Source organism: Vibrio sp. Isolate23, from assembly GCF_022398095.1.
Taxonomy (GTDB): domain Bacteria; phylum Pseudomonadota; class Gammaproteobacteria; order Enterobacterales; family Vibrionaceae; genus Vibrio; species Vibrio coralliilyticus_A.
This window is the reverse complement of the sequence record NZ_JAKEUV010000012.1, coordinates 1-104,290: the sequence shown is the minus strand read 5'-3', so window position 1 is coordinate 104,290 and position 104,290 is coordinate 1. Positions and strand designations below refer to the sequence as shown.

The 104,290-nt window shown below is 46.2% G+C and carries 96 protein-coding genes, 1 rRNA gene and 1 pseudogene; 62 read left to right on the top strand and 36 right to left on the bottom strand.

Annotation, left to right across the window (positions count from 1 at the left end; genetic code table 11):
* A 16S ribosomal RNA gene (locus L1D31_RS20530) occupies positions 1-86 on the bottom strand; the annotation flags it as partial.
* A 560-nt stretch (positions 87-646) separates the two neighbouring features.
* Between L1D31_RS20530 and L1D31_RS20525 the strand changes: the two genes are divergently transcribed.
* Positions 647-1,198: a gamma carbonic anhydrase family protein gene (locus L1D31_RS20525; protein WP_239838845.1), complete on the top strand. Its 552-nt coding sequence runs from the start codon at positions 647-649 to the stop codon at positions 1,196-1,198.
* On the opposite strand, the gene L1D31_RS20520 is transcribed toward L1D31_RS20525, so the two are convergent.
* From L1D31_RS20520 to L1D31_RS20505, 4 genes are all read right to left on the bottom strand, one after another.
* The gene (locus L1D31_RS20520) at positions 1,188-1,454 is read right to left on the bottom strand and encodes a DUF1488 domain-containing protein (protein ID WP_239838844.1); all 267 of its coding nucleotides are present in this window, start codon (positions 1,452-1,454) and stop codon (positions 1,188-1,190) included. The two genes, L1D31_RS20525 and L1D31_RS20520, sit on opposite strands and share 11 nt — an antisense overlap.
* A complete protein-coding gene (gene aroE, locus L1D31_RS20515; protein WP_171353892.1) occupies positions 1,454-2,287 on the bottom strand; it encodes a shikimate dehydrogenase in 834 nt (277 codons plus the stop codon). Before aroE ends, L1D31_RS20520 begins: the two co-directional genes overlap by 1 nt.
* Before the next feature lie 75 nt (positions 2,288-2,362).
* Entirely contained in the window at positions 2,363-3,280 is a 918-nt protein-coding gene (hemF, locus tag L1D31_RS20510) for an oxygen-dependent coproporphyrinogen oxidase (RefSeq protein WP_021458651.1), read from the bottom strand.
* Between the two features lie 21 nt (positions 3,281-3,301).
* Complete coding sequence (locus L1D31_RS20505; RefSeq protein WP_006957520.1) at positions 3,302-3,859, bottom strand: L-threonylcarbamoyladenylate synthase; 558 nt, start codon at positions 3,857-3,859, stop codon at positions 3,302-3,304.
* A gap of 196 nt (positions 3,860-4,055) precedes the next feature.
* Between L1D31_RS20505 and purE the strand changes: the two genes are divergently transcribed.
* Both purE and L1D31_RS20495 read left to right on the top strand, forming a co-directional pair.
* Positions 4,056-4,541 carry a 5-(carboxyamino)imidazole ribonucleotide mutase gene (gene purE / locus L1D31_RS20500; protein ID WP_006957519.1) on the top strand — a complete coding sequence of 162 codons (486 nt, stop codon included), beginning with the start codon at positions 4,056-4,058 and terminating at the stop codon, positions 4,539-4,541.
* Positions 4,542-4,545: 4 nt separating this feature from the next.
* Entirely contained in the window at positions 4,546-5,679 is a 1,134-nt protein-coding gene (locus L1D31_RS20495; protein ID WP_239838843.1) for a 5-(carboxyamino)imidazole ribonucleotide synthase, read from the top strand.
* A gap of 48 nt (positions 5,680-5,727) precedes the next feature.
* Here L1D31_RS20495 and L1D31_RS20490 read toward each other — a convergent pair whose 3' ends face one another.
* The 3 genes from L1D31_RS20490 to dprA are packed head-to-tail and all read right to left on the bottom strand — an operon-like array spanning position 5,728 to position 7,925.
* On the bottom strand, positions 5,728-6,312 hold the full coding sequence (locus L1D31_RS20490) for a topoisomerase DNA-binding C4 zinc finger domain-containing protein (protein WP_239838842.1): 585 nt from the start codon (positions 6,310-6,312) through the stop codon (positions 5,728-5,730).
* A 15-nt stretch (positions 6,313-6,327) separates the two neighbouring features.
* Positions 6,328-6,807 (bottom strand): DUF494 family protein, encoded by a 480-nt coding sequence (locus L1D31_RS20485; RefSeq protein WP_006957516.1) that lies wholly within the window; start codon positions 6,805-6,807, stop codon positions 6,328-6,330.
* A 2-nt stretch (positions 6,808-6,809) separates the two neighbouring features.
* Complete coding sequence (gene dprA / locus L1D31_RS20480; RefSeq protein ID WP_239838841.1) at positions 6,810-7,925, bottom strand: DNA-processing protein DprA; 1,116 nt, start codon at positions 7,923-7,925, stop codon at positions 6,810-6,812.
* Between the two features lie 250 nt (positions 7,926-8,175).
* On the opposite strand from dprA, the gene def reads away from it, so the two are divergent.
* From def to L1D31_RS20450, 6 genes are read left to right on the top strand one after another with little or no spacing between them, the layout of a single operon-like run.
* Positions 8,176-8,697, top strand: a complete 522-nt coding sequence (gene def / locus L1D31_RS20475) for a peptide deformylase (protein WP_006957514.1) — start codon at positions 8,176-8,178, stop codon at positions 8,695-8,697.
* Positions 8,698-8,719: 22 nt separating this feature from the next.
* Positions 8,720-9,667, top strand: a complete 948-nt coding sequence (gene fmt / locus L1D31_RS20470) for a methionyl-tRNA formyltransferase (RefSeq protein ID WP_239838840.1) — start codon at positions 8,720-8,722, stop codon at positions 9,665-9,667.
* A gap of 56 nt (positions 9,668-9,723) precedes the next feature.
* Positions 9,724-11,004: a 16S rRNA (cytosine(967)-C(5))-methyltransferase RsmB gene (gene rsmB, locus L1D31_RS20465; RefSeq protein WP_239838839.1), complete on the top strand. Its 1,281-nt coding sequence runs from the start codon at positions 9,724-9,726 to the stop codon at positions 11,002-11,004.
* Between the two features lie 49 nt (positions 11,005-11,053).
* Entirely contained in the window at positions 11,054-12,430 is a 1,377-nt protein-coding gene (gene trkA / locus L1D31_RS20460) for a Trk system potassium transporter TrkA (RefSeq protein ID WP_239838838.1), read from the top strand.
* Between the two features lie 10 nt (positions 12,431-12,440).
* Positions 12,441-13,886: a TrkH family potassium uptake protein gene (locus tag L1D31_RS20455; protein WP_239838837.1), complete on the top strand. Its 1,446-nt coding sequence runs from the start codon at positions 12,441-12,443 to the stop codon at positions 13,884-13,886.
* 10 nt (positions 13,887-13,896) lie between these two features.
* Positions 13,897-14,496 carry a DUF3157 family protein gene (locus L1D31_RS20450; protein ID WP_239838836.1) on the top strand — a complete coding sequence of 200 codons (600 nt, stop codon included), beginning with the start codon at positions 13,897-13,899 and terminating at the stop codon, positions 14,494-14,496.
* On the opposite strand, the gene L1D31_RS20445 is transcribed toward L1D31_RS20450, so the two are convergent.
* The 3 genes from L1D31_RS20445 to L1D31_RS20435 all read right to left on the bottom strand — a co-directional run bounded on the left by L1D31_RS20445 (position 14,493) and on the right by L1D31_RS20435 (position 16,528).
* Complete coding sequence (locus L1D31_RS20445) at positions 14,493-15,146, bottom strand: hemolysin III family protein (RefSeq protein ID WP_239838835.1); 654 nt, start codon at positions 15,144-15,146, stop codon at positions 14,493-14,495. The genes L1D31_RS20450 and L1D31_RS20445 overlap by 4 nt on opposite strands.
* An 84-nt stretch (positions 15,147-15,230) precedes the next feature.
* Entirely contained in the window at positions 15,231-16,028 is a 798-nt protein-coding gene (locus L1D31_RS20440) for a sporulation protein (RefSeq protein ID WP_239838834.1), read from the bottom strand.
* 305 nt (positions 16,029-16,333) lie between these two features.
* Entirely contained in the window at positions 16,334-16,528 is a 195-nt protein-coding gene (locus L1D31_RS20435; protein ID WP_239838847.1) for a hypothetical protein, read from the bottom strand.
* Positions 16,529-16,638: 110 nt separating this feature from the next.
* Here L1D31_RS20435 and L1D31_RS20430 point away from each other — a divergent pair, with 110 nt between their 5' ends.
* The 4 genes from L1D31_RS20430 to L1D31_RS20415 all read left to right on the top strand — a co-directional run bounded on the left by L1D31_RS20430 (position 16,639) and on the right by L1D31_RS20415 (position 20,245).
* The gene (locus L1D31_RS20430) at positions 16,639-16,905 is read left to right on the top strand and encodes a YihD family protein (RefSeq protein WP_239838833.1); all 267 of its coding nucleotides are present in this window, start codon (positions 16,639-16,641) and stop codon (positions 16,903-16,905) included.
* Positions 16,906-17,153: 248 nt separating this feature from the next.
* Entirely contained in the window at positions 17,154-18,572 is a 1,419-nt protein-coding gene (gene ccoG, locus L1D31_RS20425) for a cytochrome c oxidase accessory protein CcoG (RefSeq protein WP_239838832.1), read from the top strand.
* A gap of 53 nt (positions 18,573-18,625) precedes the next feature.
* Positions 18,626-19,612, top strand: coding sequence for a serine/threonine protein kinase (locus tag L1D31_RS20420; RefSeq protein WP_239838831.1), 987 nt, complete (start codon positions 18,626-18,628; stop codon positions 19,610-19,612).
* A 30-nt stretch (positions 19,613-19,642) separates the two neighbouring features.
* A complete protein-coding gene (locus L1D31_RS20415; protein ID WP_239838830.1) occupies positions 19,643-20,245 on the top strand; it encodes a thiol:disulfide interchange protein DsbA/DsbL in 603 nt (200 codons plus the stop codon).
* A gap of 52 nt (positions 20,246-20,297) precedes the next feature.
* On the opposite strand, the gene L1D31_RS20410 is transcribed toward L1D31_RS20415, so the two are convergent.
* Complete coding sequence (locus tag L1D31_RS20410) at positions 20,298-21,182, bottom strand: acyltransferase (RefSeq protein ID WP_239838829.1); 885 nt, start codon at positions 21,180-21,182, stop codon at positions 20,298-20,300.
* Positions 21,183-21,353: 171 nt separating this feature from the next.
* Here L1D31_RS20410 and L1D31_RS20405 point away from each other — a divergent pair, with 171 nt between their 5' ends.
* Positions 21,354-22,340 carry a DUF2860 domain-containing protein gene (locus L1D31_RS20405; RefSeq protein ID WP_239838828.1) on the top strand — a complete coding sequence of 329 codons (987 nt, stop codon included), beginning with the start codon at positions 21,354-21,356 and terminating at the stop codon, positions 22,338-22,340.
* A 31-nt stretch (positions 22,341-22,371) separates the two neighbouring features.
* Here L1D31_RS20405 and L1D31_RS20400 read toward each other — a convergent pair whose 3' ends face one another.
* A complete protein-coding gene (locus L1D31_RS20400; RefSeq protein WP_239838827.1) occupies positions 22,372-23,895 on the bottom strand; it encodes a YifB family Mg chelatase-like AAA ATPase in 1,524 nt (507 codons plus the stop codon).
* Between the two features lie 495 nt (positions 23,896-24,390).
* Here L1D31_RS20400 and ilvG point away from each other — a divergent pair, with 495 nt between their 5' ends.
* The 6 genes from ilvG to L1D31_RS20370 all read left to right on the top strand — a co-directional run bounded on the left by ilvG (position 24,391) and on the right by L1D31_RS20370 (position 31,839).
* On the top strand, positions 24,391-26,037 hold the full coding sequence (gene ilvG / locus L1D31_RS20395; RefSeq protein ID WP_239838826.1) for an acetolactate synthase 2 catalytic subunit: 1,647 nt from the start codon (positions 24,391-24,393) through the stop codon (positions 26,035-26,037).
* 1 nt (position 26,038) lies between these two features.
* Positions 26,039-26,323: an acetolactate synthase 2 small subunit gene (gene ilvM / locus L1D31_RS20390; RefSeq protein ID WP_008075516.1), complete on the top strand. Its 285-nt coding sequence runs from the start codon at positions 26,039-26,041 to the stop codon at positions 26,321-26,323.
* A gap of 12 nt (positions 26,324-26,335) precedes the next feature.
* Positions 26,336-27,280, top strand: a complete 945-nt coding sequence (gene ilvE, locus L1D31_RS20385; RefSeq protein WP_239838825.1) for a branched-chain-amino-acid transaminase — start codon at positions 26,336-26,338, stop codon at positions 27,278-27,280.
* A 13-nt stretch (positions 27,281-27,293) separates the two neighbouring features.
* Positions 27,294-29,135, top strand: coding sequence for a dihydroxy-acid dehydratase (ilvD, locus tag L1D31_RS20380; RefSeq protein WP_239838824.1), 1,842 nt, complete (start codon positions 27,294-27,296; stop codon positions 29,133-29,135).
* A 3-nt stretch (positions 29,136-29,138) separates the two neighbouring features.
* Complete coding sequence (ilvA, locus tag L1D31_RS20375; protein WP_021456905.1) at positions 29,139-30,686, top strand: threonine ammonia-lyase, biosynthetic; 1,548 nt, start codon at positions 29,139-29,141, stop codon at positions 30,684-30,686.
* Between the two features lie 172 nt (positions 30,687-30,858).
* Entirely contained in the window at positions 30,859-31,839 is a 981-nt protein-coding gene (locus L1D31_RS20370) for an MDR family oxidoreductase (protein WP_239838823.1), read from the top strand.
* Between the two features lie 62 nt (positions 31,840-31,901).
* Here L1D31_RS20370 and L1D31_RS20365 read toward each other — a convergent pair whose 3' ends face one another.
* Positions 31,902-32,843, bottom strand: coding sequence for a LysR family transcriptional regulator (locus tag L1D31_RS20365; RefSeq protein ID WP_064488914.1), 942 nt, complete (start codon positions 32,841-32,843; stop codon positions 31,902-31,904).
* A gap of 157 nt (positions 32,844-33,000) precedes the next feature.
* Positions 33,001-33,186 (bottom strand): hypothetical protein, encoded by a 186-nt coding sequence (locus L1D31_RS20360; protein WP_006957487.1) that lies wholly within the window; start codon positions 33,184-33,186, stop codon positions 33,001-33,003.
* 135 nt (positions 33,187-33,321) lie between these two features.
* Here L1D31_RS20360 and tusA point away from each other — a divergent pair, with 135 nt between their 5' ends.
* On the top strand, positions 33,322-33,570 hold the full coding sequence (gene tusA, locus L1D31_RS20355) for a sulfurtransferase TusA (RefSeq protein WP_038514221.1): 249 nt from the start codon (positions 33,322-33,324) through the stop codon (positions 33,568-33,570).
* A 54-nt stretch (positions 33,571-33,624) separates the two neighbouring features.
* Here tusA and L1D31_RS20350 read toward each other — a convergent pair whose 3' ends face one another.
* Both L1D31_RS20350 and L1D31_RS20345 read right to left on the bottom strand, forming a co-directional pair.
* Positions 33,625-33,885, bottom strand: a complete 261-nt coding sequence (locus tag L1D31_RS20350) for a hypothetical protein (protein WP_006957484.1) — start codon at positions 33,883-33,885, stop codon at positions 33,625-33,627.
* 208 nt (positions 33,886-34,093) lie between these two features.
* A complete protein-coding gene (locus L1D31_RS20345) occupies positions 34,094-34,648 on the bottom strand; it encodes a TMEM165/GDT1 family protein (protein ID WP_239838822.1) in 555 nt (184 codons plus the stop codon).
* A gap of 478 nt (positions 34,649-35,126) precedes the next feature.
* Here L1D31_RS20345 and glyQ point away from each other — a divergent pair, with 478 nt between their 5' ends.
* The 3 genes from glyQ to L1D31_RS20330 all read left to right on the top strand — a co-directional run bounded on the left by glyQ (position 35,127) and on the right by L1D31_RS20330 (position 39,597).
* Positions 35,127-36,047, top strand: a complete 921-nt coding sequence (glyQ, locus tag L1D31_RS20340) for a glycine--tRNA ligase subunit alpha (protein WP_045973964.1) — start codon at positions 35,127-35,129, stop codon at positions 36,045-36,047.
* A gap of 2 nt (positions 36,048-36,049) precedes the next feature.
* Positions 36,050-38,116, top strand: a complete 2,067-nt coding sequence (gene glyS, locus L1D31_RS20335) for a glycine--tRNA ligase subunit beta (RefSeq protein WP_239838821.1) — start codon at positions 36,050-36,052, stop codon at positions 38,114-38,116.
* A gap of 230 nt (positions 38,117-38,346) precedes the next feature.
* Positions 38,347-39,597 carry a valine--pyruvate transaminase gene (locus L1D31_RS20330; protein WP_239838820.1) on the top strand — a complete coding sequence of 417 codons (1,251 nt, stop codon included), beginning with the start codon at positions 38,347-38,349 and terminating at the stop codon, positions 39,595-39,597.
* 93 nt (positions 39,598-39,690) lie between these two features.
* On the opposite strand, the gene L1D31_RS20325 is transcribed toward L1D31_RS20330, so the two are convergent.
* From L1D31_RS20325 to dnaA, 5 genes are all read right to left on the bottom strand, one after another.
* Positions 39,691-40,125: an Hsp20 family protein gene (locus tag L1D31_RS20325; RefSeq protein WP_239838819.1), complete on the bottom strand. Its 435-nt coding sequence runs from the start codon at positions 40,123-40,125 to the stop codon at positions 39,691-39,693.
* Between the two features lie 494 nt (positions 40,126-40,619).
* On the bottom strand, positions 40,620-43,037 hold the full coding sequence (gyrB, locus tag L1D31_RS20320) for a DNA topoisomerase (ATP-hydrolyzing) subunit B (protein WP_239838818.1): 2,418 nt from the start codon (positions 43,035-43,037) through the stop codon (positions 40,620-40,622).
* Positions 43,038-43,050: 13 nt separating this feature from the next.
* The gene (gene recF, locus L1D31_RS20315) at positions 43,051-44,133 is read right to left on the bottom strand and encodes a DNA replication/repair protein RecF (protein ID WP_239838817.1); all 1,083 of its coding nucleotides are present in this window, start codon (positions 44,131-44,133) and stop codon (positions 43,051-43,053) included.
* 1 nt (position 44,134) lies between these two features.
* Positions 44,135-45,235: a DNA polymerase III subunit beta gene (gene dnaN / locus L1D31_RS20310; protein ID WP_239838816.1), complete on the bottom strand. Its 1,101-nt coding sequence runs from the start codon at positions 45,233-45,235 to the stop codon at positions 44,135-44,137.
* Positions 45,236-45,305: 70 nt separating this feature from the next.
* The gene (gene dnaA, locus L1D31_RS20305) at positions 45,306-46,712 is read right to left on the bottom strand and encodes a chromosomal replication initiator protein DnaA (RefSeq protein WP_029235934.1); all 1,407 of its coding nucleotides are present in this window, start codon (positions 46,710-46,712) and stop codon (positions 45,306-45,308) included.
* Between the two features lie 414 nt (positions 46,713-47,126).
* On the opposite strand from dnaA, the gene L1D31_RS20300 reads away from it, so the two are divergent.
* The 9 genes from L1D31_RS20300 (at position 47,127) to L1D31_RS20260 (ending at position 54,816) form a co-directional block, all read left to right on the top strand.
* The gene (locus L1D31_RS20300; protein WP_239838815.1) at positions 47,127-47,873 is read left to right on the top strand and encodes an amino acid ABC transporter substrate-binding protein; all 747 of its coding nucleotides are present in this window, start codon (positions 47,127-47,129) and stop codon (positions 47,871-47,873) included.
* A 125-nt stretch (positions 47,874-47,998) separates the two neighbouring features.
* Entirely contained in the window at positions 47,999-48,670 is a 672-nt protein-coding gene (locus L1D31_RS20295) for an amino acid ABC transporter permease (protein WP_006957462.1), read from the top strand.
* The gene (locus L1D31_RS20290) at positions 48,667-49,404 is read left to right on the top strand and encodes an amino acid ABC transporter ATP-binding protein (protein WP_239838814.1); all 738 of its coding nucleotides are present in this window, start codon (positions 48,667-48,669) and stop codon (positions 49,402-49,404) included. Before L1D31_RS20295 ends, L1D31_RS20290 begins: the two co-directional genes overlap by 4 nt.
* Before the next feature lie 230 nt (positions 49,405-49,634).
* On the top strand, positions 49,635-49,769 hold the full coding sequence (rpmH, locus tag L1D31_RS20285) for a 50S ribosomal protein L34 (protein ID WP_004411068.1): 135 nt from the start codon (positions 49,635-49,637) through the stop codon (positions 49,767-49,769).
* 45 nt (positions 49,770-49,814) lie between these two features.
* The gene (gene rnpA, locus L1D31_RS20280; RefSeq protein ID WP_006957457.1) at positions 49,815-50,138 is read left to right on the top strand and encodes a ribonuclease P protein component; all 324 of its coding nucleotides are present in this window, start codon (positions 49,815-49,817) and stop codon (positions 50,136-50,138) included.
* Positions 50,105-50,362, top strand: a complete 258-nt coding sequence (gene yidD / locus L1D31_RS20275) for a membrane protein insertion efficiency factor YidD (RefSeq protein WP_080555897.1) — start codon at positions 50,105-50,107, stop codon at positions 50,360-50,362. The genes rnpA and yidD overlap by 34 nt, the downstream gene beginning before the upstream one ends.
* A gap of 2 nt (positions 50,363-50,364) precedes the next feature.
* Positions 50,365-51,984: a membrane protein insertase YidC gene (gene yidC, locus L1D31_RS20270; RefSeq protein WP_239838813.1), complete on the top strand. Its 1,620-nt coding sequence runs from the start codon at positions 50,365-50,367 to the stop codon at positions 51,982-51,984.
* Positions 51,985-52,104: 120 nt separating this feature from the next.
* Positions 52,105-53,466 carry a tRNA uridine-5-carboxymethylaminomethyl(34) synthesis GTPase MnmE gene (gene mnmE / locus L1D31_RS20265; RefSeq protein WP_239838812.1) on the top strand — a complete coding sequence of 454 codons (1,362 nt, stop codon included), beginning with the start codon at positions 52,105-52,107 and terminating at the stop codon, positions 53,464-53,466.
* A 171-nt stretch (positions 53,467-53,637) separates the two neighbouring features.
* The gene (locus L1D31_RS20260; RefSeq protein ID WP_239838811.1) at positions 53,638-54,816 is read left to right on the top strand and encodes a site-specific integrase; all 1,179 of its coding nucleotides are present in this window, start codon (positions 53,638-53,640) and stop codon (positions 54,814-54,816) included.
* A gap of 19 nt (positions 54,817-54,835) precedes the next feature.
* Here L1D31_RS20260 and L1D31_RS20255 read toward each other — a convergent pair whose 3' ends face one another.
* From L1D31_RS20255 to L1D31_RS20245, 3 genes are read right to left on the bottom strand one after another with little or no spacing between them, the layout of a single operon-like run.
* The gene (locus L1D31_RS20255) at positions 54,836-55,171 is read right to left on the bottom strand and encodes a helix-turn-helix domain-containing protein (RefSeq protein WP_129830540.1); all 336 of its coding nucleotides are present in this window, start codon (positions 55,169-55,171) and stop codon (positions 54,836-54,838) included.
* A 60-nt stretch (positions 55,172-55,231) separates the two neighbouring features.
* The gene (locus L1D31_RS20250; protein ID WP_239838810.1) at positions 55,232-56,905 is read right to left on the bottom strand and encodes a DUF927 domain-containing protein; all 1,674 of its coding nucleotides are present in this window, start codon (positions 56,903-56,905) and stop codon (positions 55,232-55,234) included.
* A 12-nt stretch (positions 56,906-56,917) separates the two neighbouring features.
* On the bottom strand, positions 56,918-57,109 hold the full coding sequence (locus tag L1D31_RS20245; RefSeq protein WP_140367764.1) for a helix-turn-helix domain-containing protein: 192 nt from the start codon (positions 57,107-57,109) through the stop codon (positions 56,918-56,920).
* A gap of 395 nt (positions 57,110-57,504) precedes the next feature.
* Here L1D31_RS20245 and L1D31_RS20240 point away from each other — a divergent pair, with 395 nt between their 5' ends.
* The 5 genes from L1D31_RS20240 to dndE all read left to right on the top strand — a co-directional run bounded on the left by L1D31_RS20240 (position 57,505) and on the right by dndE (position 64,811).
* Positions 57,505-59,541, top strand: coding sequence for a DNA phosphorothioation-associated putative methyltransferase (locus tag L1D31_RS20240; RefSeq protein WP_239838809.1), 2,037 nt, complete (start codon positions 57,505-57,507; stop codon positions 59,539-59,541).
* Positions 59,542-59,738: 197 nt separating this feature from the next.
* The gene (dndB, locus tag L1D31_RS20235; protein ID WP_022591085.1) at positions 59,739-60,818 is read left to right on the top strand and encodes a DNA sulfur modification protein DndB; all 1,080 of its coding nucleotides are present in this window, start codon (positions 59,739-59,741) and stop codon (positions 60,816-60,818) included.
* A complete protein-coding gene (locus L1D31_RS20230; protein ID WP_089184080.1) occupies positions 60,815-62,446 on the top strand; it encodes a DNA phosphorothioation system sulfurtransferase DndC in 1,632 nt (543 codons plus the stop codon). The genes dndB and L1D31_RS20230 overlap by 4 nt, the downstream gene beginning before the upstream one ends.
* An 8-nt stretch (positions 62,447-62,454) precedes the next feature.
* The gene (dndD, locus tag L1D31_RS20225; RefSeq protein WP_239838808.1) at positions 62,455-64,464 is read left to right on the top strand and encodes a DNA sulfur modification protein DndD; all 2,010 of its coding nucleotides are present in this window, start codon (positions 62,455-62,457) and stop codon (positions 64,462-64,464) included.
* A complete protein-coding gene (gene dndE / locus L1D31_RS20220) occupies positions 64,464-64,811 on the top strand; it encodes a DNA sulfur modification protein DndE (RefSeq protein WP_239838807.1) in 348 nt (115 codons plus the stop codon). Before dndD ends, dndE begins: the two co-directional genes overlap by 1 nt.
* Positions 64,812-64,868: 57 nt before the next feature.
* Here dndE and L1D31_RS20215 read toward each other — a convergent pair whose 3' ends face one another.
* From L1D31_RS20215 to dptF, 6 genes and pseudogenes are all read right to left on the bottom strand, one after another.
* Positions 64,869-66,047 (bottom strand): DGQHR domain-containing protein, encoded by a 1,179-nt coding sequence (locus L1D31_RS20215; protein ID WP_239838806.1) that lies wholly within the window; start codon positions 66,045-66,047, stop codon positions 64,869-64,871.
* Entirely contained in the window at positions 66,044-66,814 is a 771-nt protein-coding gene (locus L1D31_RS20210; protein ID WP_239838805.1) for a hypothetical protein, read from the bottom strand. The genes L1D31_RS20215 and L1D31_RS20210 overlap by 4 nt, the downstream gene beginning before the upstream one ends.
* A gap of 154 nt (positions 66,815-66,968) precedes the next feature.
* Positions 66,969-67,832, bottom strand: a pseudogene (locus tag L1D31_RS22700) (phosphorothioated DNA-binding restriction endonuclease).
* A gap of 14 nt (positions 67,833-67,846) precedes the next feature.
* Positions 67,847-72,895: a DNA phosphorothioation-dependent restriction protein DptH gene (gene dptH, locus L1D31_RS20195; protein WP_239838802.1), complete on the bottom strand. Its 5,049-nt coding sequence runs from the start codon at positions 72,893-72,895 to the stop codon at positions 67,847-67,849.
* A complete protein-coding gene (gene dptG / locus L1D31_RS20190; RefSeq protein ID WP_053320914.1) occupies positions 72,876-74,225 on the bottom strand; it encodes a DNA phosphorothioation-dependent restriction protein DptG in 1,350 nt (449 codons plus the stop codon). Before dptG ends, dptH begins: the two co-directional genes overlap by 20 nt.
* Complete coding sequence (gene dptF, locus L1D31_RS20185) at positions 74,225-75,823, bottom strand: DNA phosphorothioation-dependent restriction protein DptF (protein WP_239838801.1); 1,599 nt, start codon at positions 75,821-75,823, stop codon at positions 74,225-74,227. Before dptF ends, dptG begins: the two co-directional genes overlap by 1 nt.
* A gap of 608 nt (positions 75,824-76,431) precedes the next feature.
* Here dptF and mobI point away from each other — a divergent pair.
* Positions 76,432-77,004 carry a conjugative transfer protein MobI(A/C) gene (gene mobI, locus L1D31_RS20180; RefSeq protein ID WP_239838800.1) on the top strand — a complete coding sequence of 191 codons (573 nt, stop codon included), beginning with the start codon at positions 76,432-76,434 and terminating at the stop codon, positions 77,002-77,004.
* A complete protein-coding gene (locus L1D31_RS20175) occupies positions 76,997-77,503 on the top strand; it encodes a hypothetical protein (protein ID WP_239838799.1) in 507 nt (168 codons plus the stop codon). The genes mobI and L1D31_RS20175 overlap by 8 nt, the downstream gene beginning before the upstream one ends.
* Positions 77,504-77,727: 224 nt before the next feature.
* Here the strand turns inward: L1D31_RS20175 and L1D31_RS20170 are convergent, their stop codons facing one another.
* Positions 77,728-78,054: a helix-turn-helix transcriptional regulator gene (locus L1D31_RS20170; RefSeq protein ID WP_239838798.1), complete on the bottom strand. Its 327-nt coding sequence runs from the start codon at positions 78,052-78,054 to the stop codon at positions 77,728-77,730.
* Positions 78,055-78,147: 93 nt separating this feature from the next.
* Between L1D31_RS20170 and L1D31_RS20165 the strand changes: the two genes are divergently transcribed.
* The 17 genes from L1D31_RS20165 to glmU all read left to right on the top strand — a co-directional run bounded on the left by L1D31_RS20165 (position 78,148) and on the right by glmU (position 93,570).
* Complete coding sequence (locus tag L1D31_RS20165; protein ID WP_239838797.1) at positions 78,148-78,531, top strand: hypothetical protein; 384 nt, start codon at positions 78,148-78,150, stop codon at positions 78,529-78,531.
* 202 nt (positions 78,532-78,733) lie between these two features.
* Positions 78,734-79,591 (top strand): hypothetical protein, encoded by an 858-nt coding sequence (locus L1D31_RS20160; protein WP_239838796.1) that lies wholly within the window; start codon positions 78,734-78,736, stop codon positions 79,589-79,591.
* A gap of 218 nt (positions 79,592-79,809) precedes the next feature.
* Complete coding sequence (gene mioC, locus L1D31_RS20155) at positions 79,810-80,244, top strand: FMN-binding protein MioC (protein WP_239838795.1); 435 nt, start codon at positions 79,810-79,812, stop codon at positions 80,242-80,244.
* Positions 80,245-80,687: 443 nt separating this feature from the next.
* Positions 80,688-82,583, top strand: coding sequence for a tRNA uridine-5-carboxymethylaminomethyl(34) synthesis enzyme MnmG (gene mnmG / locus L1D31_RS20150; RefSeq protein WP_239838794.1), 1,896 nt, complete (start codon positions 80,688-80,690; stop codon positions 82,581-82,583).
* On the top strand, positions 82,584-83,216 hold the full coding sequence (gene rsmG, locus L1D31_RS20145) for a 16S rRNA (guanine(527)-N(7))-methyltransferase RsmG (RefSeq protein ID WP_239838793.1): 633 nt from the start codon (positions 82,584-82,586) through the stop codon (positions 83,214-83,216).
* 14 nt (positions 83,217-83,230) lie between these two features.
* Entirely contained in the window at positions 83,231-84,004 is a 774-nt protein-coding gene (locus L1D31_RS20140) for a ParA family protein (RefSeq protein WP_239838792.1), read from the top strand.
* A 23-nt stretch (positions 84,005-84,027) separates the two neighbouring features.
* Positions 84,028-84,909: a ParB/RepB/Spo0J family partition protein gene (locus tag L1D31_RS20135; protein WP_239838791.1), complete on the top strand. Its 882-nt coding sequence runs from the start codon at positions 84,028-84,030 to the stop codon at positions 84,907-84,909.
* A 187-nt stretch (positions 84,910-85,096) separates the two neighbouring features.
* A complete protein-coding gene (locus tag L1D31_RS20130; RefSeq protein ID WP_006957450.1) occupies positions 85,097-85,486 on the top strand; it encodes a F0F1 ATP synthase subunit I in 390 nt (129 codons plus the stop codon).
* Between the two features lie 8 nt (positions 85,487-85,494).
* The gene (gene atpB / locus L1D31_RS20125; RefSeq protein WP_006957449.1) at positions 85,495-86,307 is read left to right on the top strand and encodes a F0F1 ATP synthase subunit A; all 813 of its coding nucleotides are present in this window, start codon (positions 85,495-85,497) and stop codon (positions 86,305-86,307) included.
* A 57-nt stretch (positions 86,308-86,364) separates the two neighbouring features.
* Positions 86,365-86,619, top strand: coding sequence for a F0F1 ATP synthase subunit C (gene atpE / locus L1D31_RS20120; protein WP_006957448.1), 255 nt, complete (start codon positions 86,365-86,367; stop codon positions 86,617-86,619).
* 72 nt (positions 86,620-86,691) lie between these two features.
* Positions 86,692-87,162, top strand: coding sequence for a F0F1 ATP synthase subunit B (gene atpF, locus L1D31_RS20115; RefSeq protein WP_239838790.1), 471 nt, complete (start codon positions 86,692-86,694; stop codon positions 87,160-87,162).
* Between the two features lie 14 nt (positions 87,163-87,176).
* A complete protein-coding gene (gene atpH, locus L1D31_RS20110; RefSeq protein ID WP_239838789.1) occupies positions 87,177-87,710 on the top strand; it encodes a F0F1 ATP synthase subunit delta in 534 nt (177 codons plus the stop codon).
* Between the two features lie 13 nt (positions 87,711-87,723).
* Positions 87,724-89,265: a F0F1 ATP synthase subunit alpha gene (atpA, locus tag L1D31_RS20105; protein WP_239838788.1), complete on the top strand. Its 1,542-nt coding sequence runs from the start codon at positions 87,724-87,726 to the stop codon at positions 89,263-89,265.
* Positions 89,266-89,308: 43 nt separating this feature from the next.
* Positions 89,309-90,175: a F0F1 ATP synthase subunit gamma gene (gene atpG, locus L1D31_RS20100; RefSeq protein ID WP_239838787.1), complete on the top strand. Its 867-nt coding sequence runs from the start codon at positions 89,309-89,311 to the stop codon at positions 90,173-90,175.
* A 35-nt stretch (positions 90,176-90,210) separates the two neighbouring features.
* On the top strand, positions 90,211-91,614 hold the full coding sequence (gene atpD / locus L1D31_RS20095) for a F0F1 ATP synthase subunit beta (protein ID WP_006957443.1): 1,404 nt from the start codon (positions 90,211-90,213) through the stop codon (positions 91,612-91,614).
* Positions 91,615-91,632: 18 nt separating this feature from the next.
* On the top strand, positions 91,633-92,055 hold the full coding sequence (locus L1D31_RS20090) for a F0F1 ATP synthase subunit epsilon (protein ID WP_006957442.1): 423 nt from the start codon (positions 91,633-91,635) through the stop codon (positions 92,053-92,055).
* 153 nt (positions 92,056-92,208) lie between these two features.
* Positions 92,209-93,570 (top strand): bifunctional UDP-N-acetylglucosamine diphosphorylase/glucosamine-1-phosphate N-acetyltransferase GlmU, encoded by a 1,362-nt coding sequence (gene glmU / locus L1D31_RS20085; protein ID WP_239838786.1) that lies wholly within the window; start codon positions 92,209-92,211, stop codon positions 93,568-93,570.
* A gap of 46 nt (positions 93,571-93,616) precedes the next feature.
* Here glmU and L1D31_RS20080 read toward each other — a convergent pair whose 3' ends face one another.
* A complete protein-coding gene (locus tag L1D31_RS20080) occupies positions 93,617-94,357 on the bottom strand; it encodes an amino acid ABC transporter permease (RefSeq protein WP_239838785.1) in 741 nt (246 codons plus the stop codon).
* Between the two features lie 91 nt (positions 94,358-94,448).
* On the opposite strand from L1D31_RS20080, the gene L1D31_RS20075 reads away from it, so the two are divergent.
* A complete protein-coding gene (locus tag L1D31_RS20075) occupies positions 94,449-95,225 on the top strand; it encodes a transporter substrate-binding domain-containing protein (protein WP_239838784.1) in 777 nt (258 codons plus the stop codon).
* A 50-nt stretch (positions 95,226-95,275) separates the two neighbouring features.
* On the opposite strand, the gene punC is transcribed toward L1D31_RS20075, so the two are convergent.
* Positions 95,276-96,475, bottom strand: coding sequence for a purine nucleoside transporter PunC (gene punC, locus L1D31_RS20070; RefSeq protein ID WP_239838783.1), 1,200 nt, complete (start codon positions 96,473-96,475; stop codon positions 95,276-95,278).
* 149 nt (positions 96,476-96,624) lie between these two features.
* Between punC and punR the strand changes: the two genes are divergently transcribed.
* The gene (gene punR / locus L1D31_RS20065) at positions 96,625-97,530 is read left to right on the top strand and encodes a DNA-binding transcriptional activator PunR (RefSeq protein WP_239838846.1); all 906 of its coding nucleotides are present in this window, start codon (positions 96,625-96,627) and stop codon (positions 97,528-97,530) included.
* A 56-nt stretch (positions 97,531-97,586) separates the two neighbouring features.
* Here the strand turns inward: punR and fadA are convergent, their stop codons facing one another.
* A complete protein-coding gene (gene fadA / locus L1D31_RS20060) occupies positions 97,587-98,762 on the bottom strand; it encodes an acetyl-CoA C-acyltransferase FadA (RefSeq protein WP_239838782.1) in 1,176 nt (391 codons plus the stop codon).
* Positions 98,763-98,774: 12 nt separating this feature from the next.
* Positions 98,775-100,946, bottom strand: coding sequence for a fatty acid oxidation complex subunit alpha FadB (gene fadB / locus L1D31_RS20055; protein WP_239838781.1), 2,172 nt, complete (start codon positions 100,944-100,946; stop codon positions 98,775-98,777).
* Positions 100,947-101,194: 248 nt separating this feature from the next.
* On the opposite strand from fadB, the gene L1D31_RS20050 reads away from it, so the two are divergent.
* From L1D31_RS20050 to hemG, 3 genes are read left to right on the top strand one after another with little or no spacing between them, the layout of a single operon-like run.
* The gene (locus L1D31_RS20050) at positions 101,195-101,818 is read left to right on the top strand and encodes a YigZ family protein (RefSeq protein ID WP_239838780.1); all 624 of its coding nucleotides are present in this window, start codon (positions 101,195-101,197) and stop codon (positions 101,816-101,818) included.
* Between the two features lie 45 nt (positions 101,819-101,863).
* Positions 101,864-103,321, top strand: a complete 1,458-nt coding sequence (locus L1D31_RS20045; protein ID WP_239838779.1) for a TrkH family potassium uptake protein — start codon at positions 101,864-101,866, stop codon at positions 103,319-103,321.
* A gap of 9 nt (positions 103,322-103,330) precedes the next feature.
* A complete protein-coding gene (hemG, locus tag L1D31_RS20040) occupies positions 103,331-103,858 on the top strand; it encodes a menaquinone-dependent protoporphyrinogen IX dehydrogenase (protein ID WP_239838778.1) in 528 nt (175 codons plus the stop codon).
* Positions 103,859-104,290: the final 432 nt, after the last annotated feature.

The window sequence follows — 104,290 nt, the reverse complement described above, 5'->3', positions numbered from 1 at the left end:
GTTCAGATAACTCGTTTCCGCTCGACTTGCATGTGTTAGGCCTGCCGCCAGCGTTCAATCTGAGCCATGATCAAACTCTTCAATTTAAGATTTTGTCGGCTCAATGAATACTGAACATTACATAACGTAATGTTTGAATTGACTGTGCTCTTATTGGTTTTCACTTTTGAAAAAGTAAAACAAAACAGCTCAAGGCTGCTTCCCAATTCGAATGGTCACTTCGTATCATTGAAACCTAATTTGAAACCAAAGTTTCTAATTGGATTATCATCAACGAGTGCCCACACAGATTGATAGGTTTATATTGTTAAAGAGCGCTCTTCTTTTGTGATTAACATCACTTCGGAAGAGGCGGTCATTTTAGCGATATAAAGTTTAGTGTCAACCACTTTTTTCAAACTTATTTTCAAGCGTTTCCGCTTGGCTAATCGACCTTGCTAACTGGGCTTTATGGTTTCGAAACATAAGCTTCGAAGCGTTCCCGTGTCAGCGAGGGGGCATTATAGAGATCGACGTCACGTTGGCAACCCCTTTTTGCAGTTTTTTTTGATTTTTTTGCCGTTTGAGTATTTTCTATTCAAAGATAGCTATTTTCCATACTCTTCTACCTCTGTTTATCCAGAATTCCTCTATATAAGGAGAAAAAATGAGCGCCTTGCGTAGTTATAAAGATACACGTCCCGTCATTGGTGAACGTGTCTATATTGATCAAAGCTCAGTGTTGGTGGGCGATATTAGAATTGGCGATGATTCGAGCATCTGGCCTCTAGTTGCAGCTCGCGGTGACGTCAACAATATTCACATTGGCAAGCGAACCAATGTCCAAGATGGCAGCGTATTACATGTTACGCACAAAAATCAGGAAAACCCTGATGGTTACCCGCTTATCATTGGCGACGACGTCACTGTCGGCCATAAAGTGATGCTACATGGGTGCATTATCAAAGACAGGGTGCTGGTAGGTATGGGCGCGATTGTATTGGATGGCGCCGTAATAGAAGAAGACGTCATGATTGGTGCAGGCAGTTTGGTCCCACCAGGAAAGACTCTCGAAAGCGGCTACTTATATGTAGGTAGCCCAGTCAAACAGGCACGTCCTCTTAACGATAAAGAACGCGCCTTTCTACAAAAGTCAGCAGACAATTACGTGCAGAACAAAGAAGATTACCTGCATCATGTCGATGTGATTAGCAAATAACTTCGACCTGCCCTGACTGATTGAAGGTTTCGTCCTCAATCAGTTCTTCGGCTAACTCTTCCAGATCAAATCGGTGCTGAATAAAGCAAACGAGAGCTTGCTCAGCACCTTGAAGTTTTTGTCCAGCCAATACTTCCAACTGATTCAAGGTAACCACACACTCTATCAGCGCGCCTGACTGCTGCGCGGGAAAAACGACTGCTTGCAGGTGGTCATCCCAATGCTGCATATCGGGAAACAGAATCGACTGATTCATTACTTACCCTCTAGATTCTTTCTTAATTCGCGTAGAATTTGTTTTGTCCCAGGTCGGATACCTCGCCATAACATGAAGCTTTCCGCAGCCTGCCCCACCAGCATGCCCAATCCGTCGTATACCACCGCCGCATTATGCTCAATTGCCCACTGATTGAATGTCGTGTGACCAGAGCCATACATCATGTCATAAACGGTAGAGTTAGGTGAGAAGATTGCCGATGAAATCGCAGGCAGCTCGCCACTGAGACTGGAAGACGTCGAGTTGATGATAATGTCGTAGCTCTGTTCGATGTGTGCCATCTCAACCGCTTTAATCGGACCAAAGCTGGAAAACATCTCTTGTAGCGTCTGCGCTTTGGATAAGGTCCGGTTGGTAATCACAATTTCAGCAGGGCTTTGGTCAAGTAAAGGCTTGATTACACCACGAGCCGCACCTCCTGCACCGATCAAGAGAATTCTTGCACCTTCAATCACGACCTGATTCTGCAGTAGGTCCTGTACCAGCCCTTCACCATCGGTGTTATCACCTAAGATCTCACCATCATCGAGCTTTTTCAGCGTATTGACGGCACCCGCCAACTGAGCCCGCTCTGTTAAACGTGTAGCCAGTCGGTAAGCATCTTCCTTAAATGGCACAGTGACATTACATCCTTTTCCGTTTTGAGCAAAAAAAGCTTCAGCCGCCGCAACAAATCCATCCACTGGAGCCAGTTCAGCGGTATACGTCATTGACTGATTGGTCTGACGAGCAAACAGCGTATGAATAAACGGTGACTTACTCTGGCTTATCGGGTTTCCGAAAACGGCATAACGATCTATCTGCTGGGTCATATCCTTACCTACTCAAAACAAAAAGGGCCATTGCAAACCAATGACCCTATCATTAACCCTATAAGGAAGAAAGTGTTACCAATCGCGAGGCTTCAAGTAGTCCTGATACAGCTCTGCTTCATGGGTTCCCGGCTCCACTTGGTAACTGTATTCCCATCGCGCCAGTGGTGGCATCGACATCAGGATAGACTCTGTACGGCCACCACTTTGTAGGCCAAACAGCGTTCCGCGGTCATAAACCAAGTTAAACTCAACATAGCGACCACGACGATATAGCTGGAATTGGCGCTCTCGCTCACCGTATTCGGTTGCTTTACGGCGCTCGACAATTGGCAGGTAGGCTTGGCAATACCCTTCACCAACGGCTTTGATGTAATCAAAACACTTATCGAACTCCCAATGATTCAAATCGTCAAAGAACAAACCGCCAACACCACGTGTTTCATCACGATGAGGTAGGTAGAAATATTTGTCACACCACGCTTTATGCTCTGGATACACTTCACTGCCGAACGGTGCACATACCTCTTTAGCAGTGTTATGCCAATATTGGGCGTCTTCTTCAAACGGATAGAAAGGTGTCAGGTCAAAGCCACCACCAAACCACCAGATAGGCGCTTCACCGTCTTTCTCTGCAATAAAGAAACGCACATTGGCGTGGGATGTGGGGATATAAGGGTTTTTCGGGTGCATGACCAAGGACACGCCCATCGCTTCAAATCGACGGCCTGCAAGTTCAGGGCGATGTGCCGTAGCCGACGCTGGCATTTCTTTTCCCTGTACGTGCGAAAAGTTCACACCACCTTGCTCAAATACAGCCCCCTCTTTCATCACTCGAGTGCGGCCACCACCACCTAAACGTTCACCAGGCTCACGACTCCACGCATCTTCTATAAACTCAGCATGGCCGTCGGCCTGTTCAAGTTGCTGACAAATGGAATCCTGTAGCTCCATCAGGAACTGTTTCACTGCTTGCTTGTCGATGGCTGACATGTTTCTACTTCCTTTGCAGGGTTAACCCTGTCTTAATACCTTGGATGTTTTTGCGTCGCGAATTTCACTTGGCTTGTCTCGCCCACCCGTATCTCCCGCCAGTATTGCAACTAAGCGATCACCGAGTTGCTGCTCAACTTCTGCGGTCGTCATACAAGGGGGTTCACCGGTCAAATTTGCGCTGGTAGAGGTTAACGGCTTTCCAAGCGCATTACACATCTTTTGTACCAAAGGATGATCGGTCACACGCACCGCAATCGAGTCAAACTGGCCTGAAACCCAATCCGACACTTTATCGCTGCACGGCATGATCCAAGTAACGGGGCCAGGCCAAGTCTGATGGACTTTCTGTAGCTGCTCATCCGTCAGCTGAGACTCGTCAATGTACGGCAGTAATTGTTCATAGCTAGCAGCGATCAGGATCAGACCTTTTTCCACTGGCCTTTGTTTCAGTTCTAATAGTTTCTGAATCGCTTCAGGGTTATCAGGATCGCAACCAACACCGAACACACCCTCCGTCGGGTACGCAATCACTTCACCGTTTTTCAGAGCCAACAGAGCCTGCTCAAAATTATCCACTGATTCTTTCCTGTCTGATGTACTGTCTAATCACTAAGTTTACAAATAATCATTGGTAGTGACTAAAGCTATTTATTTATAAATTGTGTCAATCTGGATTTAAACTTCGCGCAAACGTTTGCTTGAGATTAAAATCCCCGTATAATGCGCTCAAATTTATCTGCTCATCAATAGAGTTGCATTAAAGGAGTTTAAGATGAAAGTCGGTATCATCATGGGTTCTAAATCTGACTGGCCAACCATGAAACTAGCAGCTGAAATGCTGGATCAGTTTGGCGTCGAATATGAAACAAAAGTGGTGTCAGCTCACCGTACTCCGCAGCTTCTTGCTGATTATGCCAACAGCGCTAAAGAGCGCGGCCTGAAAGTCATCATTGCCGGTGCTGGTGGCGCCGCTCATTTACCAGGAATGGCGGCCGCTTTCACTAGCTTACCTGTTCTCGGTGTCCCTGTTCAATCGCGTGCATTAAAAGGGATGGACTCGCTACTATCAATTGTTCAAATGCCAAAAGGTATCGCGGTAGGCACATTGGCCATTGGCGAAGCAGGTGCGGCGAATGCGGGCATTCTCGCGGCTCAGATCATCGGCACACATGATGATGCCGTGATGGAGAAAGTAGAAGCATTTCGCAACCAGCAAACTGAAACCGTGTTAGCGAACCCAAACCCGGCAGAGGACTAATCCCATGCAAGTGTTAGTGCTTGGAGCGGGACAGCTGGCACGCATGATGTCACTGGCTGGCGCTCCTCTGAACATCGATATTATTGCGTATGATGTTGCGAGCGAAAATATCGTCCATCCGCTGACTCAGTCGCTACTGGGCAAAGGGTTGGACAATGCGATTGAGCAAGCAGATGTAATTACCGCCGAGTTCGAGCATATCCCACATGATATTCTTGGTGTTTGCCAAGCAAGCGGAAAGCTCTTCCCCTCTGCCGACGCCATCAAAGCTGGCGGTGACCGACGAATCGAAAAAGCATTGCTGGACAGGGCTAAGGTCCACAACGCCAAATACCATGTAATCCAAACACGCGAAGACTTTGCTCACGCTATTGAGCATGTCGGTATCCCAATGGTACTAAAGAGTGCCTTAGGTGGTTATGACGGCAAAGGCCAGTGGCGACTCAAAGATACAATGCAAATAGACGCAGTATGGGCTGAGATGGAAGCCTGTATTACCGCCACCGAAACACAAGCGATTGTTGCGGAGGAGTTTGTTCCTTTTCAACGTGAAGTGTCACTTGTCGGTGCACGCGGTAAAAATGGCGAAGTCGCGGTCTACCCACTTGCAGAAAACGTCCACACCGACGGGGTACTGAGTGTCTCAACAGCCATTGCCGATACTGAGTTGCAACAACAGGCACAAGAGATGTTCACTGCGGTTGCTAACGAGCTCAACTATGTCGGCGTGCTAGCCCTTGAGTTCTTTGATTTGAATGGCACCTTGCTGGTCAACGAAATCGCACCTCGTGTCCACAACTCTGGCCACTGGACACAACAAGGTGCAGAAACCTGTCAGTTTGAGAATCACTTACGAGCAGTGTGTGGCATGCCACTGGGTAGCACCAAGCTGATCCGCGAAACGTCGATGATCAATATCCTTGGTGAAGATACCCTGCCAGAAAGCGTACTCGCTATGCCGGGATGTCATGTCCACTGGTATGGGAAAGAAAAGCGCGCAGGACGCAAGATGGGCCACATTAACGTGTGTGGTGATTACAGTGGTGAACTGCAACGTCAATTATCTGCTCTGGCAGAAGTCTTAGACGCGGATGCTTTCGCGGCGGTTCATGAGATCGCGCGTCACATTAAGCACTAGTCATCGCAAACTTGATAAAACAAAAATGGCGCTGAAACAGCGCCGTTTTTATTGTTCACTCTGGGTGTGATGGCATTTTCGATCAGCGCACTGATGTTTCATCCCACTAGCGAGCTTCTTCTCGATCAATAAAGGAAAACCACACTTTTCGCACTTACCCTTAACTGGCGGCTGATTGACCGCAAACTTGCATTTTGGGTAGTTATCGCAGGCAAAGAAGGCTTTGCCAAAACGGTTCTTCCTCTCGACTAAATGACCTTTACCACACTCCGGGCACGCATGTTCTGCTTGAACCTCTTGTTCAGTCGGTTGCTCAAGCGACTCGATATGGTCACAGTGCGGATAATGACTGCAACCAATAAACATACCGTAACGCCCTTGGCGCAGCACCAATTCATTAGAGCACTTCGGACAGGGTACGCCCAGCTCTTTAATGATATGGCCGTCATTCTGATGTAAAGGTTGGATAAAGTCGCAGGTTGGATACTGATTACAGCCCAAAAACGGGCCGTGCTTGCCATGGCGAAGTTGTAGCTCGCCTTCACGCTGTTCAGAATGGCACTTAGGGCACGCTTTATGTTCTAAAGCGTGCTCATGGGCCGAAAACAACTGATGATCTATTTTACCGCTCATAGCCACTCATGGAGTTTAGTGAAGAATACCTTGCTCTTTGGTATACAACAGCTCTTCCATAAGCGTGTAGGCGTTTTCATTACCTGGAACATTAAACAGCACCATCAGCACAATCCATTTCAGATCATCCAGTTCGAACTCGTCTGTTTCAAGCCCCATGATACGATCAATCACCATTTCACGCGTCTCAGTCGTCAGCACATTGACCTGCTCAAGGAAAGTCAAAAAACCTCGAGATTCAAGGTTTAGGCGCTCACACTCTTTCGCGGTATAGATACGCGTTGAGGTGGATGTGCTGCAAATGGAAATCGCGGAATGCGTTTCGCTTTGCTGCAATGCAGCCAACTCTTCCAGCCAGACAAGGGCTTTATAGATGTCTTTTTGATGAAAGCCAGCACGAAGTAACTCTTCTTCTAGCTCATCTTGATTGACCTGTAACTCCGCATCGCTATGGATGTAAGTTTCAAACAGATACATAAGGATATCCATCATCATAGCTAGCCCCTCCCCTTTCGAATATAGCCACCGGAAACCGCAACAACATGCCCTGAGAGCTCAAGCTCCAAGAGCTGCATCATCACTTCATGCACAGGTATATTGGTCCTGCTTGCAAGAATATCAACTGGTGTAGCCTTACTTCCTACGTTAGCTAACAGCTGAGGAAATGGCAATTCTTCTTTGCAATCAATTTGTTCAAATAGATCGCTTTGCACTGGCGGCTTATTAACATCAGACCAGCGAATCAGGCTATCTATTTCATCAACAATATCGGAAACGTGTTGAACCAAGCACGCACCTTGCTTTATCAACAGGTTACAGCCTCTCGCATGGGGATGATGAATCGAGCCGGGAATCGCAAACACTTCACGGCCTTGCTCCATCGCATAGCGAGCGGTGATCAGAGAGCCACTTTTCTCTGCCGCCTCTATGACTAAAACGCCCAATGACAAACCACTAATGATTCGATTTCGACGTGGAAAATTATCAGCTTTTGGCTTCACATTGGGATGAAATTCAGAGACCAACGCCCCTTGTTGAACGATGCGTTGAGCTAACTTCTTATGCCGTGCCGGATACACAGAATTTAAGCCACAACCGAGAACAGCTATGGTTTGGCCATTGCCATTCAGAGCCCCATCATGGGCATAACCATCAACGCCTAACGCTAAACCGCTGGTCACGACCATGTCTTGATTCACCAGTTGGGTTGCAAAGCTGCGTGCGGTATTCAGCCCGTCAATACTGGCATTGCGACTGCCCACGATAGCCATTTGCGGCCGAGACAAACTCTCTAACTGACCTTCAACAAACAGCGCGGCTGGCGCAGGATCAGCCTGTTTTAACAGTGCCGGATAACCATGGTCACTCAAAGGTAGAATAGTTCTGACACTAGACGCTGCTTGCCACTCAAAACACGCTTCAATATCCTCGGCAGCTCGGTGTTGGAGATAGTTCAGTTGCGAGTCGGAAAAGCCTAAGCGGCGTAATGTCTCGGGTGAAGAGTCAATGATGTTAATTGGAGAATCTACCGCCACCAAACGCTGAAACGTTTTGGGCCCAATCCGCGGCGTAAAGTACAAGCTCAGCCAAGCCGTCAGTTCTTCTTTCGTCATAGGAAAATTTAATCCGGCCTAGCACCTTGTTACACAACACTGACGAGCTAGAGCAAGTCAGCCTAAACCTCTTATTTCAAGAGAAGTTTGACCGCTTAGTGTTCGCCAAATTTGACATGATTCACAGTGCAATTTAACTCGGGGAAAATACGCAAAAGTGTAATGAGGCTGTCATTTGGGTAGCAAAATGTCTAGAATTGAGCCAACAAGGTTTATCCTGATTCGGCTCAGTTCAACATTTCGAGTGTATATGTCTGTATTACAAGTATTAACATTCCCAGATGAGCGCCTTCGCACTGTTGCAAAACCAGTGGAGAAGGTGACCCCTGAGATTCAAAAGTTCGTCGACGACATGATTGAAACCATGTATGACGAAGAAGGTATTGGTCTTGCGGCAACGCAGGTCGATTTCCACCAACGCATCGTCGTTATCGATATTTCAGAAACTCGCGATCAGCCAATGGTTTTGATCAACCCTGAAATTCTTGATAAGCGTGGCGAAGATGGCATTGAGGAAGGCTGTTTGTCTGTTCCTGGTGCACGAGCACTGGTTTCACGTGCTGCAGAAGTCACGGTTAAAGCACTTGACCGTGATGGCAAAGAATACACATTTGAAGCAGATGACCTGCTTGCTATCTGTGTTCAGCATGAGCTTGACCATTTAGAAGGCAAACTTTTTGTCGATTATCTTTCGCCTCTAAAACGCAAGCGCATTCAGGACAAACTGGCAAAAATCAAACGCTTTAACGAAAAACAAGCCAGCCAAGCCTAATGGCTAACTAAAGGAACGTACTTTGAGCAAACCTTTGAAAATTGTTTTTGCCGGTACTCCGGACTTCGCCGCCCGTCACTTGGCGGCGTTGTTGTCTTCGGAGCACCAGGTTATTGCGGTCTACACACAGCCAGACCGTCCTGCGGGTCGAGGCAAAAAGCTGACGGCCAGCCCAGTCAAGAATATCGCGCTTGAGCATGATATCCCGGTTTACCAGCCAGAAAACTTTAAGTCAGATGAAGCTAAGCAAGAACTGGTTGATTTAAATGCGGATCTGATGGTCGTGGTCGCTTACGGTTTATTGCTGCCTCAAGCTGTACTTGATACACCGAAGCTGGGTTGTATCAACGTCCATGGTTCGATTCTGCCACGTTGGCGCGGTGCCGCCCCTATCCAGCGCTCTATTTGGGCAGGCGATCAGGAAACAGGCGTCACTATTATGCAGATGGATATCGGCTTGGATACTGGCGATATGCTGAAAATTGCCACTTTGCCGATCGAAGCCACTGATACCAGCGCTTCTATGTATGAAAAGCTCGCTGGGCTTGGCCCGCAAGCTCTGGTTGAGTGTCTGGCTGACATTGCTGACGGCAAAGCGTCTCCTGAAAAGCAAGATGACGAGCTGGCGAATTACGCCAAAAAGCTCAGCAGAGAAGAAGCACGCATTAACTGGAATGATGACGCCAAGCATATTGAACGTTGTGTGCGCGCCTTCAATCCTTGGCCGATGAGCCATTTTGAAGCCGCCGACAACAGCATCAAAGTCTGGCAAAGCCGCGTTGACGTTCAAACGACAACTGAGGCACCCGGCACAATACTGCAAGCAGATAAAACGGGGATCTATATTGCCACTGGCAAGCATGTTCTGGTTCTCGAACAGCTTCAGGTACCCGGTAAAAAAGCCATGCCAGTTCAGGATATCCTCAACTCGCGTGCCAGCTGGTTTGAAGTCGGCACACAGCTGACCTAATTTATACGTACTTTTTGAGGGTGGAGACACCCTCCCTTACTGTTAAGGTATTCAACATGAATGTTCGCGCTGCTGCGGCTAATGTCCTTTTCCAAGTGGTCGATAAAGGCCAGTCTCTCTCTAACGCACTTCCTGCGGCTCAACAACAAGTCAAACCTCGCGATCAAGCGTTGTTACAGGAAATCTGTTACGGATCATTGCGTTATTTACCTCGCCTTGAATCGATCGCGAATGAGCTGATGGATAAGCCGCTTAAAGGCAAACAACGCGTTTTCCATCACCTGATTCTGGTCGGTATTTACCAACTGAGCTTTATGCGTATTCCAGCGCACGCAGCCGTCGGGGAAACCGTCGAAGGCACCAAAACACTCAAAGGCCCACGTCTACGCGGATTAATCAATGCAGTGTTACGTAACTATCAACGTAGCCAAGAAGAGCTAGACGCTCATGCCATGAGCCACGATGCTGGTAAATATGGTCACCCAAGCTGGTTACTTAAACTGCTTCAGGACGCCTACCCACAGCAATGGCAAGACATTGTGGAAGCCAACAACAGCAAAGCGCCAATGTGGCTGCGCGTGAATCACCAACATCACAGCCGTGACGAATACCAGCAACTGCTCAAAAATGAAAACATAGATAGCAGTATTCACAGTGAAGCGAGCGACGCCCTAAAATTGGCCGCTCCGTGCGATGTGACAAAACTGCCAGGCTTTGAGAAAGGTTGGGTTTCCGTTCAGGATGCCGCTGCTCAGTTGTCGATTAACTACCTAACGCCAAAAGATGGCGAGTTAATTCTAGATTGTTGCGCCGCACCGGGAGGCAAAACTGCCCATATTCTTGAACATACTCAAGATGCGCAAGTAGTGGCCATTGACTGTGATGACAGCCGCCTCAAACGCGTACACGACAACCTGCAACGCCTTCAGCTGAAAGCGCAAGTTATTTGCGGTGACGCACGTAAGCCAAAAGATTGGTGGCAAGGCGAGCAATTTGATCGCATCCTGCTCGATGCACCTTGTTCGGCCACTGGCGTCATTCGTCGCCACCCAGACATCAAATGGCTGCGTCGTGGTGATGACATCGCAGCATTGGCAGAGCTACAAAGCGAGATTCTGGATGCGATGTGGCAGCAGTTGAAACCGGGAGGTACGCTGGTTTATGCAACCTGCTCTGTGACACCACAAGAAAACAGCGAACAGGTGAAAGCGTTTCTGACGCGCACCGCGGATGCTCAGTTAGAAAGTTCGCAGGCAGACAATCCAGGACGCCAAGTGCTTCCAGGCGAAGAGGACATGGATGGCTTTTATTACGCCATCCTGACAAAAATCGCGTAGTAATTCGGGGATCATCGATCCCCTAAATTTTGGTTAGACGAGAAACGGTATGAAAATCATCATTCTTGGCGCTGGTCAGGTAGGCGGTACACTGGCAGAGAATCTGGTCGGTGAAAACAATGACATCACCATAGTCGACAGAAATAGCGATCGACTGCGTGAGCTGCAAGATAAATATGATTTACGGGTAGTGAACGGTTACGCCAGTCACCCAGATGTGCTGCGTGAAGCAGGCGCACAAGATGCCGACATGTTAGTCGCAGTGACCAATATGGATGAAACCAATATGGCCGCCTGTCAGGTTGCCTTTTCTCTGTTTAACACTCCCAATCGAATCGCACGTATCCGCTCGCCACAATACTTGGCCGAGAAAGAAGCGCTATTCCAATCTGGCGCCGTTCCGGTTGACCACCTCATCGCGCCAGAAGAACTCGTGACCAGCTACATCGAGCGCCTAATCCAATACCCAGGGGCACTGCAAGTGGTGAGCTTTGCCGAGCAGAAGGTGAGCTTAGTAGCGGTGAAAGCGTATTACGGGGGTCCACTGGTGGGTAACGCCCTATCAGCGCTGCGAGAGCACATGCCGCACATTGATACGCGCGTTGCTGCTATCTTCCGCCAAGGTCGTCCAATACGCCCTCAAGGCACCACCATTATCGAAGCTGATGATGAAGTATTCTTCGTTGCTGCCAGTAACCACATCCGCTCGATAATGAGCGAACTACAGCGTTTGGAAAAACCCTATCGCCGCATCATGATTGTCGGAGGCGGTAACATCGGTGCCAGCTTAGCCAAACGCCTTGAGCAATCATACAGCGTCAAGCTGATCGAGCGTAGTTATAAGCGTGCGGAAAAATTATCTGAAGAGCTGGAAAACACCATTGTCTTCTGTGGTGACGCTGCGGATCAGGAACTACTCACCGAAGAAAACATCGATCAGGTCGATGTGTTCATCGCCCTAACCAATGAAGATGAAACCAATATCATGTCCGCTATGCTGGCGAAACGCATGGGTGCAAAAAAAGTGATGGTGCTTATCCAGCGTGGTGCCTATGTCGATCTGGTTCAGGGTGGGGTGATTGACGTCGCTATCTCACCTCAGCAAGCAACCATTTCCGCCTTGCTAACGCACGTCCGTCGTGCCGATATTGTTAATGTCTCTTCACTGCGTCGCGGCGCAGCGGAAGCCATTGAAGCCATCGCTCACGGTGATGAAACCACCTCTAAAGTCGTTGGCCGCGCGATTGGCGACATCAAACTACCACCAGGCACAACGATCGGTGCGATTGTACGGGGTGAAGAAGTGTTGATCGCCCATGACAGAACCGTGATTGAGCAAGATGACCACGTAGTGATGTTCCTGGTGGATAAAAAGTACGTCCCAGACGTCGAAGCGTTATTCCAACCGAGTCCTTTCTTCCTCTAGGATTGACACTATGGTCAATTTCCGTCCTGTATTGTTTGTTATTGGGCTGGTTTTGTCGAAACTGGCCCTGTTCATGTACGTCCCCACCCTAGTGGCTTTCTTTACCGGTACGGCAGGGTTTCTTGAGTTTGGTCAGTCCGTCATTATTACTCACCTAGCTGCCTTCGTCTGTCTGACAATCGGTCGTACCAAGCGCTTCAAACTCAGCGCACGCGATATGTTCCTTATCACCAGTCTGGTGTGGATGGTCGCCAGTGCTTTTGCTGCTCTGCCATTTGTCTTCATCAATCACATCAGTTTTACCGATGCGTACTTTGAAACCATGTCTGGCATTACGACTACTGGTTCTACCGTACTCAGTGGGCTGGATGACATGGCTCCGAGCATCTTGTTGTGGCGTTCTATCTTGCAGTGGCTTGGCGGAATCGGCTTCATTGTCATGGCGGTCGCGGTGTTGCCGATGCTCAACGTCGGTGGTATGAAGCTTTTCCATACCGAATCTTCTGATTGGTCAGATAAAAGCAGCCCTCGCGCCAAGACCGTGGCCAAAAACATCATGTTGGTCTATTTGATCCTAACTGGCTTGTGCATGGTAGGCTATCTTCTGACTGGCATGAATTTGTTCGAGGCTATTAACCACTCGTTCACCACTCTCTCGACAGGCGGCTATTCCACTTCAGATGGCTCAATGAACCATTTTTCTAAAGGGTCTCATTGGGTAGCGACGCTGTTTATGTTCCTTGGTGGATTGCCCTTCCTGCTGTTTGTGGCCGCAATGCGCAAGCGCCGGGTAGATGAGTTAATCAATGACGCGCAAGTACGCGGTTTCACCTACCTGTTTCTTATCACCAGCCTGATCATTTCAGCTTGGCTAGTAATACGAGATGGCTACAGCGTTATGGATGCGATGCGAGTCTCAATGTTCAACATAGTCTCGGTTGTCACCACTACCGGCTTTGGCTTGGAAGACTTTACCGCATGGGGCGCACTGCCAACCACCTTATTTGCCTTCTTGATGATGGCGGGGGCCTGTTCCGGCTCTACCTCAGGTGGTATCAAAGTCTTCCGTTTTCAAATTGCGAAGACGCTGCTCAACAAACAGATGATGAAGCTAATCCACCCTTCGGGAGTGTTTGTTCAGCGCTATAACCACAGACCAGTCAATGATGACATTGTGCGCTCTGTAGTCGCCTTTGCCTTGATGTTCTTTATCACAATTATTTTTATTGCTGGGTGCCTAAGTGCATTAGGGTTAGACCCTATTACCAGTATTTCCGGATCTATCACCGCCGTGGCCAACGTTGGCCCCGGCATGGGTGCGGTGATCGGTCCAACAGGTAATTTTGCCCCATTACCCGATGCCGCTAAGTGGCTCCTCAGCTTTGGAATGCTGATGGGACGACTGGAAATTCTCACCTTATTGGTGCTGTTTTTCCCGGCATTCTGGCGACGTTAAGGACAAAACAATGAAAAAACTTCTCGGACTTTTTACCTTGCTAACCAGCCCACTGGTGTTTGCCAGCCAAACTGTCACTCTTGAAGATGGTCGCCAAGTCCAGCTTAATGACGACTTCACTTGGCAATATGTAGTGCCAGTGGAAGCAACCAAAACCGATGAGATGGCAGCAGTTGAAGAGACCACTCAGCCAGCCGCCACCATTCCGGTCAAGAAAGCCAAAGTGGCAGCCATTCCGCTGATCGAAAAAGCGGTAGGAACCATTATCACTGTCGGTAGCGATCGTGCCACCATGCAGTTGTCTGACTCAGGTGTTGAAGTGTTATTAGGTGCGGTGAGCTATCAAGATGGTCAGTTGATGATTCCAACCTCAGTCACAAACCAAAGCAGCCAGTCAGTGATTTTAGTTGAAATCGAAATTCAGGTCTCGACGACCTCAGGAAACGTGCTGAGCAAAGAGTCAGTCAAGGTATGGCAATCCATCAAGCGCATGGCCGATACCTATCTACGTCCTCAACAAGTAGAACAGGGTAAAACGATTGAACTGGCGATTGGTCAAGCCGAGCAGTACTTAGTGACCGCCAAAGTCATTAATCTCGAAACACGTTAGATCGGCTCAACGTAGAGATAAATCGCCAGAAAGTGACAAGCGCACCCTGCTAAAACAAACCCATGCCAAATGGCATGATTATACGGGATGCGCTTGGCAACATAGAAAATCACGCCCAATGAGTAGATCACCCCTCCCGCAGCCAGTAACGTTAACCCGCCAACATCCAGATTCATTGCCAATTGATAGATGACCACCAGCGATAGCCAACCCATCAATAAGTAGGTCACAAGCGAAAGCTTTTTAAAGCGATAGACAAACGCTAATTTCATAATGATACCTACCAGAGCGATGGTCCAGATGACGATCATCAGACCAATCGCTAAAGGGGTTCTGAGGCTGACAAGCAAAAATGGGGTATAGCTGCCTGCAATCAACAAATAAATCGCACAGTGATCAAACGTCTTCAGCGCCCGCTTGGCTTTTTGATAAGGGATCGCGTGATACAGAGTGGAAGCAAGAAACAACACGATCATGCTGCCGCCGTAGATGCTCATACTGGTAATAGTCAGAGCATCCGCATTATGATCGACTGCTTTGATCAGCAGCAATACCAAACCCACGATACCAAGGACCATCCCGATACCATGAGTTAGCGTGTTAGCGATTTCTTCTTTGATGCAGTAAGGCTCAGTGTGATTAGTCGACATAACAAACCATACTCTGGTGGAATATTTACTCCAAAGTATGGCACACTCAGCTTACACTTGTAAGCCCAAATTATTAACTTTGCGTTAAGAGTGGCTATCGAGATATTTGAGAACTTGCTGACCAGCCTCATCAGCAGGTGTATGAACGGAGATCGTCAGTTGGCGTTTTAGCTGGCCACCCCCTAATAAGCTGGCGAGCATTCCCTTGGCACCTTCTCGATGACGATCGATTTCAAACCACATCTGAAGCTCATCATTATTGCGATACGCTACCATTTCCAATTCGCGCCAACGACCATGAAAGGGCCCTGTGGTCGGAACAAACTCAAACTCCTGAACAAAAGGCAGCTCAAATCCCTCTACCGCTTCACACTCTACCTGACGAATACGCAACCCCTGCTCTTCTAATGCCGTGAAAATACCGTCTAATAAGGGATCAGGGCGCACCGTAAGAATATCAGTGTCACTGGGATCCTTTGCTAGGGCAATATTGAGCCCTGTTTCCAGCCATACTTTAGAGTCACCAATGGTGACCGGTGCATTCCATGGTACATCCAACTCGACTTCGAAATCACGCTTCTCTCCAGGCTCAATGGTAAACGCATAGGGTAATGTCCAGTGCGCCAGAGTATAACTGGTTGGCATGCGGCGCATATGACCACGATGATGGTCATCCCTACCCTGATTCGCTGGTACTTCTTTGATGTAACGACAATAGAGTTTCATCTCTATATTGTCGATTTCCTGCGCTGTCGAGCCACCATAGACATGGACAGTCACGTTGACCTTTTCACCTGGATATAACACTTCTTGCTGCAGTACAGAATCGACCTTTGCAGAGCCGATACCAAAACTTGCGAGGGTTTTCTTAAAGAACGACATACACACCTCCGTGGCAAAACGCAACCATCAATATAATCACACGGTATCATATTAATCTGCACGTCTGTCTCACTGCTACTACGCTTCTCACATAATTGTAGTGATAGAAGCCAGACAGGATCGAATAGATATCGATCAATGGATAGGATGGTGCTAATCTAATCACTGATATGCATAATTCATATCATTATTCCTGATTAGCTACTTGGATTGGCGTGAGCCAGAAGAGCCACCCTTCAGCAGTGAAGCATAACTCATAGCTAATCAGGCCATAAGTTCGGCAATGGATGTGCCTGGCAGTTAGGTTAATTAATGCGCCCAACAGCAGTCAGGTGTACGTCGCACACAAATCGTGCGATGCGTCGTCGTAGTGGCTTCGTCACTACTCCAGCGACAAAAAAACTCGCTCCCGGAATGACTTTAGTGGAAAAGACGACGTTGATGTCATCGACCCCAGCCAAAGTCACTAAGGCGGCATAGGTACAAAGCGCAGTTTCCACTGCGCTTTTTCTTTTCTCCTTTCCCTCTCTTCAGCCGTATCCCGTGGTATTGGTCTGCCTGATTTGATACCTTTAATGCTATACCAATATAAAAAATGTGGAGAAAGCCGATGAAGTGTCATCGCATTGAAGAGCTACTAGAGTTACTTGAACCCGAGTGGCAAAAAGATCAGCAAATGAATTTGCTGCAATTTATCGTCAAGTTAACTCAAGAAGCTGGCTACCAAGGCAAACTGGAAGACCTTACTGATGATGTTTTGATCTACCACCTTAAGATGCGTAATAGCGCTAAAGATGAAATGATTCCGGGGCAGAAAAAAGACCAAGAAGATGACTTCAAAACCGCAATCTTAAGAGCACGCGGGATCATAGAATAACCCCATTAAAAACAGCGGCCGCAAGGTCGCTTTTTTATATCCAAATCATTAAGAGGGATAAAACTGTTAGGCAATTTATTTATAAAACTGTACTGATCTTTGTGCTTAAAGGTTGATAGCCTTAAAGAAATAAAAAAGAGATTGCGTATATAATCGCCGTCCATAAGAAAAGACTAAAATATTAAAGAGCACAGTCGACAGAGCGAGATCACTCAGAAATCTCGCCTTTAGCCCAAGAAGGAAGCGTAATGAGTCAGGACAAAATTGAAATAAAAGACGTGACTCCTAAAACCTTTAACCCTAAGACACACAAAAACACAGGGGATAGGTTTAACCCAAGCAACCGCATCTACGTACGCGAGAGTAAGGGAACATTTCAGCAATTACGTCGTTATGGAGGTTGGTTCCTACTAGTCCTCTTTGCGATGGTGCCATGGATTCCTTACGGGGAACGCCAAGCGATCCTGCTCGACCTAGCGAACCAGCAGTTTAATTTCTTTGGTACCACCCTTTACCCGCAAGATCTGACCTTGCTGGCACTGCTATTTATGATCTCTGCGTTCGGACTGTTCTTTCTCACCACATTTTTAGGCCGCGTTTGGTGTGGTTATCTCTGTCCGCAAACTGTCTGGACCTTCATGTATATTTGGTTTGAAGAGAAGCTGGAAGGTAGCGCCAATAAACGCCGCAAACAGGACTCAGGTAAACTCACCTCAAACCTGGCTATGCGCAAAGGGTTAAAGCACCTAGCATGGTGGGCAATTGCGCTAGCTACGGGCTTTACTTTTACTGGCTACTTTGTACCGATCAAAGATCTCGTCCTCGGATTCTTCACCTGGAACGCAGATTTCTGGCCCGTGTTCTGGGTACTCTTCTTTGCTGGTTGTACCTATGCCAATGCCGGTTGGATGCGCTCGATTATGTGTGTGCACATGTGCCCGTATGCGCGCTTCCAGTCTGCCATGTTTGACAAAGATACCTTTATCGTCGGCTACGACACAAAACGAGGAGAATCACGTGGACCTCGCCCACGCAAAGCCGATCCAAAAGCCCTTGGTTTAGGCGACTGTATCGACTGCAACTTGTGTGTTCAGGTCTGTCCAACCGGTATCGATATTCGTGATGGTCTGCAATACGAGTGTATCAACTGTGGTGCCTGTATTGATGCCTGTGACAATACTATGGAGCGCATGGGTTATGAAAAAGGCCTGATCAGTTACACTACTGAACATCGTTTATCCGGAAAACACACCAAAGTCATGCGACCAAAGCTCCTTGGTTATGGCGCCGTGCTGCTAGTCATGATCGGTTTGTTCTTTGCGCAAGTGGCTGCCGTCGACCCAGCAGGCCTAAGCGTACTGCGTGATCGCAACCAGCTGTTCCGTGTAAATGGTTCAGGTGAAATCGAAAACACCTACACACTGAAAATCATCAATAAAACTCAGCAGACCCAAGAATATAACTTAGGTGTCAAAGGGCTTACCGATGTCTCTTGGTACGGTAAGCAAACCGTTCATGTATCACCAGGTGAAGTATACAACCTACCAATGAGCTTAGGCGTCAATCCAGACAATCTCAGCTCTCCTGTTGCGACAATTCAGTTTATACTGTCCGATAGCGAAGACTTTACAATTGAAGTAGAAAGCCGCTTTATTAAAAAGCTCTAACGGCACTCTACCTAAAATATGGAAAAGGGCTCAGCAATGAGCCCTTTTTATTTATGACCCAGCAAGCCTTTAACTTTGATGCTCTCACCCCTGACTTTATGTGGTATGCCTTGGAAAGCATCGGCATTCGCGCTGAATCCGGTTTCCTGCCACTCAACAGTTACGAAAACCGTGTTTATCAGTTTACCGATGAAAAACGCCAACGCTATGTGGTGAAGTTCTACCGTCCAGAGCGCTGGAGTTCAGAACAAATCCAAGAAGAGCACGACTTTACACTGGAACTGATTGAAGCCGATATTCCTGTTGCCCCGCCAATTAAGATCAATCATCACACACTGCATCGCTATCAGGGCTACCTATTTGCTTTATTCGCCAGTGTCGGCGGGCGCCAGTTTGAAGTAGACAACCTAGAACAGCTCGAAGGTGTAGGGCGCTTTCTTGGTCGAATTCATAAGGTCGGCGCTCGAACTCCCTTTCAGCACAGGCCCACCATCAGCCTCGAAGAATACCTGCATCAACCACGTAAGATTCTGCAGCAGTCATCGTTCATTCCATTTCATCTTGAGAACGCCTTTTTCAATGATCTGGACTTATTGATTGACTCGCTACAACAGCACTGGGATGACTCAGCCAGTATTATTCGTCTTCATGGTGATTGTCATCCCGGTAACATTCTCTGGCGTGACGGCCCGATGTTTGTCGACCTTGATGACTCACGCAATGGCCCAGCAATACAAGATCTGTGGATGCTACTCAGCGGGGAACGCGCAGACAAACTGATGCAGTTGGACATCATCTTAGAGGCCTACCAGGAATTTAATGACTTTAACACTAACGAATTGAAACTAATTGAACCTTTACGCGGTCTACGTATGGTGCATTATATGGCATGGTTGGCAAAAAGATGGCAGGATCCTGCTTTTCCTATCGCCTTCCCGTGGTTCGATGACCCAAAATACTGGGAAAGCCAAGTATTAGCTTTCAAAGAACAAATTTCGGCATTGAGTGAGCCACCACTCTCACTGATGCCACAGTGGTAAGAAGCCAAAATGACAAACATGGAGTCAATAATGAAAAAGCTGTTTGCACTTGTCGCAACTGTTATGCTGAGCCTTTCTGCTCATGCCGCTCAATTCAAAGAAGGTGAACATTATCAAGTTCTTGATCTTGAGGCTTCAAAAAAGCCAACGGTAACCGAGTTCTTCTCTTTCTTTTGTCCGCACTGTAATACCTTTGAACCAATCATCCAGCAACTGAAAGCTCAGCTACCAGAAGGCGCTAAGTTCCAGAAAAACCACGTATCTTTCATGGGTGGCAGCATGGGCGAGTCGATGAGCAAAGCCTACGCGACCATGGTGGCACTGAAAGTGGAAGACAAAATGGTACCTGTGATGTTTAACCGCATCCACAACATGCGTAAAGCACCTAAAAATGACGAAGAGCTACGCCAGATTTTCTTAGATGAAGGCATTGAAGCGAAGAAATTTGACGGCGCATTCAAAGGCTTTGCGGTCGACTCTATGGTGCGTCGCTTCGATAAGCAGTTTAAGGACAGTGGTCTTTCCGGCGTTCCAGCGGTAGTCGTCAATAACAAGTACCTAGTGCAAGCACAGAGTATCGAAACGATTGATGAATACTTTGAACTGGTCAACTACTTACTGACTCAGAAGTAATACTTTGATTATCACAGGGGGCCAAGGCTCCCTGCTTTTATGTAGTTAGGCGCTACTTATCCTGATAAATCTCTTTTAGCAGTTCATCTTTTTCCTGCCATACCTTTCCCAACCACTGCTGAAACTGGCGCTTATACGGCTTATCATTAAAGTAATCACCACGTACACTGTCATCAACAGATAACACCTTAGTGCGCACAACAATCTTGGTCATTCGCCCCATTAGCATGTCGCGAAAAGGCTTATCGGTGTTTTCTGGGTACGCTAGCGTGACATCAATAATGTTTTCGAACTGATCGCCCATGGCCGCCAACGTATAAGCAATCCCCCCCGTTTTAGGCTGCAACAAGTACTGATAGCCCGCTTTGCTCTTTTTCTGCTTCTGCTCAGTAAAACGTGTGCCTTCCACATAATTCACCACGGTCGTTGGGGTGTGCTTGAACTTGGCACAAGATCGACGAGTTGTTGCCAAATCTTGACCACGCTTTTCTGGGTGGCGAATCAAATACTCACGGGAATAGCGGCGCATAAATGGCATATCCAGCGCCCAACACGCCATTCCTATAAATGGGACGTACAGTAATTGTTGCTTAAGGAAAAACTTCGGCATAGGAATGCGGTCTTTAAACACGCAACACAATACAACGATATCGGTCCAGCTTAAGTGATTACTGATCAGTAAATACCAACCATCTTTTCTCAGGCTTTCACCACCTTCCACATCCCACTCAACATGATTGGATAAAGAAAGAATGCCTGAGTTGATGGTCGCCCATAACCACATTACTCGATTCGCCATTACGGTGCCTTTTGCTTGCCATTTACCGGTTGGTAATACGACTTTAATCAAAGCAATGGTACAAATAACGAGTGAACAGAAAGCTGAGTTAAGGATGACCAAAGCCACATTCAAAACAAAGAGTAGGTATGCAAACATAACGCTTTTAATGAGATCCCAGATAGAATTTATAACGTTTCATTTATGAATAATAAAACAGCGTGTAATTATACAAGGCCATAACCACATTGGAATCACTCTAATGATGGTCAGATTAGTTCTGACAGCCACTTATTAAATGTCAAAAGGTTCATAACAAGGAGACCCTCAATGAAATCCAAACTCTCTCTAATAGCTCTGTCCCTCGTTGCTCTTCCAACGATGGCCCAGCTATCAGAACACGCAGGATTGAGTGGTGGAGTGTCACTCAGCGCTGGATTTGCCTCTACTACTTCAAACTTTAATACTGATGGCGACAAAACCATCAATGATGTGAATCAAACCGCATCTTCGGACAGTGGCTCCTTGGTGTTGCCATTGGGTAATCTCGCCTATACCTTTGGGACAAATTTAGACAAACAATTTTACGTTGGTATGGCTCGTGAAGATATTGCAGTCGGTACCCTAGCGTTAGAACTGGGTTATAAGCAGCAGCTCGCCTCTGGCATGGTGATTGATGCCTCTTTCCTGCCAACCATTATGTCGGGTGAAACTTGGTCTGACCCATTTTTAACTGGTCAGGAACGTCAAACAACAGACGAGACAGGGAACGCATTTCGTCTTAAGTTCAAAAACATTATGGGCTCTAACTTCAGTCTCGATACTGCGTACGCAACTCGCGATATTGAAGATGAGCAGTCTGGCGTTAGTGATACTTCATTAACCACCGCTGAGCGGAATGCACTTCAGCGCGATGCGACATCGATTTACTTAAAAGGTGACTACCGTCTACCACTGACCCGGACTTCTTTCTTACAACCATCGATTACTTACATCGCAACGGATGCCGATGGTGATGCTAACTCTCTAGATTCAATAGGAGGCGAGCTAAGTTACTTCCATATTCTGAATCGCCATCAGTTAGCCTTAACGGCTGGATACACCAATCGCTCTTACGATGCGGAAAACCCGATTTATAGTCAAACACGTGATGAAGATGAACTTAGCCTCTTCGCGGCCTATGAGTATCAAGACATTATGGGCTGGAAAAACTGGTCTTTGATATCACTAGCTGGCTATTCCAAAACGGACGCCAACATCGACTTCTACGATGAAGATCAGTATCTAGTCTCTGTGGGGATGAGCTACCAGTTCTAAATACAGAGATAGCCCGCTTATGCGGGCTTTTTTACACCGCTTGCGCAGCCAGTTGTTTAAGCAGGCGATCCATCGCCCGATAACCTAAGGCTTCAGCAATATGATGCCGAGCAATCTGTGACTGACCATCTAAATCCGCAATAGTGCGCGCGACTTTTATAATTCTATGGTAGGCCCGTATCGATAGCCCAAGCCGATGCAAAGCAGTTTCTAGAAACTGTGCGTCTTCCTTTTGAAGTGGGCAATAGTTTTCAATCTCACGGCTACCTAGCAACGCATTAACCTTATTCGAACGTTTCAGCATACAAGCCCGAGCCTTAAGCACTCTCTGCCTGACGACAGCCGTTGGCTCTCCCCGATCACCGCCTTCGGCTAACGTTCCTTTAGGTAGAGCGGGAATTTCTAAAGACATGTCAAAGCGGTCCAATAAAGGACCAGATAGTCGACTCAGATAACGTAAAATGGTTTGTGGATTGACTCTCGACTGACTACCTTCGTAGTAGCCCGTTGGGCTAGGGTTGAGAGCCCCTACCAGCTGGAAACGAGCAGGAAAACGAGTTTTACCCTGAGCGCGAGAAATGATGATCTCTCCAGACTCCAATGGCTCACGCAGCGAATCGAGCACTTTACGTTCGAACTCTGGCATTTCATCAAGAAAGAGTAAGCCATTGTGTGCCAAAGAAATTTCACCCGGTCTTGGAATCGATCCTCCGCCCACTAAAGCAGCCATAGAGCTTGAATGATGTGGGGCACGAAAGGGGCGCCGCTTCCAATTGAGTGCATTAATCTCTTGTTGGGTCAGTGACGCCACGGACGCCGTTTCCATTGCTTCATCATCACTCATTTCTGGTAATAAATCGCACAAGCGCGAGGCGAGCATGGTTTTCCCCGTCCCAGGCGGCCCCAAAAACAGTAAGTTATGGTTCCCAGCCGCAGCAATTTCCAACGCTCGCTTGCCTTGCTGCTGACCAATGATGTCCTGTAAATCACGGCCATTCTCCACCGCTCGATGCAGGTTTTGCGTTTGGTGCAGGCTGAGTTTTTGTTGGCCACAAAGATCAGCACACACTTCCAGCAAGCTATGAGCAGATTTATGCTGTTCCTCGCCCACTAAGGCAGCTTGATCTCCATTGTAATGCGGCACTACCAAGCTTCGCTGTGCTTTGTTGGCTGCGAGCGCCGCAGGCAATACCCCCTTAACTCCGCGCAGCTCACCCGACAGCGCTAGCTCACCAACAAATTCTTTTTCCGCCAATTTATCTATTGGGATCTGCTCTGAAGCGGCAAGAATACCAAGTGCTATAGGCAGATCAAATCGGCCTCCTTCCTTGGGCAGATCAGCAGGAGCAAGATTGACCGTGATGCGCTTGGCTGGGAACTCAAATCGAGAGTTGATGATCGCGCTGCGCACTCGGTCGCGTGATTCTTTGACTGTGGTTTCCGGTAATCCCACCAGAGTGAAACCCGGCATGCCATTACTGATATGCACCTCCACCGTCACCGGGGGCGCTTCAACCCCAACTGATGCCCGACTGTAAATAATGGCTAAGCCCATAAATTCTCCCACATGGCCACTTAATATTTATCTGTTTGATAACACGTCAACTTTTTAACAATCTTGTTATATAGCTTGGGGAGATGATGAGAGAATGTGAAAAAAGAATGACTTTTTGCTTGTCATGTAACGGAATTCTATGTTACCACTAGTGACGCAAACAATTTCGTACCATATTACGTAAGCACAACATAAAAAGAATATGAATTTTAACGCCCGCATTAACGCACTGATTGTCCTGATTATCGTGGTCATTATTGATTCCGCGCGGGGGCTGGTGGGCGAAAAATAAACACCAAATTCAAAAAAACCCCCGCACTGAGAAGTCCGGGGGTTTTTTTCAACTTAAACGCTGAGAATCAGCGAAAAAATAAACACTGACAAAGTCAGGCAGACACAAAATAAAAAGCTCAGCCGCGAGCGGGCAGGAAGAATGGGAGCGCACATGACGTGCACAACACAACATTGCTACTTAGGTAGCCAAGGAGGCTTACGATGACAGGTGCTGAATTAGTCGTAGCCGCATTAAAGCAACAAGGCATTAAAACCGTATTCGGCTATCCGGGCGGTGCTATCATGCCAATTTATGACGCCCTATATGACGGTGGCGTCGAACACATTCTCTGCCGTCACGAACAAGGCGCAGCCATGGCCGCTATCGGTATGGCACGCGCGACTCAAGATGTCGCAGTCTGTATGGCGACATCCGGTCCCGGTGCCACTAACCTAGTAACCGGTTTGGCCGATGCGTTTATGGATTCGATCCCAATGGTGGCAATCACAGGCCAGGTCGCCAGTTCCCACATCGGAACAGACGCTTTTCAGGAAATGGACGTGATAGGAATGTCACTATCCTGTACCAAGCACAGCTACCTAGTAACAGAAATTGAAGACCTTGCCCCAACATTAGCCGAAGCGTTTGAAGTCGCTAAAACGGGTCGCCCTGGCCCAGTGATTGTTGATATCGCTAAAGATGTTCAGCTCGCACAATCCCCCACTCATATTTTACCGCCTTTCACACCACCAGCCACTCCTGTTCCCCAAGCAGAAGCCGTTTCTGCCGCTCAGGAGCTTCTTTCACAGAGTACCCGCCCGGTATTCTATGCTGGCGGTGGCGTGCAACTGGGTAAAGCCACTGATACTGTCCGTCAATTCCTGCGTCTCAATCCAATGCCTTCGGTCAGCACCTTGAAAGGCTTAGGCACTATTGAGCGTCATGATCCACATTATCTTGGCATGCTGGGCATGCACGGCACCAAAGCCGCAAACCTAGTCGTTCAAGAATGTGACCTACTGATTGCGGTCGGCGCACGATTTGATGACCGAGTAACAGGCAAACTGGAAACGTTCGCCCCTCATGCCCGTGTTATCCATATCGACATCGATGCCGCTGAGATCAACAAGCTGCGTCACGCCCATGCGCCACTGCGCGGTGATATCAATACCCTTCTTCCTCAGTTAGAACTAACACAAGACATCACACCTTGGGTCAAACACAGTGAAAGCCTACGCAGCGGTTTTAAGTGGCGTTATGATCACCCGGGTGATCTGATTTTCGCCCCAGGCTTACTGAAGCAACTGTCTGATATGATGCCTGACAGCTCAATGGTTTCAACCGATGTCGGACAGCACCAGATGTGGGCCGCACAGCATATCCAACCACGTGATCCACAAAACTTCATAACCTCGGCTGGCCTCGGCACTATGGGCTTTGGTCTTCCTGCCGCGATGGGGGCTGCAGTCGCACGCCCAGATGATCAGTCTATCCTTATTACAGGTGACGGTTCTTTCATGATGAACATTCAGGAACTGGGCACACTAAAGCGTCGCCAAATTCCGGTAAAAATCGTTCTATTGAATAACCAGCGCTTAGGTATGGTACGTCAATGGCAGTCACTGTTCTTCGATGGCCGCCACAGTGAAACTATTTTGGATGACAACCCGGATTTCATCACCCTAGCGAAGGCGTTTGATATCCCTGGAAAAACGATCACAAGAAAAGAAGAAGTCGAGCCGGCGATTCAAGAAATGCTGGAGAGTAAGACTTCTTACTTACTTCACGTACTGATCGACGAAGAAGAAAACGTGTGGCCACTGGTACCGCCTGGTGCTTCTAACAATGACATGCTGGAGAACACTTAAGATGGAAAGATATCTAATCGATATTAAAGCAGACGACAAACCTGTACTACTAGAGCGTGTTCTTCGTGTGGTTCGCCACCGTGGTTTCATTGTTAAGCAAGTTGCAGGCACGCAAAACCATGAGAGTAAAATTGCCAGTGTAGAGATCATTGTCGACAGCGATCGTCCAATCTCCTTCCTGACCAATCAGATTGAAAAGCTCTGGGATGTGCGCACGGTTGAGGTAACACAAATCGCCCGCGACGAACTACCGAATAACAACCTACAACAAAAAATTTGTGCATAAAGGAAGGCAACAATGGCTACTAAAACAGCAGATTACATTTGGTTTAATGGCAAGCTAGTACCTTGGGAAGAAGCGAATGTTCATGTACTGACTCATGCGATGCACTATGGTACTTCAGTATTTGAAGGTGTGCGCTGCTACAACACGCCTAAAGGACCAATTATCTTCCGCCACCGTGAGCATGCAAAAAGACTCAAAGATTCCGCTAAAATCTACCGTTTCCCTATCCCTTACTCTGTGGATGAAATCATGGAAGCGACGCGCGAAACACTGCGCGAGAACAAACTCGATAGCGCTTATATTCGTCCGCTAGGTTTTGTCGGCAATGTTGGCCTCGGTGTATGTCCACCGCAGGGCACCGAAATGGACCTAATCATCGCCGCTTTCCCATGGGGCTCTTACCTAGGTGAAGAAGCCTTGGAGAAAGGGGTCGATGCAATGATTTCCAGCTGGAACCGCGCGGCGCCAAACACCATTCCAACCGCAGCGAAAGCTGGCGGTAACTACCTATCTTCATTGCTGGTTGGCGGTGAGGCTCGTCGTCATGGCTACGATGAAGGTATTGCATTAAGTGTTGATGGTTATTTGTCTGAAGGCGCAGGTGAGAACATCTTTGTGATTAAAGATGGAGTGATCACCACGCCACCAGCAACTAGCGCCATCCTTCCGGGCATCACTCGTGATTCGATCATGACTATCGCTCGTGACAAAGGTTACCAAGTACGCGAAGCAAATATTGCTCGTGAAGCACTTTACCTGGCAGACGAAGTGTTTATGACAGGTACTGCAGCAGAGGTCGTTCCTGTTGCAACCATAGATAAAATTGACGTAGGCAGCGGTAAACGCGGCCCTATCACCAAAGAGCTGCAAGAAGCTTACTTTGGACTATTCAACGGCACCACTGAAGATAAGTGGGGCTGGTTAGATTACGTTTACCCAGCAGACGCGGCAAAATAAAGGAAGTAGTAAGATGCCTAAATACAGATCAGCAACCACCACTCACGGTCGTAACATGGCGGGTGCTCGTGCACTGTGGCGTGCAACTGGCGTAAAAGATGAAGATTTTGGTAAGCCAATCATCGCAGTCGTGAACTCATTCACTCAGTTTGTACCGGGCCACGTTCACCTTAAAGATATGGGCCAACTGGTCGCCGGTGAAATCGAGAAAGCAGGCGGTATCGCCAAAGAATTCAACACCATCGCAGTCGACGATGGTATCGCAATGGGTCACGGCGGCATGCTTTACTCACTGCCATCGCGTGAGCTTATCGCTGATTCGGTAGAGTACATGGTGAATGCTCACTGTGCCGATGCCATGGTATGTATCTCCAACTGTGACAAAATCACTCCGGGAATGCTGATGGCGTCAATGCGCCTTAACATCCCAGTAATCTTTGTATCTGGCGGTCCAATGGAAGCGGGTAAAACTAAGCTTTCTGACCAAATCATCAAGCTAGACTTGGTTGATGCGATGATCCAAGGTGCAGACCCGAAAGTTTCAGACGAGCAAAGTGAACAGATCGAACGCAGTGCGTGTCCGACATGTGGTTCATGTTCAGGTATGTTCACAGCGAACTCAATGAACTGTCTGACTGAAGCGCTTGGTCTTTCTCAGCCAGGTAACGGTTCAATGCTAGCGACACACGCAGACCGCGAAGAACTATTTATCAACGCTGGTAAACGTATCGTTGAACTGACACGCCGTTACTACGAGCAAGATGACAAATCGGCGCTGCCGCGCAATATCGCCACTTTTGATGCATTCGAAAACGCAATGGCGCTTGATATCGCGATGGGCGGCTCAACTAATACTATTCTTCACCTGCTCGCTGCTGCGCAAGAAGGTGAGATTGACTTCGATATGGAAGATATCGATCGCTTATCTCGCAAAGTACCTCACCTATGTAAAGTGGCACCATCTACTCAGAAATATCACATGGAAGACGTACACCGCGCGGGTGGTGTTATGGCTATCCTCGGTGAGCTAGACCGCGCAGGTTTGCTTCACAATGATGCGCGCACCGTACTCGGCCTTTCAATGAAAGAGCAGCTAGCGCAATACGACATCATCCAAACGGAAGATGCAGATGTATTGAAGTTCTTCCGCGCAGGCCCTGCAGGCATTCGTACTACCAAAGCTTTCTCACAAGATTGTCGTTGGGATCGTCTTGATGATGACCGCGCTGATGGTTGTATCCGTTCAATCGATCACGCGTTCTCTCAAGAAGGTGGCCTAGCCGTTCTGTCAGGCAACATCGCTCTTGATGGTTGTATTGTGAAAACAGCTGGCGTTGATGAGAGCATTCATAAATTCACTGGTCCTGCTGTAGTGTTTGAAAGCCAGGAAGACGCCGTTGAAGGCATCTTAGGCGGCAAAGTAAAAGCAGGCGATGTGGTTGTAATCCGCTATGAAGGTCCTAAAGGGGGCCCAGGCATGCAGGAAATGCTTTATCCAACCACTTACCTGAAATCAATGGGGCTTGGTAAAGAGTGTGCACTGCTGACAGATGGTCGCTTCTCTGGCGGTACGTCTGGCCTGTCCATTGGTCATGCTTCACCTGAAGCGGCGAATGGTGGCGCGATTGGTCTGGTGAAACAAGGCGATATGATCGCAATTGATATTCCAAACCGTTCTATTTCTTTAGAAGTCTCAGAGCAGGAACTTGCTGAGCGCCGTGCAAAACAAGACGAACTGGGCTGGAAACCAGTCGATCGTCAACGTGAAGTTTCTTTTGCACTCAAAGCGTACGCAAGTATGGCAACCAGTGCTGACAAAGGGGCAGTGCGAGACAAATCTAAGCTAGAGGACTAGCTTATGTCTGATTCTCTCTTTTCAGGGAAAGCTCATCAGACTGGCGCAGACTATCTGCGCCATATCTTAAGAGCTCCGGTTTATGAAGCAGCAACGGTAACGCCTCTGCAGGAAATGCCACGCCTGAGTGAACGGATTGGCAACAAGGTGCAAATCAAGCGCGAAGATCGCCAGCCTGTACATTCGTTCAAACTACGTGGTGCCTACAATATGGTTGCCAGTTTGTCTGAAGCGCAAAAAGCCGCTGGCGTGATTGCAGCCTCAGCGGGTAATCATGCCCAAGGCATGGCGCTTTCCGGCACTAAGCTTGGTATCAAAACCACGATAGTGATGCCAAAAACCACACCTGACATTAAGGTCGAAGCGGTGCGTGGTTTTGGCGGTCACGTGGTTCTGCACGGTAATAACTTTGATGAAGCCAAAGCCGAAGCCGAGCGATTGTCAGAACAGCATGGCTATACATTTGTGCCACCTTTTGATCACCCTTTAGTGATCGCGGGCCAAGGCACCATTGGCATGGAGATGCTGCAACAGAATGGTCATCTCGATCATATCTTCGTCCCTGTTGGTGGCGGAGGTTTAGCGGCAGGTGTGGCGGTACTGGTCAAACAGCTGATGCCAGAAATCAAAGTCATTGCAGTTGAGCCTGAAGATTCTGCGTGTCTTAAAGCAGCTTTAGATGCAGGTGAGCCAGTCGTTCTCGATCAGGTCAGCATGTTTGCTGATGGCGTCGCGGTAAAACGTATTGGTGAAGAAACCTTCCGCTTGTGTCAAAAATACCTTGATGGGCACATTACCGTTTCCAGCGATGAGATTTGCGCCGCGGTCAAAGACATCTTTGAAGATACGCGCGCTATCGCAGAGCCTTCTGGCGCATTAGCGTTAGCAGGGTTGAAGAAATACGCCGAGCAAAACGAGCTTAAGAACAGCAACCTAGGTACTGTTCTGTCGGGTGCAAACACAAACTTCCACGGTCTACGCTACGTCTCTGAGCGTTGTGAACTAGGTGAAAAACGTGAAGGCCTGCTGGCAGTCACGATTCCAGAACGCCAAGGCGCTTTCTTTGAGTTCTGTAACCTGATTGGCGGCCGAGCGGTCACTGAGTTCAACTACCGCTACAACGATGACGATCTGGCCAACATTTTTGTTGGTGTCCGTCTACAAGGTGGGCAGGAAGAGCTGGAACACATCATTCACGATCTGCGTGAAGGTGGCTACCCTGTGGTCGACCTGTCAGACGACGAAATGGCAAAACTGCACATTCGTTACATGATTGGTGGTAAACCATCGAAGCAGCTTAAAGAACGCCTATACAGCTTTGAATTCCCAGAGTACCCAGGTGCATTGCTGAAATTCCTCAGCACATTAGGTACACATTGGAACATCAGTCTGTTCAATTATCGCAATCATGGTGCCGACTATGGTCGAGTATTGTGTGGTTTTGAACTGGATGAAGCCGATTTATCACGCTTTTCAGCTCATTTACGAGAGCTGGGTTATCAATGCAAAGACGAAACCGACAACCCGTCGTATAAGTTTTTCCTTTCTTAATCATCAAAAAGCCAGTCACATGACTGGCTTTTTCTTTACGACCCAATGCGACTTTCCGCAATGCACTGTATGCATGTATATAATGCTAAAGTTTCATTTTAGTCATAGTGACTTTCAGTCTACACTCAATATCAGTTTTTAAATGTTTGCTACCGCGTAGTGGAGACCATCTATGTTTAACGCACTGATTCTAAACCAAGAAGAAAAACGCACCATCGCCTCTGTAGAACAAATCGACGAAGCACAATTGCCACAAGGCGACGTACTAATCGATGTCGATTACTCATCACTCAACTACAAAGATGGTCTGGCGATCACTGGCAAAGGTAAGATCATCCGCAACTTCCCTATGGTGCCGGGCATCGATATGGCAGGCACCGTTGCTCACTCAGATGATGAACGTTACCAAGTCGGCGATAAAGTCGTATTAACTGGCTGGGGTGTGGGTGAGAATCACTGGGGTGGTATGGCTCAACGTGCGCGCCTAAAAGCAGACTGGTTGGTACCACTGCCAAAAGGGATCGACAGCAAAAAGGCCATGATGGTTGGCACCGCTGGCTTTACTGCCATGCTGTGTGTTCAAGCGCTTATCGACGCTGGTGTCAAACCTGAGTCAGGTGAAATTCTGGTCACAGGCGCCAGTGGTGGTGTGGGTTCAATAGCGGTAACGCTATTGGCAACGCTCGGCTACAAAGTGGCGGCGGTGACTGGCCGCATTGAACAAAATGGTCCTCTTCTAGAAAAGCTGGGCGCAAGTCGCATCATTGATCGTGTCGAGTTTGAAGAGCCCGCACGCCCACTAGAAAAGCAAGTTTGGGCTGGCGCCGTTGATACTGTGGGCAGCAAAGTACTGGCTAAAGTACTGGCGCAAATGGATTACAACAGCGCAGTAGCTGCTTGTGGTTTGGCTGGTGGCTTTGACCTACTAACAACCGTGATGCCTTTTATTCTGCGTAATGTTCGCCTGCAAGGCGTAGACTCAGTGATGTGCCCAACAGAGAAGCGTATCGCCGCTTGGGAAAAGCTGGTTGAACTACTACCTGAAAGCTACTTTGAACAAGCCTGTACTGAAGTAGCTCTTGCCGATGCACCAAAGTACGCAGAAGACATCACTAACGGTCAAGTAACAGGTCGCGTTGTGATTAAGCTGTAATTCTAAGATTCAAAATAAAAGAGCCAGCATTGCTGGCTCTTTTTGTATCGATAGAAATCGTGTTAATCCAATCCCATGTCTGCGATACGTTTGGCGATCAAGCGGCTGCACTCTTCTCTTACTACAGATCGTAACCATTCCTGCGCGGGTGAGTGCTCGCAGCGTGCATGCCAGATCATCGAATAATCAAACGGCGTGAACTGAAACGGCAAAGGCTTAACCGCCAAGTCGTAACGCTCTGCAACCAGATACGCTAAATCCGCTGGCACCGTAATGATCAGCGGCATGGTATCCACAATGGCTAATGCCGCTTCCAGATGATAAGCCCGCAGCACCATTTTTCGCTTGGGTTGGTCTACTAATGCCTGCTCAATTAACGCTTTGACGCCATCACTGATAGCAATCATCGCATGTGGATAGGTTAGGTAGTCTTTCAAACTGAGTGACGTGTTGGCCAACGGGTGCTGTTTAGATAAGAGACATAAAACCCCTACACGCCCAAGAATTTCACTGCGCAGTGGCTCTACTGGGCCAATAGGTCGGCATATGGCTAAATCCGCCCCCTCATACGTCAACTGATCAGCTAATCGGTCATGTTGCAGAGGTAGAAAATTAATCGACACATTGGGCGCTTCCTGATAAATACGCGGCAAAGCAAAGGGCAGAATAGTCTGCATCGCATAGTCAGTGGTGGCTATATTGAAGGTGTTCTCAAAGCTTTGCGGTTCAGTTTGCATCGGTGACAACACCTGGCGCAGCGACTCCAGTGGCTCTCCCAGTGCTTTGTCGACCTCGAGCGCTTTTTCGGTTGGAATCAGATGCTGACCCTGACGCGTAAACAAAGGGTCACCCAGCATATCACGCAGCCGACCTAACACTCGGCTCATCGCAGACTGGCTAAGATTAAGCCGATGTGCTGCCTTACTGACACTGCATTCTTCGATTAAAACCCGCAACGCCACCAGCAAATTCAGATCACGGCGATAGATGTCTTCTAATTCCACAAATAGCCACTTAAAATGAAGGGTATATTTATTGAATTGTACTCTTTAGATAAAAAAAATCCCGCCTTTCAGCGGGGAAGCCCAAGAAAAATGGGGATAGTGTCGGAATGTAATTGAGCATAGTTACAATTGAGAATGGTTGTTGGAAGTTCAACCATCAATTTTCTTGCTCTTCAGATGCACTCGGCCAGCGATGCATCTCGAGCCAAATCCCTACAACCGTCGCAACCATGCCGAGCAAAGGCATAAACGACGATTCTGCTGGTGTACGTAAAACAAGTGCGCAAAAAGAAATAAAGCACAGCACGGAATAGATTGTTAGACGATCTAAAGCTGTCAACATAAGCGCTCCTTGTTTTAAATGTTACCAACTTGTTAACTAAGTTAAAACAATTTGATCGCTTTGCCAAGGGGTTATTGAATATTTTTTCTTCACCAGTATTATCTACCCCCTATTGAGGTAACCAAAGATATGACCATGACAATCAATTCAGAACAGGCGACCCAAACTTTAGAGGCAGAAGGACTGCGCTGCCCAGAGCCCGTGATGATGGTCAGGAAGACAATCCGTAACATGCAAGAGGGTGAGATTCTGCTGGTAAAAGCCGATGACCCATCCACCACACGTGACATTCCGAGCTTCTGCCGCTTTATGGATCACCAGCTGATTGCGGCTCAAACTGAAGAGCTGCCTTATCAGTATCTGATCAAGAAAGGAATGGATTAGCGTTAACGCTAAACTAATTGAAATGAAAAACGGCTGCCTGGGGCAGCCGTTTGTTTATTCGTCATATTCAATGGTGTGGACTTCAGATTGCAATTTTCTCAGCTGTTTTTGCATTGCCCGCATTTCTTCGTGCATTGGGATAATGTGCGCGACTCGAATCCAGGCTTCAACCGTCAACGCGGTCAACACAAATGAACCTGCAACAATCGGTAGCCACATGTCGGTCAGTACCATTGCCAGTAAACACAGTACCAAGCCGAAAGTGAATAGATAACTCTGACTTTTTGGGGTCATCCCCATATAACGTGTAAGCATAATGTTGCCCTCTCGCTATACTCTAGATGTTTGAAGAACAAACAGAACTCTTCTCACCTTGAGTAACATCATTCACACCGTTAAGTTAGCATGACAAGTATGACACGAATATGTCAGCGATCACGCCCTTACACGAATTTAGCACAGAGTTTGATCTATCGCATTTCTCCACCAGATATCCGCTTTTTATCGCACGTTAGCGACATTTTTACAAAAACGCGGCGCCAACCGCCAGAGCGATAAATAGCAGAGCCGTAACCTTACGAATCAGGTTGAGCGGCATCTTATCGGCCGACAATTTACCAATTAAAACCACAGGAACATTGGCTGCCAGCATACCCAGCGTGGTGCCTACAATCACCAACGTCAGCGCGTCGGCAAACTGAGCCCCTAAGATAGAGGTGGCAATCTGAGTTTTATCACCAATTTCAGCGATAAAGAACGCGACAAAGCTGGCGACAAACGGCCCTCGGTTGGAAATTTCATCGTCATCATCCAACTTATCTGGGATCAGCACCCAACCCGCCATAGCGAGAAAACTTGCCACCACGACCCACTTAAGCACCTCTGGTGATAAATAGTCGGCCACAACCACACCTAACCAAGCCGCAAGGGCATGATTGGCAATAGTAGCGAAGAAAATAGCGGCGATAATCGGTATCGGTTTTCGATAACGACTGGCCAACAGTAAAGACAATAGCTGAGTTTTGTCACCAATTTCGGCTAAAGCGACAGTGGTAATTGAAATAGCTAAAACGCTCACGACATGCTCATTGAGGCAGGGATAATTATTTTAAACCTAAGACAAACCTCGTGCCCCACCCCGGTCCACGATGTTTATCTAAGGTCTTGCTAAACCCATCAGGCGATGAGTCTCGAGCGCCATGGTGATTGTGCACCAATTATGTTGACGAACGAACCAAACAATCAGGCTGATTGTGTTGGTAAGCTACTCCCCAAAGATGGACGCAATTCTATCCAGCTCTATGTCATTTCTCAAGTAACAAAGTGGTCAAAAACTTCCTTTTAGGAAAATTTGGACGAATAAGCCATTAAAAATCCATTAAAGGAGAATTCTGACTAGGAATTAATCAAGATTAGCCCTACTCCCCTACGCAATATCTGGGTATACTTGATTGTTATTTTCATTATATTAATGTGCTGAAAGTGATAGAAATCGCCATGACTACGGCGAACATTTGATCAATAACAGCAACAGAAGAATCGCGCGAACCTGACTTATGCAAAAATACGATATCAAAACCTTCCAGGGAATGATCCTCGCGCTGCAGGATTATTGGGCTCAAAATGGTTGTACCATTGTTCAACCGCTAGATATGGAAGTGGGTGCGGGTACCTCTCACCCAATGACTTGTCTACGAGCGCTTGGCCCAGAGCCAATGTCTACAGCTTACGTACAACCTTCACGTCGTCCGACTGATGGCCGTTACGGTGAAAACCCTAACCGTCTTCAGCACTACTACCAATTCCAAGTAGCGCTAAAACCATCGCCAGACAATATTCAGGAGCTGTACCTAGGTTCTCTAGAAGTACTTGGTGTCGATCCACTGGTTCACGACATTCGTTTCGTCGAAGATAACTGGGAAAACCCAACATTAGGCGCATGGGGCCTAGGCTGGGAAGTGTGGCTAAACGGCATGGAAGTGACTCAGTTTACGTACTTCCAGCAGGTTGGTGGCCTTGAGTGTAAACCAGTAACTGGTGAAATCACTTACGGTATCGAACGTCTCGCTATGTACATCCAAGAAGTAGACTCGGTTTACGATCTCGTATGGAACATCGCACCAGACGGCAGCAAAGTCACTTACGGTGACATTTTCCACCAGAACGAAGTGGAACAGTCTACGTACAACTTCGAGCACGCAGACGTCGATTTCCTATTCACTTTCTTCGACCAATGTGAAAAAGAAACCAAAGAGCTACTTGAGCTGGAGAAGCCACTGCCGCTTCCAGCTTACGAGCGCATTCTTAAAGCGGGCCATGCATTCAACATCCTTGATGCACGCAAAGCTATCTCTGTTACAGAGCGCCAACGTTACATCCTTCGTATCCGCAACCTGACTAAGTCTGTTGCTGAAGCGTACTACGCATCACGTGAAGCGCTTGGCTTCCCAATGTGCCGTAAGGAAGAGGAGAAGTAATCATGGCAAAAGAATTTCTAATTGAACTGGGTACTGAAGAGCTACCACCAACGCAACTTCGTACTCTAGCGGAAGCGTTCGCAGCAAACTTCGAAGCTGAGCTTAAAGGCGCGAGCCTAGCTCACGAAGGCGTGAAATGGTACGCAGCTCCTCGTCGTCTGGCTCTAAAAGTCGCGGCACTGGCTGAAGGCCAAGAAGACAAAGTAGTTGAAAAGCGCGGCCCTGCGGTTTCTGTCGCATTCGATGCTGACGGCAACGCAACTAAAGCCGCTCAAGGTTGGGCTCGTGGTAACGGCATCACGGTTGAACAAGCAGACCGCCTAGTCACAGACAAAGGCGAATGGCTTCTTTTCAAACAAGAAGTAAAAGGCCAAGCAACGTCTGAAATCGTTGTTGACCTAGCAGCGAAAGCACTAGGCAACCTACCAATCGCTAAACCAATGCGTTGGGGTAACAAGACCACTCAGTTTATCCGCCCAGTTAAAACGCTAACGATGCTAATGGGCGCTGACCTTATCGAAGGTGAGATCCTAGGCGTAGCATCAGATCGCACTATCCGTGGTCACCGCTTCATGGGTGAACAAGAGTTCACTATCGAGTCTGCAGAGCAATACCCAGCGATCCTAGAAGAGCGCGGTAAAGTGATGGCAGATTACGAAGCGCGTAAAGCCATCATCCTAGCTGATTCGCAAAAAGCGGCAGCAGCAGTTGGCGGTGTTGCAGACCTAGAAGATGACTTAGTGGAAGAAGTAACGTCTCTGGTTGAATGGCCAGTGGTACTCACTGCGAAGTTCGAAGAAGAGTTCTTAAAAGTCCCTTCTGAAGCTTTGGTTTACACCATGAAAGGTGACCAGAAGTACTTCCCTGTTTACGATGACAACAAGAAGCTACTACCTAACTTCATCTTCGTTTCAAACATTGAGTCTAAAGAGCCTCGCTACGTAATCGAAGGTAACGAGAAGGTTGTACGTCCACGTCTAGCGGATGCAGAGTTCTTCTTCAACACTGACCGTAAGCGTCCTCTTATCGACCGCCTGCCTGAACTAGAGCAAGCGATCTTCCAGAAGCAGCTTGGTACTATCAAAGACAAGACAGACCGCATCACAGAGCTTGCAGGCTACATCGCTGAGCAAATCGACGCTGACGTTGAGAAATCTAAGCGCGCAGGCCTACTGGCTAAGTGTGACCTAATGACATCTATGGTATTCGAATTTACCGATACTCAAGGTGTGATGGGCATGCACTACGCGACTCATGATGGTGAAGACGAGCAAGTTGCACTGGCGCTTTATGAGCAATACATGCCTCGTTTCGCCGGTGACGAACTGCCAAGCACTGGTATTTCATCTGCTGTCGCAATGGCTGACAAGCTAGATACGATTGTTGGTATCTTCGGTATTGGTCAAGCACCTAAGGGCTCTGACCCATTCGCACTTCGCCGCGCCTCTCTAGGTGTACTGCGTATCATCGTTGAAAACGGCTACAACCTAGATCTCACAGACCTAATCGCGAAAGCAAAATCTCTGTTTGGTGACCGTTTGACCAACGACAACGTAGAAGCTGATGTTATCGACTTTATGCTAGGTCGTTTCCGCGCATGGTACCAAGATGCAGGTTTCAGCGTGGATATCATCCAAGCGGTACTGGCGAATCGTCCAACTAAGCCAGCTGACTTTGACCAACGTGTTAAAGCGGTTTCTCACTTCCGTGAACTGGAAGCGGCAGAAGCTCTCGCTGCGGCGAACAAGCGTGTAGGCAACATCCTAGCCAAGTTCGATGGTGAGCTAGCAGCAGACATCGATCTATCTCTGCTACAAGAAGACGCAGAGAAAGCACTAGCAGAAAGCGTTGAAGTAATGACAGAAGTGCTAGAGCCAGCGTTCGCAACAGGTAACTACCAACAAGCGCTAAGCAAGCTTGCAGACCTGCGTGAGCCTGTTGATGCATTTTTCGATAACGTCATGGTAATGGCAGATGACGAAGCGTTGAAGAAGAACCGTCTAACGCTACTGAACAACCTGCGTAACCTATTCCTACAGATCGCGGATATTTCACTTCTACAGAAGTAATATCTCGAACAATATAGGTTCTATGAAGCCCAACTCCTCGGAGTTGGGCTTTTTTTTTATCATTGACGGAATTTTGTGCTTTGCCTCGTAATCACATTAAGGTATGTTCAGGGATTACCCGATTATCCATAGACCACAACGCTCAAGGTGAGTCTTGGAATTACTAGCTTCGACTAGTAACTATTACTATTACACTTAAAGCAATCACAATGAATTAGGTATAACTACAAATGCAATTCTCTAAGTTTGGTGAAAAATTCAATCAGTATTCCGGTATCACGCGTTTAATGGATGACTTAAACGACGGCCTGCGCACTCCAGGTGCGATCATGCTCGGAGGTGGTAACCCTGCCGCTATTCCAGCCATGCTCGAATACTTTCGCCAAGCCAGTGAGGAGATGCTCGCCAACGGCGAGCTCGTGGCCGCCATGGCCAACTATGATGGCCCGCAAGGCAAAGACGCGTTTGTAAAAGCTCTGGCTAAGCTATTAAAAGACACTTATGGCTGGAACATATCAGAAAAAAACATCAGCCTGACCAACGGCAGTCAGAGCGGCTTCTTTTATCTGTTCAACCTGCTGGCGGGTAAGCAGCCAGATGGCTCGCATAAGAGAATCTTGCTGCCTTTAGCGCCTGAGTACATTGGCTACGGCGATGCAGGCGTTGATGAAGATATCTTTGTCTCCTACCATCCAGAAATTGAAATGCTCGACAATGGCCTGTTTAAATACCATGTCGACTTCGAACAGCTCAAAGTCGATGACTCGGTTGCCGCCATTTGTGCATCACGCCCAACCAACCCTACCGGTAACGTGCTCACTGATGAAGAAATCCATAAACTGGATAAACTGGCGCGCGAAAATAACATTCCGCTCATCATCGACAATGCCTATGGTCTGCCATTCCCGAATATCATCTTTGAAGATGTTCAGCCGTTCTGGAACGAAAACACCATCCTTTGTATGAGCCTGTCTAAACTCGGCCTTCCGGGTGTACGTTGCGGGATAGTGATTGCCAGTGAAGAAGTGACTCAGGCTATGACCAATATGAACGGCATCATCAGCTTGGCTCCGGGAAGCCTAGGCCCTGCGTTGGGTCACCATATGATTAAGAATGATGACCTGCTAAATCTCAGCACCAATGTTATCAAGCCGTTTTATAAGCAAAAATCTCAGCGAGCTGTCGAACTGCTGCAAACTACCATCACAGACTCACGTTTTCGCATTCACAAACCAGAAGGAGCGATCTTCCTATGGCTTTGGTTTGATGAGCTGCCAATCACCACTATGGAGTTGTACCAAAGGCTGAAAGCACGTGGAGTGTTAATCGTACCAGGCGAGTACTTCTTTATTGGTCAGGAAGATGACTGGGAGCACGCACACCAGTGCCTGCGCATGAACTACGTTCAAGAAGACGAAATGATGCAGAAAGGTATCAATATTATTGCTGAAGAAGTCGAAAAAGCTTATCAAGAAGCCTAAGTAAACGGCTTCGGTTAGATCAAAAAAGAGCACCTAGATGGTGCTCTTTCACTCTAACTTTCAACACATACGCTCATCGGAGCGATAGATATTTTAGCCTTCTAACAGTTTGCTCCCATTAATGGAAATTTTGCGTGGTTGCATCGCTTCTGGGATTTCACGTTCTAGGTCAATGTGTAGCAGACCATTTTCCATGCTTGCACCGACAACTTTTACATAGTCTGCTAGCTGGAATTTACGCTCGAAATCGCGCTCTGCGATACCTTGATACACGTATTGCTTCTCTTCTTCTGTTTTACGTTCACCCTTAACGATCAGCATGTTCTCTTTTTGAGTCAGATCGAGCTGTTCTTCAGCGAAACCTGCTACCGCCATGGTAATACGGTAGTGATTCTCATCTTTTTGCTCGATGTTGTAAGGAGGGTAACCGCCAGAAGAATTTTTCGATGTATTCGCTTCCATCATGTTGAATAGACGATCGAAGCCGATTGCGTTGCGGTAAAGTGGAGTGAAATCTACAGTTCTCATAATGCTATCCTCATAGTAAGCAATAGTCTTAGCCGTGAGTTCGCTCGGTTCGATTTTGTATTCGAGCCTTACCGACTAAGGGATTCATCCACTACTCCTCGGGTTTTATTAACTCTGGAAGCTAGTGTCGAATCAAGTTCAATGGTGTGCCTCTAAGATCATCCTCTCCTGAGCGATATCTTATCAGCGGTTAGTGAGGTTCTGTTTCTTCTCTCGGGAGCAAGACAGCTTTCCTCTTCACAAATAGATATGTGGATTGAGCAAAATAGTTTCAAGGGATTATTTTAAAATAATTTTAAAACTCATCTTTTCAATCATTTAAAAACAAAAAGACTGTCATTTCTGACAGCCTTTTTAAATCTTTAGATTATTTTTATCGAAGCTGGATGAGCTTAGTTCAAGGAGAAGGCGCCATTCTTATAACAATAAAGGTTTATAAGCATAAATGAGCACCTTCGACACAGAAATCAGTTTATCCAGCGAAGAGAAAAAGTCTAAACGTCTAAGTTAGCTACTTTCAGCGCATTCTCTTCGATAAAGTTACGACGAGGTTCCACTTGGTCACCCATTAATGTCGTAAACAGTTGGTCTGCACCGACGGCATCTTCAATCGTTACCTGCATCATGCGGCGCGTTTCTGGGTCCATTGTGGTTTCCCAAAGCTGCTCAGGGTTCATCTCTCCCAGACCTTTGTAGCGCTGTAAGCTAAGACCACGACGAGACTCTTTGATAAGCCACTCAAGCGCATCAACAAAGCTTGTTACTGGTTGAGTACGTTCACCACGCTTGATATAAGCACCTTCCTCGAGAAGACCATTAAGCGCTTCAGATAGATCAGCCAGTTTGCCATATTCTTTCGAATTAATCAGATCAATACTTAGTGCATACTCATGCGTCACACCATGAGTGCGTACGACAATCTTTGGTAGGTTTAAACCAAGCTCTGCATGTTGTTCAACTTCAAAGCTGTACTGACTTGCGCCCACTTCTTTTGCGTTTAACTGCTCAACAAGCAGCTTAGTCCACGCTTCTACTGCTGCCGCATCGTGGCACTGCTCTGCTGTTAGGCGAGGCGTATAGATGAGTTCATGCACTAGCGCACGCGGATAACGACGACTCATGCGATCCACCAGCTTAATGCCCGCATTATACTGCTGAACCAACTTTTCTAACGCTTCACCTGCTAGCGCTGGCGCTTCTGCATTTACGTGCAAAGATGCGTTATCAAGTGCTAGGGACACTTGGTATTGGTTCATTGCATCTTCATCTTTGATGTACTGCTCTTGTTTGCCTTTCTTCACTTTGTAAAGTGGCGGCTGAGCGATGTATACGTAGCCACGCTCGATCAGCTCAGGCATTTGACGGTAGAAGAAGGTCAACAGTAACGTACGAATATGTGAACCATCGACATCGGCATCGGTCATAATGATGATGTTGTGGTAGCGTAATTTATCTGGATTGTACTCGTCACGGCCAATACCACAGCCAAGTGCGGTGATAAGCGTCGCTACTTCTTGCGAAGACAACATCTTATCGAAGCGTGCTTTCTCTACGTTGAGGATTTTACCTTTCAGTGGAAGAATCGCTTGGTTCTTACGGTTACGGCCTTGTTTTGCGGAGCCGCCTGCCGAGTCACCCTCCACTATGTACAGTTCGGAAAGTGCTGGGTCTTTTTCCTGACAGTCAGCCAGTTTACCTGGCAGGCCTGCTAGATCTAGCGCGCCTTTACGACGAGTCATCTCACGCGCCTTACGTGCGGCATCACGAGCGCGTGCAGCATCAATGATTTTAGTACAAACCGTTTTCGCTTCTGCTGGGTGTTCGATTAAAAACTCAGACAGTTTTTCACCCATTGCAGATTCAACCGCAGATTTCACTTCAGAAGAAACCAGTTTGTCTTTGGTTTGGCTTGAGAATTTAGGATCTGGCACCTTGACAGAAATAACTGCAGTTAGACCTTCACGCGCATCATCACCTGAAGTGGCGGTTTTTGCTTTTTTCGAAAAGCCTTCTTTGTCCATGAACGAGTTCAGTGTACGTGTTAACGCCGCACGGAAACCCGCTAGGTGAGTACCACCATCACGCTGAGGGATGTTGTTAGTGAAACAGTAGATGTTTTCTTGGTAGCCGTCGTTCCACTGCATAGCCACTTCGACGGCAATACCATCTTCACGTTCAGCGTTGAAGTGGAATACTTTCTCAATAATCGGCGTCTTGTTAGTGTTTAAGTGATCAACAAACGCCTGAATACCACCTTCGTACATGAAGTGATCTTGTTTGTCTTCTTCACGCTCATCGCGCAACTTGATAGACACACCCGAGTTTAGGAAAGAAAGCTCACGTAGACGCTTAGCCAGAATGTCGTAATGGAATTCTGTGTTTGAGAAGGTTTCTTCACTAGGCCAGAAACGAATCTCTGTTCCTGTTTTGTCCGTTTCACCAATAACAGCAAGTGGCGCTTGCGGTTCACCATGATGATAGGTTTGCGTATGGATTTGGCCACCGCGGTGAATGGTCAAAGTCACTTGTTTAGATAATGCGTTGACTACCGATACACCAACACCATGCAGACCACCTGATACCTTGTAAGAGTTATCATCAAACTTACCACCAGCGTGAAGTACCGTCATGATCACTTCGGCTGCTGATACGTTCTCTTCTGGGTGCATTTCGGTCGGGATACCACGACCGTCATCGCGAACGGATACTGAACTGTCCTCATGAATAGTCACAACGATGTCTTTACAGTGACCCGCTAACGCTTCATCAATTGAGTTATCCACCACCTCGAAAACCATGTGGTGCAGACCGGTACCATCATCCGTGTCGCCGATGTACATACCAGGACGCTTACGTACCGCGTCCAGACCTTTTAGTACTTTAATACTCGATGAATCGTAATTTTCAGACATGAGTTATCTTCCACTATATATTTTGCTCTATTGTGCCATGTTCCACATGGAACATCTTACCATTTTCATCTGCCATATCAGCAATTTGGCTTTGCGTAATAGAACTTACAAAAACTTGTGCCCTCGTCTCTTTTAAGCAATCTGCAAGACGCTCACGACGTTGGCTATCTAATTCCGATGCAAAGTCATCAATTAAGTAAATACACTGCTTACCAGTCACTTCAGTCAAGTGCTGTCCCTGTGCAACTCGCAAGGCACAGACCATCAATTTAAGCTGGCCACGAGACAACACATCCTCAACAGGCGTACCATTTACTTTGATTTTTAAATCTGCCTTATTTGGGCCACTAAAGGTGTACCCCAGAGCCTGATCCCGTTCAAAATTCTTCTCAAGAATTTCTTGATAAGGGGTCTCTTTGTCCCAGCCTCGGTAATACTTCAACTGGATATCAAATTCGGGGAGAAATGTCTGACAGATTTCCTTGGCTTTCTCGGTCATCTGCTCAACATATACGGCTCGCCACTGGCTGATGTTTTCAGCCAACCTTGCCATCTCCTGATCCCAATACGACAGCTCACGATAGCTGGTGGCTGTTTTTAACAACGCGTTGCGCTGCTTGTTCAGACGCTTAAACCGCCCCCAAGCATCATAGAAAGCCGACTCGGTGTGAAACACGCCCCAGTCGATAAATGCCCGACGATGCTTTGGGCCATCCGTCAGTAAATCAAACCCTTCCGGATGAATCAATTGCAGTGGCAGAACCTGCGCCAATTGAGCCAGTTTTTGTCCGGACTGACCGCCTATTTTAACCTCTGTTGAGCCATCACGCTGCTTATTAATGCCAATTGGTAGCTCAAATTGATCCGAGTTCAAAAAACGACCGTGGACAAACAGCTCATCATAGCCATTTTGGATAACACGACCAGTCAAAGAGCTTTTAAACGAGCGACCATGCCCCAGCAAATAGATGGCTTCCAGAACACTGGTTTTACCACTACCATTGGGCCCAATAAGAAAGTTAAAGCCTGCAGACAGGTTAATGTCACAGGCTTCAATGTTTCTAAATTGCTTAATGATAAGACGAGAAAGCGGCATGCTAGAGTCGAATTGGCATCACCACGTACATCGCGCTGTCGTCATCGACATTTTCGATCATAGCGCTGGCATTGGCATCCGACATAGAGATACGAACTTTGTTACAGCGAAGCGTGTTGAGCACATCCAGTACATAGCTGACGTTAAAACCAATCTCAATCGGTTCACCCTCAAAACTCACATCCAGCATCTCTTCTGCTTCTTCCTGCTCCGGGTTGTTTGCGGTAATACGCATTTCAGTATCCGCAAGATTGACGCGCACCCCGCGGAATTTCTCGTTAGAAAGAATTGCCGCGCGAGAAAATGCCTGACGCAGCTCATCACATTCCGCTTCCAGGGTTTTGGTCGTTGATTGCGGCATCACACGGCGATAGTCCGGGAAACGGCCATCCACCAGTTTAGAGGTGAAGACAAAGTTGTTTACTTCTGCACGGACGTTTGAGCTGCCTATTTGCAATGTCACCGGTTGCTCAGGCGCATCCAACAACTTAACCAACTCCAACACCCCTTTACGTGGCACAATGATTTGCTGCTGAGCAAACTCCGACCCAAGTTGAGCCTGAGAGACGGCCATACGGTGTCCATCAGTGGCAACACTGCGTAGTGTCGTACCATCAATTTCAAACAACATACCGTTGAGATAGTAACGTACATCCTGATTGGCCATCGAGAATTGAGTTTTCTCAATCAATCCGCGCAACTCACCTTGCGTTAGTGAAACTTCAACTTCACTCTGCCAATCTTCAATGTTCGGGAAATCGTTAGCAGGTAAGGTAGATAGAGAGAATCGGCTACGTCCAGAACGAACCTGAACACGGTCGCCTTCTAAAACAAAGGTAATGACAGAGTCATCAGGTAATCCACGGCAGATATCTAAAAACTTACGCGAGGGAACTGTCACACTGCCCGCTTCAAAATCGCCTTCTAAAGCGACACGGCTGATAAGCTCGACTTCCAGATCCGTTGCCGTCATTGACAGCATATTGTCTTCAACTTTCAGTAACAGGTTGCCTAGAATAGGAAGAGTTGGACGACCACCTAATGCGCCAGACACTTGCTGCAGCGGTTTAAGTAAGTGGTTACGTTCAATGGAAAATTTCATAGTACGCTCTTATCAGAATTCGTTTAGCTTAATACGGTATTATTCTATTTAATGCTTAGAATACTGTGATTTATGAAGAAAGGGTACGAATCAGGTTAGAATAATCTTCCTTGATGTCATGGCTCTCTTCGCGCAATTGTTCAATCTTACGACAAGCATGAAGAACAGTAGTATGGTCTCGACCACCAAAAGCATCACCAATTTCAGGCAAGCTGTGGTTGGTCAGCTCTTTAGCTAACGCCATCGCTAGCTGACGCGGACGCGCAACCGAGCGCGAGCGGCGCTTAGACAGCAAATCGGCAACTTTAATCTTGTAGTATTCCGCCACCGTCTTTTGAATATTATCGATCGTCACCAACTTTTCTTGCAGAGCCAGTAGGTCACGCAGAGCTTCACGGACAAAGTCGATGGTAATTGGGCGGCCAGTAAAGTTCGCATTGGCAATTACGCGGTTTAACGCGCCTTCCAGCTCACGAACATTCGAGCGCAGTCGCTTGGCGATAAAAAACGCCACTTCATCGGCAAGGTGGATTTGGTGATCTTCGGCTTTTTTCATCAAGATCGCGACACGGGTTTCCAACTCAGGCGGTTCGATCGCCACCGTTAACCCCCAACCAAAGCGGGATTTTAAGCGATCCTCTACGCCACTGATCTCTTTTGGATAGCGGTCTGAGGTTAAAATGATCTGTTGATTGCCTTCTAAAAGCGCATTGAAGGTATGGAAGAACTCTTCCTGAGAGCGCTCTTTATTGGCAAAGAATTGGATGTCATCGATCAGCAAAGCGTCAACACTGCGGTAGTAACGTTTAAACTCTTCAATCGCGTTGTTTTGCAGCGCTTTCACCATATCCTGAACGAATCGCTCAGAGTGCATGTAGACCACTTTAGCATTCGGCTTATTATCCACAATCGCATTGCCCACAGCGTGCAACAAATGCGTTTTACCTAGACCCGTACCGCCATATAAGAATAAGGGGTTGTATGCTGCGCCTGGATTGTCAGCAACCTGACGAGCTGCCGCTAAACCGAGTTGGTTGGATTTACCTTCAACGAAGTTGTTGAACTTGTGCTTGATGTTGACATTTGAGCGGTGGTTGATTTCCGCCACCTGCTGCTCATCATCATCCCAAGTTTTATGCACAGGCTTACGCGCTTGAAGCTGAGCAGGTGCCGAAGACTCTGCCGCAACATCAGCGGGCGTGCGCTTCGGCGCAGGCTTAGGGGCAGAAACAGGACGGCTCCCCACTTCAAAACGTAAACTCGGAATATCGTTACCACAGTATTCCTGCAACAAACGATTAATGCTGTTGAGGTAGCGGTCGCGAACCCAATCCATAACAAAACGGTTAGGTGCGAACAAAGTGAGAGTATTGTCATTGAGCTCCGCTTGTAACGGACGTACCCACATACTGAATTCTGTAGCTGGTAGCTCTTCTTGAAGCTGCTGCATACATTGCAACCAAAGCGAAGATGACACGGTGCCCCCACTCAAAGTTAATGATCGAAAAAGATTGGCAATTTTACCTGTTGATAACCAAGATCGCCAGCAAATGATCGACGATCCAGTGAATAAGATCTAAGTTATTCACAATATTTTCGTCATTATTCTCGAGATCAACACAAGCTGCCCTATTCTTACTCACATAATGATCCACATTTGAGCTATTTCTCACAGATCCATCATCTGGTGATAAGTCTGTGAATCAAGCTCTCGCAAGATGTGATTTTATTCCGATCTCTGCTTTGGATTGTTTGCAGTGCTTGACACGAAGCTACCCACTTTTGCTACGACAGCTTATTCCACAGACGTCTAGGATATTGCTCTTGGTTATTTATCTAATTAACTAAAGTGACAGTAGTATTTGTGCCTATAAAATTATGGAGTTGTACTATGAAAAACTGGATTAAAGCTGCAGTTGCAGCAATTGCGCTTTCTGCTGCGATGGTTCAAGCCGCGACTGAAGTTAAAGTCGGTATGTCTGGCCGCTACTTCCCATTCACTTTCGTTCAGCAAGACAAGCTACAAGGCTTCGAAGTGGACCTATGGGATGAAATTGGTAAGCGTAACGATTACAAAGTGGAATACGTTACGGCAAACTTTTCTGGTTTGTTTGGTCTGTTAGAGACAGGTCGTATTGATACGATTTCAAACCAGATCACCATGACGGATGCACGTAAAGCCAAATACCTTTTTGCTGACCCATACGTTATTGATGGTGCTCAGATCACTGTTCGTAAAGGCAATGACAGCATCCAAGGTATTAAAGATCTTGAAGGCAAAACGGTGGCGGTTAACCTAGGTTCAAACTTTGAGCAGTTGCTACGCAACTACGACAAAGACGGCAAGATCAACATCAAGACTTACGATACAGGTATCGAACACGATGTGGCACTTGGTCGCGCAGACGCGTTTATTATGGACCGTCTATCGGCACTTGAGCTAATCAAAAAAACTGGCCTACCACTGCAACTTGCTGGCGAACCGTTTGAGACAATTCAAAACGCTTGGCCTTTCGTTGACAATGACAACGGCAAAAAGCTTCAGGCTGAAGTGAATAAAGCACTGGCTGAAATGCGTGCTGACGGTACACTAGAGAAAATTTCTCAGAAGTGGTTTGGTGCTGATATCACTAAATAGCCACTGTTGAGTATTGCTCGTCCGGTTAAGCCACTCAATCGGATTTGCTCTTAACCCACTGCTTTCCTTCCTTTGCAGTGGGTTTTGCTTTTTGTATAGAAGCTTATTTTTAACTGGGATACGTTATGGGATTCGATTTTAACTACATGCTGAACCTGATGCCGATACTGCTTAAGTATCTGGGCACCACCATGGAAATGGCGACATGGGGTTTAGTATTTTCACTGATTTTGGCCGTCATTTTAGCGAATATCCGTGTATTTCGCGTTCCCGTTCTTGATCAGTTAAGCCAGCTGTACATCAGCTTCTTCCGAGGCACACCACTGCTGGTTCAGCTGTTTCTGCTTTACTACGGCTTACCGCAGATTTTTCCGTTCCTAGTCGGTCTGGATGCATTCAGCGCCGCGGTGATTGGTTTGACCCTGCACTTTGCCGCTTACATGGCGGAAAGTATCCGCGCCGCAATCATTGGTATCGATCGTAGCCAGATGGAAGCTAGTCTGTCGGTGGGTATGACAACGACACAAGCGATGCGCCGAGTGATCTTGCCGCAGGCAACGCGTGTGGCTCTGCCGTCATTGATGAACTACTTCATTGATATGATCAAGTCTACCTCATTGGCATTTACGCTAGGTGTTGCAGAGATCATGGCAAAAGCGCAAATGGAAGCCTCATCCAGTTTCCGCTTTTTCGAAGCCTTCCTTGCCGTCGCTCTGATTTACTGGGGCGTTGTAGTGATACTGACTCGCGTACAAATCTGGGCAGAAGCTAAGTTGAATAAGGCATACGTAAGATGATCAAGTTAGATAACATTCACAAACGTTTTGGTGAGACAGAAGTCCTTAAAGGCATCGATCTCGATATCAAACAGGGCGAGATTATTGTCATTATCGGCTCTAGCGGTACGGGTAAGTCTACCCTGCTACGCACGGTGAATTTTCTAGAAAATGCCGACAAAGGCGTCATCACCATTGATGATGTCAGCGTAGATAGTGAAAAGCACACCAAAGCGGAAGTACTGGCTCTGCGCCGTAAGACTGGGTTTGTGTTTCAGAACTATGCCTTGTTTGCCCATATGACCGCCCGTCAGAATATTGCTGAAGGTCTCATCACCGTTCGCGGCTGGAAGAAAGACCAAGCATTGACACGCGCTCAGCAAATCCTTGACGACATCGGCCTCGGAGATAAAGGAGACAGTTATCCAGCGGCGCTGTCTGGTGGTCAGCAGCAACGTGTCGGTATCGGACGTGCGATGGCACTGCAGCCCGAATTATTGCTGTTTGACGAACCAACTTCAGCACTGGATCCTGAGTGGGTTGGCGAAGTTCTTCAATTAATGAAGGAGTTAGCAACCAAACACCAAACCATGCTGGTGGTCACACACGAAATGCAGTTCGCCCGAGAAGTAGCTGATCGGGTGATCTTTATGGCAGAAGGCAATATCGTTGAGCAAGGCTCTCCACAGGATATCTTTAATAATCCACAGGATCCTCGCTTACAAAAGTTCCTTCGCCAAGTAGGCGCGGAGTAAAGATCACCAAAGAAGATCGCTTGATCCTTGAGATTTTGCTCACACTACGTATAATCGCCCGGCCGGAATTTAGCAGTTGCTCAATGATTGACACTTTGTGTGACTGTGATTACAATTCCGCCTCTTTGTTGAGAGGCGTCGGTTTGTCCTCTTTCTATATAAAGAAGACCAAATGGCCCACGCCGGGTTAACTAAGAACCTAAAACTACTGATCAGTAAAGGTAATTATCATGAAACGCACTTTTCAACCTTCAGTTCTAAAGCGCAAGCGTACTCACGGTTTCCGTGCACGTATGGCTACTAAGAACGGTCGTGCAACAATCAATGCACGTCGTGCAAAAGGCCGTAAGCGTCTTTCTAAGTAATCTTCGATTATTTTGAAAACGTACGCGTTCGATCGGGAGTTACGTTTGTTAACTCCCGAGCATTATCAAAATGTCTTTCAGCAAGCTCATCGAGCTGGCTCACCACATTTCACCATCATTGCTCGCAATAACAACCTATCTCACCCTCGATTAGGTTTAGCCGTTCCCAAAAAACAGATTAAAACCGCCGTTGGTCGTAATCGTTTTAAACGCCTTGCTCGTGAAAGCTTTCGTAACAATCAGCATCAACTTGCTCACAAAGATTTTGTTGTGATTGCCAAGAAAAGCGCCCAAGATCTGAGCAATGAAGAAATGTTCAAACTGTTTGATAAGTTATGGCAGCGCCTGTCTCGCCCTTCGCGTGGGTAGCAATCGGATTCGTCCGTCTTTATCAAGGCCTCATTAGTCCGCTTATAGGACCACGCTGTCGTTTTACTCCAACCTGCTCTACTTACGCCATAGAAGCACTAAAAGCTCACGGTTTTGTAAAAGGGTGTTGGTTATCAAGCAAACGTCTATTAAAATGCCACCCTTTGAATGAGGGCGGTTTTGATCCCGTTCCACCAGTCCAGAAACAAGACAGAGATAAATAACGATGGATTCTCAACGTAATATCCTGTTAATCGCGCTAGCACTGGTTTCTTTCTTGTTGTTTCAACAATGGCAAGTCGCAAAGAACCCAGCACCACAGCCGGTTGAACAGGCACAATCAAGCAGTACCCTACCTGCCCCTACTCTTGCGGATGATTTAGATCCCGCACCTGCGCAGCAAGCGTCTGCTAAAACGATTACCGTGACAACTGACGTCTTGACTCTGTCGATTGATACGGTTGGTGGTGATGTGATCGCTGCAGACCTGAACCAATACTCTGCAGAACTGGATTCATCAGACTCATTCGTCCTATTGAAGGACGAACCAGGTCACCAATTCATTGCGCAAAGTGGTCTAGTGGGCCCTCAAGGTATCGATCTGAGCAGCTCAAATCGTCCGGCTTACTCAGTGAATGCGGATAGCTTCACTCTGGAAGACGGTCAGGATGAACTTCGCATCCCAATGACATACCAAGCAAATGGTCTTGAGTACACCAAAACATTTATTGTTAAGCGCGGCAGCTACGCGGTTGACGTTGAATACGATGTAGTCAACAACTCAGGTAACAACGCAACATTTGGTATGTACGCTCACCTGCGTCAAAACTTGATGGACGCAGGCGGCAGTATCACTATGCCAACTTACCGTGGCGGTGCGTATTCAACAGAAGAAACGCGTTACAAGAAATACAGTTTTGACGACATGCAGGATCGTAACCTGTCTATCACTCTACCAGACGGTCAAGGTTGGGCAGCAATGATCCAACACTACTTTGCGTCTGCATGGATCCCTCGCAACGAGCCAGGCACAAACCTGTACACTCGCGTGATTGGCAACCTAGGTGATATTGGTGTTCGTATCCCAAATAAAACCATCGCAACAGGTGATTCCGCACAATTCAATGCGACACTTTGGGTCGGTCCAAAACTGCAAGATGCAATGGCTGAAACTGCGCCAAATCTAGACTTGGTTGTGGATTACGGCTGGCTATGGTTCATTGCTAAACCACTGCATACCTTACTGTCATTCATTCAAAGTTTTGTCTCTAACTGGGGTCTGGCTATTATTGCGCTGACGTTCATTGTTCGTGGCGCTATGTACCCACTAACAAAAGCACAATACACTTCAATGGCAAAAATGCGCATGCTACAGCCTAAGCTGCAAGCAATGCGTGAGCGTATTGGCGACGACCGCCAGCGCATGAGCCAAGAAATGATGGAACTGTACAAGAAAGAGAAAGTAAACCCACTCGGTGGCTGTCTGCCTCTGCTTCTACAGATGCCTATTTTCATTGCACTTTACTGGGCACTAATGGAATCGGTGGAACTGCGTCACTCACCATTCTTTGGTTGGATCACAGACTTGTCAGCACAAGACCCTTACTACATCTTGCCGCTACTGATGGGTGCTTCTATGTTCCTGATCCAGAAGATGAGCCCAACCACAGTAACAGACCCAATGCAGCAGAAGATCATGACGTTCATGCCTGTTCTGTTCACTGGTTTCTTCCTGTTCTTCCCATCAGGTCTGGTTCTTTACTGGTTAGTATCGAACATCGTGACTCTGATCCAACAGACGCTGATTTATAAGGCGCTGGAGAAGAAAGGCCTGCACTCAAAATAACGAGTCGGCGTAAATAATCGAGAAAGGCGACCAAAAGGTCGCCTTTTTGTTTTTGGCTGATTACAATTCATCTCATTCACTATTTACCCTCACAGGGTATGCATCGCACAGGCTACCACTATGACTACAGAGACCATTGTCGCTCAAGCCACTGCGCCCGGACGAGGCGGTGTCGGTATTATTCGCGTATCCGGTCCTCTTGCGGCCAAAGTCGCTTCTGAGGTAACAGGCAAAACCTTACGTCCTCGATATGCAGAATATCTCCCCTTTACTGCAGAAGATGGCACAGAGCTCGATCAGGGTATCGCGCTCTACTTCCCTAATCCGAACTCCTTTACCGGCGAAGATGTCCTAGAACTGCAAGGCCATGGTGGCCCAGTTGTAATGGATATGCTGATCAAGCGCATCCTGCAAATTCCCGGGATCCGCACTGCTCGCCCGGGTGAGTTTTCAGAGCGAGCCTTCCTCAATGACAAGCTCGATTTAGCCCAAGCCGAAGCGATTGCGGACTTAATAGATGCCAGCTCAGAACAAGCGGCAAAATCGGCCCTAAAATCGCTTCAAGGCGCGTTTTCAAATCGAATCCAAACCTTAGTCGAATCCCTGATCCACCTGCGTATCTACGTCGAAGCCGCAATTGACTTCCCCGAAGAAGAAATTGATTTTCTCGCCGATGGTAAAGTCTCAGCCGACCTACAGACGATTATTGATAACCTCACTGCCGTGCGCCAAGAAGCGACACAAGGCGCTATCATGCGCGAAGGGATGAAAGTCGTCATAGCAGGCCGTCCAAACGCGGGCAAATCGAGCTTGCTAAACGCCTTATCTGGTAAAGAATCAGCCATTGTGACTGATATTGCAGGCACCACTCGTGACGTTCTGCGTGAACACATTCATATTGACGGTATGCCACTGCATATCATTGATACCGCAGGTCTGCGCGATGCGTCTGACGAAGTTGAAAAGATAGGCATCGAACGTGCTTGGGAAGAAATTGAGCAAGCCGATCGCGTCTTATTTATGGTCGATGGCACCACTACAGATGCCACTGATCCAAAAGAGATTTGGCCTGACTTCGTTGATCGATTGCCGAGCAATATCGGCATGACAGTGATCCGCAATAAAGTCGATCAAACCAATGAAGAATTAGGCATTTGTCATGTCAACGATCCCACATTGATTCGCCTATCAGCACGAACGGGGCATGGTGTGGAATCGCTACGCACGCACCTTAAAGAGTGCATGGGCTTCTCTGGAGGGAGCGAAGGTGGCTTTATGGCTCGCCGTCGTCACTTGGAAGCACTGGAACGAGCCGCAGAGCATCTTGATATTGGCCAACAGCAGCTTGAAGGCTATATGGCAGGAGAAATCCTCGCTGAAGAACTGAGAATTGCGCAGCAACATCTGAGCGAAATTACCGGAGAATTTAGCTCGGATGATTTACTCGGGCGCATTTTCTCCTCATTCTGTATCGGGAAGTAAAGTGGGCAAATAACGGAAAACAACAGCAAGCAACGGTAGATAACACACTGATTTTATTAGGTCGTCATTTGCCGTTTGTTTCCATCCGTTGCCGTTAATTGCCAAATCTAGTCCCCAGTTGGTCCCCAATGACATGATAAATGCCGTATTGGGGACCAATTGGGGACAAAGATGAAAATTTTCATTGAAAAACGGACACTTAAAGCAGATGGAACGCGAACATTGCGTCTCATTTATGACCACGGTTATACCACTAAATCAAACGGATCTCGTCAGCGAAAACGTGAATACGAAGTGCTAGATCTGTTTATCTATGACAAACCCAAAACACCAGCTCAGCGAAAACATAACAAAGAGCACCTTCTCCTAGCCGAAACTATTAAGAGTAAACGACTGGTTGAGTGGCAATCTCAGAAGCATGGTTTTGAGGATCGAACCAAGCGCTCAGCTAGCTTCATTGATTACTTTCAACGGCAAATTGACATAAAAGAACAAACCAGCTCAACCTCCAACCATTCGATCTGGCTTTCAGCTCGTAAGCACCTGCTGCTCTACTGCGGAAAACATGATCTTAGTTTTGATGAGCTGGATAAAGACTGGTTAGACGGATTTAAGTATTACCTAACCAATGAAGCGAAAACCAAAAGTGATACACCGCTATCTCGCAACACACAAAGCTCCTACTTCAATAAAGTTCGAGCGGCGATCAACGAAGCACATCGAGAAGGTATTATTCGCGATAACCCGCTTTCACAAGTGACCAGTATCAAAGCGAAAACGACTAAGCGGGTTTATTTAACACTGGATGAGGTCAACGCGTTAGCCCAAACGGAGTGTCGCTATCCTGTCCTTAAACGTGCGTTTTTATTCTCATGCGTGACGGGTATGCGTTGGTGCGATATCCATAGACTTACCTGGTCAGAAGTAGAGACATTCAGTAATCACAAGCGAATTATCTTCGACCAAGCTAAACTCTCTCAGGGCGATGCTAAGAGCCTTCAGTATTTAGACATACCAAAGTCAGCAGAATCACTTTTGGGTAGCCCCAAAGCCTCTCACGAGCGCGTATTCAAGGGATTGAAATACTCTTCTTATATGAATGTAGAACTGCTTAGATGGAGCCTAGCTGCTGGAATCAGTAAACACGTTACATTCCACAGTGGCCGCCATACGTTTGCAGTGATCCAACTGAGCAGAGGCGTGGATATTTACTCAGTGTCTCGATTGCTCGGTCATAGTGAACTCAAAACAACAGAGATCTACGCTGACATCATTGAACAACGCCGAATGGAAGCCATGCTGACATTCCCTGATATTTTTGCTTCTTCTGGAAAGGATTCAGCGGCCTAAGGCCGCTGCTATGAAAGTATTACTTGTGAGAAGTGGTAGCAACATAGTTTGCTGCCCTTTTTTCTATTTCATGGTGAGATGAAACGCGCTGTTGCTCTACCCAGCTCATGATGGCTTTGCGCTCAAATCGGAGATGCTTACCAAGTTTAAAAAATGGTATTTCTGCAGAGCTAGTCAACTTGTACAGCTGATTTGTAGACAAACCAAGTAGTGCTGCACATTCATCAACGGTTAGAATGTCCTTTCCAAGGAGTTCCACCTTTTGTTGCTGCAAACGCTGCTCTAACACAACTCGCTCAACACGATCTATTTTGGCGAGAATCGATTGAAGAAGAACTTGCTCGTTGGTTGTCATCACATCACCTCCTCACCCATTGGAATGTCTCTGGGAAGAGTGGGAAAACTGGGAAATGCACTATTCATCAATACCCATCTCCTTCAACTCAGAGAGGATCTTTTCCGGCCAGAAGGCGAAAAAACGATGATCAAACTCAGTACCGTTTTTCTTCTCGATAATCCGAAGTGTTCCTCTACGATCTTCATTGGTTTCAAACCACCCTTTGTGAATTAAAGGGCTCAATTGACTCTTGTACTGTCGACGCAGTCGTAGCTGCTTAACAAACTCTTGTTTGTGGATAAGCCACTGGACGTCATCACCATCCTGCCGCCAGTAACCAAACTTTGAAGATCTGCTCGTACAGAATTCAGGGAGCTTATTTTCCCAATGGCTAATGGCTTGTTTCAAAGCACTCAACACTTCATACGTTTCCTGATTGTGCTGATGCCCTCTGTGAGATAACCAGCAGCTAAAAACGCTATAAACGGAATACAGCGACTCTTGTTCAGACCATGGCACTAACTGGTTTCGTGACGCAACAGACAACGCAACACCAACCAGGACAAAGCGCTTCAAGACCCGATGAACCTGACCTGAATAATTACTTTTAGACCAATGCTGCCTCAGGGTTTCGATTTCAAGCTGTAAGACAACATCCAGATCGGGCTTATCTGAAATAAGCGCCATCCAAGCCGTAAACAAAGTGCCAAAGTACTTTTGCGTCTGCTTTTCCAAGTGCTCAGCAAACTGAGATGGTGAGGAAAATCGGTGTAGATCCGCAAAACAACCGAAACGGTCTTCGGCAGGAATTTCGATGACTCGAATGAGCTGACCCGCTTTCACTTGATAGCCAGAGGACTCCATCAGCTCTGTCAGGCCAACTTCTCCATTACTCAAGGTCAACGTCCGCCAATTGGCAATATTCGCCAGGCCGCCTGTTTCCGTGGCTCGCAGCTTCCCACATCCGTTTACGATTTGATAAGCCGCAGAACTGGCTTCTTCCGCCGAGCACAACCCAAGCTCATCTAACACAAGCAACATGTCATGATGTTCTGATGCAACCGCCTCAATACCGTTAGCGGTTGTTTTCCAAGACTTGATATAAGACTTATCAGCATAAACAGACGCTGCAACAAATGATGTGACAGACTTCCCCGACGAAGACGGCCCCATAATATGGAATGCCGCACTTTCCATTCCAACAGGCTTGAGAAGCGGCGCGGCCAACGCAACGCCAACAGAAAATATGAGCAGAGGATTGCCGACCAACAAAGAACCGACTTCACTTTGCCATTCCGCTAAGCTGCCTTCTGCCAAATAGAGTGAATCAGCCATACCACCAGAAAAGTAGTAAGACTCATCTGACCGTCCGAAACTTTTCTCCGGAGTAACGAACACCTTGTCATGCCAACCTGTTCTTGTGACACAAAAGGCCGTTTCCGCCGCTCTGAGCTCTTCCCGCAAATAGCGCTGGACCATATTCCATGCAGTTTGTTCTGGCTCCAGCCAAAAACCGGTATCGAACAATTCATCTCTTAACTGATAGTTGGTCCCTCCCATAATTTTTCTGGCAGGCACTATCATCCGGATCGTCTGTTTGTCCATATTGATGATTTCAATGCAAGCGCTGAACCCTGACTTCCGATCAGGTGAACGCGTTCTAGCAAGAACCTTGACCGAAGAGCTCAACGAACGCCAGCCTCGCTCTCGGCAGGAATACTGTAGTTGATCATGATGATGACGAAACTTCATATGACCTCCCTGTCACAGGCTCAAAAGCCACTTCTGCACGTCTTCAACACGAAATCTCACACTTCGAGCACCAGGCGATAAATTCACTGGAGATGGAAAAGAACCATTTTTCACATAGCGACGAATGGTTGCCTGAGACAGCTGAGTTAACTGACAAACTTCTTGATAGCTTAATAGCTGATTTGATTGTATTTGTTCGGTCATAACTACTCCTGACAGATAATGGATAATCAAGAAATAGTTTGCAGGGTGAGCAACGCAAAGGCGCGCGATGCTCAGGCCCATTTTGGGCAACTAGAGCAGATAACTTGGAGCCAGAGCGCCCCTAGAGGGTAATTAAGATCAGATAATGATGCAGTAATGCGATTCGGCGCTGCTTCACCGTTAATCATCAAGCCACAAAACGCTATGCATTAAGTCACCCGCTAATGCGTTAAGCTGTTCCCATGGTTAACGTATAGTGATTAGAGACCCACTTTCACATGTGAAAGTGGTTTTTTTATAATTACTGTCAAACATGTCTGATTGGTTGGGCGAACCCATTAACAATAAAGCTAAAATATCTATTTGGCTCTACAAACTGGAATCGCTACTAAAAGATGGACTTTCAATCATTTAAGCAACTTGTAAAACAAATTCATATCGGAAAACAACTTCCCGATGCGGTATACCTGCACAGAGATGCTATGAGTGAGATTCCACCTGAACTGAGAAAGTTCATACCAGCTGTAGCTCAGGCAGTGAACTTGCCGGATAATCAATGGAACCTCATCAAGCTGTTTAAAAAGGAATTCCGTTTATCGTTGTTGAACTACCCAACCTTTTATACCGACTCCTACCCAGCGTTAGAGCAAAGCCTGAATGTAGATTTGAGCAAACTTAGTCATAAAGTGACTTGTTATCGCTCTTCAGAAAACCCACCGATCCTGCATCGAAAAGAGACGATGATTCTGCCGAGCAGTGACCATTATGAGCTCTTCACAGCGCTGACTAAAGAAGGGGTGGAGGCAGGCCTATACGAGAACACCCGCACTATAGGCTTCAAACAGTCGTGGTTAAATTTGATCCAAAAAAAGGGATACCGGTTAGTCGATGGGAGGATACTGAAAGACGAACCAGATGCATTGAATGATGCTCAACAAGAGCCTGGAATAGATCGTCACAAAACCGCCATTGTACGCCATGAGCTATCAGGCCCGATGAAGACATTGGCGAAGCAAGGTTACTTAGATGGACGGTTTTCTATTTTCGATTACGGATGTGGCCGAGGGGACGACCTGAGAGAACTTGAAGCACACGGGCTCGATGTATTGGGCTGGGACCCGGTTTTTTCGCCTGATAACGATAAAGTCAATTCGGACATTGTGAACTTGGGGTTTGTCCTAAATGTTATCGAAGACCAAGATGAACGTCTTGAAGCACTATTGAGCGCTTGGGAGCTCGCCAACAAAATTCTGGTCGTCTCTGTCATGCTGGCTAATGATTCGTACATTGCGCAGTTTCAGCCCTATAAAGATGGGGTGATTACGACAAGAAATACATTCCAAAAATACTACGCACAATCAGAATTCAAAGGGTACCTAGAACGTTCTTTGCAAGAAGACGCGATTGCCGTTGCACCGGGCATCTTCTACATATTCAAAGATAAGCTAGAAGAACAACGTTACCTCCAAAGTAAGTACCAGCGGCACCATACTTGGCATCAACTGACATCGCCTCAGCCTATAGAGAGTAAAGATAAAGCCAAGTTGGTCATTAGCCAAAACAGCACTCTGTTTGATGATTTTTGGAACGTATGTCTGGAACTTGGCCGGGTACCGGCGAATGACGAATTTAACCGTTCTGAAGAAGTGAGAAGTCTAATTGGTTCGCATAAAAAAGTGTTTGGTTTACTTCAGGAAATGTTCGATACCAAAGAGTTCGAAAAGGCAGAAAAGCGTCGCAAAGAAGACCTGTTGCTTTACTTCACCATGGGACTCTTTGAAAAAAGAAAGCCTTATACTCAGCACCCCGAATCACTCAAACGCGATATCAAAGCTCTGTTTGATGATTATAAAACCGCACTTAACCTAGCTGCGGAGTTACTGTTTGCGATAGCCGATACAAACTTAATCAATACGCAATGTGAAAAGGCCCACCAACAACTACCCGCAAGTTTATTGAATGAAGGGCATTCCATCATCCTACACCGAGACTATATTGATGATTTACCTTTGCTGCTACGTGTATACGTGGGGGCAGGTTTACAAATGTACGGGGAACTGGATGAAGAAATAGATCTTGTCAAAGTCCATATCACGTCAGGTAAACTCACCTTAACCGCTTATGATAACTTCGAGCATTCCGTGCCGTTTTTAGTTGAGCGCATAAAAATAAAAATGGCAGAACAAGATATCGACTTCTTTGATTATGTGAATGAAAAGCGTAGACCGCCTCTGTTAAACAAGCATCTTTACATGCCCCCCGAACACGAGAACTACAAAAAGCAACTGAGCTTTGATAAACGCTTAGCCACCTTATTAGATTTTGAACCAACCGAAGAAAGCCACATGGTTCGCGCTGAATTTGAGGTCTTGCTTGGAAAGCATAACAAGGAAATCAAAGGCTTTACCTTAAGGGCACACTCGCTTTCGTAAAAAGAGTTTAAAAGCCAAGCACCCCATAGAAATCTGATCCTGATACCTGTAGAATGTCCGACTTGGTTTGTCATACCTACCAATAATAAAACATAACAAACACACAATATCACAAACTCAAAGATTAGCTTTGTCAAAAAATGACACACCTTCTATATTAAATGTCATGGACAAATAACATAACCTTCGAGCCAACTATGCAAAATCAAGATTCCGGCTATTGCTACTCTTTTCCCGCTGTCAGAGGCATTCAAGCAGGTCGTCCGTTTTACATTGCGACATGCCCTCTTCGGATTATCCCTAAGATATTCAGCTACAACGAAGATGATGTCCCTCCAGAGTTGCGAGCTCAAAGAACGCTTAACAAAACTCGGATCCCTGAAATGGTGAAGTACTTGCTCGACAACCCGAAAGAGTATGTATTTTCGGCATTAACGGCTTCAGTTGGAGTCAATATTTCTTTTCACGATCATCAAGGTGCTCCGAATTTGGGAACACTTCAAATCCCTATGGACGCTCAAATCCTGATCAATGATGGTCAGCATAGGCGTAAAGCAATCGAAGAAGCTCTAAAAGAAAATCCCGATCTGGGCCAAGACAATATTCCTGTCTTGTTCTTTATCGATGAAGGGTTAGATAGAAGCCAACAAATGTTTGCTGATCTAAACAAGTATGCCGTCAAACCAAGTCCATCTCTGGGTACGCTTTACGACCACAGAGATGAAAGTTCAGAACTCGCTCGTGAATTAGCGACCAAAGTAAAACCATTCGTAGGTCTGACTGAAATGGAGAAATCCAGCATCAGCCCAAAATCAAATAAACTTTTCACATTAAGTAGCATCAAACAATCTACCCGAGCACTGTTGAGTAAAGGGCCAAAAGACGGCTTCAACGAAGACGAAAAAAAACTTGCTGCTGAGTTTTGGGCTGAAGTTACTCGCCATATAAAAGATTGGCAGATGGTAATAGACAAAGAAGTATCACCTGCACAACTAAGGCAAGAGTACATTCATGCACATGGTGTTGGCTTACATGCCATTGGTGTTTTGGGTAAGCACCTCCTTTGCCAGGAGCCAAATAATTGGAAACAGAAACTACAACAGTTGGCAAACGTAAACTGGTTAAAAACCAACCCAGAGTGGATTAAACGAAGCATGAACCACGGAAAATTGAGTAAGTCGACGACAAATATCCAACTTACCGCCAACGCATTAAAAATTGAACTTGGGTTACCACTAACCCCTGAAGAAAAAGCTCTAGAGAAGCAGTTATCATGATACACGAGCTACAATTGGCAGAAGACCTAGCCGAGTACGAAGACTTTATCAATGCAGAAGACTTCGCTAATAACAAATTAAGCCACTATATTGCTGACGTTCAGCGTGTTTACTGTGCGGATAAACGTCCATGGGTAATTGGTTACAGTGGTGGTAAAGACTCATCAGCAGTTATGTCGTTGGTTTACTTGGCACTGCTTGGTTTGGAACCCAAAGACCGCCACAAGCCTGTCTTTGTTGTATCTTCAGACACACTAGTTGAAACACCCGTCGTCGTTAACCACATCAAAGACTCGTTAGCCGCTATAGAGAAAGGCGCAAAGCGCGATAACCTACCAATCACTTGCCATAAAGTCGTCCCTAAAGACAATCAAACGTTTTGGGCCAACTTGCTTGGTAAAGGCTACCCAGCGCCAACACGCTCTTTCCGTTGGTGTACAGAGCGAATGAAGATTGACCCTGTGAGTGACTTTATCAAGTCTAAAGTCTCACAGTTTGACGAAGTGATTGTTGTACTTGGCTCTCGTAGTCAAGAGAGTGCATCACGCGCGCAGGTCATCGCGAAACACAAAATTGACGGCTCACGATTAGCCCGCCATACAACACTTGCGAATGCGTTCATTTTTACTCCCATCGATACATGGGGTGTTGACGATGTATGGAAATTACTGCGTCTTTGTCATTTAGAAACGAAACAAACACCTTACGGGCCTAAAAACATTTGGATCGATAAATATGATCTTGAATGGGAAAACCCATGGGGCGGCAAAAATCTTGTGCTGTGGAACCTCTACAAAGACTCCTCTGGTCAAGGCGAATGTCCAATGGTCATTGATGAGACAACACCGTCTTGTGGTAACTCTCGCTTTGGTTGCTGGACATGTACTGTCGTAACCAAAGACCGCGCAATGGAAAGCCTTATCCAAAACGGTGAAGAGTGGATGGCTCCCCTTCTTGAATTCCGTAATAAGTTGTCAATGACAACTGATCCTGCCCATAAAGAAGAGTACCGAAATCATAAACGTCGCACTGGTAAAGTTAGCTATCAATACGCAAAAGAAGGCGAAGACATCGCAACTGAGCGTAAGCACGTCCCTGGACCGTACAAGCTAAAGTATCGCCGTCAGTGGTTACGAGAGTTGCTCGAGATGGATAAGAAATTTAAAGCGGAAGGAAGAGAGATAGAGCTAATCACCGTACCTGAACTTCATGCTATTCGCCAAGAATGGATTCACGATCCAAATGAGCCAGATTGGGACGATTCTCTACCTACAATTTTCAAAGAAGTTTACGGTTACGACCTTGATTGGGTATATGACGATAACGCAAGCTTTGGTAAAGATGATGCTCAACTCATCCATGAGCTTTGTGACAACTTTGATGTTGCACCAGAGATGATCATGAAGCTTATCGAGCTAGAAGTCTCGATGGAAGGCTTAAGTCGTCGTAGTGGCATTTCCAATAAAATCGCATCGCTGTTAAAACAAGATTGGGGAAGCTTAGAAGAAATCAAACAAAAGCATGCTTCTCTGCAGAGTAAAGCCGAGTTTGATGTCCACCAAAAAGAGATCGATCGCTATAACGAACAACTTGCCGATCTAGATAAGCAGCTTCAAAAAGAGTTTTAAATACTGAAATGCTAATAACAAAACTAACTCTCAATAACTTTCGAGTGTTCCGTGGCGTACATGAAATTGACTTGCGCCCTGCTCCTGCTCGTCTGAGTAAAAATGGCCCTATTGAAGGAACCGAACGACCAATCATTCTGTTTGGTGGCCTTAACGGTGCTGGTAAAACATCGATTCTGACAGCAGTACGACTCGCTCTTTTTGGGCGTCAATCATTTAGCCAAGTATTGTCAAATGGTGAGTACGTTGATGCCCTATCCGAACTTATCCATAAAGGTGTTGGCCATGGTGGCGTTCAAGATAACGCATCGATTGAGCTTGAGTTTAAATACAGCCAAAACGGCGAAGAAAACACTTATAAAGTGATTCGGGGCTGGAAACGCGGTAAAAAAGATAATCTATGCCTTGAAAAAGACGGTGTTCAAATACCAGAGCTCAATTACGAGCAGTGCCAAGGCTTCCTTAATGAACTGATCCCAACGGGCATTGCTGACCTGTTCTTCTTCGACGGCGAGAAAATCGCGGAGCTAGCGGAAGATGAATCGGGCAGCGTCCTCAAAACAGCAGTGCGTCGCCTACTCGGTTTAGATGTAATCGCAAAGCTCAAGAGTGACTTAAATATCTTCTTGAAGAAACAGGGTTCTAGTGCACTAAGCCAATCGTTAAAAGAGGAAATGGATTCTCTTGATGAGCAACGTATCAGCCACGAGCGCAATGCAGAGAAACTTCGCGGTGAAGCGGACATCGTTGATGCACAAATTGAGCTCGTATCACACGATATTCTTAGTCTAGAGAATAAGTTATCTCAAAACGGCGGCGCTTGGGCTAAAACTCGAGAAGATGAGCAGCAAAAAGTAGATAGCTTACTTAAAGAGAAAGTAGAGCTTGAAAAGCAAATCCGCATGGAGATGGAGACGAGTCTCCCATTCGCACTAGCACCTAATGCATTGCAGAGCCTTCAAACTCAGATCAAGCAAGAACAACAGATTAAGAAGAAACAGAACTTTGGCAATGAGCTGGACTCATTCTTAGAAACACTGCGTTCAAAGTATCCAAGCTTTGACACAGAGATGGCTCAAAATGCGATTGCTGATAGCTTTAAAGCACACGTAGGTGAGTTTGATTCTGCCGAGCTGCTTTTGGATATCTCCGACCGTCAAGCGAATACTATTGACTATCAACTCTCTAATCTGTCTAAAGAGTCTTTTTCACGTTTCGATGAAGCACGAGTGCGCCTTCAAAAAGTAGAAGAAGAGATCGATAACGCCTCAAATAATATTGCGCGAGCCCCTGAGCAAGAACAGGTGCAGGAGCTTTTTGCAGATGTACGGGCATTAGACAAGAAAAAAGAAAAACTGATTATCGAATATCATGCTCTGCTTGAGGAAGCAAAACGCGAATTGCGCCAAGCACTAGAGACAGCTCGTCAAATTCAGAAGCTACATGATAAAAATAAAGATCAATCCAATAAAGAGCAGAGCATTAGCAATGCTCAAAACTCTATCTTATTGCTTGAGAAGTTTGGTGAGCAGTTAACTAAAGCTCGCGTCAACCAGTTAGAAAACGAGTTCGTCCAGTCTTACAAGAAGCTAGCTCGTAAAGAAGATTTACAGCTATCCGCTTCAATTAATCCAGCAACATTTGATGTTGAGTTGATGGATGAGCATGGCATTAAAATCAATCGCAAAGCCATGTCTGCGGGTGAGAAGCAAATCTATGCGATATCAATCCTCGAGGCTCTCGGCCGCACTTCAGGCCGCAAGCTGCCAATTATTATTGATACGCCACTAGGTCGTTTGGATTCACACCATAGGGATAAGCTAGTGGAAAATTACTTCCCAACCGCAAGTCACCAAGTTGTGATTCTATCAACGGATACCGAGATCGATAGAAACTACACCAGCCTTATTCAAGACGATATTGCTCGTACTTACGAAATTTGTTTTGACGGTACAACTAAGTCTTCGACTTTGAAGGAAGGTTACTTCTGGAGAGAAACCACCAAGGAGGCTGTGTAATGCTACCTAACCGTATGAACCTGACTCGCACTACTGAAGAGCAGCTTAAAAAGTTAAAGGGCTATACCGGTATCACTCCAAACGTATCAGCACGTATTGCTTTCTTCCGTTCAATAGAAAGTGACTTCCGTTATCAAGGTCAAGAAGCCAAGTTAGACGGCTCACTTGTGTTGGATAAGTATACTTGGCTTGGTGAGACTAGTGATGTCACTGAGTTAATTTTGAAAATGTACTACCCAGAGCTTGATGCTAAAGCATATCAGCAAGCATGGGCTGCACATGTTGAGGATGGGATAGCTTCCCTTAGAAACCATAAACTTTTAAGTCAGTTATCCTCTTCAATTTAAATCTTAATAATGAATAAAGTAGCGTACCAGGACAAATTATGTACGCTATTTAAACTATCACTGTAGCTGACTTTCCATTATTTCAACCATGCGTATATAAGCTTTATTCATACCTTTTGTACTTGACGGATAATCTTCTTCATTCGAGAAATCTTCGATTTCTTTAATTTTTTCCAGATATGTCTTGAATTCATTTTTCATTGTTGACAATGATACACCATGCTTCATCAAAACATTTTTCAAAAACTTAAATACACAAGCAATGCCTACTGTTTTCTTCAAAAAATGAGTATCTGGAGTCGACTCCCAAAAGATATCATTCATAGCTTCTAAAGCCATTTGCAAGACTTGCTCAATAGCCTTGTCATTGTTATCTATGTAGAACTTCCTGAGTGGATAACTTGGATCATCTTCTAAGATTTTTCTTCCATATATATTAGATGAATCAGCATACAACTTTGTATTCATCAAATATCTATCATCTTTAGGATTTTTACTAATTAATGACAATATTGCCTCCACCATTGCAGCAGTAGAAATACGCCAAGTTGGTAGTTTATTTCTCTCTTCTATTGAGAGATTCTTCTCATCTGAAGTTCTATATTTTACCCGATTTTTTAATGGTTCTTTCTTATTCAGAATCCTTACAAGCGATACTGCTAATGTTTCCGGCGGCCAATATTTAGCTTCTTTAATTTCCATCTCATACCCAAACAATTGATATGCAAGGCTTTTATCCACCTTACCTTGAGTGTAGTTTATGGTGGAAAATAGATATGCCTGATATGGCATTGCCAAATCGAGATATATTGAGCATGTGAGATCCATTTCTCCACTCGCATTATCAAATGCATATAATCTATGCTGACCATCAATAACCGATAATATCTTTGAGTTTTTGGGTATCTTCAACTTATAGATATTATCTCCCAAGTTGGTTTCTTCAACATAACACATATTATCATCAGCAGCGATGCGACCATTTTCCAAAAAATTGGCTCCGAGAATAATGGAGTTTGGAAATGCACAAGAATCACTATCAATATAATTTGCTATTTCTTGAAGCCTCTTGGGACTCAACACACGTTGGACACCTTCAACATTGCCCTTATAATTTACAGCTTTAAGTGAATAACTGACTTGTCTTAAGATGTCAGATGGAATAACACAAGAGAAATAATCAGCAAACGGCTGCCTTACTCGAAACGCATAAAACTCATGATAATCCATCATCATTTTAGTCCCTTTCCATTAAGCTCAGTATCTGCTATATCAGCGTTCTCAATGTCACTTTCAGAGCTCAAGCCAGGACCAGAAAAAGACTGCTCAGATAAGTTAGTCCCACCTTCAGTCGAACGAATATCAGTAGGAATCTCATACTCCTTTTTGTGATAATTAGTACAAATCCAGAGCGACACTGATAACCAAGTAGCTATATTTACCATAGTGCTAGACTCCGAAGGCTCTTTAAGGCCATAAAAAGACAAAATAAATGCTAAAAGCCAAAATAAGAATGCAGCATATTCTTTTACTTTCTCGCTATCAGTCCTTTCTCTTTCATTTTCAACTTTTGTTCTTAAGACAAACTCAGCTGCAATACCACCTAAAATACCAACATTAAACATGAACAAAGAAAAACTTTGCATTAAAATAATATCCATGCTTTTCACATAATCACAAGATATATCAAATGCCACCTTAAACCTTTCCACTGATATAGATTTCAAATTTTCATTATTAAGAACATGAACTTCGTTAACATTGGTGTTGCATACGCCTGACAGGTCTATTTTAAATGCCCACGGTGCCCAAACGCCAGCGCTCGATATCAACATTATGATAATAAAAGGAAATACAAATTTAGGGTTTTTAATCACTAGAAATGGGATCTTTAGCATACCAAAAAGCAACTCTCCCCAATACCCGAATAGCTTAACAATTGCTACCTCAAGATTTTCCAATAATTTTTCAAGCCATTTATTGGCTGCATCAATTCTTTTCATCTAAAAACCTAAATAACTAAAACCATTTCAACCACCTTCTTAAAGACAGCAAGTCAAACACTACAAGGCTTACTCTGCCTTTCCACTAATCATTAGCTGTCCAACTTCTCACTAATGAACAATATAATGTCTATTTGCGCATGACTTAGAGGTCTTAAGCCTTAAAAACTTCCTTCACATGCCACTCAACCATTCTCTCTGCTGGATATTGGTAGCTTTCTCGAGGTAACCGAATCGATTTACCACCGAAGTCCCAAATTAACCTTTCAACCAACTCTCCACCTGTGACAGCAGGAGAAACGTTGACCTTGAAATGGCTATCGAAGGTTATGGCACTACGATCTAGTGCTTTATGGTGGATACTACAAAGCGCAATACCATTCGAGACTTAGGGCCCGGAATACTGCTTCCATTTGATATGAGCAGCTTCAATGGCAAACGGCACGGTATCCAACGCTAAATCAAAACCACATACAGCACATTTGTAGTTGTATGCGCGAAGCACTTTCCTACGAAACTCTGGGTTTCTCGACTTGGTTGAGTTATTCACCTCAAAGCCAAATAGCACAAACAGCTCTTCTTGCAGTGTCTCAGGGAAATTATCCTGAATGATTTTTGATGCAATATCATCAATCAGCTTTGAGTTTGCGAGAATTGTCCGAAATTACTCCTCATCAAACCCTGCCATCACGTTGTATTTTATCAACTCTGACTTTTTAGGGTCAGTGTTACTCTTCCGTGGAATGCACTCTTCACCGTTGATAAGCTCCCAAAAGGGCTCTTTTTCATTGGCTAAACGCCAAAATGGGTACTCAGGATGATAGGCCTTTCTTGTTGGGCCGTATTGCACCAGCAAGTCTTTGACTTGCTGGTCTACTTCATCCTCAAACCGAAATAGGCGCTGGTGACCCTGCTTGTACTCTGATAAGGCATATAGCAGCATCAAAGGCTTATGAGGAGCCCTTTAGTCTCCTCTCCGCCAGCGTGAAATTAATTGAATTTTTTCAGAAAGCTCCATCGACTTACCTCGTTTCAAGCTTCAGAGCGGTTCAGGCGGGATGACATGGAAGAAACCTTCACTTTCTTCACACTCATCTTCAACTGCCCTTTGTCCAAATGGTAACCAACTGATAAACATTGCCCTTTTGATAGATCCCCGAGTTGCTTTTCCCACTCAGCCTGCTTTGTTCCTGGCATGCTCAGTTCAAGAATTTTCGCGTAGGTCTTTGTCTCTGTTTTAGCTGGAGCAAAAAACAGCTTGTGAGACGCCTGGAACAAGCGATCTTGCTCATCTTTGCGTAGCATACTTAGCGTTTGAGTCGCCAGAATCAGAGATACCCCAAATTTACGCCCTTCCGTAAGCATTTTGCCTAGCGGGCTCTCAAGGCGATGATCAAGGTTCTGCACTTCATCTAACACTATAGGTAGCGGTTTTTCCTTACTACCGTAACTACATGCGTAGGAATAGAGGTCCCAAAGCAAAAACTCAGTACAAATCATTGAAATATCGTGGTTAAGCGACGCGAGCTGCATAATTGTTGAGTTGTGTGTTTCGCTCTCGAACACCTCTTTCCAGCTTTTATCACTGTCAGATGAAAACAAGTTGGACTTGACCAGAGGAGCCAGCTTGCTTGCAAGCGCAGGACCAGCGGTTTCTTCCTCATTTAGGTCATCCAACATATTTTGCAAACTGTAAGCACTGCCATAGCGCTGCACACCAAACTCAATAACTTCATTGAGCACTGCTATCTGGCGCTCGCCAATAGTCGAATATACCTTGTTAAAAACAGAGGCTACCCTTCCAGCCACCATATGAGGCTTCTCTTCGATAAAAATCCCACCAAAATCTTGCTTTTGAGCTCTAAATGGCGACATACCAAATGGCTCATTACAAAGAATATTGGATTTAGGATTTGTTCGTTCAATAAACTCCGGCTCAAGGTGATTCGGTAAGAAACCGTTTGTATAATCAATCACCAGCGATCGAATTTGAGCATCGGCCAAGCTCATCAACAAACCTTGGATACAGTAGGTCTTACCCTGCCCTGAGCTACCAAAAATGATCATGTGACGGTTTGCTAAATCCTTGTGCCCGTACTCCCAGAAAACTTTTTCGCCAGTAAGTGTATTCTGGCCAATCTCCACTCGGCATTCGCTCGCATAATCTGGGGTTGGCTCTGCAGCTAACTTTGACGGAGCCTCAGTTTGGAGGTTCGGTTTTAAATTCTCTGGCTTATCGACCATAACGTCTAATGGGATGGGTGCCCCTCCTTTTTTTAAAGCTGTCTGCCCCACCAACATATACTCCGCTGGCACATGGCAGATCTGCGCGATGTCCTTTTCGTTCATTAGCACTTGAAGCGGGTGTTGCACCAGTGAAGGCAGCAAAGACATCGGAAGGTCAACCTTCAACACGCCATCTTGCATGTTGTAGCTAGGCTCGAAGCAGCTTCCGCTTTCAAGATGGCTAACCACTAGACCTGCCGGGTAGTTCTCAAGCTCTGCGATTGTGTAGTTGCCGCGCAGCCACTCTTCTTTCTCTGCAAGCAGGGCTTCGAAATAGTCATTGCTGAATACGTTGTAGAGACGGTATTTGTCGATTTGCATCAACACCTGGCGGATAAACAAGCCTCGGTATAGCTTCGACGCCAGTGTCTCGTCGCTCAAAAGCTCTGTTAGATAGCGGCGAAGCTCATTCGCTTGCTGTACTGCTTTTTTATAGTCTGGCGTGGAGCCAGCTTTCACTTCGACAGGAAGCAGATAAAGGTTGCCCTCTTTAAAGCCCACCAGCAATACATCATCTGAAATCGCACCTTTTTTATATCCCTGCACATTGCGTGAGAAATCACTGTCCGTCATTTTCAGGCCGATGTTGCCTGATACGCGGATCATCTCACCGACAGATAGCGGCACCCAGGTGATATCAGATTTATGCACAAGACAGGTCGCAAACTTATAGGCACCGATAATGCCAGTACGCTCTTTGCGAATGGTGTCGTTGCAGGTCATCATCTTCAGCAGCCAATCACCGTTAAAGGCATTGAACTCGTTGATTTGACCACCGCCACTTTGCGCTACCACTCTTTCGAACAATCCGCGCTGTGCGGTTACCGTAATGGCATCGTAACTGGCAGAGCTGGTGTACTGATCGGAATAATGTATAAGCACAACATCTTGATTGGCGTGGAAGAAGTCCAGCGTCACCTTAGGGTCGATGATGGTGGTCCAAATCGAGCTGTCATAAGAGCGATCTAGCAGCGATTTAAAGTCTTCACTGACCGCAAGCGCAGGAGCATTGGCACCCGAGTATTGCGTGCTTGGCTTTAATGCTGGCTCCATTAAGGAACCAACATACTTCGCCATTTCCAGGTGCGGTTGGTTACGGTATTGAACGTTTTGCAAACCAAATGCAGTGAAGTACGAGCCTTCATCACTTTTGGAGGCGTCGCCCGTTAGCAGACCATCACACGCAATACCGCTCGGCATGTCGTCAACGCTCAAGGTCGTTAACTTCACGTTGTCGTTGTTTCTGAAAAATGATAGGTGCGAGTAAGCTTGCCCTTCGCGTTCGCTATGGGCATTGGTGAACTTGCTGTAAGTAAGGCGGGTACGAAGAATGTCGATAATGGTGTCGGCGTTTTCACGCACTTTTCCGCGGTCCAGCTCTAACCAAGACTTTAGTTCTTCGTAGTTCGACGTTTCTGCAAACTGATCAAAGGCGTTGAAAACCAAGGCATCATCGTACAGGTTGATATGGATTGACGCCGCTTTATCCAGGTTGTCTTTTACATAGTCGACCAAACCGAGGAATAGCTCTTCTGCACGCTCTTGATTGACTGCATTCACCAGCACACTCTTCTCTGAGCCGGTAAACAAGTGGCGAAACGCTTTCTGGAACTCGTTGATCTTCTCTTTAACTAGCTTGCGAACGAACTTCAGACAGCTTTTCTGATGAGGGACGCTTTTTACCCAAAACCCGTTTTCAGTCACTTGCTGGTTGTAGGCAAACTCATGCTTTGGATGATAAACATACGGAAGCAATCCACTTGGCCCCAAGCGATTGAACGTGACTGTTGGCAAGTCAGCAAAGCTGTCATCTTTTTGCATTTCATTGCAAAGGTTTAAGTAGTACGCCAGCACCAGCGGGTGAAAAGGCGAGTAGTATTCTTCGCCATTCTCGCGAACCAAACCGATTTGCATCACCAACTTTTGCTCTTTGGTTAGCATGCCGCCAGCTTTGATCGCATTGAAATAATCAAGGAATGCATCCACGGTCGCTTTCACGAGTGCGGTAAATTGAGGCCCCCACGACACCAGCGAAATCGTTGTCCTTCGGCTTGCTAGATAGTCAAACAGTGCTTGGTATGCAGAGTGGAGATTGTCATCAATAGACCTTAACTCTTCCAACGATATGCTGTTGGATTCAGCCAGATAGACTTGCTTTTGCTGAACGAAACGTTCTTCCCAACGAAGTAAGCTAATGCGCGGCTCCATAACGCGAAATTCGCTATTATCAATCGCGACAACATCTTTACTCGGGTAAAGCTCGCCAAACACGTCATCATCAAACAACTTATGGAAGCGCGATTGGTTAAGCAGCAGTGGGAAGGACAAGCTGCTTTCTACCGTCTCACCCTCTATGCGAAATGCCAGTGTGTTATCACCTGATTTCACCACAAAACCGATATCTTCTGACTCGTTAGCCAAAGATTCAAAATCGACAACACCAAATTCTGCGCGGTCAACCACTTCACCAACATCATCTAGGCTTCGGCTTACAGTTAACGCGGGGTTGATAACCAGGCTGTTATCTTCTGTTTTCAAGGTAAGGCGTTTTTTCGAAGGCTCAACGACGAAAATGTTTTTAAATGCCTCTAGGTCAAACTCGCCTTTTCTGACGACCAAGCAACGGAAGTTATGATTTTCAGAGGTATTGTCACGCTTCAATGCTAGCGTGAAAAACAGAGGCTCATTGGCATAACTGGCCGCTAGAGTGGCGTTTGCTCCTTTACTGGTTAGGCGCGTACTGATGACCTCTTGCTTGCCTAGTGCATTCGCTGGCGATACTTTAAACTGTTCTTTGCTTAAATCGCTGGTGCCAGAAAAGCTCAGTTTAAGTTCAAACTCACTTTGTCCTTCCTCGAGGGCAATGATCAGGTGACGGTCACGCAAGCCCGCTTTGGTTTCTTTTGGGTAGCGACCAATTACTTGCGCATCATTGGTCTCTTCTTCACCTTCATGCTTAAGGTGCTGAATCTTGTTCTTTTTGATCTCTTCTCGATAAGTTTCAAACTCCACATCTTTCCAACCATCGTCAGAAAAATGTTCTTTGATAAACTTGCTGCTAAAGCCTTTCAGTCTTTCTTCGAGTTGCTGACCAAAGTGCTCGACTTCAAACGACAACTCTTGGTAAAGCGCGCGGTTCTCTTCCAACCGTTGTTTGATCTGCTTTCGATTACCAGATAGCTCCGCAACAAAAGGGTCATCGAACATTCCCAATTCGCTAAAACAAAGCTCGCCATCTTCGACCGCTTTGTACAGCGATTCGAAGCCAAACATGGTGGCGCCATCTTCTAGGATCGCGTCAAACTGGTCATCCAGCAGACAAAGTGACACATCTCGGGATTTGTCAGTTTGTTCAATAAAACCGCTAAGTGCGACTTTGATGTTCTCAGGGCTCCAAACTTGCCCAGGCTGCCCCAAGTCTTCCGCTGAGTTGATAAGGGTATCAAGGCGGCTGTTGTGAATGACCACCAGCGCACAGCCCTTCAGAGCACCTTCTTGGCTTGCGATTTCATCACGCAGGTGAGAAATATAGTTCTCGGTAAACCCGGTTTCTCCGTCTTCTTCGCCATGAAGCACAGGAACCACTTTGCAGCCTTGGACGCTCACGTAGCTCAACGCCACCTTGTTACTAACCATAATCTCACCGTCCTTACGACGGAGTAACGCATCAAACAAGCGCTGGCTGTTACCGTGATCAGGTGAGTTAAACTGGTAGCGATAACCTGCGCATATGTTTCCTTCCGCATGCAGTAAAAACTGCTCAACCAGAAACGATTCAAATTGTTTTGCGCACATACACTGCATCTCCACTATCACTCATGCGTTCAACGTTACCAATTCGTTCATAGAACTTGATAAGCTCTTGCTCTGTCTGCTTATCAACAAATATTCCCCTATCCTGAAAGCCGAGAATTAGCTCATGGAAGCGGAGCTTCTCTTCTTTTCCCACCACCAGGTTGGTCAGCAAAATAATATGGTCCTGCGTAAGGACAAGCACTCGACCTGAGCGACCGCGAGCCTGCACAAAGTCAGCGGCCATATTCTTCTCAACCTCAGTCATGTACTTTTTGATAATGGCTGGTCGATCTGTTTTCGGGTCCCGGAACTGCTCTTCTGCTAGCTTTAACGCGTATTCCAGCCAATCAATGGCCGTTACTGCGTCCCTAGGAATATCAGTGTCCAGTTTGCGGTTGGCTCGGAACATCAGCGCATAGTTTTTAATTTGATCAGCCAGGTCGCTTCTTTGCGAGTTTTCGATATCTCTCGCCAGCTGCCATAAAGGCTTCTTCGTTTCGTCCGGATTGGGCTGGATGTTTTCCAACATAGAAAGGACGGGAAACAGCTTGAAAGAAGACTCACTAAAGAGCTTGTAGCCGTGCTTTTTCACATGAATTCGCTCACCGCTGGCGCGTTCATGATCCATGATGAAATAGAGCGGTTTTGCTTTGGGGGCTTCACCGGTTTTCCAATCAGATAGCGATAGACTGAGCTGAGCCGTGTAAGCAAACCCGTAAAATGCCAAGAATTGTTCAAACTCATCCAGCAGGTATTTGGGATACGTGGTTAAAAATTCGAGATCACGTTTAAATGCCTCGGCCATGTATGGCAAATAGGGCGCTTCCGAAGCACGTAGTGATTTGTCGGTATCTGGTTTGGTTTTGGAACGCAGGGTTTCTAACAGCTCTTGTTCGATGAAGTTCAAGTTGGCATCAAACTGCTCAATTTGTCGACCATTTAACAGGTTGATAAAGAGAGATGCCACACGTAGATCGCCTGCTTTGCACTCACTTTTCTGGCTCTTAAACAACAAAAATTCTGGGCTTACCGAGAAGATGTCTTGGTTGGCAAAATACATATCTTCCAGTACTTCCCAAAAACCTTCTTCGCCCAGTTTGCTTTGTAAGTTGGCTTTACAGTCCGCAGCGAAATCTAGGTAGGTATACTTTTCGATTTTTTTACGAAGTAAGCCGCGAAGCACCAACCCCACAACAGCAGACCAATCAAAGTCGTTGCCTTTGGTTCGAATCGGAATGTAACTGTTCAGGGTATTCTTGTTTTGGAACTTATCAGCGGCAGTTTGTGGCAAACCGGCCTTTATCGGTAGTGTGAAATTATCGGTCGTCATTAGCGCATACCACTCACTTCAAAATAGTCACTTTCTTCTTTCACGATTTTGTAGCGTTTATCCCTCCTCAGGATAAACAAGGTCTCTTTTTGTTTAGCGACTGTCAGCATCTGCTCCAGTGCTTCATCAAGCAAAAGAACAGCATTTTTGTCATGCTTGTTGGGGCGGTACCCCTGACCTATTTTCACTAGCAGCTCAAATAGCCTGATGCTAATCGGCATTGGCTTAAGCGATTGGCCATCGACTTTCAAATACGCATTGAAGGTGCCTATTTTTTCGAGTACGTTGTTTTGAATTGCTGAAAAATCTGGTTTAACTTCAAGAGACACTGCCGTTTTGTAGCCATTAAGCTCAGATACTAAATACTCGTCTTTGTCGAGTGTTGGGGCATGACGGTTACAGTAGCGGTGAAGCGCTGCGATCAGAGTTTCCTTATAGAAACTGCCAAGCTCTTTACGCATCTTTCCTGAACCATCAAAATCACGATGTAGAATCCAAACAGATGCATAGGTTTCTACCAGATTGTTTGTAAACTCGTTTTGGATCGGCGTTACAAACTCATTGCAGAACTCGTTGTCACCCCGAAGCAAATAGAGAAGGCGAAGGAAAGACGTTGCTTCGGTTAACTCGTAAAAACCAAGCTCGTTAATTTTTGACCTAAATGCACTGAACCACTCATCTTCAATGCCCAGCCCATGCTGAAGCACAAACTCATCGACTTTACGCGTGTGCAGATTGCTTGGGTCAAAACCCTGAATGCGGGATAGCAGCTCGTTATCGCTGCCCGCAAACAAGTTGTCGAACAAGTAGCCATCAGCTGCAAGCAACTGGAAAGTGAAATCCAGTAACGCTCGAGCCGTGAGGAACTGATCTTTGATAAGGCGAGCTTTGAGTAGTAATCCAATCAGGGACTCCTGAACTGCGGGCCGACTCAGTAGAGCATAATTAGCGGTCAGGCGAGTATGTCCCCGAGATTTACGCTCATTGTCGTAAAGCACATAAAACGGGTTATCAAGCGTCTGCGCAGTCAGTCTTTTCAGAAACTGCTCAGCAAAGTCTGATGCACTGCCCTCTGCATCGAAGGTGAATTTTGGATAGTCTTCAAAATCCAAGAACACGTACTGCTCTGGAATTTTCGAAAGCTTGCGAGAGAGAAAGTCTCTAACCACCTTTTTGATGTCGCTATGTTCTTCAGAGCCTTCTTCTGCGTAGTTACCCAACATACCCACATTGATACCCACAACGAGTGGTTTGTTGCTTTGCTTGAACTCGGAGAAGCGCTGATCGAGAGCTTGAATGGCAGTCTGACTCGGATTAAAGCTGTGCGTTGCATCCAAATGGAAGTCATGAGTCACTTTGTGCTTTTGGCTGTACTGCGTCAAGATCTCGGATTTGCCATCACCGCTACTTCCGCATAGGAAGATGATTTGATTGGGCTTGGCCGATAAGAGAGCTTTCTTAAAATCCGCTTCTATATCTGTCTTGATGTAGATGTAGCGCTTGTATTCAGCGAGGTAATCTTGATTCTGCTCTCTCTCAGTACTGACCGCATACGGTGAAGACTTTGAGAGAATGCTGAGAGCTTGTGCAAATTTCAACGGTCATTATTCCTTCAAATAATCAATAGGTTACATATTACTAAAAAATGTACTGTATTACTGTGATTTCAATACGAATATAGAGTGCCTTCATAATGGACAAAAACCGATGAAATGCTATCTAAGGATAGCTTTTCAATCTATTTTTTCATGTACCACTTCTCTTTACTTACCGAAAAGCAACCCAAAAGCACTCTTGCTAACAGCACACCGCGTGCAGCCCCATGGGCTTTCACATGTGAAAGTCCATGGGGCATCAGCAATAAAATCCTCCAACATCCCACAATAATTGGATTACCACTCATCAAATCCCAGAACAAACAACAATCTTAAGCCATCTCCCACAAATACTGGACTGTGAGTAACAGCATCCCAACAACCGTCATTAACAAGTCATGGATTATTAGCTTAGACCTCCCACAAAGATAGAGATCTGGAAAGCAGGTGCTTGGCTCCCAGGGAAGGATACGCTGCTATTGCAGCTTTAGCTGCTGGGATATAGGGCAAATACTAGCGCCCAAAATGGGCAGCTTCGCGTGCTATAGCTAAAGGACCTCTGGGTTACGGTAATTGGTGACGAACAAGCAAAACCATGGAGTAACCTAACGATGTTAGATGAGAACAGCGCAGCTTATCGCTGGCATAAAATGGCACAGCAGTGCAAACCAACCGAAGAGAAGCAAGCTTTCGAGCTAGCACTTTCACAATCACTCAATGCTCTGGCACAAGTCGAACGCTTTACTGATCAAGAGCCTTATCTGCTGGAGTTTCTAGCAAGTTGCTACGCCAACAATTTCTGGCGCATCCACCGCTCTTATAAAGACATAAACCCCGGTCATTTCGCCTGTCGAGTCCGCAACCGTGACAACGCGTTCGAGGCCGCATGGCACCATAACTGGTACATGAGTGAGAACCAAATGGCGCAGCGACACAATAAAAAGTACCGCGTTCGCTCTACACATATCCGCAAAGGCAAAGGTTTTCGCTACCCAAAGGGACGGTTTTCAAAGGCCAATAAGGAGTGGGAGTCGGATCTTATCGACTACACCGAAGATGGCTTTGCTCTCGTCCGTGAAATACGCCATGAAATTCTAGCCATCAAGAAGAAGGCCCAAACCTGTACAAAACGACTTCACAAGCTACATAAACACTTCAAAAAAATGGAGATGCTACATGACTAAAAAAGAACCTGCCGTTGGCATTACAAACTATTGCGAAGAGCTAGACCTGTCAGATTTTGATATTGCACTGCCAGAACAATCACCACAGCCAGAAGTAATAAAAGATTTACCTCTATTTGTCGCCGATGAATCAAAGATACTAATGGTTGCGGCCAAAGACCTTGAAGCACGATTGGAAAAGCTGTGCAAAGCTCTGACAGCTAAGTACAAAGTGAAATATCCAATACGCTACAAATTCAAAGTCAAAAAATCAAAAGGCTTACCAGAGATCACATGGTATCGCCTCATTCTTCATCGCTATCCAGACGAAGAGCTTGAAGAAAAAGAAGTATCCGAAGGGGTATTGAGACGTTTTTCAAACGCAATGCCCTGGGAGATCCCGCTGTATTTGCATTTGCTCGATGAGTTAGAAAAGCTGGATCAACGTGTCATCCGTATAAGCACACTGGCCGAAGCCATTAAAGAACTCACTAAAGCCACTAATAAATACAACACTTAATGTATTTGCTTGCTCCACATCGCTTGGTGTGGAGCTTTGTCGCTTGGGCTTGCATTTGCAAAATAGGTGGTAAAATTAAGGTAGTAGAGGCTTAGCAATACTAAGCTAAAGAGAAACAAAATTAATGGAGGTTTTATGGAGCTTTGGATTTGGCTGGGTGGTTTATTACTGACAGTCGCCGCAGTCGGTGGAGTATTTTGGTATTCCGGACGAGAGCGATAACTTTATTGCTGGTCGATGTTATCGAGCTCCTGCCTGAGCTGCTCAATAAGCGCCTGCTTTTTAGTTTCACTGAGCTTTTCAATCAAACATGCCAGTTCTGCTGAGCTGTCGGAATCTGAAAAGAAATACGCAACAGGCACACCGAGCTCCTGAGCAAGCTTTTGTAGCGTACCGATATCGGGCATATGACGCCCTTTTTCATAATGATTCATACGGCCACTCGCTGAACTTGGGTCCATACCCAAACGGATACCAAGCTCCCTCTGGCTGATACCAACGTGATTTCTTGCCTGTTTAAGGCGCTGTGGAAATGGATTTGTTTTAGACAAGTGAGAATCATCATCAACCTACGATGCTTAGATTTTCTAAGTTTTAATTATACCTGTATACTTAGGAAAACTAAGCACAAGATGGAGACTAAGATGAAAACACTAAAAAAGTTCGCACTATTTTGCGTTTTTTGTCTTGGTGCGTTAGTGACTGTATATCAAAGCTGGGGTGTGATGTTGATGGCCTTCCCAAGCGTTATTTGGCTACATAAGCCTCTGGATGTTATCCACAAAAATAAGTACATCGCGTTGTTATTTTGGTTTGTACTCTTTTATATAAACTGGCTATTCGCTAGTGCCGCCGCCCTCACCTATTTCTTCATTCATGTCTGGCATTTGCACCAACAGAACATTCAGCTCAATGACTCGTCTTACGTTAAGCGAGCGCCTCGACGCATCAACCCAAGCACTGGTTTGTTGATGAAGAACAGGCACTTTGACATGACAGGTGAAGCTTATGGCTGGAAGATTGATTGATATGGGTAGGTGATGATCACTTTCGCTCCTACTGGGAAGGATCGTAATAACAAAATGATCCACGATCCATAGCAAAGCCCCCGAACAACAACTGGTGAGTTTAAAGATCAAAAGATATCTCCTGCTTATCCACAATGTGTCTATTTGGTGATCACCCGATAAATAACTGCAAAATCAAATTGTTTTGAAAAGGAAATTTCTCATGAAACCGAAGGCTAGGTTCACTCCATTATCGTTACTCATTTTGCTCACTGGATGCGCCTCTACATCAACTCCTATCCAATATGACAACAGCCACAGCCGTGCTCATAACATTGCTCATGCAGGTGGGCTCTACCAAACAGAAGACAAAGTCATTCCAATGAAAGATTTTGAGGCATTTAAGCTCGCGAAAGCTGCCGCAGGAAATACATTGTTGCTCACGTCTTCAGTAGGCGCGGGACTTGAGTTAAGTGAAGGACTAAGCCTTGGTTTGCTAACGTCATTGCTGGAACAGCCTGATACCGCTTCACGAAACAGCATTATTGCTTGGATGCCTATACAAGAAGCGACATCCGCTCGAGACGCACAGCAAAAGTTGCTCTACCACTTCAACGCAGCCATCGAAACCGTGCTTCAAGAACAATCTATTAACTATGAGCGCACGAATGGCAATTCAGAACAAAAGATAGAGTTCTACTTCCATAGTGCAGACTACCAATGTCCAAAATACCAAGCTGGTATGACAAACCAGGACCTATGCTATATCACCGCAGAAGTTTTCGAACCGAGAAGAACGATGTCACCGTCTTTCGTCAACGATGGACAGGAAAGTTTTGCATTTGAATCCAACCATCACGTCTACTACCAGAGATTTAGAATTTCGCCAGGCAAGAATAGTAACATCCCTTCTGATGCACTTTATGCTGCTATTAGCAGTAAGTTGCCCGATTGGATCTTCATTTATATAGCAAAAGGGAAGATTCACTTTAGTAAGGAAACGATAATCGCACCTTACCTGCTAGAGAGTGGAAAACCTCTCTTGTTTGTCGTTGCTGAAGAGAAAGATAGTGAAAGCTGATCCGGTTTCCCACCATTCCCACTTTTCCCATCCTGATCTATGATGGAAGTCATCTTGGGAAGTAAGAATTTGACCATAAATTGCAATTTGGTCCCCAATCGGTCCCCAAGACGTCGCGCGAGGCCATCTATTATGGGAAACTTCACTTTCTGTATCGGCAAATAATCATACATGCGCGACGTTTCCCGTCGCGCTGTTTTTAGGTAAAAGGAAATTCTATGATCCAAATAATCACAGGCAGTACATTAGGTGGCGCTGAATACGTGGGTGATCATCTGAGTGATCTGCTGATTGAAAAAGGCTTTAAGACTTGTATCCACAACCAACCGGTATTGGAAGAAGTACCAGCACAGGGTACTTGGCTACTCATCACATCAACTCACGGTGCGGGTGAGTATCCAGATAACATTCAACCGTTTATTCAAGCCTTACAAGATACACCGCCGCGTATGTCTGACGTCAAATATGCGGTCATTGCCATTGGCGACTCTAGCTACGACACATTCTGTGCCGCAGGCCAGCACGCCCATGCCCTACTAGCCGACATTGGAGCGACACCAGTGGCGGATTGTCTAACCATCGATGTTCTCAGCCACGATGTTCCTGAAGATGCCGCAGAGGTGTGGCTAAACGAGCATATCAACAAGCTGTAGTCTTACTCTTTAAGGAAGTGTGCCATCAGCCACTTCCTCTCTCCACAACTCATAAAATCCCTTTTCTCCCTCCTGTGGATAAAATAAGATCTATCCGGTTATTAACCTATAGTTATCCCAATAATAACTTTGAATTTTATTTTCACCTGTGCATAACTAGCCTTTTTGATCTCAGGAAATCCTCAAAGTGATCAAGGTAAGATCACATCATATGATCCGTTCAAGAACGATGATCTTGTTGATCATTTTTCACTTATCCACAGAGATCGTCGATCCTAATAATAGATCCAATAAAAGATCATATATAGAGATCCTATAGAAATAATCTTTGTCAGAGGCTTAAATTAAAAACGCGAAAAGCGATTTTCTATCCATGGGAAAGCAGGTAGAATAGCGCTCTTTTTATCTGTCCATCTCTCTATTTGAATACCAGAGGTCAGTTCATGCTTTATCACGAAAACTTTGACGTCATTGTTGTTGGTGGCGGACATGCAGGAACGGAAGCCGCACTCGCATCAGCTCGTACAGGACAAAAAACACTGTTACTGACACATAACATCGACACTTTAGGTCAGATGTCATGTAACCCTGCAATTGGGGGAATCGGTAAAGGTCATTTAGTCAAAGAAGTGGATGCCATGGGTGGTTTAATGGCCCAAGCCATCGACCACGCTGGTATTCAGTTTAGGACGCTTAATGCATCTAAAGGGCCTGCTGTTCGTGCTACACGAGCTCAAGCTGATCGAGCACTCTACAAAGCTTATGTACGTGAGGCGTTAGAAAATACCCCGAACCTAACACTATTCCAACAATCGGTAGATGACTTGATTGTTGAGCAGAACAAAGCGGTTGGTGTTATCACTCAAATGGGGCTGCGCTTTCATGCTAAAGCTGTTGTGTTGACCGTAGGAACCTTTCTTGGAGGTAAAATCCATATAGGCATGGAAAGTTCCTCTGGAGGTCGTGCAGGTGATCCACCTTCGATCGCTTTAGCGGATCGTTTACGTGAATTACCGTTCCGTGTTGATCGCCTAAAAACGGGCACACCACCACGTATTGACGCACGTACGGTTGATTTTTCAGTGCTTGAAGCTCAACACGGTGATGATCCAACACCTGTTTTCTCTTTTATGGGCAACAGGGATCAACATCCACAACAGATCCCATGTTTTATCACTCATACCAATGATCAAACACATGAAGTGATCCGAAAAAACTTAGATCGTAGCCCTATGTATGCGGGTGTGATCGAGGGAATTGGCCCACGTTACTGCCCATCAATTGAAGACAAAGTGATGCGTTTTGCCGACAAGAACAGCCATCAGATCTTTATCGAACCAGAAGGCCTCAATACTCATGAGTTGTACCCAAATGGTATTTCCACCAGCTTACCGTTCGATGTTCAAGTGCAAATTGTTCGTTCAATGAAAGGCTTTGAGAACGCACATATCGTTCGTCCAGGATACGCTATTGAATATGATTTCTTTGATCCACGTGATTTAAAACAGACTTACGAGACGAAGTTTATTAGTGGTTTATTCTTTGCTGGCCAGATTAATGGAACTACAGGCTACGAAGAAGCCGCGGCGCAAGGTCTGATGGCAGGTTTGAATGCTAGCCTGTATAGTCAGGACAAAGACGGATGGAGTCCACGTCGAGATCAAGCTTACATGGGAGTATTGATTGATGACCTATCGACAATGGGGACAAAAGAGCCATACCGCATGTTTACGTCTCGTGCAGAGTATCGCTTACTGCTGCGTGAGGATAATGCGGATCTCCGTCTGACAGAAAAAGCGCGCGAGTTAGGATTAGTTGATGATCTACGCTGGGCTCGCTTTAATCAAAAGATCGAAAACATGGCGAAAGAACGTCAAAGATTGCAAGACACGTGGATGAACCCTAAATCTGCGGGTATTGATGAGCTGAATAAGCATCTCAAAACGCCAATGGCCCGTGAGGCAAGTGGTGAAGATCTGCTGCGCCGTCCAGAAATGACATACTCCCAACTAACTGAACTGGACGCATTTGCACCTGCTCTGGACGATCAACAGGCGGCTGAGCAAGTAGAAATTCAAGTCAAATACGAAGGCTACATTAAACGTCAGCAAGACGAGATTGAAAAGTCGCTTCGTCATGAGCATACACAGTTGCCCGTGGATCTGGATTACACCAATGTGAAAGGGCTGTCCAATGAAGTGGTGGCCAAGTTGAATGAGTCGAAACCTGAGTCAATTGGTATTGCGTCACGTATTTCTGGTATCACGCCTGCCGCGATTTCGATTCTGCTGGTTCACCTCAAAAAACATGGCATGTTGAAAAAAGGCGAGGAAGCATAAATGAGTGGGTTACGAACACAATTAGACGTTTTGATCGCTCAAACTTCGCTGGACGTCTCCGAACATCAACGAGAACAGCTGGTTGGCTATGTAGAAATGCTCAACAAGTGGAACAAGGCCTATAACTTGACCTCCGTTCGCGATCCCGGTGACATGCTGGTGAAACACATTCTCGATAGCATAGTGGTTAGCCCGCATCTGCAAGGGCAACGCTTTATTGATGTCGGAACTGGTCCGGGTTTACCTGGTATTCCTCTGGCGATTATGAACCCTGATATGGCATTTACTTTGCTTGATAGCCTTGGCAAGCGCATTCGTTTTATCAAACAGGTGTTGCACGAGCTTAAGATCGACAATGTCACGCCGATTCAAAGCCGTGTTGAAGCATTTCAGCCACAAGACAAATTTGATGGCGTGTTAAGCCGAGCGTTTGCCTCTATGGTGGACATGGTCGAGTGGTGTCATCACTTACCTAAAGCGCATACAGGCTGTTTTATGGCCCTGAAGGGCCAATTACCACAGGATGAGATTGAGCAGCTTCCAGAGTGGTGTTCTGTGACCGACATCAAAGCTTTGCAAGTTCCTGAATTGGAAGGTGAGCGTCATCTAGTAATCTTATCCCGCAAGGAATAAAAGCGAGGTTCATCGTGGGAAAAATCGTAGCAATCGCCAACCAGAAAGGTGGAGTTGGTAAAACAACAACGTGCATCAACTTAGCCGCGTCTATGGCTGCGACTAAGCGTAAGGTATTGGTGATTGACCTCGATCCGCAAGGCAATGCCACTATGGCCAGTGGGGTCGACAAGTATCAGGTAGATGCAACAGCGTACGAACTGCTGGTTGAGGATGTCGCTTTTGATGATGTTGTGTGCCGTAAAACATCAGGAAATTATGACCTGATCGCAGCTAACGGTGATGTCACAGCGGCAGAAATTAAACTAATGGAAGTGTTTGCGCGTGAGGTTCGCCTCAAACATGCCTTGGCTGCAGTTCGCGATAACTATGATTTCATCTTTATTGATTGCCCTCCATCTCTAAACCTTCTTACAATCAATGCCATGGCCGCAGCAGATTCGGTCTTGGTACCTATGCAGTGTGAGTATTTTGCGCTGGAAGGTTTAACAGCATTGATGGATACCATCAGTAAGTTGGCAGCGGTGGTGAATGAAAACCTTAAAATCGAAGGTTTACTACGAACCATGTACGATCCTCGCAACCGCTTATCCAATGAAGTTTCCGATCAGTTGAAAAAGCACTTTGGTAACAAGGTGTACCGCACTGTTATTCCTCGTAATGTTCGTCTGGCCGAAGCGCCAAGCCATGGTAAACCTGCCATGTACTATGACAAATACTCCGCAGGCGCAAAAGCCTATCTGGCTTTAGCTGGAGAAATGCTTCGCCGCGATGAAGTCCCTGCATAACCCAACCAAAGGAATTTTGTCTCATGTCTAAACGCGGTTTAGGTAAAGGGCTTGATGCTCTGCTCTCGACGAGCTCGCTTGCACGTGAAAAACAGCAAAGTGCATTACACAGCCAAGAGCTTTCTTCTGATGGGGAGCTGGCCGATTTAAGCATTAACAGTCTTAAACCTGGTGTTTATCAGCCACGTAAAGACATGGAGCCCGAAGCGCTTGAAGAGCTAGCGGCGTCAATCGAGTCTCAGGGCATCATTCAGCCGATCGTGGTTCGCCAGGTTGAAAACGATAAGTTTGAAATCATCGCTGGTGAGCGCCGCTGGCGTGCGGCTCGTAAAGCGGGCCTGAAGCAGGTACCTTGCGTGATCAAGAATGTTGAGGATCGTGCTGCGATTGCCATGGCTTTGATCGAAAATATTCAGCGTGAAGACCTGAATGTGATCGAAGAAGCGGTTGCTTTGGATCGTCTTCAAGAGGAATTTTCTCTGACTCACCAACAGGTGGCTGAGGTGATTGGTAAGTCGCGCGCTACCGTGAGTAACTTACTGCGACTCAATCAGCTTGAAATGGATGTAAAGTATCTGCTTTCTGAAAAAATGCTTGAGATGGGGCATGCTCGTGCACTATTAGCGCTTGAAGGTGAGCAACAAGTCGAAGTGGCTGAGCTGGTTGCGAAGAAGCGTATGACGGTTCGTCAGACAGAGCAGCTAGTGAAAAAGTGTCTCCAGCCACAATCTGAAGAGAAAAATGAGTCCCAAGACACGGAGGCACAACAAATGTCACAAAAATTGAGTGAAATGCTCAGTGCTAAAGTGGCAATCGTACGAGCTAAGAATGGCGCTTCTAAAGTGACGATTAGTCTTGATGAGCCTCACAAATTAGAGCAACTGATTGCCAAGCTCGAAAGCTAAATGAGATAATTGATCTCCGTCAATTATGTAAAAAAACGAATTTTTGTGCGGAAGTTGTCGGTTTGTAAACAAAATTGTAACTTTTTGCGGTGTTTTAATTGCATTCAATAGGACTCACCGTATAATTTTCGCCAATTTCCCAGCACCGAGGTAGTAACGCTGTGGATTTTACTCGAGGTACGAATACATGGTAGCTGCGTTAGCTAGACCAGGACGAGAGCTTGCAAAGCGATTGTTAATGATCCAGTTCGGCGCGGTTACATTAATGGCGGCAGGAATGGCAGTGGCTGTGAATGCTGAATGGGGGCTTTCAGCACTGATTGGCGGCGGCATTTTTGTTGTTGCGAATGCGGTGTTCGCATTGTTTGCTTTCATGTATGGTGGAGCTCGCGCCGCAAAGCGGATCGCGAATTCTTTCTATGCCGGTGAAGCACTGAAAATCCTTATCACGGTAGCGCTTTTCTCCGTTGCCTACATGTATATACAGGTGGAACTTGTTCCCCTTAAGCTAACCTATTTGCTGGCTCTAGGTATTAATATCTGTGCGCCAGTGCTATTCATTAACAACAAAAAATAGGATGAGTTATGGCTGCGCCAGGTGAAGCGCTAACTGCGTCCGGATACATTTCCCACCACCTTACAAACCTTTCTACTTATAAGTTAGGTCTTGTAGCGGAGGAGGCAAGTTTCTGGAACGTACATATCGATAGCCTGTTTTTTTCTTGGTTTACTGGTTTAATTTTCCTCGGAATTTTTTACAAGGTAGCAAAGAGAACAACAGCGGGTGTACCAGGTAAGCTTCAGTGTGCTGTAGAAATGATCGTTGAATTTGTCGCGGAAAACGTCAAAGACACGTTCCATGGACGCAACCCACTGATCGCACCTTTAGCACTGACTATCTTTTGTTGGGTATTCTTAATGAACTTGATGGACTTAGTGCCTATCGACTTCTTACCTTACCCAGCAGAGCATTGGCTTGGTATCCCTTATCTTAAGGTTGTACCGTCTGCTGATGTGAATATCACCATGGCTATGGCTCTAGGCGTATTCGCTCTGATGATTTACTACAGCATCAAAGTGAAAGGTCTAGGTGGATTCGCTAAAGAATTAGCACTACATCCATTCAATCACCCACTGATGATCCCGTTTAACCTACTGATTGAAGTGGTCTCGCTACTGGCGAAACCTCTGTCTCTTGGTATGCGTCTATTCGGTAACATGTTCGCGGGTGAGGTTGTATTCATTCTTTGTGCGGCAATGCTACCATGGTACTTGCAATGGATGGGTTCACTACCGTGGGCAATCTTCCATGTCTTGGTTATCACGATTCAAGCCTTCGTGTTTATGATGTTGACAATTGTTTACCTGTCAATGGCACACGAAGACAGTGATCATTAATTTTTTTAAAGCTTTTTATTTGGGCAACTAGCCAACAACTATAAATTGGAGATAGTAATGGAAACTTTACTGAGCTTTTCTGCAATCGCCGTAGGTCTTATCGTCGGTCTTGCTTCTCTTGGTACAGCGATTGGTTTCGCACTTCTAGGTGGTAAATTCCTTGAAGGTGCAGCACGTCAACCAGAAATGGCTCCTATGCTACAAGTTAAGATGTTCATAATCGCGGGTCTACTTGATGCGGTTCCAATGATCGGTATCGTTATCGCACTTCTATTCACTTTCGCAAACCCATTCGTTGGTCAACTAGGTTAATCGCTTTTAACTTTCGACAAGCATTAGCTTGTTATTGATTAACACTAAGTCCGAATAGAAGGGGTAGCTGTTGTGAATATAAACGCAACTCTGCTAGGTCAAGCAATCTCGTTTGCACTGTTTGTGTGGTTCTGCATGAAGTATGTATGGCCACCGTTGATGCAAGCGATCGAAGAGCGTCAGAAGAAAATTGCTGACGGTCTGCAGGCAGCTGAACGTGCTGCGAAAGACTTGGATCTAGCACAAGCCAACGCTTCTGATCAGTTGAAAGAAGCGAAGCGCACAGCAACTGAGATCATCGAGCAAGCGAATAAGCGCAAAGCTCAAATTCTAGATGAAGCTCGCGAGGAAGCTCAGACTGAACGTCAGAAAATCCTATCGCAAGCAGAAGCAGAACTTGAAGCTGAACGCAACCGTGCACGCGATGAGCTGCGCAAACAAGTTGCAACTCTGGCTGTAGCTGGTGCTGAGAAGATCATTGAGCGTTCCATCGATAAAGATGCGCACAAAGATATTCTCGACAACATTACTGCAAAACTTTAAGTCTGGGGGCGCCTATGTCTGATTTGACTACTATCGCACGCCCCTATGCTAAAGCAGCCTTCGACTTTGCAGTAGAAAAAGGCGCGTTGGACCAATGGGGTCAAATGCTTTCTTTTGCTGCTGAAGTCGCTAAAAACGAACAAATGCACGAACTCTTAACGGGGTCAGTTTCTGCGGACAAACTCGCAGAAGTATTTGTAGCAGTTTGCGGCGAACAAGTTGATGCTCATGGCCAAAACCTTCTGAAGGTAATGGCGGAGAATGGTCGATTAGCGGCCCTTCCTGATGTTTGTGAACAGTTCTTTGCTCTGAAAAAAGAGCATGAGAAAGAAGTGGATGTGGAAGTTATTTCCGCCACTGACCTTTCTGATGAGCAGCTTGCAGGTATCAGCAGCAAACTTGAGCAGCGTCTTGAACGCAAAGTTAAGCTGAATTGCAGTGTAGATGAGGCCCTACTTGGTGGGGTGATTATTCGAGCCGGAGACTTAGTCATCGATGACTCAGCGCGTGGACGTTTGAACCGCCTGAGCGATGCATTGCAGTCTTAATGGGGATTGGAGCATGCAACTTAATTCCACGGAAATCAGCGATCTAATCAAACAGCGTATCGAATCTTTCGACGTTGTTAGTGAAGCTCGCAATGAAGGTACTATCGTTTCGGTAAGCGATGGTATCATCCGCATTCACGGCCTAGCGGACGTGATGCAAGGTGAAATGATTGAATTACCGGGTGGCCGTTATGCATTGGCACTTAACCTTGAGCGTGACTCGGTTGGTGCAGTTGTAATGGGCCCATATGCTGACCTTAAGGAAGGCATGAAAGTTACAGGTACTGGTCGTATTCTTGAAGTACCAGTTGGTCCAGAACTACTAGGTCGCGTAGTAAACACGCTAGGTGAGCCTATCGATGGTAAAGGTCCAATCGAAGCGAAACTGTCTTCACCTGTAGAAGTGATTGCACCAGGTGTAATCGACCGTCAATCGGTTGATCAGCCTGTGCAAACTGGTTACAAATCTGTTGACTCAATGATCCCAATCGGTCGTGGTCAGCGTGAGCTTGTGATTGGTGACCGTCAGACTGGTAAAACAGCAATGGCGATCGATGCAATCATCAATCAGAAAGACTCTGGTATTTTCTCAATCTACGTAGCAATCGGTCAGAAAGCATCGACTATCGCTAACGTAGTTCGCAAACTAGAAGAGCACGGCGCGCTAGCGAACACTATCGTTGTTGTTGCATCTGCTTCTGAATCTGCAGCGCTACAATACCTAGCGCCATACGCAGGTTGTGCGATGGGTGAATACTTCCGTGATCGCGGCGAAGACGCACTGATTGTTTATGATGATCTATCTAAGCAAGCTGTCGCTTACCGTCAGATCTCTCTACTACTAAAACGTCCACCGGGTCGTGAAGCTTTCCCTGGTGATGTTTTCTACCTTCACTCTCGTCTACTAGAGCGTGCTGCTCGTGTAAGCGCAGAATACGTAGAAAAGTTCACTAACGGTGAAGTGAAAGGTAAGACTGGTTCTTTGACTGCTCTTCCTATCATCGAAACTCAAGCTGGTGACGTTTCAGCATTCGTACCGACTAACGTAATCTCGATTACCGATGGTCAGATCTTCCTACAGACTGAGCTATTCAACGCGGGCGTACGTCCGGCTGTTGACCCAGGTATCTCAGTATCTCGTGTAGGTGGTTCAGCGCAGACGAAAATCATCAAGAAGCTATCTGGCGGTATCCGTACAGCACTAGCTCAGTACCGTGAACTTGCAGCATTCGCACAGTTCTCTTCTGATCTTGATGAAGCAACGAAGAAACAGTTAGACCACGGTCAAAAAGTTACAGAACTAATGAAGCAGAAGCAGTACGCTCCTATGTCTGTATTTGACCAAGCGCTAGTAATCTTCGCGGCAGAGCGTGGCTATTTAGCAGATGTTGAACTAAGCAAACTGCTAGATTTTGAAGCGGCTCTACTATCGTACGCTCGCGGTCAATACGCTGATTTCGCAGCTGAGATCGACAAGACGGGTGCATACAACAATGAAGTTGAAGCGCAGCTTAAGAAGCTGACTGACGACTTCGTGGCAACCCAAACTTGGTAATAGGTCGGTGGCAGTCTCTGCCACCAACTAATGGAGAGTAACGATGGCCGGCGCAAAAGAGATACGTAATAAAATCGGTAGTGTTAAAAGCACGCAGAAAATTACGAAAGCGATGGAAATGGTAGCAGCTTCAAAAATGCGTCGTTCTCAAGATGCAATGGAAGCTTCTCGTCCATACGCTGAAACAATGCGTAAAGTGATCGGTCACGTGGCAAACGCAAATCTAGAGTACCGTCATCCGTACCTAGAAGAGCGTGAAGCGAAGCGAGTTGGTTACATCATCGTTTCTACAGACCGCGGCTTGTGTGGCGGCTTGAACATTAACGTGTTCAAGAAAGCTGTAACAGACATGCAAGCTTGGAAAGAGAAAGGTGCTGAGGTTGAACTGGCGGTTGTCGGTTCAAAAGCTACGGCGTTTTTCAACAACAGTGGCGCTAAAGTCGCTGCGCAGGTTTCTGGTCTGGGCGACAGCCCAAGCTTAGAAGACCTAATCGGTTCTGTAAGCGTAATGCTGAAGAAATACGATGAAGGTGAACTGGACCGTCTGTATGTAGTGTTCAACAAATTTGTGAACACCATGGTTCAAGAACCAACGATCGATCAATTGCTACCTTTGCCTAAATCAGATAGCGAAGAAATGCAGCGTGAGCACTCATGGGACTACATCTATGAACCTGAGCCACAACCTCTGCTGGATGCACTGTTAGTGCGTTACGTAGAGTCTCAGGTATACCAAGGTGTGGTTGAGAACCTTGCTTGTGAGCAAGCGGCTCGAATGATTGCGATGAAAGCTGCAACAGACAACGCCAGCAACCTGATTGAAGACTTAGAACTTGTGTACAACAAAGCCCGTCAGGCTGCGATTACACAAGAACTGTCTGAAATCGTTTCAGGTGCTGCAGCGGTTTAAGCTTAGGTAAAACGAAATAGTTTAGAGGATTAACGATGGCTACAGGTAAGATCGTACAGATCATCGGTGCGGTAGTCGACGTAGAGTTCCCACAGAGCGAAGTACCTAGTGTATATGACGCTCTAAACGTAACGGACTCAAAAGAGCGTCTAGTTCTTGAAGTTCAACAACAGCTAGGCGGTGGCGTAGTTCGTTGTATCGTAATGGGTAGCTCTGATGGTTTACGTCGTGGAGTTGAAGTGGTTAACACTGGCGCTCCAATTTCAGTACCAGTAGGTACTAAGACCCTAGGTCGTATCATGAACGTTCTAGGTGACGCGATTGACGAGTGTGGTGAGATCGGTGCAGAAGAGACTTACTCTATTCACCGTGAAGCACCAAGCTACGAAGAGCAATCAAATGAAACAGCTCTACTAGAAACTGGCGTGAAAGTAATCGACCTAGTTTGTCCATTCGCTAAGGGTGGTAAAATCGGTCTATTCGGTGGTGCAGGTGTAGGTAAGACCGTTAACATGATGGAACTTATCAACAACATCGCACTACAACACTCTGGTCTATCTGTATTTGCAGGTGTTGGTGAGCGTACTCGTGAAGGTAACGATTTCTACTTTGAAATGCAGGAAGCGGGCGTTGTAAACGTTGAGAAGCCTGAAGAATCAAAAGTAGCGATGGTTTACGGTCAGATGAACGAGCCACCAGGTAACCGTCTACGTGTTGCACTGACTGGTCTAACAATGGCTGAGCGTTTCCGTGACGAAGGTCGTGACGTTCTACTGTTCGTTGATAACATCTACCGTTATACGCTAGCGGGTACAGAAGTATCAGCACTTCTAGGTCGTATGCCATCTGCGGTAGGTTACCAGCCTACTCTAGCAGAGGAAATGGGTGTACTTCAGGAGCGTATCACGTCAACTAAGCAAGGTTCTATCACGTCTGTACAGGCGGTATACGTACCAGCGGATGACTTGACTGACCCGTCTCCTGCAACAACGTTCGCGCACTTGGATGCAACGGTTGTACTTAACCGTAACATCGCAGCTATGGGTCTATACCCAGCGATCGACCCACTAGATTCAACGTCTCGTCAGCTTGACCCTCTAGTTGTAGGTCAAGAGCATTACGACATCGCTCGTAACGTTCAGCAGACACTTCAGCGCTACAAAGAGCTGAAAGACATCATCGCGATCCTAGGTATGGACGAGCTATCTGAAGAAGATAAGCAAGTTGTATCTCGTGCACGTAAGATTGAGCGTTTCCTAACTCAGCCTTACCACGTAGCGGAAGTATTCACTGGTGACCCAGGTATCTACGTACCTCTTAAAGAGACTCTACGTGGCTTCAAAGGTCTACTAGCTGGTGATTACGACGACATTCCAGAGCAAGCGTTCATGTACTGTGGTGCAATTGACGATGCTATCGAGAATGCGAAGAAGCTATAAGGCTAACTAGGAGGCGATATGGCACCAATAACCTTTCACCTAGACGTAGTAAGCGCTGAGAAGAAAATCTTCTCTGGTCGCGTTGAAACGTTTCAGGTGACCGGTAGCGAAGGTGAGCTGGGTATTTTCCACGGCCACACTCCGTTACTGACCGCTATCAAGCCTGGTATGGTGCGTATTGTGAAACAGCACGGCCACGAAGAAATCATTTATGTTTCTGGTGGTATGGTGGAAGTTCAGCCAGGTACAGCGACTGTACTGGCTGATACCGCTATCCGTGGTGAAGAGCTAGACGCAGCGAAGGCAGAAGAAGCCAAGCGTCGCGCTGAGGAGAGTATCCAGAATCAGCACGGCGATATGGACTTCGCTCAAGCGGCCAGTGAGCTGGCGAAAGCCATTGCTCAGCTACGTGTTATCGAGCTGACAAAAAAACGCCGCTAATTTTATTACGGTGTTTTAAAAATGATAAAGGCGGTCATATGACCGCCTTTTTGCTTAATTTTTAACAGAAATTTTTCCAGATCAATTAACTAATTCTTGATTAGTGTCTAGAATACCCCTCAGTTTAAAAACAGCACATTTAAAGGTTACTGAATGAAATTTAGCGCGGTGATCCTCGCAGCGGGTAAAGGGACTCGCATGTACTCGAACAAGCCCAAAGTACTGCATACCTTGGCGGGCAAACCTATGGCAAAGCATGTGATTGATACATGTGCCAGTTTAGGTGCGCAAAATATTCATTTGGTGTACGGCCATGGTGGCGACCAGATGCAGAAAGAGTTGGCGGAAGAGTCAGTCAATTGGGTGCTGCAGGCGGATCAACTAGGTACAGGTCATGCTGTGGATCAAGCCTCTTGTCAATTTGAGGACGACGAAAAGATCTTAGTACTCTATGGTGATGTACCACTGATCTCAGAAGAGACAATCGAAAGCCTATTGGATGCGCAGCCTACTGGTGGTATCGCGTTACTGACCGTGGTACTGGATAACCCGATGGGGTATGGACGCATTGTGCGTAAGAATGGCCCTGTAGTAGCTATCGTCGAACAGAAAGACGCGACTGAAGAGCAGAAGCTGATTAAAGAGATCAATACTGGTGTGATGGTTGCAACTGGTGGTGATCTGAAACGCTGGCTATCTGGTCTAAATAACAATAATGCTCAGGGCGAATATTACTTAACAGACGTGATTGCTGCGGCTCATGACGAAGGTCGTGCCGTAGAAGCAGTGCATCCAGTGAATCCGATTGAAGTGGAAGGCGTTAACGACCGTGCTCAACTCGCTCGCTTAGAGCGTGCTTTCCAATCAATGCAAGCACAAAAGCTGTTAGAGCAAGGCGTTATGCTACGTGATCCTGCTCGTTTTGATCTACGTGGTGAACTGCAATGCGGAATGGATTGTGAGATCGATACCAACGTGATCATTGAAGGCAAAGTCACCTTAGGTGATAACGTGATCATTGGCACAGGTAGCGTGCTAAAAGACTGTGAAATTGATGATAATTCCGTCATTCGTCCTTATAGCGTGATTGAAGGTGCAACGGTGGGTGAAGACTGTACGGTTGGCCCGTTCACTCGCTTACGCCCCGGGGCTGAGATGCGTAATGACTCTCACGTAGGCAACTTCGTTGAAGTGAAGAATGCGAGTATTGGCGAGGGCTCTAAAGCGAATCACCTGACCTATTTAGGTGATGCGGAAATTGGTCAACGCACAAACATCGGCGCAGGCACGATCACCTGTAACTATGATGGCGCAAATAAGTTTAAGACGGTTATCGGTAATGATGTATTTGTTGGTTCTGACAGCCAGCTAGTGGCGCCAGTAAGCATCGCTGACGGTGCGACGGTTGGAGCGGGAACCACATTAACCAAAGATGTCGCTGAAGGAGAGTTAGTGATTACCCGCGCGAAAGAGCGCAAAATCACAGGCTGGCAGCGTCCCGTCAAGAAGAAGTAGTCCAAAGTAATTAAAGGAACGCCGCCTTAGGGCGGCGTTTTTGTATTCAGTTGCTTGGGATCGCTATTCGTTGCTCCAACCACCGGACAGCTTGTGATACCAGTAGAATCAATACCAGATATTCCAGCACCAAGAAGGTATAGATCTCGAGTGGTAAGTACTCATTAACTACCAACTCATTGGCCCGCCTTGTTAAGTCACTCAAGCCAATCACACTGACCAGTGAACTCATTTTTAGGATATAGACAAATTGGTTGCCGAGCGGTGGCAGGATTTGCCTAAATGCTTGTGGAAGGATCACTAAGCGCATCTTTTGCCAATAGTTCAGGCCAAGTGACTCAGCTGCTTCATGCTGTCCTTTGGCAATGGATTGAATACCGCCACGGAACACTTCCGCCATAAAAGCACTTTCGGCAATGGTTAGAGCGAGCACCCCAGCCCAGAAGTGATCGAGGGAGATGTCCAATAGTGTTGGTAGGCCGTAGTAGACCCACAGCAGCAGAACAAGCACAGGAATTGAGCGAATCACTTCAACATAAACCCGGTTAAAGCCATTTAGCCATTTTGAGCTCGATAATGAGGGCAGAGCAACCATCAAGCCAATTAACATGGCGAGAACCATGCTCAATAAAGAAATCGTGATCGTGTCGTAAAACCCTGCACTGAGAAACTTCAGATTGGTTTGGCCTTGCTCTGTCGCAGGATCGAGCACATACCAGCCCCATTGGTAGTCACTACAACCAGTAAGGAGCAGAAGTGTTGCCAGCCAGAAATAACGATAGGTCACATTACATCCTGTATTGTCTAAAAAAATAGCTTTGTTGCTGCTATGTTAGCAGTGAACAATCACAGAGCGTAATAGCTTTAAGGAAGATTAAATGAACAAGTTCATCCTCGCACTCGGACTGTGTATTTTATCGATTGGGCAATCGGCGGCTGACACTAGCCGACTTGATGATATTCTCGACAGCGGAGTATTACGAGTAGGGACGACTGGGGACTGGAATCCGATGACGATGAAAGACCCAGCAACGAACAGCTATCGTGGTTTTGACATTGATGTTACCACTGAACTGGCTAAAGACTTAGGTGTGAAAATAGAATACGTGGCGACAGACTGGAAAACCTTGGTCAATGGTATTACAGCAAACAAGTATGACATTACGGGCAGTGCATCATTGAATATGTCCCGTGCGAAAGTGGCAGGTTATAGTCAACCTTATTTCTACTTGGCGTTTGTACCCGTCGTACAGAAAAAGGATCTACAAAAATTCTCGGATTGGAGCGATTTCAATAAAGAGGATGTGAAAGTGGCCGCAACGTTAGGTACGGTCCAAGAAAAGATGGTCAAAGAGTTTTTCCCTTCCGCGAAGCACATCGTCATTGAAGCGCCCGCTCGCGATTTCCAAGAGTTATTGGCTCGTCGTGCAGACGTTTCAGTCACCTCCAATGTTGAAGCCGCAACACTGGTGGAGAAATTTAAACAGCTTGCGATTGTCCCTGTAAAACAGCCACGTAAACCGACACCGATTGCGATGTTGCTGCCTCAGGATGATCAGGTATGGATTAATTACATTAACCATTGGGTGGAGCTGAAAAAAACTCAGGGCTTCTTTAAGAAAACCGCTGAAAAATGGGGACTTACAAGCATATAAGTGCTTTGAATAGGAAAGAAAGAGCCGCAATGTGCGGCTCTTTTTATCGTTTATTCGTCACTCACCACTCGTGAATTATCTGGAGTCGTAAAGTGCTCAGACAATTGACGATTAGAGACAACAAATCCGATCCACAACCCACCCATACAGATCAGAATAGTGACACCTGTAACGACTTGAGCTTGGCTAGCCATCGCCGCGACTAATGCACTGGCGAGACTGCTGATGCAGATCTGCAAACTGTTTTGCAGCCCTGCTGCAGTGGCTGGGCTCTGCTTAGCGCTGGCCAATGCGCGGTTGACAACAATCGGGTAAAGCGCACCGTTCGCAACCGCAATTAAACAGAAGGGTACAAGAATCGGCCAGATAGACGTTAGCTGCCATTGTGAGGCGATAAACACCAGTAGTGAAGCGACACTGAATAAACCAATCAACTGGCGCAGTACTTTTTCGTCACCAAATTTGGTTACCCCTTTTTTCCCTAGGTAACCACCAGCCATAAAGGCGATCGTCTGTGGAATAAAACTTAGACCGATATCTTTGGCTTCGTAACCAAGCTGAGCCATGATTTCTGGCATCCCAGTTAAGTAAGCAAAGAAGGCCGCTGATGCGGTAGCAAACATCATGACGTTGCCCAAATAAGTCTTTGAGCCTACTAGCGCTTTGATGTCTGAACCTATGCTTGTTTGTTTGGCTGGTGCCTTCTCCTGGCTTTGTGCCATCGTTGTCACTGCCAAAAATAGCCCCATTAAGGTCAGAGTGACAAAAATACTGTGCCAACCAAAGTTATCTGCCAGTACAACACCCAGTTGGGGGGCTAACGCGGGAGAGAGTGCGACTAAGGGCATGATGGTGGCAAAGATTTGTTGGCTGCTGCTGGAATAACGCTTGATAACCATGGCTTGCCAAATCACAGCGGGAGCGCAGACGCCGATGGCCTGAACGAAGCGAAGTGTCAGTAATTGCCAGACTTGATCGCTGAAGGCGAGACCAAAAGATGCCAGAGTAAATAAACCTAAACCTACGGCAAGAGTATTACGGTGGCCAAATTTATCAGAGGCCAGCCCCCAGAGTAGCTGACCCATTGCCATACCGACTAAAAAGACGGTCAACGATAATGCGATTTGTTCTGGACCTGTGGCGAAGTCATTTTCCATCACCTTGAAGGCAGGTAAGTACATATCTGTGGCAATAAAACCTAGCATTGATAACGAGGCTAAATAAAAAAGTTGTAATTTAGAGACTTTCATCATCTTTCCATTCAAAAAAATTCACGGATTGTTATAAGTTGGCGCCAACCTTTTTATTAACTTTGCTATTCTATTTTTCATATTCATGAAATTGAAACGCTAAAATTTGCAGTTATTAATCAAAATTTTTGAAAGGTATTGTTGTGGGTGTGTTTTCGCAAACATCGTTAGAGCTGGTGGACACTGTTGCTCGGTTGGGCAGTTTCACTGCGGCAGCGGAAGAGCTGCATAAGGTGCCGTCTGCGATTAGTTATAGTATTCGTCAAATAGAGCAAGAGCTGGATGTGGTGTTATTTCGTCGTCTTCCAAGAAAAGTAGAACTGACAGCGGCTGGAGAACTGTTTTTGGATCAAGCCAGAGCTATGTTACGTCAGATGGAAGAAGTGAAAGCGCAAACGAGACGCGCCGCCCATGGTTGGCAGAAAACACTCAAGATCACGTTGGATAATGTGGTGAAGCTTGAGCGGCTCAAACCTCTCATTGAAGATTTCTATCGGACTTTTCCTTACGCTGAATTACAAATCAATATGGAAGTGTTTAATGGTTCTTGGGAAGCGATTTCACAAGGTCGCGCTGATATCGTTATCGGTGCGACAGCAGCGATTCCCGTTGGAGGAGATTTTGAAGTTCGTGAAATGGGTATTTTAGATTGGGCGTTTGTCATGTCTCCCAGCCATCCGTGTGTGAAACAGCAGGCATTAAGTGAAGAGTATGTCAGTCAGTATCCTGCAATCTGCTTAGATGATACTTCCAATTTATTACCCAAGAGACACACAGTGCATTATCCCAAGCAGCGCAGATTATTGCTACCCAACTGGTACAGTGCGATAGAATGCCTAAAAAACGGTGTGGGGGTGGGTTATATGCCTCGGCATATTGCGTGCCCTTTGATTGCTGAAGGGTTGCTGGTGGAAAAGATTCTTCCTGAAGAGAAACCTTTGAGCCATTGCTGCTTAGTGTGGCGCAAAGATGAAAATCATAAGATGATCCAATGGATGGTCGACTACCTAGGATCCAGTGAGCAGTTATATCAAGACTGGTTGCAAGCAAGGTGAGGGGATCAAAAAGCGCCAGTAAGAACTGGCGCTTTGCTTTTCTTACGATCGGCACTTTACGGACGTTCGAATACCGTCGCAATACCTTGACCTAAACCAATACACATAGTCGCGAGACCGTATTTTGCGTCTTTCGATTCCATTAGATTGATCAGTGTGGTTGAGATGCGTGAGCCAGAACAACCTAGCGGATGGCCTAGTGCAATTGCACCGCCATTCAGGTTAACCTTCTCGTCCATCACTTCCAACAAGCCTAAGTCTTTTGCACACGGTAGAGATTGTGCAGCAAAAGCTTCATTAAGCTCAATCACATCCATATCTTCAATTGACAGGCCAGCACGTTTTAGTGCTTTTTGCGTCGCAGGTACTGGCCCGTAGCCCATTATAGAAGGATCGCAACCCGCAATCGCCATGCCTTTGATACGGGCACGAATCGTAAGTCCGAGTTCATTGGCTTTGTCTTCACTCATGATCAGCATCGCAGACGCGCCGTCTGAAAGCGCTGATGACGTACCTGCTGTGACTGTACCATTCGCAGGGTCAAATACTGGACGTAACTGAGACAGGCCTTCTACTGAAGTCTCTGGGCGAATGACTTCGTCATGGTCAAGAGTGAATAAGGTTCCGTCCGCCGCATGACCTTCAGTCGGTAAGATTTCATTCTTAAAGCGACCTTCCAATGTAGCGGCGTGAGCGCGAGCATGAGAGCGTGCGGCAAATTCGTCTTGCTGCTCACGGCTGATGCCGTGCAGTTTACCCAGCATTTCGGCTGTCAGACCCATCATGCCTGCTGCTTTCGCGACATGTTTAGACATGCCTGGGTGGAAATCTACCCCATGGTTCATCGGTACGTGGCCCATGTGCTCAACACCACCAATTAGACAGATCTCAGCGTCACCTGTCATGATAGCGCGAGTACCGTCATGTAGCGCCTGCATCGAGGAACCACATAAACGGTTAACCGTCACCGCGCCAATTTCAATCGGCAGGCCTGCCAGTAGGGCTGCATTACGTGCTACGTTGAAGCCTTGCTCTAGGGTTTGCTGAACACAGCCCCAGTAAATATCTTCAATCTCACTTGGATTAACCAGAGGGTTACGCGCTAGGATGCCTTTCATTAGGTGTGCTGATAGGTCCTCAGCACGAGTATGTCGGAATGCACCACCTTTAGAGCGACCCATAGGTGTACGTAGACAATCTACGATAACGACGTTTCTTGTTTGTAAAGCCATGTGGGAATCTCCTTAGATAGAACCTTGTTGCTGAGTGCCGTAGAAGGTTTCACCTTTAGCAGCCATATCAATCAGCATTAGTGGAACCTGATACATAGCACCGAGCGTTTGGTACTGTTCTGCCATCGCGATATATTCAGCGATGCCCACACTATCTAAGTAACGGAACACCCCGCCGCGGAATGGAGGGAAGCCTAAGCCGTACACTAATGCCATATCGGCTTCTTGTGGAGAGGCAATAATGTTTTCTTGTAGGCAAAGTACCACTTCGTTGATCATAGGAATCATCATACGTTGAATGATGGTTTGGTCATCGAACTCTTGAGTTTGGCTACAGACTTCCGACAGGATAGGTAGAATTTCGTCGGTGAAGGCTTTCTTCGGTTTACCGCGCTTATCTACGCTGTAGCTGTAGAAACCGCTGCCATTCTTCTGTCCGTATTTATTGGCGTCGAACAGAGCATCAATCGAATCGCGAGCTGACTTACCCATGCGCTCAGGGAAACCTTGCGCCATGACTTCCTGTGCGTGGTGTGCGGTATCAATACCCACTACGTCCAGTAAGTAAGCAGGGCCCATTGGCCAGCCAAACTGGCGCTCCATGATTTTGTCGACCTTAGTAAAGTCCGCGCCATCACGAAGTAGCATGCTGAAACCGCCAAAGTACGGGAAGAGTACGCGGTTAACGAAGAAGCCTGGGCAGTCATTGACCACGATTGGTGATTTACCCATCTTCGCGGCGTAAGCAACAACACGATTGATGGTTTCATCCGAGGTCTTTTCACCGCGAATGATTTCAACCAGCGGCATTCTGTGGACTGGATTAAAGAAGTGCATACCACAGAAATTTTCAGGACGCTTAAGAGACTTCGCCAGTAAGTTAATTGGGATTGTCGAGGTATTGGAAGTGATAACAGTATCTTCGCTGACCTGTTGTTCTACTTCACTTAATACTGCGGCTTTTACTTTCGGGTTTTCTACCACAGCTTCAACAATCACATCCGAATTTTCAATCCCAGCATAATGTAGACCGGGTGTAATCGACGCTAGGATACCAGCCATCTTAAATCCATCGATACGGCCGCGTGACAAGCGCTTATTAAGCAGCTTAGACGCCTCTGTCATACCGAGATCTAAAGATGCCTGAGCGATGTCTTTCATCATAACCGGCACGCCTTTTAGGGCTGATTGGTAAGCAATACCGCCACCCATAATGCCTGCACCGAGCACCGCTGCTCGATCAGTTTGCTTGTTAGCGTTTTTCGCTGCTTTCTTGGCAATACCTTTGATGTACTGGTCATTAAGGAAAAGGCCAACCAGTGCTTTCGCCTCTTCGGACTTAGCTAATTTGATGAAGTACTTACGCTCAATATCTAGGGCTTCATTACGTGCAAAACGTGAACCTTCTTCAATGGCGATGACCGCTTTCATCGGTGCAGGGTAGTGCGGACCTGCTTTTTGTGCCACTAGGCCCTTCGCCATCGTGAAGCTCATCATCGCTTCTAACTTACTGAGAGTAAGTGCAGAGGTTTTTTGTTTGCGGCGCTGCTGCCAATCAAGCTTCTCATTAATCGCTTGGGTAAGCGTTGCTAGCGCAGATTCATACAATGACTCGCTGTCAACCACAGCATCAAGTAAGCCAATTTTCAGTGCTTCATCTGCGCGGCAAGCTTTACCTTGCGTGATGATTTCCATTGCACTGTCAGCACCAATGACGCGGGGCAGGCGTACACAGCCGCCAAAGCCAGGCATGATTCCGAGTTTAGTTTCTGGTAAGCCAATGCTGGTGGTTTTGTCACCAATGCGCATGTCGGTAGCAAGTACGCACTCACATCCACCGCCAAGAGTATGGCCTTTCAGCACGGAAAGTGTAGGGACAGGCAAGTCTTCAAGTTTATTGAAGATGCTGTTAGCAAACTGCAGCCACTTATCGAGTTCGGCTTCTTCTTTGGCAAACAGGCTTAAAAACTCAGTGATATCTGCGCCAACTATAAAAGCGTCTTTATCTGATGTCAGCAGCAGACCCTTGAGGCCTTGATGGGCATTCAGAGCATCGAGTGCTTTATCGAGTGATTCAAGAGTGGCGAGGTCGAGCTTGTTGACAGAATTGGGTGAGCAGAAACTGAGCTCAGCGATACCGTCGTGTAATTCCTTTACCTGTAGGGTTTCGGCTTGGTAAATCATTATCTATCTCCATGACATACAATCTTGGGATTGCGCGTACACCGACCTCAGGCTTGTGGTCGGCATATAGAAATGTCGCTTTATTTTTATTCTGGTTAGACCAGTGGTTTTAGTTTGGACTCAGCTAAAATTAAATTCAATACATTTTTTAAACAAGTGTTTAACATTGTGCGCTGCCGCTGATCTTTTAAGCGCGCTAATTGGGTTTCATGGTAGACTGGTAAGATAAAGAAAAGTGACGTAATGCCATGAACGAACTGCCCTATCTTATCCCCGCTCAACTTGCTCTATTCGAAGAAGAAATTAAGAAAAGTGTCTTTATTACCCAGCTAGCGCATACTCCATCTGTCGAAGTTGCCAAGGCGTTTGTTGAGCAGGTTAAAGCACAACATTCAGGTGCCAGACACAACTGCTGGGGGTTTATCGCAGGCCGACCTGAAGATTCAATGAAATGGGGGTTTAGTGATGATGGTGAACCTTCTGGCACGGCAGGCAAACCCATCTTAGCTCAACTATCAGGTTCTGGAGTGGGTGAGATTTCGGCTGTAGTGACTCGATACTCTGGTGGAATAAAACTTGGTACTGGTGGCTTAGTCAAAGCATATGGTGGTGGTGTTCAGCAGGCACTCAAGTTGCTTCAAACAATTGAGAAAAAAATAACCACAAAGCTATTAGTGGAGTTAGACTATGGCTTTATTACTATTGTTCAGGCTTTACTGCCGCAATTTAGCGCGCAAGAAGTGGAGACTGACTATAGTGAACAAGTAAAGATGGTCGTGGAAATTGAACTTCGCTATGTAAGTGACTTTACCCAAACCATAATCAACAAAAGTGGAGCCAAGGCTTTGGTTACCTCTTTAGACGGAAAATAAAGATAATCAGGAAGTCGGAAGCTCAGCTTCAGTAATCATCAGTTCATGCAGTTTCGTTCAATAATTCGTATTGTCGGGCTATTGCTCGCTCTTTTTAGTGTCTCAATGCTAGCGCCTGCGCTGGTCGCGTTGATTTATCGTGACGGTGCAGGTGTGCCTTTTGTCACGACTTTCTTTGTCCTGCTCATCTGTGGCGCTATCTGCTGGTGGCCAAATCGCCGTCATAAACATGAACTCAAAGCCAGAGACGGTTTTCTGATTGTTGTATTGTTTTGGACGGTTATTGGTAGTGCGGGTTCGATTCCTTTCTTGCTTTCTGATAACCCTAATGTGTCAGTGACAGACGCTTTTTTTGAATCTTTTTCTGCGCTGACGACTACGGGAGCAACGGTGATTGTTGGTCTTGATGAGCTTCCCAAGGCACTATTGTTTTATCGTCAGTTTCTACAGTGGTTCGGTGGAATGGGGATCATCGTACTTGCTGTGGCAATTCTGCCTGTACTAGGCATTGGTGGCATGCAGCTGTACCGCGCGGAGATTCCAGGTCCAGTCAAAGACAGTAAGATGACGCCTAGGATTGCTGAAACCGCAAAAGCGCTGTGGTACATCTATTTGAGCTTAACGATTGCGTGTGCCTTGGCATTCTGGTTAGCGGGCATGACGCCGTTTGACGCGATAGGTCATAGTTTTTCCACTATCGCAATTGGTGGTTTTTCAACGCATGACGCCAGCATGGGCTACTTTGATAGCTACGCGATTAACATGATTACCGTGGTGTTCTTACTCATTTCTGCGTGTAACTATTCTTTGCACTTTGCTGCGTTTGCATCCGGTGGTGTTCATCCTAAATACTATTGGAAAGATCCAGAGTTCCGAGCTTTTATCTTCATTCAGGCACTGTTATTTGTAGTGTGCTTTCTGATTCTGCTTAATCATCACTCTTATAACTCTGTCTATGATGCTTTTGATCAGGCGTTATTTCAGACCGTTTCAATTTCTACTACGGCTGGTTTTACGACCACAGGGTTCTCCGAGTGGCCGCTTTTCTTACCCGTACTTTTGCTATTTTCTTCCTTTATCGGAGGCTGTGCCGGTTCAACGGGGGGAGGGATGAAAGTTATTCGTATTTTATTACTCACTTTGCAAGGTGCGCGCGAGCTAAAACGTTTGGTACATCCAAGAGCGGTTTACACGATCAAAGTAGGTGGAACTGCACTCTCTCAACGTGTAGTCGATGCTGTATGGGGGTTCTTTTCTGCTTACGCTTTGGTGTTTGTGGTATGCATGCTGGGACTAATCGCGACAGGTATGGATGAGTTAAGTGCCTTTTCTGCAGTGGCAGCTACGCTCAATAACCTTGGCCCAGGTTTAGGAGAAGTGGCATTGCATTTCGGTGATGTTAACGATAAAGCCAAATGGGTATTAATTGTCTCTATGCTGTTTGGGCGTCTTGAAATATTCACTTTACTGATTCTACTTACTCCGACATTTTGGCGCAGTTAAGGAGCTTTTGTGACCAAAGCACTATTTCTTTATTCTTCCCGTGAAGGGCAAACCAAAAAGATCCTTCGTTACATAGAGCAAGAGCTTTCACAATTTGATGTGGAAACGCTGGATTTACACAGCGCTGAAAACATTAATTTTGAATTGTATGACAAGGTTTTGATTGGCGCATCAATCCGATATGGTCATTTAAATAAGCGGCTTTATCAGTTTATAGAGCAATATAGGCAAGAGTTAGAGTCGAGTAAGGTTGCTTTCTTTTGCGTTAATTTGACCGCGAGAAAAGAAGACCAAGGGAAAGATACTCCTGAAGGTAGCGCATATATTCGCAAATTTTTGATCAAGTCTCCTTGGAAGCCGGAGTTAATAGGTGTGTTTGCAGGTGCTCTCTATTACCCTCGTTATAACTGGTTCGATAAAATGATGATTAAGTTCATTATGAATATGACTGGAGGAGAGACGGATACCAGCAAGGAAGTCGAATACACCAATTGGGAAAAAGTCACATTATTTGCTCAAAAGTTTAGTAATTTGTGAATATAAAGGTGAAATTTGGTCATTAGAGGTTAAGGTTTCACCGAAAGGTAAAAAAACACAGAAAAATCGAGAAAAAGAGTTGCCAATATAATCTCTATCTCTATAATGCCCCTCGCTGACACGGGAACGCTTCGAAGCTGATGTTTCGAAACCATAAAGCCCAGTTAGCAAGGTCAATTAGCCAAGTGGAAACGCTTGAAAATAAGTTTGAAAAAAGTGGTTGACACTAAGCTTTATCTCGCTAAAATGGCCGTCCGTTTTGAGTAAGACTTAAAACGAAAGCTCTTTAACAATATAAACCTATCAATCTGTGTGGGCACTCGTTGATGATAATCCAATTAGAAGCTTCGGCTTCAAATTAGGTTTCAATGATACGAAGTGACCATTGAATCTTCGGATTCAGCACAGTCAATTCAAACATTACGTTATGTA

Coding starts and splice junctions, on each gene's coding strand:
- mioC (WP_239838795.1), top strand. CDS start 79,810: ATGATCCAAATAATCACAGGCAGTACATTAGGTGGCGCTGAATACGTG.
- L1D31_RS20430 (WP_239838833.1), top strand. CDS start 16,639: ATGAAGTGTCATCGCATTGAAGAGCTACTAGAGTTACTTGAACCCGAG.
- L1D31_RS20050 (WP_239838780.1), top strand. CDS start 101,195: ATGAACGAACTGCCCTATCTTATCCCCGCTCAACTTGCTCTATTCGAA.
- recF (WP_239838817.1), bottom strand. CDS start 44,133: ATGCCGCTTTCTCGTCTTATCATTAAGCAATTTAGAAACATTGAAGCC.
- L1D31_RS20450 (WP_239838836.1), top strand. CDS start 13,897: ATGAAAAAACTTCTCGGACTTTTTACCTTGCTAACCAGCCCACTGGTG.
- rpmH (WP_004411068.1), top strand. CDS start 49,635: ATGAAACGCACTTTTCAACCTTCAGTTCTAAAGCGCAAGCGTACTCAC.
- purE (WP_006957519.1), top strand. CDS start 4,056: ATGAAAGTCGGTATCATCATGGGTTCTAAATCTGACTGGCCAACCATG.
- L1D31_RS20405 (WP_239838828.1), top strand. CDS start 21,354: ATGAAATCCAAACTCTCTCTAATAGCTCTGTCCCTCGTTGCTCTTCCA.
- L1D31_RS20455 (WP_239838837.1), top strand. CDS start 12,441: ATGGTCAATTTCCGTCCTGTATTGTTTGTTATTGGGCTGGTTTTGTCG.
- yidD (WP_080555897.1), top strand. CDS start 50,105: ATGGCAGCGCCTGTCTCGCCCTTCGCGTGGGTAGCAATCGGATTCGTC.
- L1D31_RS20520 (WP_239838844.1), bottom strand. CDS start 1,454: ATGAATCAGTCGATTCTGTTTCCCGATATGCAGCATTGGGATGACCAC.
- L1D31_RS20210 (WP_239838805.1), bottom strand. CDS start 66,814: ATGAAAAGAATTGATGCAGCCAATAAATGGCTTGAAAAATTATTGGAA.
- hemF (WP_021458651.1), bottom strand. CDS start 3,280: ATGTCAGCCATCGACAAGCAAGCAGTGAAACAGTTCCTGATGGAGCTA.
- atpD (WP_006957443.1), top strand. CDS start 90,211: ATGGCTACAGGTAAGATCGTACAGATCATCGGTGCGGTAGTCGACGTA.
- ilvD (WP_239838824.1), top strand. CDS start 27,294: ATGCCTAAATACAGATCAGCAACCACCACTCACGGTCGTAACATGGCG.
- L1D31_RS20130 (WP_006957450.1), top strand. CDS start 85,097: ATGGTAGCTGCGTTAGCTAGACCAGGACGAGAGCTTGCAAAGCGATTG.
- L1D31_RS20260 (WP_239838811.1), top strand. CDS start 53,638: ATGAAAATTTTCATTGAAAAACGGACACTTAAAGCAGATGGAACGCGA.
- L1D31_RS20160 (WP_239838796.1), top strand. CDS start 78,734: ATGAAACCGAAGGCTAGGTTCACTCCATTATCGTTACTCATTTTGCTC.
- fadA (WP_239838782.1), bottom strand. CDS start 98,762: ATGGCTTTACAAACAAGAAACGTCGTTATCGTAGATTGTCTACGTACA.
- L1D31_RS20370 (WP_239838823.1), top strand. CDS start 30,859: ATGTTTAACGCACTGATTCTAAACCAAGAAGAAAAACGCACCATCGCC.
- L1D31_RS20490 (WP_239838842.1), bottom strand. CDS start 6,312: ATGAGCGGTAAAATAGATCATCAGTTGTTTTCGGCCCATGAGCACGCT.
- L1D31_RS20075 (WP_239838784.1), top strand. CDS start 94,449: ATGAACAAGTTCATCCTCGCACTCGGACTGTGTATTTTATCGATTGGG.
- ccoG (WP_239838832.1), top strand. CDS start 17,154: ATGAGTCAGGACAAAATTGAAATAAAAGACGTGACTCCTAAAACCTTT.
- ilvA (WP_021456905.1), top strand. CDS start 29,139: ATGTCTGATTCTCTCTTTTCAGGGAAAGCTCATCAGACTGGCGCAGAC.
- dndD (WP_239838808.1), top strand. CDS start 62,455: ATGCTAATAACAAAACTAACTCTCAATAACTTTCGAGTGTTCCGTGGC.
- L1D31_RS20250 (WP_239838810.1), bottom strand. CDS start 56,905: ATGAAGTTTCGTCATCATCATGATCAACTACAGTATTCCTGCCGAGAG.
- L1D31_RS20420 (WP_239838831.1), top strand. CDS start 18,626: ATGACCCAGCAAGCCTTTAACTTTGATGCTCTCACCCCTGACTTTATG.
- mnmG (WP_239838794.1), top strand. CDS start 80,688: ATGCTTTATCACGAAAACTTTGACGTCATTGTTGTTGGTGGCGGACAT.
- L1D31_RS20175 (WP_239838799.1), top strand. CDS start 76,997: ATGACTAAAAAAGAACCTGCCGTTGGCATTACAAACTATTGCGAAGAG.
- punC (WP_239838783.1), bottom strand. CDS start 96,475: ATGAAAGTCTCTAAATTACAACTTTTTTATTTAGCCTCGTTATCAATG.
- atpA (WP_239838788.1), top strand. CDS start 87,724: ATGCAACTTAATTCCACGGAAATCAGCGATCTAATCAAACAGCGTATC.
- aroE (WP_171353892.1), bottom strand. CDS start 2,287: ATGACCCAGCAGATAGATCGTTATGCCGTTTTCGGAAACCCGATAAGC.
- ilvM (WP_008075516.1), top strand. CDS start 26,039: ATGGAAAGATATCTAATCGATATTAAAGCAGACGACAAACCTGTACTA.
- L1D31_RS20135 (WP_239838791.1), top strand. CDS start 84,028: ATGTCTAAACGCGGTTTAGGTAAAGGGCTTGATGCTCTGCTCTCGACG.
- rsmG (WP_239838793.1), top strand. CDS start 82,584: ATGAGTGGGTTACGAACACAATTAGACGTTTTGATCGCTCAAACTTCG.
- L1D31_RS20290 (WP_239838814.1), top strand. CDS start 48,667: ATGATCAAGTTAGATAACATTCACAAACGTTTTGGTGAGACAGAAGTC.
- glyS (WP_239838821.1), top strand. CDS start 36,050: ATGGCAAAAGAATTTCTAATTGAACTGGGTACTGAAGAGCTACCACCA.
- L1D31_RS20445 (WP_239838835.1), bottom strand. CDS start 15,146: ATGTCGACTAATCACACTGAGCCTTACTGCATCAAAGAAGAAATCGCT.
- dptG (WP_053320914.1), bottom strand. CDS start 74,225: ATGACGACCGATAATTTCACACTACCGATAAAGGCCGGTTTGCCACAA.
- tusA (WP_038514221.1), top strand. CDS start 33,322: ATGACAATCAATTCAGAACAGGCGACCCAAACTTTAGAGGCAGAAGGA.
- L1D31_RS20440 (WP_239838834.1), bottom strand. CDS start 16,028: ATGTCGTTCTTTAAGAAAACCCTCGCAAGTTTTGGTATCGGCTCTGCA.
- L1D31_RS20485 (WP_006957516.1), bottom strand. CDS start 6,807: ATGATGATGGATATCCTTATGTATCTGTTTGAAACTTACATCCATAGC.
- L1D31_RS20255 (WP_129830540.1), bottom strand. CDS start 55,171: ATGACAACCAACGAGCAAGTTCTTCTTCAATCGATTCTCGCCAAAATA.
- def (WP_006957514.1), top strand. CDS start 8,176: ATGTCTGTATTACAAGTATTAACATTCCCAGATGAGCGCCTTCGCACT.
- L1D31_RS20330 (WP_239838820.1), top strand. CDS start 38,347: ATGCAATTCTCTAAGTTTGGTGAAAAATTCAATCAGTATTCCGGTATC.
- fadB (WP_239838781.1), bottom strand. CDS start 100,946: ATGATTTACCAAGCCGAAACCCTACAGGTAAAGGAATTACACGACGGT.
- gyrB (WP_239838818.1), bottom strand. CDS start 43,037: ATGTCTGAAAATTACGATTCATCGAGTATTAAAGTACTAAAAGGTCTG.
- dndB (WP_022591085.1), top strand. CDS start 59,739: ATGCAAAATCAAGATTCCGGCTATTGCTACTCTTTTCCCGCTGTCAGA.
- dprA (WP_239838841.1), bottom strand. CDS start 7,925: ATGACGAAAGAAGAACTGACGGCTTGGCTGAGCTTGTACTTTACGCCG.
- atpH (WP_239838789.1), top strand. CDS start 87,177: ATGTCTGATTTGACTACTATCGCACGCCCCTATGCTAAAGCAGCCTTC.
- ilvG (WP_239838826.1), top strand. CDS start 24,391: ATGACAGGTGCTGAATTAGTCGTAGCCGCATTAAAGCAACAAGGCATT.
- dptH (WP_239838802.1), bottom strand. CDS start 72,895: ATGTGCGCAAAACAATTTGAATCGTTTCTGGTTGAGCAGTTTTTACTG.
- mobI (WP_239838800.1), top strand. CDS start 76,432: ATGTTAGATGAGAACAGCGCAGCTTATCGCTGGCATAAAATGGCACAG.
- yidC (WP_239838813.1), top strand. CDS start 50,365: ATGGATTCTCAACGTAATATCCTGTTAATCGCGCTAGCACTGGTTTCT.
- dndE (WP_239838807.1), top strand. CDS start 64,464: ATGCTACCTAACCGTATGAACCTGACTCGCACTACTGAAGAGCAGCTT.
- atpE (WP_006957448.1), top strand. CDS start 86,365: ATGGAAACTTTACTGAGCTTTTCTGCAATCGCCGTAGGTCTTATCGTC.
- L1D31_RS20165 (WP_239838797.1), top strand. CDS start 78,148: ATGAAAACACTAAAAAAGTTCGCACTATTTTGCGTTTTTTGTCTTGGT.
- L1D31_RS20090 (WP_006957442.1), top strand. CDS start 91,633: ATGGCACCAATAACCTTTCACCTAGACGTAGTAAGCGCTGAGAAGAAA.
- rsmB (WP_239838839.1), top strand. CDS start 9,724: ATGAATGTTCGCGCTGCTGCGGCTAATGTCCTTTTCCAAGTGGTCGAT.
- L1D31_RS20360 (WP_006957487.1), bottom strand. CDS start 33,186: ATGTTGACAGCTTTAGATCGTCTAACAATCTATTCCGTGCTGTGCTTT.
- L1D31_RS20415 (WP_239838830.1), top strand. CDS start 19,643: ATGAAAAAGCTGTTTGCACTTGTCGCAACTGTTATGCTGAGCCTTTCT.
- glmU (WP_239838786.1), top strand. CDS start 92,209: ATGAAATTTAGCGCGGTGATCCTCGCAGCGGGTAAAGGGACTCGCATG.
- L1D31_RS20325 (WP_239838819.1), bottom strand. CDS start 40,125: ATGAGAACTGTAGATTTCACTCCACTTTACCGCAACGCAATCGGCTTC.
- L1D31_RS20245 (WP_140367764.1), bottom strand. CDS start 57,109: ATGACCGAACAAATACAATCAAATCAGCTATTAAGCTATCAAGAAGTT.
- L1D31_RS20240 (WP_239838809.1), top strand. CDS start 57,505: ATGGACTTTCAATCATTTAAGCAACTTGTAAAACAAATTCATATCGGA.
- L1D31_RS20045 (WP_239838779.1), top strand. CDS start 101,864: ATGCAGTTTCGTTCAATAATTCGTATTGTCGGGCTATTGCTCGCTCTT.
- trkA (WP_239838838.1), top strand. CDS start 11,054: ATGAAAATCATCATTCTTGGCGCTGGTCAGGTAGGCGGTACACTGGCA.
- dnaN (WP_239838816.1), bottom strand. CDS start 45,235: ATGAAATTTTCCATTGAACGTAACCACTTACTTAAACCGCTGCAGCAA.
- glyQ (WP_045973964.1), top strand. CDS start 35,127: ATGCAAAAATACGATATCAAAACCTTCCAGGGAATGATCCTCGCGCTG.
- atpB (WP_006957449.1), top strand. CDS start 85,495: ATGGCTGCGCCAGGTGAAGCGCTAACTGCGTCCGGATACATTTCCCAC.
- L1D31_RS20350 (WP_006957484.1), bottom strand. CDS start 33,885: ATGCTTACACGTTATATGGGGATGACCCCAAAAAGTCAGAGTTATCTA.
- L1D31_RS20400 (WP_239838827.1), bottom strand. CDS start 23,895: ATGGGCTTAGCCATTATTTACAGTCGGGCATCAGTTGGGGTTGAAGCG.
- L1D31_RS20410 (WP_239838829.1), bottom strand. CDS start 21,182: ATGTTTGCATACCTACTCTTTGTTTTGAATGTGGCTTTGGTCATCCTT.
- atpG (WP_239838787.1), top strand. CDS start 89,309: ATGGCCGGCGCAAAAGAGATACGTAATAAAATCGGTAGTGTTAAAAGC.
- mnmE (WP_239838812.1), top strand. CDS start 52,105: ATGACTACAGAGACCATTGTCGCTCAAGCCACTGCGCCCGGACGAGGC.
- L1D31_RS20230 (WP_089184080.1), top strand. CDS start 60,815: ATGATACACGAGCTACAATTGGCAGAAGACCTAGCCGAGTACGAAGAC.
- L1D31_RS20295 (WP_006957462.1), top strand. CDS start 47,999: ATGGGATTCGATTTTAACTACATGCTGAACCTGATGCCGATACTGCTT.
- ilvE (WP_239838825.1), top strand. CDS start 26,336: ATGGCTACTAAAACAGCAGATTACATTTGGTTTAATGGCAAGCTAGTA.
- L1D31_RS20495 (WP_239838843.1), top strand. CDS start 4,546: ATGCAAGTGTTAGTGCTTGGAGCGGGACAGCTGGCACGCATGATGTCA.
- L1D31_RS20215 (WP_239838806.1), bottom strand. CDS start 66,047: ATGATGATGGATTATCATGAGTTTTATGCGTTTCGAGTAAGGCAGCCG.
- L1D31_RS20300 (WP_239838815.1), top strand. CDS start 47,127: ATGAAAAACTGGATTAAAGCTGCAGTTGCAGCAATTGCGCTTTCTGCT.
- L1D31_RS20525 (WP_239838845.1), top strand. CDS start 647: ATGAGCGCCTTGCGTAGTTATAAAGATACACGTCCCGTCATTGGTGAA.